Source organism: Pseudomonas sp. BMS12, from assembly GCF_001592875.1.
In the GTDB taxonomy this organism is placed as follows: Bacteria; Pseudomonadota; Gammaproteobacteria; order Pseudomonadales; family Pseudomonadaceae; genus Aquipseudomonas.
Window position 1 is genome coordinate 166,756 of sequence record NZ_LSOF01000006.1, and the last position, 111,870, is coordinate 278,625.

118 protein-coding genes and 2 pseudogenes (2 of these 120 cut by a window edge) are annotated in these 111,870 nt (G+C 59.2%); 48 read left to right on the top strand and 72 right to left on the bottom strand.

From position 1 onward, the window contains the following. From AYB31_RS06815 to AYB31_RS06835, 5 genes are all read left to right on the top strand, one after another. Nucleotides 1–442, top strand: partial view of a heavy metal translocating P-type ATPase gene (locus AYB31_RS06815; protein WP_068827075.1) — the final stretch only. Its footprint begins 1,841 nt before the window's first position; the window shows 442 of its 2,283 coding nt (coding positions 1,842–2,283); the start codon falls outside the window, past its left edge; its stop codon occupies nt 440–442. Between the two features lie 16 nt (nt 443–458). Then, complete coding sequence (locus AYB31_RS06820) at nt 459–821, top strand: DUF3703 domain-containing protein (protein ID WP_068827076.1); 363 nt, start codon at nt 459–461, stop codon at nt 819–821. 8 nt (nt 822–829) lie between these two features. Next, complete coding sequence (locus AYB31_RS06825) at nt 830–1,288, top strand: hypothetical protein (protein ID WP_068827077.1); 459 nt, start codon at nt 830–832, stop codon at nt 1,286–1,288. 301 nt (nt 1,289–1,589) lie between these two features. Next, a complete protein-coding gene (locus tag AYB31_RS06830; RefSeq protein ID WP_068827079.1) occupies nt 1,590–2,915 on the top strand; it encodes an OprD family porin in 1,326 nt (441 codons plus the stop codon). Nucleotides 2,916–3,135: 220 nt separating this feature from the next. Further along, entirely contained in the window at nt 3,136–3,369 is a 234-nt protein-coding gene (locus AYB31_RS06835; RefSeq protein WP_068827302.1) for a hypothetical protein, read from the top strand. 472 nt (nt 3,370–3,841) lie between these two features. Here the strand turns inward: AYB31_RS06835 and AYB31_RS21380 are convergent, their stop codons facing one another. The 5 genes from AYB31_RS21380 to AYB31_RS06855 all read right to left on the bottom strand — a co-directional run bounded on the left by AYB31_RS21380 (nt 3,842) and on the right by AYB31_RS06855 (nt 10,811). Next, nucleotides 3,842–4,117 (bottom strand): hypothetical protein, encoded by a 276-nt coding sequence (locus AYB31_RS21380; RefSeq protein ID WP_153020660.1) that lies wholly within the window; start codon nt 4,115–4,117, stop codon nt 3,842–3,844. 188 nt (nt 4,118–4,305) lie between these two features. Beyond that, nucleotides 4,306–7,428 (bottom strand): efflux RND transporter permease subunit, encoded by a 3,123-nt coding sequence (locus AYB31_RS06840; RefSeq protein WP_068827081.1) that lies wholly within the window; start codon nt 7,426–7,428, stop codon nt 4,306–4,308. An 11-nt stretch (nt 7,429–7,439) separates the two neighbouring features. Then, a complete protein-coding gene (locus AYB31_RS06845; RefSeq protein ID WP_068827084.1) occupies nt 7,440–7,781 on the bottom strand; it encodes a P-II family nitrogen regulator in 342 nt (113 codons plus the stop codon). A 14-nt stretch (nt 7,782–7,795) separates the two neighbouring features. Then, the gene (locus AYB31_RS06850; protein WP_068827086.1) at nt 7,796–9,385 is read right to left on the bottom strand and encodes an efflux RND transporter periplasmic adaptor subunit; all 1,590 of its coding nucleotides are present in this window, start codon (nt 9,383–9,385) and stop codon (nt 7,796–7,798) included. 142 nt (nt 9,386–9,527) lie between these two features. Next, nucleotides 9,528–10,811, bottom strand: a complete 1,284-nt coding sequence (locus tag AYB31_RS06855; RefSeq protein ID WP_082805228.1) for a TolC family protein — start codon at nt 10,809–10,811, stop codon at nt 9,528–9,530. Between the two features lie 557 nt (nt 10,812–11,368). On the opposite strand from AYB31_RS06855, the gene AYB31_RS06860 reads away from it, so the two are divergent. From AYB31_RS06860 to AYB31_RS06870, 3 genes are all read left to right on the top strand, one after another. After that, a complete protein-coding gene (locus AYB31_RS06860; RefSeq protein ID WP_017675714.1) occupies nt 11,369–12,043 on the top strand; it encodes a heavy metal response regulator transcription factor in 675 nt (224 codons plus the stop codon). Then, on the top strand, nt 12,040–13,443 hold the full coding sequence (locus AYB31_RS06865) for a heavy metal sensor histidine kinase (RefSeq protein WP_068827088.1): 1,404 nt from the start codon (nt 12,040–12,042) through the stop codon (nt 13,441–13,443). Before AYB31_RS06860 ends, AYB31_RS06865 begins: the two co-directional genes overlap by 4 nt. Nucleotides 13,444–13,572: 129 nt before the next feature. Next, nucleotides 13,573–14,832, top strand: coding sequence for an OprD family porin (locus AYB31_RS06870; RefSeq protein ID WP_068827090.1), 1,260 nt, complete (start codon nt 13,573–13,575; stop codon nt 14,830–14,832). A 204-nt stretch (nt 14,833–15,036) separates the two neighbouring features. Here AYB31_RS06870 and AYB31_RS06875 read toward each other — a convergent pair whose 3' ends face one another. Then, complete coding sequence (locus tag AYB31_RS06875) at nt 15,037–15,447, bottom strand: MerR family transcriptional regulator (RefSeq protein WP_068827092.1); 411 nt, start codon at nt 15,445–15,447, stop codon at nt 15,037–15,039. Nucleotides 15,448–15,515: 68 nt separating this feature from the next. Between AYB31_RS06875 and AYB31_RS06880 the strand changes: the two genes are divergently transcribed. From AYB31_RS06880 to AYB31_RS06900, 5 genes and pseudogenes are all read left to right on the top strand, one after another. After that, nucleotides 15,516–16,298 (top strand): cation diffusion facilitator family transporter, encoded by a 783-nt coding sequence (locus AYB31_RS06880; protein WP_068827094.1) that lies wholly within the window; start codon nt 15,516–15,518, stop codon nt 16,296–16,298. 59 nt (nt 16,299–16,357) lie between these two features. Then, nucleotides 16,358–16,756, top strand: coding sequence for a copper chaperone PCu(A)C (locus AYB31_RS06885; protein ID WP_236715513.1), 399 nt, complete (start codon nt 16,358–16,360; stop codon nt 16,754–16,756). Between the two features lie 10 nt (nt 16,757–16,766). After that, nucleotides 16,767–17,201, top strand: a complete 435-nt coding sequence (locus AYB31_RS06890; protein WP_068827098.1) for a disulfide bond formation protein B — start codon at nt 16,767–16,769, stop codon at nt 17,199–17,201. Beyond that, complete coding sequence (locus tag AYB31_RS06895; protein ID WP_068827100.1) at nt 17,198–17,851, top strand: DsbA family protein; 654 nt, start codon at nt 17,198–17,200, stop codon at nt 17,849–17,851. Before AYB31_RS06890 ends, AYB31_RS06895 begins: the two co-directional genes overlap by 4 nt. 4 nt (nt 17,852–17,855) lie before the next feature. Then, nucleotides 17,856–18,304: pseudogene (locus tag AYB31_RS06900) on the top strand (isoprenylcysteine carboxylmethyltransferase family protein). A 63-nt stretch (nt 18,305–18,367) separates the two neighbouring features. On the opposite strand, the gene AYB31_RS06905 reads toward AYB31_RS06900, so the two are convergent. From AYB31_RS06905 to AYB31_RS06930, 6 genes are all read right to left on the bottom strand, one after another. Then, nucleotides 18,368–18,811, bottom strand: a complete 444-nt coding sequence (locus AYB31_RS06905; protein WP_068827102.1) for a DUF411 domain-containing protein — start codon at nt 18,809–18,811, stop codon at nt 18,368–18,370. Beyond that, nucleotides 18,801–19,643, bottom strand: coding sequence for a c-type cytochrome (locus AYB31_RS06910; RefSeq protein WP_068827104.1), 843 nt, complete (start codon nt 19,641–19,643; stop codon nt 18,801–18,803). The genes AYB31_RS06905 and AYB31_RS06910 overlap by 11 nt, the downstream gene beginning before the upstream one ends. A 9-nt stretch (nt 19,644–19,652) precedes the next feature. Beyond that, the gene (locus tag AYB31_RS06915) at nt 19,653–20,846 is read right to left on the bottom strand and encodes a copper resistance protein B (RefSeq protein WP_068827106.1); all 1,194 of its coding nucleotides are present in this window, start codon (nt 20,844–20,846) and stop codon (nt 19,653–19,655) included. After that, nucleotides 20,836–21,150, bottom strand: coding sequence for a hypothetical protein (locus tag AYB31_RS06920; protein WP_068827108.1), 315 nt, complete (start codon nt 21,148–21,150; stop codon nt 20,836–20,838). The genes AYB31_RS06915 and AYB31_RS06920 overlap by 11 nt, the downstream gene beginning before the upstream one ends. 12 nt (nt 21,151–21,162) lie before the next feature. Beyond that, nucleotides 21,163–22,986 (bottom strand): copper resistance system multicopper oxidase, encoded by a 1,824-nt coding sequence (locus AYB31_RS06925; RefSeq protein WP_068827110.1) that lies wholly within the window; start codon nt 22,984–22,986, stop codon nt 21,163–21,165. Nucleotides 22,987–23,174: 188 nt separating this feature from the next. After that, the gene (locus AYB31_RS06930; RefSeq protein WP_068827112.1) at nt 23,175–23,381 is read right to left on the bottom strand and encodes a co-regulatory protein PtrA N-terminal domain-containing protein; all 207 of its coding nucleotides are present in this window, start codon (nt 23,379–23,381) and stop codon (nt 23,175–23,177) included. 285 nt (nt 23,382–23,666) lie between these two features. Here AYB31_RS06930 and bufA2 point away from each other — a divergent pair, with 285 nt between their 5' ends. The 3 genes from bufA2 to AYB31_RS06945 are packed head-to-tail and all read left to right on the top strand — an operon-like array spanning nt 23,667 to nt 25,584. After that, a complete protein-coding gene (bufA2, locus tag AYB31_RS06935) occupies nt 23,667–23,927 on the top strand; it encodes a BufA2 family periplasmic bufferin-type metallophore (RefSeq protein ID WP_068827113.1) in 261 nt (86 codons plus the stop codon). Between the two features lie 44 nt (nt 23,928–23,971). Continuing rightward, entirely contained in the window at nt 23,972–24,808 is an 837-nt protein-coding gene (gene bufB, locus AYB31_RS06940) for an MNIO family bufferin maturase (RefSeq protein ID WP_068827114.1), read from the top strand. Then, nucleotides 24,805–25,584, top strand: coding sequence for an HvfC/BufC N-terminal domain-containing protein (locus tag AYB31_RS06945; RefSeq protein WP_068827116.1), 780 nt, complete (start codon nt 24,805–24,807; stop codon nt 25,582–25,584). Before bufB ends, AYB31_RS06945 begins: the two co-directional genes overlap by 4 nt. A 51-nt stretch (nt 25,585–25,635) precedes the next feature. On the opposite strand, the gene AYB31_RS21060 is transcribed toward AYB31_RS06945, so the two are convergent. Continuing rightward, the gene (locus AYB31_RS21060; RefSeq protein WP_082805229.1) at nt 25,636–25,836 is read right to left on the bottom strand and encodes a heavy-metal-associated domain-containing protein; all 201 of its coding nucleotides are present in this window, start codon (nt 25,834–25,836) and stop codon (nt 25,636–25,638) included. A 173-nt stretch (nt 25,837–26,009) separates the two neighbouring features. On the opposite strand from AYB31_RS21060, the gene AYB31_RS06950 reads away from it, so the two are divergent. Then, nucleotides 26,010–28,616 carry an AAA family ATPase gene (locus AYB31_RS06950; RefSeq protein ID WP_068827117.1) on the top strand — a complete coding sequence of 869 codons (2,607 nt, stop codon included), beginning with the start codon at nt 26,010–26,012 and terminating at the stop codon, nt 28,614–28,616. A 21-nt stretch (nt 28,617–28,637) separates the two neighbouring features. On the opposite strand, the gene AYB31_RS06955 is transcribed toward AYB31_RS06950, so the two are convergent. The 5 genes from AYB31_RS06955 to AYB31_RS06975 all read right to left on the bottom strand — a co-directional run bounded on the left by AYB31_RS06955 (nt 28,638) and on the right by AYB31_RS06975 (nt 33,098). Next, nucleotides 28,638–31,007 (bottom strand): heavy metal translocating P-type ATPase, encoded by a 2,370-nt coding sequence (locus AYB31_RS06955; protein ID WP_082805230.1) that lies wholly within the window; start codon nt 31,005–31,007, stop codon nt 28,638–28,640. A gap of 5 nt (nt 31,008–31,012) precedes the next feature. Next, on the bottom strand, nt 31,013–31,261 hold the full coding sequence (locus AYB31_RS06960; RefSeq protein WP_009686142.1) for a DUF2933 domain-containing protein: 249 nt from the start codon (nt 31,259–31,261) through the stop codon (nt 31,013–31,015). 79 nt (nt 31,262–31,340) lie between these two features. Next, nucleotides 31,341–31,874, bottom strand: a complete 534-nt coding sequence (locus tag AYB31_RS06965) for a cupredoxin domain-containing protein (protein ID WP_068827119.1) — start codon at nt 31,872–31,874, stop codon at nt 31,341–31,343. Nucleotides 31,875–32,021: 147 nt separating this feature from the next. After that, nucleotides 32,022–32,573 carry a cupredoxin domain-containing protein gene (locus AYB31_RS06970; RefSeq protein WP_068827121.1) on the bottom strand — a complete coding sequence of 184 codons (552 nt, stop codon included), beginning with the start codon at nt 32,571–32,573 and terminating at the stop codon, nt 32,022–32,024. 165 nt (nt 32,574–32,738) lie between these two features. Next, nucleotides 32,739–33,098 carry a co-regulatory protein PtrA N-terminal domain-containing protein gene (locus tag AYB31_RS06975; RefSeq protein ID WP_068827124.1) on the bottom strand — a complete coding sequence of 120 codons (360 nt, stop codon included), beginning with the start codon at nt 33,096–33,098 and terminating at the stop codon, nt 32,739–32,741. A 207-nt stretch (nt 33,099–33,305) separates the two neighbouring features. Here AYB31_RS06975 and AYB31_RS06980 point away from each other — a divergent pair, with 207 nt between their 5' ends. Next, the gene (locus AYB31_RS06980; RefSeq protein WP_068827127.1) at nt 33,306–33,983 is read left to right on the top strand and encodes a heavy metal response regulator transcription factor; all 678 of its coding nucleotides are present in this window, start codon (nt 33,306–33,308) and stop codon (nt 33,981–33,983) included. A gap of 2 nt (nt 33,984–33,985) precedes the next feature. Beyond that, nucleotides 33,986–35,362 carry a heavy metal sensor histidine kinase gene (locus AYB31_RS06985; RefSeq protein ID WP_177332284.1) on the top strand — a complete coding sequence of 459 codons (1,377 nt, stop codon included), beginning with the start codon at nt 33,986–33,988 and terminating at the stop codon, nt 35,360–35,362. A 59-nt stretch (nt 35,363–35,421) separates the two neighbouring features. Here AYB31_RS06985 and AYB31_RS21965 read toward each other — a convergent pair whose 3' ends face one another. Both AYB31_RS21965 and AYB31_RS21815 read right to left on the bottom strand, forming a co-directional pair. Next, nucleotides 35,422–36,018, bottom strand: a complete 597-nt coding sequence (locus tag AYB31_RS21965; RefSeq protein ID WP_082805231.1) for a DUF6088 family protein — start codon at nt 36,016–36,018, stop codon at nt 35,422–35,424. A 58-nt stretch (nt 36,019–36,076) separates the two neighbouring features. Continuing rightward, nucleotides 36,077–36,514 carry a hypothetical protein gene (locus tag AYB31_RS21815; protein ID WP_174237170.1) on the bottom strand — a complete coding sequence of 146 codons (438 nt, stop codon included), beginning with the start codon at nt 36,512–36,514 and terminating at the stop codon, nt 36,077–36,079. Between the two features lie 82 nt (nt 36,515–36,596). On the opposite strand from AYB31_RS21815, the gene AYB31_RS06995 reads away from it, so the two are divergent. After that, the gene (locus AYB31_RS06995) at nt 36,597–36,887 is read left to right on the top strand and encodes a helix-turn-helix domain-containing protein (protein ID WP_013715607.1); all 291 of its coding nucleotides are present in this window, start codon (nt 36,597–36,599) and stop codon (nt 36,885–36,887) included. A 10-nt stretch (nt 36,888–36,897) separates the two neighbouring features. Then, the gene (locus AYB31_RS07000; RefSeq protein WP_041769753.1) at nt 36,898–37,131 is read left to right on the top strand and encodes an AbrB/MazE/SpoVT family DNA-binding domain-containing protein; all 234 of its coding nucleotides are present in this window, start codon (nt 36,898–36,900) and stop codon (nt 37,129–37,131) included. Between the two features lie 136 nt (nt 37,132–37,267). Here the strand turns inward: AYB31_RS07000 and AYB31_RS21970 are convergent, their stop codons facing one another. Both AYB31_RS21970 and AYB31_RS07010 read right to left on the bottom strand, forming a co-directional pair. Continuing rightward, on the bottom strand, nt 37,268–37,510 hold the full coding sequence (locus AYB31_RS21970; RefSeq protein WP_041769455.1) for a BPSL0761 family protein: 243 nt from the start codon (nt 37,508–37,510) through the stop codon (nt 37,268–37,270). Between the two features lie 121 nt (nt 37,511–37,631). After that, complete coding sequence (locus AYB31_RS07010) at nt 37,632–38,021, bottom strand: antitoxin Xre/MbcA/ParS toxin-binding domain-containing protein (protein ID WP_082805232.1); 390 nt, start codon at nt 38,019–38,021, stop codon at nt 37,632–37,634. A 248-nt stretch (nt 38,022–38,269) separates the two neighbouring features. Between AYB31_RS07010 and AYB31_RS07015 the strand changes: the two genes are divergently transcribed. From AYB31_RS07015 to AYB31_RS07030, 4 genes are all read left to right on the top strand, one after another. Next, nucleotides 38,270–39,445, top strand: coding sequence for an SAVED domain-containing protein (locus tag AYB31_RS07015; protein ID WP_068827131.1), 1,176 nt, complete (start codon nt 38,270–38,272; stop codon nt 39,443–39,445). Then, complete coding sequence (locus AYB31_RS07020) at nt 39,445–40,698, top strand: nucleotidyltransferase domain-containing protein (protein ID WP_068827133.1); 1,254 nt, start codon at nt 39,445–39,447, stop codon at nt 40,696–40,698. Before AYB31_RS07015 ends, AYB31_RS07020 begins: the two co-directional genes overlap by 1 nt. A 292-nt stretch (nt 40,699–40,990) precedes the next feature. Next, entirely contained in the window at nt 40,991–42,466 is a 1,476-nt protein-coding gene (locus AYB31_RS07025; RefSeq protein ID WP_330220002.1) for a ThiF family adenylyltransferase, read from the top strand. Further along, nucleotides 42,463–42,954, top strand: coding sequence for a Mov34/MPN/PAD-1 family protein (locus tag AYB31_RS07030; RefSeq protein ID WP_068827137.1), 492 nt, complete (start codon nt 42,463–42,465; stop codon nt 42,952–42,954). The genes AYB31_RS07025 and AYB31_RS07030 overlap by 4 nt, the downstream gene beginning before the upstream one ends. Here the strand turns inward: AYB31_RS07030 and AYB31_RS07035 are convergent. Further along, nucleotides 42,951–43,499: a 3'-5' exonuclease gene (locus AYB31_RS07035; RefSeq protein ID WP_068827139.1), complete on the bottom strand. Its 549-nt coding sequence runs from the start codon at nt 43,497–43,499 to the stop codon at nt 42,951–42,953. The two genes, AYB31_RS07030 and AYB31_RS07035, sit on opposite strands and share 4 nt — an antisense overlap. An 86-nt stretch (nt 43,500–43,585) precedes the next feature. Between AYB31_RS07035 and AYB31_RS21700 the strand changes: the two genes are divergently transcribed. Then, complete coding sequence (locus tag AYB31_RS21700) at nt 43,586–44,482, top strand: hypothetical protein (protein WP_068827141.1); 897 nt, start codon at nt 43,586–43,588, stop codon at nt 44,480–44,482. Nucleotides 44,483–44,511: 29 nt separating this feature from the next. On the opposite strand, the gene AYB31_RS07045 is transcribed toward AYB31_RS21700, so the two are convergent. Continuing rightward, on the bottom strand, nt 44,512–45,483 hold the full coding sequence (locus tag AYB31_RS07045; protein ID WP_068827143.1) for a site-specific integrase: 972 nt from the start codon (nt 45,481–45,483) through the stop codon (nt 44,512–44,514). A gap of 182 nt (nt 45,484–45,665) precedes the next feature. Between AYB31_RS07045 and AYB31_RS07050 the strand changes: the two genes are divergently transcribed. From AYB31_RS07050 to AYB31_RS07055, 3 genes are all read left to right on the top strand, one after another. After that, nucleotides 45,666–46,667 (top strand): DNA-binding protein, encoded by a 1,002-nt coding sequence (locus tag AYB31_RS07050; protein ID WP_068827145.1) that lies wholly within the window; start codon nt 45,666–45,668, stop codon nt 46,665–46,667. Between the two features lie 63 nt (nt 46,668–46,730). Beyond that, entirely contained in the window at nt 46,731–46,937 is a 207-nt protein-coding gene (locus AYB31_RS21070; protein WP_082805233.1) for a hypothetical protein, read from the top strand. Continuing rightward, nucleotides 46,927–47,298, top strand: a complete 372-nt coding sequence (locus AYB31_RS07055) for a hypothetical protein (RefSeq protein WP_068827155.1) — start codon at nt 46,927–46,929, stop codon at nt 47,296–47,298. Before AYB31_RS21070 ends, AYB31_RS07055 begins: the two co-directional genes overlap by 11 nt. Here AYB31_RS07055 and AYB31_RS07060 read toward each other — a convergent pair. Beyond that, entirely contained in the window at nt 47,295–48,365 is a 1,071-nt protein-coding gene (locus AYB31_RS07060) for a competence protein CoiA (RefSeq protein ID WP_068827157.1), read from the bottom strand. The two genes, AYB31_RS07055 and AYB31_RS07060, sit on opposite strands and share 4 nt — an antisense overlap. A 189-nt stretch (nt 48,366–48,554) precedes the next feature. Between AYB31_RS07060 and AYB31_RS21385 the strand changes: the two genes are divergently transcribed. Next, nucleotides 48,555–49,658: a hypothetical protein gene (locus AYB31_RS21385; protein ID WP_153020661.1), complete on the top strand. Its 1,104-nt coding sequence runs from the start codon at nt 48,555–48,557 to the stop codon at nt 49,656–49,658. On the opposite strand, the gene AYB31_RS21075 is transcribed toward AYB31_RS21385, so the two are convergent. The 9 genes and pseudogenes from AYB31_RS21075 to gorA form a co-directional block, all read right to left on the bottom strand. Beyond that, nucleotides 49,644–50,645 (bottom strand): hypothetical protein, encoded by a 1,002-nt coding sequence (locus tag AYB31_RS21075; protein WP_236715516.1) that lies wholly within the window; start codon nt 50,643–50,645, stop codon nt 49,644–49,646. The genes AYB31_RS21385 and AYB31_RS21075 overlap by 15 nt on opposite strands. Nucleotides 50,646–50,687: 42 nt before the next feature. Next, a pseudogene (locus AYB31_RS22240) lies at nt 50,688–51,098 on the bottom strand (TniQ family protein); the annotation flags it as partial. A 2-nt stretch (nt 51,099–51,100) separates the two neighbouring features. Next, on the bottom strand, nt 51,101–52,087 hold the full coding sequence (locus AYB31_RS07065) for an ATP-binding protein (protein WP_068827159.1): 987 nt from the start codon (nt 52,085–52,087) through the stop codon (nt 51,101–51,103). 11 nt (nt 52,088–52,098) lie between these two features. Further along, the gene (locus tag AYB31_RS21080) at nt 52,099–53,985 is read right to left on the bottom strand and encodes a DDE-type integrase/transposase/recombinase (protein ID WP_082805235.1); all 1,887 of its coding nucleotides are present in this window, start codon (nt 53,983–53,985) and stop codon (nt 52,099–52,101) included. Then, complete coding sequence (locus tag AYB31_RS21390) at nt 53,982–54,611, bottom strand: hypothetical protein (RefSeq protein WP_153020662.1); 630 nt, start codon at nt 54,609–54,611, stop codon at nt 53,982–53,984. Before AYB31_RS21390 ends, AYB31_RS21080 begins: the two co-directional genes overlap by 4 nt. A gap of 274 nt (nt 54,612–54,885) precedes the next feature. Then, nucleotides 54,886–55,545, bottom strand: coding sequence for a paraquat-inducible protein A (locus AYB31_RS07070; protein WP_068827161.1), 660 nt, complete (start codon nt 55,543–55,545; stop codon nt 54,886–54,888). Continuing rightward, the gene (locus AYB31_RS07075; protein ID WP_236715517.1) at nt 55,532–56,179 is read right to left on the bottom strand and encodes a paraquat-inducible protein A; all 648 of its coding nucleotides are present in this window, start codon (nt 56,177–56,179) and stop codon (nt 55,532–55,534) included. Before AYB31_RS07075 ends, AYB31_RS07070 begins: the two co-directional genes overlap by 14 nt. A gap of 75 nt (nt 56,180–56,254) precedes the next feature. Continuing rightward, nucleotides 56,255–56,878 (bottom strand): trimeric intracellular cation channel family protein, encoded by a 624-nt coding sequence (locus AYB31_RS07080; RefSeq protein WP_068827165.1) that lies wholly within the window; start codon nt 56,876–56,878, stop codon nt 56,255–56,257. A 7-nt stretch (nt 56,879–56,885) separates the two neighbouring features. Next, the gene (gorA, locus tag AYB31_RS07085; protein ID WP_068827167.1) at nt 56,886–58,244 is read right to left on the bottom strand and encodes a glutathione-disulfide reductase; all 1,359 of its coding nucleotides are present in this window, start codon (nt 58,242–58,244) and stop codon (nt 56,886–56,888) included. A gap of 68 nt (nt 58,245–58,312) precedes the next feature. On the opposite strand from gorA, the gene AYB31_RS07090 reads away from it, so the two are divergent. After that, a complete protein-coding gene (locus tag AYB31_RS07090; protein ID WP_068827169.1) occupies nt 58,313–58,735 on the top strand; it encodes a VOC family protein in 423 nt (140 codons plus the stop codon). Between the two features lie 43 nt (nt 58,736–58,778). Here AYB31_RS07090 and galU read toward each other — a convergent pair whose 3' ends face one another. The 10 genes from galU to ppsA all read right to left on the bottom strand — a co-directional run bounded on the left by galU (nt 58,779) and on the right by ppsA (nt 69,095). Continuing rightward, nucleotides 58,779–59,618, bottom strand: a complete 840-nt coding sequence (gene galU, locus AYB31_RS07095; protein ID WP_068827171.1) for a UTP--glucose-1-phosphate uridylyltransferase GalU — start codon at nt 59,616–59,618, stop codon at nt 58,779–58,781. Nucleotides 59,619–59,662: 44 nt separating this feature from the next. Further along, nucleotides 59,663–61,024: a UDP-glucose dehydrogenase family protein gene (locus tag AYB31_RS07100; protein WP_068827174.1), complete on the bottom strand. Its 1,362-nt coding sequence runs from the start codon at nt 61,022–61,024 to the stop codon at nt 59,663–59,665. A 132-nt stretch (nt 61,025–61,156) separates the two neighbouring features. After that, complete coding sequence (locus AYB31_RS07105; protein WP_068827176.1) at nt 61,157–62,116, bottom strand: OmpA family protein; 960 nt, start codon at nt 62,114–62,116, stop codon at nt 61,157–61,159. Between the two features lie 136 nt (nt 62,117–62,252). Further along, a complete protein-coding gene (gene sigX / locus AYB31_RS07110) occupies nt 62,253–62,843 on the bottom strand; it encodes an RNA polymerase sigma factor SigX (RefSeq protein WP_068827178.1) in 591 nt (196 codons plus the stop codon). 88 nt (nt 62,844–62,931) lie between these two features. Next, nucleotides 62,932–63,756: a mechanosensitive ion channel family protein gene (locus tag AYB31_RS07115; RefSeq protein ID WP_068827180.1), complete on the bottom strand. Its 825-nt coding sequence runs from the start codon at nt 63,754–63,756 to the stop codon at nt 62,932–62,934. A gap of 4 nt (nt 63,757–63,760) precedes the next feature. Beyond that, the gene (locus tag AYB31_RS07120; protein ID WP_068827182.1) at nt 63,761–64,000 is read right to left on the bottom strand and encodes a CrfX protein; all 240 of its coding nucleotides are present in this window, start codon (nt 63,998–64,000) and stop codon (nt 63,761–63,763) included. 55 nt (nt 64,001–64,055) lie between these two features. Continuing rightward, the gene (locus tag AYB31_RS07125) at nt 64,056–65,036 is read right to left on the bottom strand and encodes a CorA family divalent cation transporter (protein WP_068827184.1); all 981 of its coding nucleotides are present in this window, start codon (nt 65,034–65,036) and stop codon (nt 64,056–64,058) included. A 46-nt stretch (nt 65,037–65,082) separates the two neighbouring features. After that, nucleotides 65,083–65,571 carry a ribonuclease E activity regulator RraA gene (gene rraA, locus AYB31_RS07130; RefSeq protein ID WP_068827186.1) on the bottom strand — a complete coding sequence of 163 codons (489 nt, stop codon included), beginning with the start codon at nt 65,569–65,571 and terminating at the stop codon, nt 65,083–65,085. Nucleotides 65,572–65,674: 103 nt separating this feature from the next. Then, nucleotides 65,675–66,661: an alpha/beta fold hydrolase gene (locus AYB31_RS07135; protein WP_068827188.1), complete on the bottom strand. Its 987-nt coding sequence runs from the start codon at nt 66,659–66,661 to the stop codon at nt 65,675–65,677. A gap of 61 nt (nt 66,662–66,722) precedes the next feature. Beyond that, the gene (gene ppsA / locus AYB31_RS07140; RefSeq protein ID WP_068827309.1) at nt 66,723–69,095 is read right to left on the bottom strand and encodes a phosphoenolpyruvate synthase; all 2,373 of its coding nucleotides are present in this window, start codon (nt 69,093–69,095) and stop codon (nt 66,723–66,725) included. 155 nt (nt 69,096–69,250) lie between these two features. On the opposite strand from ppsA, the gene ppsR reads away from it, so the two are divergent. Next, nucleotides 69,251–70,069, top strand: coding sequence for a posphoenolpyruvate synthetase regulatory kinase/phosphorylase PpsR (gene ppsR / locus AYB31_RS07145; RefSeq protein ID WP_068827190.1), 819 nt, complete (start codon nt 69,251–69,253; stop codon nt 70,067–70,069). A 66-nt stretch (nt 70,070–70,135) separates the two neighbouring features. On the opposite strand, the gene prpF is transcribed toward ppsR, so the two are convergent. The 5 genes from prpF to AYB31_RS07170 form a co-directional block, all read right to left on the bottom strand. Further along, complete coding sequence (prpF, locus tag AYB31_RS07150) at nt 70,136–71,323, bottom strand: 2-methylaconitate cis-trans isomerase PrpF (protein WP_068827192.1); 1,188 nt, start codon at nt 71,321–71,323, stop codon at nt 70,136–70,138. Nucleotides 71,324–71,402: 79 nt separating this feature from the next. Next, the gene (gene acnD / locus AYB31_RS07155) at nt 71,403–74,015 is read right to left on the bottom strand and encodes a Fe/S-dependent 2-methylisocitrate dehydratase AcnD (protein ID WP_068827311.1); all 2,613 of its coding nucleotides are present in this window, start codon (nt 74,013–74,015) and stop codon (nt 71,403–71,405) included. A 2-nt stretch (nt 74,016–74,017) separates the two neighbouring features. Next, entirely contained in the window at nt 74,018–75,178 is a 1,161-nt protein-coding gene (prpC, locus tag AYB31_RS07160) for a bifunctional 2-methylcitrate synthase/citrate synthase (protein ID WP_068827194.1), read from the bottom strand. 68 nt (nt 75,179–75,246) lie between these two features. Next, nucleotides 75,247–76,134: a methylisocitrate lyase gene (gene prpB / locus AYB31_RS07165; RefSeq protein ID WP_068827196.1), complete on the bottom strand. Its 888-nt coding sequence runs from the start codon at nt 76,132–76,134 to the stop codon at nt 75,247–75,249. Beyond that, nucleotides 76,131–76,874 carry a GntR family transcriptional regulator gene (locus AYB31_RS07170; RefSeq protein ID WP_068827198.1) on the bottom strand — a complete coding sequence of 248 codons (744 nt, stop codon included), beginning with the start codon at nt 76,872–76,874 and terminating at the stop codon, nt 76,131–76,133. Before AYB31_RS07170 ends, prpB begins: the two co-directional genes overlap by 4 nt. A gap of 262 nt (nt 76,875–77,136) precedes the next feature. Here AYB31_RS07170 and rloA point away from each other — a divergent pair, with 262 nt between their 5' ends. The 4 genes from rloA (at nt 77,137) to pabB (ending at nt 81,639) form a co-directional block, all read left to right on the top strand. Continuing rightward, on the top strand, nt 77,137–77,673 hold the full coding sequence (gene rloA / locus AYB31_RS07175; protein ID WP_068827199.1) for a retropepsin-like aspartic peptidase RloA: 537 nt from the start codon (nt 77,137–77,139) through the stop codon (nt 77,671–77,673). Between the two features lie 5 nt (nt 77,674–77,678). Continuing rightward, a complete protein-coding gene (gene rloB / locus AYB31_RS07180) occupies nt 77,679–79,205 on the top strand; it encodes an osmotic stress tolerance membrane protein RloB (RefSeq protein WP_068827200.1) in 1,527 nt (508 codons plus the stop codon). A gap of 3 nt (nt 79,206–79,208) precedes the next feature. After that, on the top strand, nt 79,209–80,195 hold the full coding sequence (locus AYB31_RS07185) for an alpha-L-glutamate ligase-like protein (protein ID WP_068827202.1): 987 nt from the start codon (nt 79,209–79,211) through the stop codon (nt 80,193–80,195). A gap of 100 nt (nt 80,196–80,295) precedes the next feature. Continuing rightward, a complete protein-coding gene (gene pabB / locus AYB31_RS07190) occupies nt 80,296–81,639 on the top strand; it encodes an aminodeoxychorismate synthase component I (RefSeq protein ID WP_068827203.1) in 1,344 nt (447 codons plus the stop codon). A gap of 55 nt (nt 81,640–81,694) precedes the next feature. On the opposite strand, the gene thrH is transcribed toward pabB, so the two are convergent. Next, nucleotides 81,695–82,312 carry a bifunctional phosphoserine phosphatase/homoserine phosphotransferase ThrH gene (gene thrH / locus AYB31_RS07195; protein ID WP_068827205.1) on the bottom strand — a complete coding sequence of 206 codons (618 nt, stop codon included), beginning with the start codon at nt 82,310–82,312 and terminating at the stop codon, nt 81,695–81,697. A 189-nt stretch (nt 82,313–82,501) separates the two neighbouring features. On the opposite strand from thrH, the gene AYB31_RS07200 reads away from it, so the two are divergent. Next, the gene (locus AYB31_RS07200) at nt 82,502–83,236 is read left to right on the top strand and encodes a phosphoadenylyl-sulfate reductase (protein ID WP_068827206.1); all 735 of its coding nucleotides are present in this window, start codon (nt 82,502–82,504) and stop codon (nt 83,234–83,236) included. A gap of 40 nt (nt 83,237–83,276) precedes the next feature. Here AYB31_RS07200 and cysB read toward each other — a convergent pair whose 3' ends face one another. The 5 genes from cysB to AYB31_RS21975 form a co-directional block, all read right to left on the bottom strand. Next, nucleotides 83,277–84,251 (bottom strand): HTH-type transcriptional regulator CysB, encoded by a 975-nt coding sequence (cysB, locus tag AYB31_RS07205; RefSeq protein ID WP_068827208.1) that lies wholly within the window; start codon nt 84,249–84,251, stop codon nt 83,277–83,279. A gap of 139 nt (nt 84,252–84,390) precedes the next feature. Next, nucleotides 84,391–84,876 (bottom strand): universal stress protein, encoded by a 486-nt coding sequence (locus AYB31_RS07210; RefSeq protein WP_068827209.1) that lies wholly within the window; start codon nt 84,874–84,876, stop codon nt 84,391–84,393. A gap of 61 nt (nt 84,877–84,937) precedes the next feature. Next, nucleotides 84,938–85,843: a 5'-nucleotidase gene (locus AYB31_RS07215; protein WP_068827211.1), complete on the bottom strand. Its 906-nt coding sequence runs from the start codon at nt 85,841–85,843 to the stop codon at nt 84,938–84,940. An 8-nt stretch (nt 85,844–85,851) separates the two neighbouring features. Then, nucleotides 85,852–86,799, bottom strand: coding sequence for a putative 2-dehydropantoate 2-reductase (locus tag AYB31_RS07220; protein ID WP_068827213.1), 948 nt, complete (start codon nt 86,797–86,799; stop codon nt 85,852–85,854). Beyond that, complete coding sequence (locus AYB31_RS21975) at nt 86,799–87,164, bottom strand: thioredoxin family protein (RefSeq protein ID WP_153020664.1); 366 nt, start codon at nt 87,162–87,164, stop codon at nt 86,799–86,801. The genes AYB31_RS07220 and AYB31_RS21975 overlap by 1 nt, the downstream gene beginning before the upstream one ends. A 19-nt stretch (nt 87,165–87,183) precedes the next feature. Here AYB31_RS21975 and AYB31_RS21090 point away from each other — a divergent pair, with 19 nt between their 5' ends. Continuing rightward, entirely contained in the window at nt 87,184–87,603 is a 420-nt protein-coding gene (locus AYB31_RS21090) for a PilZ domain-containing protein (RefSeq protein ID WP_082805237.1), read from the top strand. Between the two features lie 111 nt (nt 87,604–87,714). After that, entirely contained in the window at nt 87,715–88,791 is a 1,077-nt protein-coding gene (locus AYB31_RS07235) for a 3-deoxy-7-phosphoheptulonate synthase (RefSeq protein ID WP_068827218.1), read from the top strand. Between the two features lie 56 nt (nt 88,792–88,847). On the opposite strand, the gene AYB31_RS07240 is transcribed toward AYB31_RS07235, so the two are convergent. Together AYB31_RS07240 and AYB31_RS07245 are read right to left on the bottom strand one after the other, a co-directional pair. Next, complete coding sequence (locus AYB31_RS07240) at nt 88,848–89,129, bottom strand: GNAT family N-acetyltransferase (RefSeq protein WP_068827220.1); 282 nt, start codon at nt 89,127–89,129, stop codon at nt 88,848–88,850. Between the two features lie 19 nt (nt 89,130–89,148). Further along, entirely contained in the window at nt 89,149–90,411 is a 1,263-nt protein-coding gene (locus AYB31_RS07245; protein ID WP_068827221.1) for a hypothetical protein, read from the bottom strand. A 305-nt stretch (nt 90,412–90,716) separates the two neighbouring features. On the opposite strand from AYB31_RS07245, the gene oprI reads away from it, so the two are divergent. Further along, nucleotides 90,717–90,968, top strand: coding sequence for an outer membrane lipoprotei OprI (oprI, locus tag AYB31_RS07250; protein WP_068827223.1), 252 nt, complete (start codon nt 90,717–90,719; stop codon nt 90,966–90,968). 122 nt (nt 90,969–91,090) lie between these two features. Here the strand turns inward: oprI and AYB31_RS07255 are convergent, their stop codons facing one another. The 3 genes from AYB31_RS07255 to AYB31_RS07265 form a co-directional block, all read right to left on the bottom strand. Continuing rightward, on the bottom strand, nt 91,091–92,041 hold the full coding sequence (locus AYB31_RS07255) for a L,D-transpeptidase family protein (RefSeq protein WP_068827225.1): 951 nt from the start codon (nt 92,039–92,041) through the stop codon (nt 91,091–91,093). 74 nt (nt 92,042–92,115) lie between these two features. Further along, entirely contained in the window at nt 92,116–92,397 is a 282-nt protein-coding gene (locus tag AYB31_RS07260) for a hypothetical protein (RefSeq protein WP_068827227.1), read from the bottom strand. Nucleotides 92,398–92,453: 56 nt separating this feature from the next. Beyond that, nucleotides 92,454–93,059, bottom strand: a complete 606-nt coding sequence (locus AYB31_RS07265; protein WP_068827229.1) for an arylesterase — start codon at nt 93,057–93,059, stop codon at nt 92,454–92,456. A 10-nt stretch (nt 93,060–93,069) separates the two neighbouring features. Between AYB31_RS07265 and AYB31_RS07270 the strand changes: the two genes are divergently transcribed. The 3 genes from AYB31_RS07270 to greB are packed head-to-tail and all read left to right on the top strand — an operon-like array spanning nt 93,070 to nt 96,813. Further along, nucleotides 93,070–93,753, top strand: coding sequence for an ABC transporter ATP-binding protein (locus AYB31_RS07270; protein ID WP_068827231.1), 684 nt, complete (start codon nt 93,070–93,072; stop codon nt 93,751–93,753). Continuing rightward, nucleotides 93,753–96,245 carry an ABC transporter permease gene (locus AYB31_RS07275; RefSeq protein ID WP_068827233.1) on the top strand — a complete coding sequence of 831 codons (2,493 nt, stop codon included), beginning with the start codon at nt 93,753–93,755 and terminating at the stop codon, nt 96,243–96,245. Before AYB31_RS07270 ends, AYB31_RS07275 begins: the two co-directional genes overlap by 1 nt. A 55-nt stretch (nt 96,246–96,300) precedes the next feature. Next, a complete protein-coding gene (gene greB / locus AYB31_RS07280; protein WP_068827235.1) occupies nt 96,301–96,813 on the top strand; it encodes a transcription elongation factor GreB in 513 nt (170 codons plus the stop codon). Here greB and AYB31_RS07285 read toward each other — a convergent pair. After that, a complete protein-coding gene (locus tag AYB31_RS07285) occupies nt 96,800–97,111 on the bottom strand; it encodes a hypothetical protein (RefSeq protein WP_068827237.1) in 312 nt (103 codons plus the stop codon). The two genes, greB and AYB31_RS07285, sit on opposite strands and share 14 nt — an antisense overlap. A gap of 183 nt (nt 97,112–97,294) precedes the next feature. On the opposite strand from AYB31_RS07285, the gene thpR reads away from it, so the two are divergent. The 3 genes from thpR to AYB31_RS07300 all read left to right on the top strand — a co-directional run bounded on the left by thpR (nt 97,295) and on the right by AYB31_RS07300 (nt 100,054). Continuing rightward, on the top strand, nt 97,295–97,810 hold the full coding sequence (thpR, locus tag AYB31_RS07290; protein WP_068827239.1) for an RNA 2',3'-cyclic phosphodiesterase: 516 nt from the start codon (nt 97,295–97,297) through the stop codon (nt 97,808–97,810). A 213-nt stretch (nt 97,811–98,023) separates the two neighbouring features. Next, nucleotides 98,024–98,965, top strand: a complete 942-nt coding sequence (locus AYB31_RS07295) for a triacylglycerol lipase (RefSeq protein ID WP_068827241.1) — start codon at nt 98,024–98,026, stop codon at nt 98,963–98,965. Between the two features lie 54 nt (nt 98,966–99,019). Next, on the top strand, nt 99,020–100,054 hold the full coding sequence (locus AYB31_RS07300; protein ID WP_068827243.1) for a lipase secretion chaperone: 1,035 nt from the start codon (nt 99,020–99,022) through the stop codon (nt 100,052–100,054). A 138-nt stretch (nt 100,055–100,192) separates the two neighbouring features. Here the strand turns inward: AYB31_RS07300 and AYB31_RS07305 are convergent, their stop codons facing one another. After that, nucleotides 100,193–100,627 (bottom strand): DoxX family protein, encoded by a 435-nt coding sequence (locus tag AYB31_RS07305; protein ID WP_068827245.1) that lies wholly within the window; start codon nt 100,625–100,627, stop codon nt 100,193–100,195. Between the two features lie 108 nt (nt 100,628–100,735). After that, nucleotides 100,736–102,145 carry a transglycosylase SLT domain-containing protein gene (locus AYB31_RS07310; RefSeq protein ID WP_068827247.1) on the bottom strand — a complete coding sequence of 470 codons (1,410 nt, stop codon included), beginning with the start codon at nt 102,143–102,145 and terminating at the stop codon, nt 100,736–100,738. Nucleotides 102,146–102,374: 229 nt separating this feature from the next. Here AYB31_RS07310 and AYB31_RS07315 point away from each other — a divergent pair, with 229 nt between their 5' ends. After that, entirely contained in the window at nt 102,375–103,184 is an 810-nt protein-coding gene (locus AYB31_RS07315) for a TatD family hydrolase (protein WP_068827249.1), read from the top strand. Here AYB31_RS07315 and AYB31_RS07320 read toward each other — a convergent pair. The 7 genes from AYB31_RS07320 to AYB31_RS07350 all read right to left on the bottom strand — a co-directional run bounded on the left by AYB31_RS07320 (nt 103,181) and on the right by AYB31_RS07350 (nt 109,898). Further along, the gene (locus AYB31_RS07320) at nt 103,181–103,978 is read right to left on the bottom strand and encodes an acyl-CoA thioesterase (RefSeq protein ID WP_068827251.1); all 798 of its coding nucleotides are present in this window, start codon (nt 103,976–103,978) and stop codon (nt 103,181–103,183) included. The genes AYB31_RS07315 and AYB31_RS07320 overlap by 4 nt on opposite strands. A 323-nt stretch (nt 103,979–104,301) precedes the next feature. After that, nucleotides 104,302–105,063, bottom strand: coding sequence for a CHAD domain-containing protein (locus AYB31_RS07325; protein ID WP_068827253.1), 762 nt, complete (start codon nt 105,061–105,063; stop codon nt 104,302–104,304). Then, nucleotides 105,060–107,057, bottom strand: coding sequence for a transglutaminase TgpA family protein (locus AYB31_RS07330; protein ID WP_068827255.1), 1,998 nt, complete (start codon nt 107,055–107,057; stop codon nt 105,060–105,062). The genes AYB31_RS07325 and AYB31_RS07330 overlap by 4 nt, the downstream gene beginning before the upstream one ends. Further along, entirely contained in the window at nt 107,054–108,004 is a 951-nt protein-coding gene (locus tag AYB31_RS07335; RefSeq protein ID WP_068827257.1) for a DUF58 domain-containing protein, read from the bottom strand. Before AYB31_RS07335 ends, AYB31_RS07330 begins: the two co-directional genes overlap by 4 nt. Then, complete coding sequence (locus AYB31_RS07340) at nt 108,004–108,921, bottom strand: AAA family ATPase (protein WP_068827259.1); 918 nt, start codon at nt 108,919–108,921, stop codon at nt 108,004–108,006. Before AYB31_RS07340 ends, AYB31_RS07335 begins: the two co-directional genes overlap by 1 nt. Nucleotides 108,922–109,008: 87 nt before the next feature. Further along, nucleotides 109,009–109,614 (bottom strand): flavin reductase family protein, encoded by a 606-nt coding sequence (locus AYB31_RS07345; protein ID WP_068827313.1) that lies wholly within the window; start codon nt 109,612–109,614, stop codon nt 109,009–109,011. Nucleotides 109,615–109,619: 5 nt separating this feature from the next. Next, nucleotides 109,620–109,898, bottom strand: coding sequence for a hypothetical protein (locus tag AYB31_RS07350; protein ID WP_068827261.1), 279 nt, complete (start codon nt 109,896–109,898; stop codon nt 109,620–109,622). Between the two features lie 140 nt (nt 109,899–110,038). Here AYB31_RS07350 and AYB31_RS07355 point away from each other — a divergent pair, with 140 nt between their 5' ends. Next, on the top strand, nt 110,039–111,046 hold the full coding sequence (locus AYB31_RS07355) for a patatin-like phospholipase family protein (protein ID WP_068827263.1): 1,008 nt from the start codon (nt 110,039–110,041) through the stop codon (nt 111,044–111,046). Between the two features lie 20 nt (nt 111,047–111,066). On the opposite strand, the gene AYB31_RS07360 is transcribed toward AYB31_RS07355, so the two are convergent. After that, nucleotides 111,067–111,759, bottom strand: coding sequence for a response regulator (locus AYB31_RS07360; RefSeq protein ID WP_068827265.1), 693 nt, complete (start codon nt 111,757–111,759; stop codon nt 111,067–111,069). A 34-nt stretch (nt 111,760–111,793) separates the two neighbouring features. Beyond that, nucleotides 111,794–111,870, bottom strand: partial view of a sensor histidine kinase gene (locus AYB31_RS07365; RefSeq protein ID WP_068827267.1) — the 3' end only. Its footprint extends 2,575 nt past the window's final position; only the last 77 of its 2,652 coding nucleotides appear in the window; its start codon lies beyond the right edge, outside the window; its stop codon occupies nt 111,794–111,796.

Sequence of the window (111,870 nt, forward strand, 5' to 3'; positions counted from 1 at the left end):
CACAGCAGAGGCCATCGCACAGCAGGTAGGCATAGACGAAGCACGCGGAAACCTTCTTCCAGTGGACAAGTTGCACGCCATTGAAGCATTACAAACGCGCGGCTACGTTGTAGGGATGGTGGGCGATGGCATCAACGATGCGCCGGCGCTGGCGAAGTCTGAAATCGGTTTCGCCATGGCCGCCGCTGGCACAGACACTGCCATCGAAACTGCCGATGTCGCGTTGATGGATGACGACCTACGCAAGATTCCAGCCTTTATTCGCCTGTCCCAACAGACCGCAGCAATCCTCAAGCAGAACATCGTGCTGGCGTTAGGGATCAAGGCTCTGTTTCTCGCCATTACCCTAACGGGTCAGGCGACGATGTGGATGGCCGTCTTTGCCGACATGGGCGTCAGCCTACTGGTAGTGTTCAACGGCCTGCGCCTGCTTAAGAAGTAGGAATGGAGGGTTTGAAATGAAAGCTGCATTACAACTCGCAATTAAACAGGCCTTTCAACAGGCCCGGCAGGCCATCCAGGAACAGCGCAGTACAGATGCCTTTCAATGGTTAGAGCGCGCACACATCCTGACCCAACGCCACCCCGTGCAGCATGCTAGGTCACATTGGCTGATGCTCGTGCTCGGCTGGCAAACTGGCGATTACCGCGAAGTCGCGGGGCAAATACCGCGTTTTTTTGCGGCCCTATTGTTCTCCAAAATCTGGGTGCCCGTCGGCAATACAGGCCGCTCTAGGATCAGTGCTTTTAAGCCCATGCCTGTTCCCAAAGAACTACAGATATTGCTTGCCGACGACGTGCAAACTCAATCCAGTCGGTGATTTTGCCCATGCAAATCGATCTCGCTACCCTACTTCCATGCTCACTTGAAGAGGTGGTTGCCCAGGCACGCACGCCACGTCTGCTGCGTCACGTTGCTTCACCACTACTGAGCTTCAGCCCGCTGGCCCCTGCTGAATTTCCCGACATCTGGAGCGAGGGCACTTACTGGGTCACGCTGAAGCTATTCGGCTTACTTCCCATAGGACGTCAGGCGATTGTGATCAGCTACCCGCAGGCGGAAAGCGCTGAGACGTTCATGCTTAGGGATAATGGCTACAGCCCACTGATTAGCAAGTGGGATCACCTGATTACGGCACAAGAGGCTAGCGGAGGAACGCTTTACCGAGATCAAGTGACCATCGAGGCCGGTGTCCTCTCCCCGTTCGTATGGCTTTATGCGCGCCTCTTCTACGCCCATCGTCAGCGCCGCTGGGCAACCTTGGCGACTCATGGCTTTAACTACTGAAGCACTCAACCCCAGCAACTACTCTCCGCGCTCTAGCCCCCCCAATTTCGGCCGACCACGCCCACGGTCAACGTTACATTCCCGCCGGAAATCATAAAAAAATGTCGCCCACAGATAACTTTTATTGCCGCCTTGTGAAGATTACAGAATTGTAATTTTCCAATCATCTTCAAGTTATCTTCGGCTTGCAAGGATAGGGCTCAGCTCCCCAGCGGCACAGAGCGCTTAAGGGGGCAATACCTATAAGAACGCTATGGCGAAAGAATTAGACCAATAACTGCCAACTATAAAGGAGCAATAAATGCTTAATAAAACCAAACTATCCCTTGCAGTATTTTCGGCGATTGTCAGTGCAACTCCTCTCATGGCGGCCGCAGAAGAACAGACCGAAGGTTTTGTAGAAGGCAGCAGCTTCAATATACTCAATCGTAACTTCTACATGAACCGTGACTTCCGTAAAGGTCAGTCAAGCAACACTGACAATGGTTACTCTGAGGCATGGGCTCACGGGATCATCGGCAAGTTTGAGTCGGGATTTACCCAAGGGACTGTAGGCTTTGGTATTGATGCCTTCGCCATGCTCGGTCTTAAGCTGGATACCGGTGACGGTCGCTATGGACAAGGTGGCAGCATCAACTTGCTCCCGGTAAACAGTGATGGTGAGGCCGAGGATAATTACTCCAAGCTGGGCGGTGCTGTTAAAGCCCAGTTGTTCGATACCGTCATCAAGGCAGGCGACGTTTTCCCCACCACCCCCGTTCTGCACTACGGTGACTCGCGCCTGCTGCCGGAAAGCTTCAAGGGTGTAACCGCCGTCAACAACAGCATCGATGGCCTGACCTTGCAAGGCGGGCGTGTTCACGCGATGAGCCAGCCGCAACAGAGCGACATGAATGAAGACTTCGCCACCTTCTATGCCGGTGGGGTAAACGCCCCGTGGGCGGCCTACTTCGGCGGCGACTACACGCTGAACGACAACCTGGCGTTCAGCCTCTACTCCAGCCGCCTGAAGGATGCCTGGAACCAGCACTACGCGGGCATGTCTTGGAGCCATCAGCTGTCTGAGGACGTGTCGTTGTTCGGCGGCCTCAACTACTACAAGGCTGTGGATGAAGGCAAACAGCTGCTGGGTGAGTTCGACAACGACATCTACAGCGGCAAAGTGGGCGTGCAGTTCGGTGCACACAGTGTTGCCCTGTCGCACCAGCGTAACAATGGTGACGACGACTTCGACTACCTGCGTCAGTCTGACTCCATCTTCCTGGACAACTCCATCCAGTACAGCGACTTCAACTCGCCGAAAGAGCGCTCCTGGATGCTGCGCTACGACCTGGATATGGCCAGTTATGGCGTTCCTGGCCTGACCTTTATGACCCGCTATGCACTGGGTACGGATGCTGATTACTCCGACGCCAACAATGTGTATATGCGTCGCGATGCCGATGGCAATCCGCTGACCGACCAGAAGCGCTGGGAGCGCAACATCGAAGCCAAGTACGTCGTACAAGCGGGCTCGCTGAAAGACATGTCTTTCCGCGTTCGCCAGATGACTACCCGTGCGACGGATTACGAGTCGGACCTGGATGAGGTTCGTCTGATCGTCGAGTACCCACTGAGCGTACTTTAAAAATGGATGGGCGGGCGGGTTCTCAAAGCCCCGCTCGCCCATGCATACGAAGTCATCGCACTAAGTTACAGCAGCACAAGAAACGTACGGATTAGATTTCAAGAATGTAATGTTTGGCTCACGCTGCTGTTAGCTTCACCACCGTAAAATTCACTCGAACTTGCAGAACTTGTCCATGTATCCCGGCAAGCTATTAATTGAATTTTACGAGGACTGCCTTATGAAGATGTTGAAAGCCCTGATTATTGGATCGGTAATTATTGTTGGCTCCGCGCAAACTTATGCAGAAGACGGCTTCGACCGCTCAATGAAGGCGCAAGAAAAATTTCGAGCAGATCAAAAAAGAATTCACGGAACTGAGCCCGCCGCTAAGCCAGCGGACGAGTTAAAGGTTAAAACCATCAGCCAGGATCGAACCAACATCGATCCTAAAAAAGAAACTAAAGCTGACTAACCGCTCACTTCCGAACGATGTTCACCTCTAGAAGCTCCCGAGCTCCTTTGGAAAGAGGTGTACCCTAAGCGCCCTTCGGGGCGCTTTTTTTATTTGGATTATTTTATATCCCATAGCCGCATTGAGAATATAAAGCGTCATCTTGGAAGATTAACTACCCCCCCTTCCTGTGGGTGCAATCCACATCAGAAAAAGAGCACTGCCATCACGCGTAGCGAGCAAAGCTAAAAGATATGGGCTGAAGGCTTGTACATCGACCTACCTGATCTTAGAAACCAGCAGCGGGCGACCATGCCTGACACTGTTCTGGCCGCAGGTGAGTATCAATAGAGGGGCCGGTCGGCGTAGGTACATCACTGCGCCATTGCATGAGGGCAACCGCCCCCGCAACAGTGAAGTGCCCCGTGCGCCTCTCACCATAATGCCAATGGCTATTCCAGGGGGAGCAATCATGGCATGGGGCTGAGTAGCGCTAACCAGACCGCGCCTGACTAACAAAATCCCGTATTTCTGCTCGTACATTGTGCAACGTCTTCGCCTCGGACTTTTGCCTTACACGCGCCACCATCGTCGGTTCAATATCCAGGTCAGTGGCCACATGGCGCGTACAACAGGCAGCGGACAACGTGAATGCTCTATAGCCGCCACCAAACTCGACCAAATTACCTGCGACACCAACAGCCAAGAACAGGCTTTCGACAACGCTATCGGAGTCGAAGAAACTCTGCCAATAGCCCTCTTCAGGCATGCCACAACACGTCAACTCATGTAGATCCTGTGAGTGGTAGCACGTACTGGTGTGGCCGGCCCATCTAACCATCAGAGAGGCAGGTAACAAGCAGTACTGGCACTCAACGCGACCTAGAGACTAAGCCCTACAAGCAGAAAGCCCCGCTTTGAGCGGGGCTTTCTGCTTGTACACGAACAGCTCGTTCACTAACGCAAGCGATGGGCCAAGCGGTAGAGCAATGGCAACACCAGCAACGTCAGCGCCGTTGAGGACAGAATTCCGCCAATCACCACCGTCGCCAGAGGTCTCTGAACCTCAGCACCCGTGCCGATGGCAGTGGCCATTGGAATGAAACCCAGGGACGCTACCAAGGCAGTCATCAGCACCGGCCGCAGACGCGTCAACGCACCTTCGCGAATGGCCTCGTCCAGCCCCATACCGTTCTCACGCAAACTGCGAATGAAGGAAATCATTACCAGGCCGTTGAGTACCGCCACACCTGACAACGCAATGAACCCCACCCCAGCAGAGATCGAGAGCGGAATATCACGCAGCCACAATGCCATGATCCCGCCTGTCAGTGCGAAGGGCACGCCGGTGAACACCAGCAGGCCATCTTTGACATTACCGAACATCATGAAGAGCAGCGTGAATACCAGCAGTAGCGATACCGGCACGACAATCTGTAAGCGCTTGGCAGCAGACTGGAGCTGCTCGAAGGTACCACCCCAGGTCGTCCAGTAACCTGTAGGTACACTTACCAGTTGGGAGATTTTGCTCTCGGCTTCGGCGACAAAAGAGCCAATGTCGCGGCCGCGAACGTTGGCGGTGACCACCACGCGACGCTTGCCACTTTCACGGCTGATCTGGTTCGGACCTGGTGCGGAAACTACAGTCGCCACATCAGCCAAACGCACAAAACCAGGGCCATCCAGACCATCGCCACTGGCCAAGCGAATAGGCAGTTGCTGAATCTTGTCGACATCATTGCGCCACTCATCTGCCAGACGAACCTGGATATCGAAGCGCCGATCACCTTCAAACAACGCGCCTGCTTCACGCCCGCCTATGGCGGTGGAAATAGCGTCCTGAATCTCCGAGACATTCAAACCGAATCGCGCGGCCTTTTCGCGGTCGATTTGCACACTGAGCATCGGTAGCCCCGTGGTCTGCTCAACCTTCACATCGGCGGCACCCGGAATACCCTCCAGCACCTCGGCGATTTGCTCGGCGGTCTCGTTCATCACATCCATATCGTCGCCAAACACCTTCACCGCGACGTCACTACGTACGCCGGAGATCAGCTCGTTGAAGCGCATCTGGATGGGCTGAGTGAACTCGTAGTTGTTACCGGAAACCTGCTCGACCGCTTCCTGCATCGCCGCAACCAGGTTGGCTTTGCTGCGATCCGGGTCGGGCCACTGGTCGCGCGGCTTGAGCATGACAAAGTTGTCCGCCACGTTAGGCGGCATGGGGTCTGTGGCGATTTCGGCGGTGCCCAGCTTGGCAAATACCGTATCGACCTCTGCAAAGGATTTGATCTGTTGTTCGAGTTGCACCTGCATGTCAATCGCCTGCGAGAGGCTGGTGCCTGGAATGCGCAGGGCATGCAGCGCGATATCGCCTTCATCCAAACTCGGCACGAACTCGCTACCCATCCGCGAAGCAGCCAAGCCCGACAGCACCATGATGACTGCCGCTATGGTCAACACCAGCGGCTTGCTGACCATGACCCAATCCAGCAACGGCGCGTAGCCTTGCTTGACCCAGACCATCAGGCGGTTTTCTTTCTCGCTGACGTTGCCATTGAGGAACAGCGCAACAGCGGCCGGGACGAACGTCACCGAGAGGATCATGGCCCCGAACAGGGCAGTCACCACGGTGAAGGCCATCGGATGGAACATTTTGCCTTCCACACCGGTCAGCGCAAAGATCGGCAGGTACACCACCATGATGATCAACTGACCGAAAAGCAACGGACGACGCGCCTCCTTCGAGGCCGCGAACACCTCATGGAAGCGCTCGTTACGCGTCAGCGTTCGGCCTGCGGCAGCTTGGGCATGGGCCAACCGGCGCACGCAGTTCTCAACGATCACCACGGCACCATCAATGATGATGCCGAAGTCGAGCGCGCCAAGGCTCATCAGGTTTGCACTGACCTTGTTGCTGACCATCCCCGTGAAGGTGAACAGCATCGACAGCGGGATCACCATCGCGGTGATGAGGGCCGCGCGGATATTGCCCAGGAACAGGAACAAGATCGCGATAACCAGTAGAGCACCCTCGACCAGGTTCTTCTTCACCGTGTTGATGGCTTTGTCGACCAATACGGTACGGTCATAGACCGTCTTCGCCATAACCCCTTTCGGCAGGTTGCGGTTAATCTCCTGCAGGCGCTGATCAACAGCCTGCGACACGTAGCGGCTGTTCTCGCCAATCAACATGAACGCCGTGCCGAGCACCACCTCCTGGCCATTTTCAGTGGCGGCACCAGTACGCAGCTCTTTACCCAGGCCAACCTCGGCCACATCGCCGATACGCACAGGAACACCATCGGTGCTCTTGATGATGATGTTGGAGATATCCGCGATAGTACCGACCTGCCCTGGGGCGCGAATCAGGTACTGCTCGCCGCTGCGCTCGATGTAGCCTGCGCCGACGTTGGCGTTGTTGTTTTCCAACGCAACCACAATGTCCTGCAGACTCAGGCCATGGGCGACCAGACGCTCCGGCATGGGTGAAACCTGGAACTCCTTGGCGTAGCCACCAATGGTATTGATCTCGGTAACACCTTTAACGGTACGCAGTTGCGGCTTGACGATCCAATCCTGAATCTCGCGCAGATCCATCGGTGTATAAGCGCTGCCATCCGGTTTTTTCGCGCTGTCTGCCGCCTCGATGGTCCACATATAGATCTCGCCCAGACCAGAGGCGATTGGCCCCATACTCGGCGACAGCTCGCTTGGCAGGTTGCTACGGGCTTCCTGTATCCGCTCATTCACTAACTGGCGAGCAAAGTAGATGTCCGTACCGTCCTCGAAGATGACGGTGACCTGAGACAGCCCATAACGCGAGATTGAGCGCGTTTCCTGCAGGTTGGGCAGCCCCGCCATGACCGTCTCAATCGGGAAGGTCACGCGCTGCTCGGTCTCCAACGGCGAATAGCCCTTGGCCTCAGTGTTGATCTGTACCTGCACGTTGGTGATATCGGGAACCGCGTCAATCGGCAGTTTCTGGTAGCTGTAAACGCCCAGCGCCGCCATGCCAAATACAGCCAGCAAGACCAACCAGCGCTGATCGATGGCGAAGCGAATTAATCGTTCGTACATGTCAATTTTCCCTAAAGCGCAGCATCACCGCGCTCTCCGGTACGGATGCGCAATGCGTCGGTCAACGAGGATAGGGTGACGATTCCGTCTCCAGGCACACCGGTGTGGGCAGCCTTCTCTATGGCCTGGACGATCTCATCGGCAACCTCATCGGTGCAGAACGCCAGCAGCACGAGGTGCTGGTGGGCGTCAGGATTCCACTCGTCGGCGATGTAGCTGTGATCCTTGCCGTGACCACGCGGGTGGCCATGTGCCGGTAGGATGGTAAAGCCGGGCAAATGCGGCAGTGCGTGCAACGCTTGCTCGACGGCCTCAAGCCGGATCGGGCGAAAAATAGCTGTAACTTGTTTCATGGCTCGACTCCGGATTAGTGGTCATGGCTCGCGCCGGCTTTACCCAGCTCAGCTTTGATCAGGAAGCTGTTCTTCAGTGCGTAACGATCACCCTCTTTTAACCCCGAGATAACCTCGACGAAGCGGCCGTCGGACTTGCCAAGTTCAAGGGGCCGGGCCTCTAACTGGTTATCGAAGCGACCGAACACCACTTGCCAATCACGCACTGTCTGGATCGCTTCGACCGCTACGGCAACGGGTACCTCGTTCTCCTCAGCAACCACCTCGACCGTCACCGGCAAACCGGGACGCCATAGCCGATCTGGGTTAGCGAGCACGATTCGGGCCGTCGCCGAACGGGTTTGCGCCCCAACCAATGCACTGACGTACGAAATGCTGCCCTCAGCTTTGGCTGCGAATGCACTGGAACTCACGACAACGTTTTGCCCTTCGGCAATTACGCCCAGGTCCTTCGCCGCGACGGTTGAATCCACCCACACTGTCGACAGATCCGAAACGGTAAAGACCGCAGAGTCCTCTTTGAGAACCTCACCAACCGAGATGCTTTTGCTGGTGATCACACCGTCAATAGGGGCACGAATCTCGAACTCGGTGAGGTTCTGGCCTTTGGCCGGAGCACCGCCCAGCGAGGCGATTTGTTGCTGCACACGCTGTACCGCGATCGCGGCTTCCTGCATGGCAACCTGCGCCTGCAGAAAATCCTGCTCGGCGGAAATCTTCTCTTCCCACAATTGCTTTTCACGCGCATAGGTCGTGCGGGCAAGCGCCGAACGCTGTTGGGCGGCAAGCAACTCGCCACGCAGTTCAGCAAGCGCCTGGCTGGAGATCTTGGCCAACACCTGGCCTTTGCGAACCGTATCGCCAGCACTGACCGCCACCGAGTCGACCCGTCCGGCAAGCTGCGGGATCACCTGAACCGTGCGATCGCCGTTATAACGAACCTCGCCCAGCACTTGCAGCGTGGAGGCAATTTTCGCAGGGCCAACAGTAGCGAGCGTGACACCGCCCTGCTCAAGCTGCGCATCGGTCATGGTCACGCGCGCCTCAACCTGCTCGTAAGCAAACGAGTAACGCTTGTCACTGTGCTTGGCACTGATAGAAACCTGAAACGAGTGCGGCTCTACAATCACCGCATCGCCACGCAGATAGTCATTCTCTTTGCTGAAGTTGATGATTTGCGCAGGCCGACCCAAACGCGCCAGGGTTACTTGCGCACTACTGGCTGCAGGGTCCAGAAGCTTACCGTCCAGATAGGTATAGAGCCGGAATTGCGGCTCTACGCCCTCTTCAAAAATCGTCACTTCAAGCGCGTAATCACCCTCACTGAAAAGCTTGCCGCCATGCTCACCCGTGGTGGGTTTTACGCTCTCATGGTGCTCTTCATCCGCATGCTCGTCGGCCTCTTCGTGCTTCTCGGCCGCAGCATCTCCATGGTGCTCGGGATCAGCGTGAGTCGATGCGTCCTCATGACTTTCATCGTGGCCATGGCCTGCTTCCCCGGATTGACCGGGGCGACCACTTAAAATTAGAACCGCCACGACCAAACCGATTGCGACAACAGCCGCAATCATCAGCCACTGCTTTCTGGGAGTTGTTGATGCCATTGGTAACTCCAAATAATCAAAAATATCGAATTGGACTCAGGCCAAACGGTGATTAAACGCGCTCAATAAACGCGACGCCGCCCAGCAAACAGGCGATGCGGCAGGCCGCATGACGCGACCGTCTGAGGCGTTATCTGGGTGCTTATTCTTTGAGTTCGACGTTGAGTTGGGAGCCGTAGATCTTCTCCAGGCTCACCCAAGCCGAAATAGCTTCATCCAGGCTGCTCAGATACTGGGAGCGCATGCTGACGAGGGTGCGCTGAGCGTCGAGCACATCGATAAAGGCGAACTTGCCCATCTCAAATCCACGCACGGCACCCTCTACCGCTTGCTGAGCAGTGGGAAGCAACGTGCTGCGGATCGAATCGGCCTCGCTTCTGGCGCTTTCCCACTGTTCAAACGCCTGCTGGGCCTCCGCACGCAGGCGAAGTTCGGCGGCATTGCGCAGATCGCGCGCTTGGTCAGCTCCCTGAGCGGCGGCCAGCACATTGCCCTGATTGCGGTTGAACAACGGAATAGGTACCGACAAACCGAGCAGATTGACCCGCTCGCCAAGCCCTTCGTCGTATTGGCTGCCAACGCTGACATTGATGTCGGGAATGCGTTGCGACTTTTCGAGTTCTAAGGAAGCCTCGGCACGCTGGATTTGCATGCTGGCCAGCCGCAGGTCCGCTGTATCCGTTATGCGTGCAAGCATTTCATCCTGCGATGGCAGGTATGGCAGACGCTCAAGATCGCCCTCAACATGCGTGAAATTCGGTACCGTGGTACCCGTTATGACCGCCAGCTGCTTGTAGGCATTGCTTTGACTGAGACGAGCGCGGTTGAGCTCCAGTTGAATCTCAGAAAGCTGCACTTGAGCACGAGCAATTTCGATTGGAGAGGCCTTGCCAGCCTTTACGCGCCCTTCGGCCACCTGGAGTCCGCGACTGGCAAGATCCAGCGACTGGGTGGACAGCTGTAATCCTTCCTGAGCACGCAGTGCCGAGTAAAAAGCCTGGATGACCTCTGCACGCAAGGTGTTTTTCTTACGCTCTAGGTCAATCGCCACAGCGTCCTGATCACGTTCAGAAACATCGATGCGCGAGCCACGTTTACCACCCAGCTCAATTGGCTGAGATACCTGAATGCTGGTGACGCGCGATTCACTACGGGTGTCCTCGACGCTCCAGGACAACTCAGGATTTGGCATCAGTCCGGCTTGAGTGCGAGCGCCTTCGGCAATGCCTGTATTCCACTGGGCCGCCGCGAGTTCCGGGTTATCTGTGAGCGCTTGCGCCAATGCCTCTTCAATCGTCATTGATTGGCCGGCTGATTCACCAGCAACTGTTGCCGCGGGAGCAATCAACAATGCAGCCAGTAAGCCTGAAAATACGCAGAACTTACTTATACCTATTCCATGAGTGGTGATTGCTTTTACGTACACTTAAAGTCCTCCGCAGCACAAATTGCGCCGGAATAAATCAAGGCCTTATGATTTATTGAGTCCGAGTAATTTTCTGGATTGTTACTTGGAAAAAATAAGTAGATAGCCAATTCCCGGCAGAATGTAGTGCGCCATGCCTATCAGCAAGGTGACTGAAAAATTACAAATACGTTATCCAGCACTTTTCCCAGTGGGCCTGTATTAGTATTGGCAGCGCTCAAGAAAGCAGGCGATTTAGCGACCAGCAACAACTAGAAACAAACATAGACAAATAAGGGTTGCCTTGCGCATAGCGCCACCGGGCAGCCTTGCCAGTCCAAAGTTGGGTGTTTTAGATGAGGGCGAGTACTGCGACACGTTGTCGCTCAACGCCTTGGGCCCATGCGAAACGGGCATTTTGGCTTGACCCTGAAGCCACTACAGGCTTTAGCCTTAGAGCAACCTGAAACGCTTCCGGTCATATCGGTGACCACCGATGAAAAAATTAAAACCACTCTGACGCCATGGCCAAAGAATATCTAATTAATAATGGCCGTATATTTTAAGGTGAGATTTTTATGCGAATCCTTATTGTCGAGGACGAGCCCAAGACTGCCGAATATTTACACCAAGGTTTAAGCGAAAGTGGCTATGTGGTTGATAAAGCCGCCACTGGCGTGGATGGCCTTCACCTAGTTCGGCAACATGCTTACGACTTAGTAGTGCTTGATGTAAACCTGCCTGAAATTGATGGCTGGGGAGTACTTGAACACATACGCAGCAACAGCAGTACTCGCGTGATAATGCTAACTGCGCGCGGGCGTCTAGTGGATAAAATCAAAGGCCTGGATTTGGGTGCAGATGACTATTTAGTCAAGCCGTTCGAGTTTCCTGAATTACTTGCGCGAATTCGTACGCTGCTAAGGCGTAGCGAACAGATTCCAGTGCCGGAAGTGCTGCGGGTAGCCGACCTTGAACTCGACCCTGCCAGGCACCGCGCGTTCCGTGGCGAGCAGCGTATCGACCTGACCACCAAAGAATTTGCGTTACTGCACCTGCTGATGCGCCGCTCTGGAGAAGTGCTATCGCGTACCCAGATCATTTCTCTGGTCTGGGATATGAATTTTGATTGCGACACCAACGTCGTCGAAGTCTCCATCCGTAGGCTGCGCGCCAAAATCGATGATCCGTTCGATAACAAACTGATCCATACCCTCAGGGGTGTTGGATACGTGCTTGAGGAGCGGGCATGAAGCCGGCCAGCCTATCCATGCGCCTTGGCCTGTCGGTCAGTGTAATGGGTGCCGCGCTGGTGGTACTGCTGGCTGCACTCGCCTACTTTGCGCTTACCCATGAGCTGGACTCTTTGGCCAAGAAGAGTCTTGACGGCAAACTGGAGCAGATTCAGCACAATCTCGCCGAAGACATGAGCGCCCATGCCATTGCCCAGCAACCTCACGCTCTGCTGGATTTGGTCATGGGCCATGACAATCTGCACCTGACGATTTACGGAAAAAAGTCAGGTACCAAATTACTCCTGAACCTGGGTAACAAATCCCTGGAGCCCGTTCTGGCAGGAATACCGGCAGGCGATACGCCCAGTTATCAGCGCTGGTCGGACGCCGAGGGGAACAACTTCTTGACCGCATCCAAAGTGATGCGGCTCAACGATGGCGACCACGTCAGAGTCCTGCTCTCAATTGATCGATCCGCCGACGAAGCGCTGCTCAGCGCCTATCTCAAGTCAACGCTGATCGCACTGCCTCTTCTGCTTGCGCTGATTGGCATGGGCGCATGGTGGATCGTGCAACGGGGCCTCTCCCCTCTTCGGCAATTTCGCCAGGTTGCCTCGCTGATTTCCACCCAGGATCTGACTCACCGAATTTCCGTGGACAAGCTTCCGCAGGAACTAAGCGCGCTGGCACACGGTATCAACTTCATGCTGCATAGGCTTGATAGCGGCGTTCAACAGTTATCGCAGTTCTCTGATGACTTGGCCCATGAGCTGCGTTCACCCATCACCAACTTGATGGGTAAAGCCCAGGTGACACTATCCAGAGAGCGTCCACCCGAGGAATACAAAGCCGTGCTGGAATGCTGCACAGAGGAGCTTGAGCGTGTCACTCGGATCGTGTCCGACATGCTGTTTCTCGCTCAAGTGAGCCACCCTGCGTCCCTGGTGCCTTTCGAGAAAATTGCACTGGAGGACGAGGCCAGACGCGTTGTGGATCTGTTTAGCATCTCTGCTGAAGAGAAACAGATCAGCCTGAGCATTTCCGGAGCAGGCCGAACCTTCGGTGATCGGTTGATGGTGCAGCGTGCCATTTCAAACCTATTGTCCAATGCGATTCGGCATAGCCCCATCGGGGCAAACATCTCGCTGCTGATTGAAAAGCACAGCGAAACCGTATCGTTCTCGGTTGGAAACCCGGGGATTGGCATCCCCGCACAGCACATCCCCCATTTGTTCGAACGCTTCTATCGCGTCGATACCAGCCGCTCTCGTGCCGAAGGTGGAACTGGGTTGGGCCTGGCAATTGTTCGCTCAATCATGAGCCTGCATCAGGGCACGGTCGAGGTCAGCAGCCTGCCAGGCAGCTTCACCGTATTCCGCTTGATCTTCCCCAAAGTCCGCAATGGTTCCTCGTCCTAGACCCTGCAAGGATGCAGGCATAACGACCAGCCGATGATTGGCCGTAGAGGAACCCGCCCCTATTCGGAGAGCACGGCATGCAGCGACGGCTCCCCGATATGCCAACCCCCTGAGCATGGAGAAACAACAATGAAGAAGACCCTCTTGGCAGCCGCGGTGAGTACTGGGGTACTCAGTCTTAGCCAGCCAGCCGCCGCTGACTTTTTGGCAGATAGCAAAGCTGGCTTGGAAGCGCGTAACTTCTATTTTAATCGTGACTTCCGTCAAGATTCAGCCAGCCAATCAAAGCAGGAGGAGTGGGCTCAGGGCTTTCTGCTGCGCTACGAGTCAGGCTTCACCGAGGGAACCGTCGGTGTTGGCGTCGACGCCATCGGCATGCTTGGCCTCAAGCTGGACTCCAGTGCCGACCGCTCAGGATCAGGCCTGCTCAAGCGCGATAAAGAAGCACCTCGTGCCGCGCAGGATGAATATGGCGAGATGGGCTTAACCGCGAAGCTGCGTGCCTCCAACAGCGTGCTGAAATTGGGCACGCTGCAACCCAGGTTGCCAACCGTCCAGGCTAACGACTCGCGCTTACAGCCACAGACTTTTCAGGGCGGGCATCTCAACTCACTTGAGATTGACGGCCTAACCTTCGATGCAGGCCAACTTAAGCAGGTAAGCCAACGTGACTCCTCTGATAGCGAAGACCTCAGCATTACCAGCGGCGCAGCCCGCGCCATCAGCGGTGGTGGAGCGCAGACCAGCGATGAGTTCAACTTCGCCGGTGCGACCTACAAATGGAACAGTAACCTGACCACTGGCTACAACTACGGCAATCTGGACGACTTCTATAAGCAGCATATTCTCACGGCTCTGCACACCTTGCCGCTGGGTGACAAACAATCGCTGAAAACTGATCTGCGCTACGCTCGCTCCACCGACGAGGGCAACAGCAACGTCGACAACAAGGCATTCGGGGCGATGTTCACCTATGCCTTTGGCGGCCACGCGCTCGGTGTTGGCTACCAGAGCATGAGCGGAGACACCGGCTACGCCTATATCAACGGCACCGATCCGTTCCTAGTCAACTATGTGCAAATCGGCGACTTCGCCAACAAAGACGAGACCTCATGGCAGGCCCGCTATGACTTCAACTTCGCCAGTGTAGGTATTCCTGGTTTGACGTTCATGACTCGTTATCTGAGCGGCGACAATATTGACCTCGGCACAGGCAATGCCGATGGCAAGGAATGGGAGCGCAATACGGACATCGCCTACGTTTTCCAGGACGGTGCGCTGAAAAATCTGGGCGTGAAATGGCGCAACGCCACACTGCGTTCGACCAACTTCGGCAACGACGTTGACGAAAACCGCTTGATCGTCAGCTACACCCTTCCGTTGCTGTAATCCTCAAACCCCAGCGTGGCACTTGACTACAAGTGCCACGCTGGGGCCATCCTCGGTAAAGAAATTACGACTGTCGCGAAACCGAGCCGCACGTACCGAAAGGTCGGTAACACTGTAGCGATGACAGCGACGACGATTTTGTGATGCGTCTACAGTACGCATTCTGACCGACCACTCACCACAAAACACTGGGGCGTCAACAGCTCAGATGTGCTGTAGGGTCAGCGATTCAATAATCCGGCACTCATCAATCACGCCGCCTTTGCAACAGGACAGCAGTCGCTGCAACTCCTGCTCAAGGCTCTGCAGATCGCGGATGCGCGTCCGGACCTGTTCCAACTGCTCGGCGACCTTGGCATCTACTGCCGCACACGACGCCTGGCGGTGGTCGGAGAAACCCAGAAGCTGGCGGATATCATTGAGGCTGAAGCCCAGGGCGCGGCTACGGCGAATGAATAGCAGCCGATCGCGCTCCTCTTCCGTGTATTGGCGATAGCCTGAAGCGTTGCGCGCTGCTGAAGGCAGCAAGCCGAGTTGCTCGTAATAGCGGATGGTCACTGCTTTAGTGTCGGTTGCGCGTGCCATCTGACCCACGGTGAAAGTTGTCATGCTCATCGTGCTTGACCTTATAGTTACTATAAGCCTCATTCTATCGACAACTTCGAGCCAACGAGTAACGGATCATGGACAACTGTTGCGAGAACAAGGCCGGTGAACTGGCCAAGTTGCGCGTCAAACAGAGCCGCGTGCTCTACATTGTCCTGACCATTAATGCGGTCATGTTCCTGGTGGAGTTCATCAGCGGCTGGATCGCCAACTCCACGGCTCTGCTGGCCGACTCGCTAGACATGTTCGGCGATGCCTTTGTCTATGCCCTCACGCTCTTCGTTTTGCACCGTAGCGCCCAGGTCAGAGCCGGTGCCGCGTTGTTCAAGGGTGTGTTCATGCTGCTGTTTGGCATGCTGGTCGTGGCCGAGGTGCTGCGCAAACTGATATTGCAGGAAGTGCCCGCAGCCGACTGGATGGGCATCGTGGGCGCTCTCGCGCTGCTCGCTAACGGATTTTGCTTCGCGCTGCTTTATCGACATCGCTCCGATGACCTGAATATGCGCTCGACCTGGCTCTGCTCGCGCAACGATCTGCTGGCCAACAGCAGCGTGATCGTCGCAGCCGGACTCGTTGCGCTGACTGACAGCCTGTGGCCTGACGTTCTGGTCGGTTTGGCCATTGCAGCTTTGTTTCTGCACTCTGCTAGACAGGTCATCCGTGAGGCCTGGAGGGAATGGCGAGCCAACGCCCGACAGCCCCAGCCAAGCACTAGTTGCTGTGCCAGCGGGCCGCAAAGCAAGTCGGACTCTTGCTGCGCCCTCAAAGCAGAGCCATTGGTGGGCATCACCGAGCCAAGCCTGACGCAAACTAGGGCCACGCAGGCAGAAGGCTGCTGCGATCCGAAGCAGGAACAATAGAACCAAATATGAAAACAAGGAGAACACCAATGCGAAGGCTCATACGATTGAGCAGTATCTTGCTGCTGGCCGTCTCGACAACAGCCATAGCCGACTTGGAAGTGAGTGAGGCGAAACTGCGCCTGCTCCCGGGAGATTTGCCCACCGCTGGCTATTTCACCCTGACCAACAAAGACAGCTTGCCGGTGACGCTGACCGGAGCGCAGAGCCCAGACTTCGCTCAGGTGATGATGCACCGCAGTTCGCTGGAGAATGGCATGGCCAGCATGCAGCACGTTAAACAGGTTGAAGTACCTGCCGGCAATACGTTGACGTTCGCCTCCGGTGGCTATCACCTAATGCTGATGGAGCGCCAACGCGCGCTGGCGTTGGGCGATCAGGTCGAAGTGACCCTGTTGTTCGCCGATGGCCGACGCCTGCCGGTGACTTTCACCGCCGCGCCATTGGCCGCCCAGTGAAGAGACCGTTATGACTAACAAAACTTCTTCCGGCTCCTGGGGGCTGCTGCTCCTGGCCTGGCTGTTGGCGTTGTTCTCGACGCTGGCCGCACTGTTTATTGGTGAAGTCATGGGGCAGGCACCCTGTGTGCTGTGCTGGTTCCAGCGTGCATTCATGTTTCCCCTGGCAGTGATCCTGGCTGTAGCCTGCTATCGCTCCGACTTCGCCGTCTGGTGCTACGCATTGCCTCTCGCCGGTATTGGGGCCTTGCTTGCCCTCGGCCATAGCCTGTTATATGCCGGCCTGATCCCGCAGCGCATCCAACCCTGCAGTGCCACCGGGCCATCCTGCTCGGACGCCAACATGACCATACTCGGCGGCATTCCACTGCCGCTGCTGGCCCTGGGTGCATTCGTCGCCATCGCCATCTTGCTTCTCATCATCCGTCGGAGAAATGCCCAATGAACCGCCGTACCCTGGTCCTGGTAATCAGCGTCCTGCTGCTGGCCGCCTTTGCTGCAGCTGCCTTCTTCTACCAGGGGGCTACCCCACCGCCGCAGAAGCAGGCTGCGCCTAGCTCGCAGGATGCCAGCGCACTGGTGCGCTTCCACTCCCCGGTGTTCGGTCCCGTCCAGGCACCGGTCACCATAGTTGAGTTCTTCGACCCCTCCTGCGAGGCCTGCCGCGCCTTTTACCCACACGTCAAACAGATCCTTGCCGAGAGCCCTTCCGATGTGCGCCTAGTGCTGCGCTATGTGCTGTTCCACCAGGGTTCCGAAGAAGCTGCACGCTTGTTGGAGGCGGCACGTAAGCAGAACCTCTACCCGCAGGTGCTGGAGGCGGTGCTCGCTGCACAGCCGCAATGGCATGACGATGCCACTGCCGCCAAGGCCCTGGAAGCAGCCGCCGCAGTCGGTCTGGATATCGAGAAGGCTCGGGTCGACATGCGCTCACCAGAGGTCGACGCAGTGCTCAAGACCGACATGCAAGACGTAAAGACCGTTGGCATCAGAGGCACGCCGACCTTCTTCGTCAACGGCCAGCCACTGACCGAGTTCGGCCCCGAGCCGCTGCGCCAGTTGGTGCTCGGCGAACTTGCCAAAGTCAGGAACTAACACCATGCGCTGGCTGAAGAACCGCATTCCGCCGCCCCTGGTCGCCGCCCTGTTCGGTTTGCTGATGTGGCTCGCCGCTCGCCAACTACCGGGTGGGCTGATATTGCCCATCAAGTGGCGCGCCGGCCTGGCGCTGGTGGTGCTGCTGGCAGGCGTCGCTATCTGCCTGGCCGGCGTATTGTCTTTCCGCAATGCACGCACCACGGTCAACCCACTGAAGCCGGAAACGGCTTCGGCGCTGGTAACTACACGCGCAACCCGATGTACCTGGGCTTCGCCACCGCCTTGCTGGCCTGGTCGATCTTCCTTGCCTGGCCGCCGGCACTGCTAGGCGTGCTGAGCTTCGTGCTGTACATGAACCGCTTCCAGATCGGGCCGGAGGAGCGTGCCCTCACTGGCCTTTTCGGAAACGCGTTCGCTCAGTATTGCAGCCAGGTAAGACGCTGGTTCTAGAGTCAGTGTTCATTCGAACCAGCTACATCCATGTCTTAGCGCTTGGGATTTTTGCGCGAGCCACTATGGTGCTGGATATGCCGCAATGATCAAGTCAGTCCCATTCTCAGTGTGACCGATCACCTGATAGGCATGCTGAACGCCATCAACTTCCATTCCCGGCGAGCCCGCCGGCATCCCGGGAACCGCGATACCAACCAGGTCATTGCGCTTGCTGAGTTCGAGGGCCTGAGCAGCCGGCACATGGCCTTCGACAAACTTGCCGTCAATCACCGCGGTGTGGCAAGACGCCAACCGTGGCGCGACGCCCAGACGCTGCTTCACTGCTGTCATGTTGCTTTCGACATGGTCGACAACTTTAAAGCCATTCGCTTCAAGGTGTGAGATCCACTTCTTGCAACATCCGCAATTGGCATCACGATGGACATCAATCGTCAGAGCATCAGCAGCTTGAGCCGCAGACGTGACGGAGAGAGCGGCCAGCAAGGCCAGATATTTAGCTTTCATGAACGTGCTCTTTGCCATCGGCATGGGTGTGGGTCTTGGGCGAAGTATTCGGAGCCTGCTCGGAGTGATGATCGCCTCCGTTGGAGGACGCCTCATCCCCAGCATGGTGGTCATTGCCATTCATATTCGAGTGGTGATCCGCCTCAGACGCGGAGCCACCCTCGTTACCCGTAGCTGCGGCATCGTGATGACCAGGCTCTCCGGCATCACCTGACCCATGATGGTCTTCGCCACCGCCGCTATTACCATGATGCCCAGGCTTGTTGTCGCCATGCTGCCCTTCATGGTTGTGCATCTGCGTTTCCCCGCCACCATGCTGATGGCCGCTGCTGGATGCGACGAGTGTTTGGTATTGCTTGGCATCCATCGTCGGCAGCTGGTTGAGGAAGGCGACCATACCCCAGATGTACTGATCGCCCATGCTCTTGCCCCAAGCAGGCATACCCGTTGCCTTGATACCGTGCTTGATTACCCAGAAAGTCGCAGCAGGATTGCCATCGACACCGATCTTGGCGAGGTTGGGGGGAGCAGGATAAAGCGATTGGCTCAACTCGGTCTCCGCCACACCTGGCGCCAAGTGGCAGCCTATGCACATCGAGTTGTAGTTACCCGCACCGGCGCGAATAAGAGCTTGATCATCGAGGTTGGGCACCTCGATGTCCCGCGAGCGAACCTCGATAGAGCGGTCACGCGCCATCGTGAGGAAGGCATGCACCGCAGGGAGATGGGGGTCGTCGGCCCCGACGTTGACCACGCCAAAGTAGGCACCGGCCAGGACAGCTGTGCTACCGACCACGCCGGCCGCCACCAAAGTTTTAATTGTTCTTTTCATGTCAGGTTCTCAAAACCACATCCGGATACCGGCGACAAAACGCGCCTCGTCTACATCACCGCCCTCGTCGCGGACCATGTCTGCCGTGTTGCCATAGGAGCGGCTCCAGGAGACCCCGACATAGGGGGCAAACTGCCTGACAATCTCGTAACGCAGACGCAAGCCGAGCTCGGTATTGGCCAACCCCGATCCGACACCACGCTCAGGATCGTTCTTGCCGTAGAAGTTCACTTCGGCAGTTGGCTGGAGTATCAGTCGGTTGGTCAGCAGAATGTCGTACTCGCCCTCCAGTCGGGCAGCGGTCTGGCCATTCTCGCCCACGAAGGCGGTGGCTTCGGCCTCGAAGGCGTAAAGCGCCATGCCCTGAACACCGAAGGCGGCCCAGGTCTGCGGCGACTCGGGTTTGAAGTCCTGACGAACTCCCGCGACGACGTCCCACCAAGGGCCGATCGAGCGGCCGTACAGCAACTGCAACTCCGCATCCTCGGTCACGCCGTTGGTACGCTCGCCTTCGGAGCGGAACCAGACCCGGTTGATGTCACCGCCTACCCAGCCCGACGCATCCCAGGCCAGGGTGCTGCCCTCATCTGCATCCTGGTATTCGAGCTGATCGAGCAGGAAAAAGCTGTTGATGGCGCTGTCGTGCACCTTATGTCCAGGTAGAGGCGGAAAAGCCGCTTGGCGATCAGCATCCGTCAGAACGGGAATCGGCGTACGGCTGGTGGTTCTTGGGGCTTCAGTGGAGCCATGGTTCATCTTTGAATGATCCATGCCTTCCATCTGCCCTTGCATGGCGCCATGGTTCATCTTGCTGTGGTCCATGACTGGAGCCTTATCTTGGCTCTGGCTGTGGCCCATTTGGCTATGATCCATGCTACCCGAAGCACCCTGCATGGCGCCGTGATCCATCTTGCTGTGGTCCATGGCTGGAGCCTTTTCTTGGCTCTGGCTGTGGCCCATCTGGCTATGATCCATGCTGCCCGAAGCACCCTGCATGGCACCATGGTCCATCTTGCTGTGATCCATGCCCTCCATCGGCGCTTTGGTAGCGCCGTGGTTCATCTGGCTATGGTCCATCGACATGGCGCCGTGCCCCATTGCCGAATGATCCATTTCTTCCGCAGCCAAAGTAACGCCGCCGCTGAACGCACTCAGCGACACAGCCAGCGCCAAGAGAGATGGACGTGAAAACCTAGTGGTCATGGTTCGAACCTGCTTCGGCTTCGGTGCCGCCATGCTTATCCATCATGTTTTCGTGATTCATGCCGTCATGCTTCATGTCTCCGTGATCCATGGCGCCATGATCCATCTGCTGGCCAGCCGCCTTATCCTTCGACTGATCTGCGTGATTGCCACTGGCGGTCTTGGGCGCAGCCGACTCGGCAGCATGTTGTTCGTGCTCACTGTGCCCCTCACCTGCCAACGAAACCGGTGCGTGCAGGGCAGCCAATAGGCTGAACATGACTGCGCTGCCAGCCAGGGCATTTCGCTTCATAAAAGTGCTCATCAGAAATCTCCTTTACTCATCCACACGAACTTCACGGAACATGCCCATTTCCATGTGGAGCAACAGGTGGCAGTGATAGGCCCAACGACCCAACGCATCGGCAGTCACTCGATAGCTGCGCTTGGAACCTGGCGGCATGTCGATGGTGTGTTTACGCACCAGGAAATTGCCGTTCGCATCCTCCAGGTCGCTCCACATGCCATGAAGATGGATCGGATGAGTCATCATGGTGTCGTTGACTAGCGTGATGCGAACGCGCTCGCCGTACTTAAGACGCAGAGGCTCGGCGTCAGAGAACTTGATGCCATCGAAGGACCAGGAGAATTTCTCCATGTGCCCGGTAAGGTGAAGCTCGATGGTGCGACTTGGTTCGCGACCATCCGGGTCGAGGAAGGTGCTGCGCAGGTCAGAGTACGTCAGGACGCGTCGGCCGTTGTCTCGCAAACCAATACCTGGGTCGTCCAACTTGTGCGTCGGTGTCATGGTTTGCATGTCGACCAGCGGGTTGTTGGTCTCTGAGGCTGGGTGTGCCTGCATGGCACCTGCCATGCCTGCCATGCCTGCCATGCCTGCCATGCCCGAATGATCCATTCCAGCCATCTGGCTGTGATCCATGCCGGCCATGCCACCCTGCATGCTCCCATGATCCATGCCCGCCATACTGCCGTGGTCCATTCCGGCCATGTTTCCGTGATCCATACCGCCCATGCTGCCGTGATCCATACCCATGTCGCCCATGGCAATCAGCGGACGCGGGTCGGGGCTGGGTACTGGTGCACTCAACCTCTCCTGTACGGCAAGGGTGCCGCGCGCATAGCCAGTGCGATCCATGGATTGGGCAAACACGGTATAGGCCTGTTCGCTGTCTGGTTCGACGATCACGTCGTAGGTCTCGGCCACGGCGATACGGAACTCGTCGACGCTGACCGGCTTGACGTGCAGACCATCGGCCGCAACCACAGTCATCTTCAGGCCCGGGATGCGCACATCGAAATAGGTCATCGCCGAGGCATTGATGAAGCGCAGGCGGATCTTTTCGCCCGGTTTGAATATGCCGGTCCAGTTGCCATCAGGTGCCTGGCCATTCATCAGGTAGGTGTAGGTGTAGCCACTGACGTCAGCGAGATCCGTCGGGCTCATCTTCATCTCGGCCCACATCTTGCGATCGGCTACCGCAGCGGACCACCCCATCTCGCTCACGTCATCGATGAAATCGCCAACGGTGCGCTTGTGCTGGTTGTAGTAGTCCGATTGCTTCTTCAGCTTGGCCAGAACCCGAGCTGGGTTTTCATCGGTCCAGTCGCTCAGCAGCACGACGTAGTCGCGGTCGTAACTGAAGGGTTCGGGCTCTTTGGCATCGATGACCAGCGCGCCGTATACCCCAACTTGCTCCTGGAGCCCCGAGTGGCTGTGATACCAGTAGGTACCGTTCTGATTGACCTTGAACTTGTACTCATACATGCCATCAGGTGCGATGCCATGGAAGCTCAGGCCCGGAACGCCATCCATGTTCGCCGGCAGGATAATGCCGTGCCAGTGAATGGACGTGTCCTCCTTGAGGCGGTTGCGTACGCGCAAAGTCACGGTCTCGCCCTCCCGCCAGCGCAGGATCGGGCCTGGCAGCGAGCCATTGATCGTCATGGCGGTACGCGCTGCGCCGGTGATGTTGACCGGGGTCTCCCCGATAAACAGGTCGAAATCGTTACCGCTCAGCACGTTGGGCTGACCTGGGCTGGTTACCGCCCAGACCGGCGTGCGCCACATGCCCATGCCGCCGAGAATACCGGCGGCGGCGAGGCCTTTGACGAAAGTACGTCTTGTGGTTTTGCTTTGCATGCCCTTATGTCCAATCCGTCAGATGAGCCGGCGATGTGCATCCGGTCTCGGGTTCATCGGCTGCTTCAGTGTCGGGAGATTTGATCTTCAAGCCTCGCGTGCTGCGCAAGTTCCCCCGACACCAAGCAGTATGAAACTGCCATATCTCAACCATCCGGGTGGTTACATTTCTGTAAGGTTGAGGGGGCTCAGCAGTTGGCGTGTTCCGTCTGTCTGGCTTGGCTGCCGGCGACGGGAGCCTCATCCTTCTGCTGCTTGGCCAACTGATAGGCTTCCAGCGAGGCCTGGCGGGCTTGTTCCATGCGTGCAAACGTGCGATCGGCACCGCCTTCGGCCATTGCCAGGCTGGAAACACTGAGGGCAGCAACTACAAACAGGGTTTTGATCGATTTCATTTCGTAAATCCTCGTAAGTTTTAGACGCCCTCGTAACTAGAGGGAGCGAGCGTTAAGCTCGATGCCACGTTAACCACGAAGCCCTGTCAGCAACCTGATCTGAACATTACAGTTCTGTCAGGTTGCTATTTCTTTCTTGTAGCCCCTCCTGAAGGATCGATACTGTCTTCCTACGCGAGAAGCCTTGCGGATTCCATGGGGCCTGCTCGGCAGCAATGTCTGAGCTAACTCGCCCATTCGCACCTACGGATCGCGACCATCAAACACTCAAGAGAGATAGCCACTATGTCGAACAAATCCAACGTAGTTACCGGCGCCGCCCTGGCTCTGGTGGCCGCAAGCCTGTTCACTACCCTGCCCGCCCAGGCAGCCCAGGACACCAAAGCAGCAGAAGTGAAGTGCTTCGGGGTCAATGGTTGCAAAGGGCAGAACGACTGCATGACCGCGAAAAACGCCTGCAAAGGCCAAGGCGAATGCAAAGGCCAAGGGTTCAAGTTGATGACCCAAGCCAAATGTGACGAAGCCGGTGGCAAAACCAGCGAATAAGGCGGTTCAGGGGAGTGCATGCCACTCCCCTGCTGGAGTCTCGAATGAGTAAGCGCAAAACTCTGGGTTTCGGTCTTGGCCTTCGCAACGAGTATTACCGGCAGATCCTGGAGGAACGGCCTGCGGTCGACTGGTTCGAGATCATTTCCGAGAATTACCTGGTGGAGGGCGGCAAGGCTCTCTACTTCCTCGATGCGATCGGTGAGCACTACCCCCTGGTGATGCACGGGGTATCTCTTTCGATTGGCGGCTCACATGCCTTGGACATCGACTACCTACGACAGCTCAAGCAACTGGCAGACCGGGTGCAGCCTCAGTGGGTGTCTGATCACCTGTGCTGGAGTCGAGGCAACGCCCACCAACTTCACGATCTGCTGCCGCTGCCGTTTACCCAGGAGAGCCTGCTGCATGTCGCGGCCCGGGTGCGCCTGGTGCAGGATGTTTTGGAGCGTCCCATCGTGCTGGAGAACGTTTCCTCCTACGTGCAGTGGACAACATCCAGCATGAGCGAGTCTCAGTTCCTCTCGGAGCTCAGTTACCTGACTGGGTGCGAGCTGCTTCTCGACGTGAACAACGTCTACGTCAGCTCGCGAAACCAGGGTTTCGACCCTTGGCAATTCATCATGGAGTTGCCGCACGAGCGGATTCGGCAAATTCACCTGGCCGGGCACAGCGATTACGGGCAATACCTCATCGACACCCATGATCAGCCCATCGCTGATCCGGTTTGGTCTCTCTACAGCAAGACGTTGAGCTACTTGGGCCCGACATCGACCTTGATCGAGCGAGATGATCAGTTTCCGCCGCTGGAGGAGTTGTTGTCCGAATTAGCACATGCCCGTGCTATCGCCAAAGCTGTGATATCGGGGGCCACCCCTTGAGCCTGAGCGCCCTACAGACTGCATTTGAAATTTACCTGACAGGTGACAGTGCCCTGCCCTCCAACGAGCTTTTGGAGCAGATCAGAGGTAGCACAGCGCTGAGTGCTCTCGAAGGCCTGCAGATCTACCACAACGCTTACCGTTCGCGCCTGCTTGCAGTCTTGCGAGAAGACTTCCCTGCCCTGCTTCACTGGATCGGCAACGAATCATTCGAGCAGCTCGCACTGGCCTACATGGCCGCCTGGCCACCACGACATTTCAGCATTCGCTGGCTGGGCGAGAAGCTGCCCGAGTTCATTGGCAGCTACGTCGAAGAACCCCAACTATCGCCGATGCGCGAACTCGCGGAACTGGAGTGGGCCTTTACACTGGCCTTCGACGCTCAGGATGTCGAAGCGCTTTCAGCGGAGATCATGAGTAGCCTCTCAGCCGAGGACTGGATTGCTCTTCAGGTGGCCCTGGTGCCATCGGCCAACTGGCTGCAGATGCAGTACAACACACTGGATTTATGGAAGGCTGCCAAAGCCGATGCTCCCCTTCCTGCGACCACTCGCCTACCCAATGATCAGAGCTGCCTCGTCTGGCGGCATGATCTGGTATGTAGGTATCGAAGCTTGCAGCCTGATGAGGCAACGGCGCTGCGGTTATTCGCGAGTGGCGAGTCATTCGCTAGCCTTTGCGAGTCGTTACGTACGCCGCATGGAGATCACGCGCCCACGCAAGCTGCGATCTGGATGCGGCAGTGGATCAGTGACGGGCTGCTGGTTCGACTCTAGGCAAGTATGTGAAGACCGTTGCGGGCAACGGTCTTCGAACAGTCGGACCGCTTACTCGTCAATTTCAGCCCCAAAACCCAGTTCAAGAACCGTTTCTCGCACAGCTGCTGCGCTTTCTTCCGTGCTTACCGAAACGGTGCCAGTGGCTCGATTAATCACCACACGCGCCTCCGAATCCAAAGCTTGAATAGCCCTGGTGATCTTGCTGACACAGCTACCGCAGCCCATTCCCGTTACCTTCAGAACGACCATACACACCTCTCATCTAGCTCGGCTGGATTGCCGTGCTTTCAGAATCGACCTTGACACCTTGGCAAGGTCAATGCCTATTCAAATGATTCCGGCAATCTTTTTGGCAAGTAAGCGAAGCGCGAGCTATTAACTAATGGCACTGAGGGCTTTCAGTACCCAAGGAGGGCAAAAAGATGTCGCTGCTTCAGGAAATTCAGGCGTGGTCGAAGTCCTTGGCGCCTTGGCAAAGCGATGCGCTTGCCAGGCTATTGGCCAAACAGGAGCTGGACGCGACTGACCAGGCAGATTTACTCGCCTTGCTGAAATCAGCTCATGGGATTGAAGACACGCATAAACGCGAACCCAGCCCGTTGAAGGACGAACAAATTCCCGCGCCGGTAAAAGCGGAGACCCTTGTCCTGCTTCATGCGATTAGGGATCTCAAGCATGTGAACGCCATAGCTGAAGGGCAGTCTTTGCCCATTGGCGGTTCGGGTTTGACGGTTATATATGGAGATAACGGATCGGGCAAATCTGGCTACTCTAGGGTCCTTAAACGAGCCTGCCGTGCGCGAGATCAGAGTGAGCCCATCCATCCTAATGCGAACCTACCTGCTGACAAAACTGCGGCGCCTGAGGCTTGGTTTGATATCTCTGTCGATGGGGCCGCGCAAAGTGTTCAGTGGGTTCAAGGGCAGGCAGCTCCTGCCTTGCTGTCGTCACTGGCCATATTCGATACACGCTGCGCACGGGCTTACCTGGATACAGAAGATGACTTCTCTTACATCCCGTACGGTCTTGATGTGTTTGAAGGACTTGCAAAGCTTTACCGGCAATTCAAGACAACGATTGACGCAGAAATAGCCCAAGCAACAGTAGACCTGACGCTGTTTGCGCCGCTCCAAGGCGAAACACCTGTGGGACAACTGATTGCCACCTTGTCTGCGAAGACGAAGGTGGAGCAAATCGATGCACTCGCGTCTGTCACGCAAGAGGAACTGGCCCAACACGAAGCCTGGGGAAAGAGCCTACTCGAGGCTAACCCGAAGGAGAAGGCAACCCAGCACAGCCTCTTAGCGAAGCGGGTTGAGGCAATAGCAAATAGCGTGGCGGACAAGACCATACTGGTTAATGACGAGGTTGCGGCTGGTCTACGGAAAAAAACTGAGCTCTACCAAAAAGCTAAATCTGCCGCCGAAATCGCCGCCAAACAATTTGTAGAACAAGAAACCCTGCTGCCGGGTACTGGGGGCGAGGTGTGGCAGGAGCTTTTCGAGGCCGCACGCCGATATGCGGTGGAATCCCATCCAGGGCAAGTGTTTCCCCATCTCAACGCAGAGGCCCCCTGCCCGCTTTGCCAGCAGCCTCTCGGAGAAGGCGCTGAGAGATTACGTCGCTTCGAGCAGTTCATCTTGGCCGAAGCGAAAACGCTTGCCCAAGCGCGACGCCGCGATTTGTTCGCTGACTTTCGGGCATTGGAACAACACGATCTAGCGCTAGGCGCAGATGAAATCACCTTGGGAGAGATGGAGGTTCAGGCGGCTGGCTTGGCTGCCGAGGTGACCGCCTTCGAGGCAGCCTTGAAATCGAGGCAAGCGGCTTTGAAGCAGGCTGTCATCGATAATGCTTGGGATGAAATTGGCGAGATCCCGCCCAGCCCTGTAGGGCGTCTGCAGGTACTGGTTCAGGCACTGAATCGAAGCGCACAAGCATTAGAGCAAGCGTCCGATGAAAAGGCCCGCGCGGCACTACAGAAACAGTTTTCCGATTTGGACGCCAGAGTGCGCCTGCAGGCTATTAGAGATGCTGTAGTGGCGGCGGTCAACCAGTTGGTCATGCAAGCCAAGCTCAAGGCCTGCCTTGGCGATCTCAAAACTACAGGCATCTCAACCAAGGCCGGAGAGCTTGCAGAAAAAGTTGTCTCGCAAGAGTTGGAAAATGCCCTCAATCGCGAATTCAAAGCTCTCGGTGTAGGTACGCTGCAGCTTTCACTCAAAAGTCGGGCCGATAAAGGCAAAGCGCTGCATAGGCTGAAGCTCGAAACGACACAGAACCGAAGCCCTGGCGACATCCTTAGCGAGGGTGAGCAGCGGGCGATCGCTATCGCAGCGTTTCTATCTGAGGTGGAGCTTTCCGGTAGTCGAGGAGCGGTTATCTTTGATGATCCCGTGTCCTCGCTCGATCACCGGCGCAGAGAGCGTGTTGTGCAGCGTCTGGTTGCCGAGGCGGCCAAGCGCCAAGTCATCATTCTTACCCACGACATCTACTTCTTATCTCTGCTCATCGATGAGGCCGAGAAGCGGAACATCCCTATGCAGGCACAGAGCCTGAGCCGGCGCCCTGAGGGCTTCGGCGTCGCCGAGGCTGATTTACCTTTCGAGGGAAAAAACACTAGCAGGCGTATCGGCGCTCTTCGTGCTCATCAACAGCAAATTGCCAAATTGTATCGAGAAGGCAATGAACCTGAGCACCGGAAACAAACGGTCGAGGCGTACTTCCATCTCCGCATGGCTTGGGAGCGGGCCGTTGAGGAGGTTCTATTGCGCAAGGTGATCCTGCGATTCCGCAAAGGTGTTGAGACTCAGCGGCTAGTTGAGGTGGTTGTCGAGGATGACGACTATCGAGAGGTCTTTGCAGGGATGAGCCAGTGTTCAAACTATGCGCACGATAAAGCCTTAGCGGGAGGCGTGGCGGTACCTGATCCTGAGGAGTTGCTTGCAGATATTGAGCGCTTGGAATCTTGGAGGTCTCGCGTAGAAGAAAGAGCTGTGGCCACCCAAAAGCTGCGCAAAGCTAGATGAGGGTTCCGTTAGGTTGTAGTTCTAATCGATCCGCGTCTGCCGCAGCCGCAGCGCATTGAAAACCACCGAGGCTGAACTGACGCTCATTGCCAGAGCAGCGATCAAGGGCGACAGAAGATGCCCTGTCAGCGGATACAGCAGCCCGGCCGCTAGCGGGATACCCATCGCGTTGTAGAGGAATGCAAAGGCAAGGTTCTGCCTCATGTTCTTCACCGTGGCCACCGACAAGGTGCGCGCTCGCAGGATGCCCATCAGATCTCCCTTGACCAGGGTCACTTGGGCGCTGTTCATCGCCACGTCGGTGCCCGTGCCCATGGCGATGCCTACGTCGGCCCTGGCCAAGGCCGGCGCATCGTTGATGCCGTCGCCTGCCATGGCAACACGCCGGCCATAGCTCTGTAGGTCGGCGACTAATTTCTCCTTGTCCTGCGGTTTCACCTCGCCATGCACCTCCTCGATGCCCAACTGCTTCGCCACGGCTCTTGCTGTGGTGAGGCCATCGCCAGTGGCCATGATGACCTTCACGTCAGCGTTCTGGAGTTGAGCAACAGCCTGCTGGGAGGTCGGTTTGATTGGATCGGAAACGGCCAGGAGACCCGCCAGGCGACCATCTACGGCCAGATAGATGATGCTGATACCCTCCAGGCGCAGTTGCTCTGCACGGTTACGCAGCGGAGTAGTATCGACGCCCGCCTCCTCCATCAGCGCTGTGTTCCCAAGCTGCAGTTGATGGCCATCGACCTGTCCGCGCACACCAATACCTGAGCCAGACTCGAAGGTCTCCGGTTTCACCAAGGCAAGACCCTGTTCACGCGCATGATCGACAATGGCATGCGCCAGCGGATGCTCGCTGCCCTGGTCGAGGCTTGCGGCCAAGCGCAGAACCTCGACCGAGTCGAACGGCCCGGTTCCCTCTGCACTATGAAAGGCCGGCCGCCCCTGCGTCAGTGTCCCGGTCTTGTCAACGATCAAGGTGTCGATTTTGCAGAGGTTCTCGATAGCGCTGGCATCGCGGAATAGCACACCGCTGCTAGCGGCCTTGCCGGTCGCGACCATGACCGACATCGGCGTTGCCAAGCCCAGGGCGCATGGGCAGGCAATGATCAGTACGGCCACAGCGTTGATCAGGCCAAATACCCAACCTGATTCCGGCCCGAACAACCCCCACCCAAAAAATGTCAGGATCGCGATCAGGATCACCCCCACCACGAAATACCCTGCCACGGCATCGGCCATACGCTGCATGGGCGCCTTGGAACGCTGGGCCTTAGCCACCATCTGGACGATCTGCGACAACATGGTTTCGGCGCCCACCTTCTGCGCTTCCATCACCAGGCTGCCGTGGGTGTTCAGGGTGGCACCGATAAGGGTATCCCCTGCCCGCTTGGTGACGGGCACCGGCTCGCCGGTGAGCATCGACTCGTCGACAGCGCTCTCGCCCTCCAGCACGGTGCCATCCACCGGGACTTTTTCGCCCGGCCGGACACGCAAGTGGTCACCCTGATGGACGTGGGTCAGTGGAATATCTTCTTCCTGGCCGTCAGGCCTGATGCGCCGGGCAGTCTTGGGGGCCAATCCCAGCAGTGACTTAATGGCGGCAGAGGTCTGCGAGCGGGCTTTGAGTTCGAGCATCTGGCCCAACAGCGTGAGCGAGATGATCACCGCGGCGGCCTCGAAGTAGACGCCGATGCGTCCATCCTGAACGAAGGCCGCCGGGAACCACTGCGGCACCAGGGTGGCTGCCACGCTGTAGAGGTAGGCGGCTGCAGTCCCTAATCCGATCAGGGTCCACATATTAGGGCTGCGGTGCCGGATGGAGTCTATTCCGCGAGTGAAAAATACCCAGCCACCCCAAAGCGTCACGGGCGTTGCCAGAACCAGCTCAACCCAGTTCTGGGATGTTCCATGGAACAGCTGCAAGGAATGACCAGCCATCGCCAGCACGGTCACGATGACGGTCAATGGCAGGGTCCACCAGAACCGTCGCGAAAAGTCTTTCAGCTCCGGACTTTCTTCGTCTTCCAGCTCTGGAATGACGGGTTCGAGCGTCATCCCACAGATCGGGCAGTTGCCAGGGCTCGGTTGGCGGATCTCAGGATGCATCGGGCAGGTGTATTCAGCCCCCAGTCCTGCCTGAGTTGTGTGCTCTGGCGGAGCGGCATGCTGGTGGTGCCCGGCATGCGATTGATGGCTCATGTACTGATGCGGGGCTGCCTGGAACTTCTCCTGGCATTTTGTACTGCAGAACCGATAGGCCCTTCCCTCAAAGTTCTCCTGGTAAGGGCTATCAGATTTGACCTCCATGCCACACACCGGATCGCGTGGGCTCTCTGGGTGGCCGTGCGAGTGATGTGCATGGCCCTGGTCATGATGGCAGGAGGTCTTTTGCATTCGAGTTACTTCCTATCCTCGTCCTTGGAAACTGCGGCTCCGCTGGAGTGGGAGTGCCCGCCATGATTGTGGCCAAACAGATGCATCAGCGGGCATAGCAGCAGGATGAGGTATGGCAAAGCCTGCGAAAGATGACCGTAATGCTCGCGCGCGACATAGAAGATGCCGATTACGGCCAGCATGATCAGTGCGATGCCAATCTTGCTCTTCCAAAAAGGTGGTTCCGTAGTGCCGGTGTGGTGCGTGTGATCCATGACAATAGCCTCGGTTCAATGACCATAGAATCAGCATAGGTTGCTCAGGCCAGGCAGCGTTGACGCGTATCAATGGAGTTCAGCGTACGGTCACCTTACCGACCATTCCCGACTGATAATGTCCAGGAACATTGCAGGCGAACTCCAGATCAGTAGCGTCGGAGAAGGTCCAGATCAGCTCTTCGCGTGCACCTGGCTCGACCAGAACGCTGTTGGGATCGTCGTGCTCCATGCCGACCATCTTCATGCCGCCCATGGCGTGGTCCATTTTGCTCATGTCATGCGCTGCAGTCGGGGACAGCGTGCCGTTCTGAAACATCGCAGCCATCTCTTTCTGATGCGCAGCATGGGATGCCGCTTTGCCAAGGTTGAACTCGTGCAGCAGGGCTCCCTCGTTCAGCAGTACGAAGCGAACCGTCTCGCCCGCCTTGATTTCCATTGCCTTGGGTTCAAAGAAGATGTCCCCCATCCGTACCTCGATGGTGCGATCTACTGCCTGACTATCTCCCGACTGGCCGATGCTGTCTTTGTTGTGGCCCGGGCTGGCCATCGCGTTGGCTGCGCTGAGCAGCAAACCCACGGTGGTGATCAAAGAAAGGGATTTGAGTTTCATGGTGTGCCTCTGGGGTAGTTAGGAGGTATGCGCCCCTATGCTGATTGAGTGCAGCTGCCGGCACGCTGACGCGAAAACTACATTGCAGTAAGGTTTGTCAGATCGGTGCCACCCGGCCCTCGGCCAACGGGTAGCACCGGTGCCGATCTAACGCAGGGCGAAGTCCCCTACCATTCCCGCCTGGTAATGCCCAGGCAGCGTGCAGGCAAAATTCAAGGCCCCGGCCTGGGGGAATGTCCAAACGAACTCTTTGGTCGTGCCGGGCTCAACGAGGATGGCGTTCGCGTCTTCATGCTTGGCTTTGATGACTTCCGGATACCCGGGAGGATTGGAGTCTCCCGTGCCATAACGCTCATGCCAGACAATGCTTTCGGCCATACCGGTCGGTGTCAGCGTGCCGTCCTTGAACAAGGCCGCCATCTTGCGTTGGTGCGCCAGTTGGGACGCCGCTTGCCCTATGTTGAACTCGTGCATCAATGCGCCCTCGTTCTTCAGAACGAAGCGCACGGTCTCGCCGGGCTTTACGTTGATCGTCTTTTGGCTGTAGTTGATGTCGTCCATCTTCACCAAGATGGTACGAGTCGCCGGCGTTGCTTTGGCTTGTTGCCCAAAATCACTTCCACTGGGCTCGGCAATTGCCGGAATAGCAGTGCTGATGAACAGCGTGCTGATCAGTAACTTAAGGGGTAGGCGTTTCATGGTGAGACCTCGCTGGGATGCTGGAAATCTCATGCTATTACCCACTTGCTGCCAGGCCGCTGACCCCAAAACTACAATTGCGTCAGCTGGGAAAAAGCACGGCGCCATAGAGGCGCCGCTAGGCCAAAGGAGCAATCACGGAAGGCCTGGAAAATGGGGGAATCCTTACGGATGGCACTCTTTGTCGGCCATCATCAGCTTGTGCTCGCGAATCATTTGACCCAGCACGTCGTCTACCAGCTTGTCATGCTTTTCCATCCAGGCCAGATGCTCTTCGGTGGACATACCCGGAGCAGGATGTTCGTCGTGCAGCTGACTCATAATGTTTTCGAGCATTTTCATGTGCTCCTGCATGTGCACATGTCGCTCGCTGGCTGGGGCCTTCTCCGCCTGGATCAGCACAGCTTCTGCTTTGTCGCGCATCTGCTGGATGCGTTCGAATACTCGATCGCTGCCCCCTTCGGCCCAAGCCATAGAAGACAGCAGTAGCGAACCAACCAGAAGCAAAGGTTTCAGCGATTTCATGGGGCAGTCTCCATCATTGCAAACTGAGGCCGGCACCTCTGCTTTTGGTCTGTCGAGGGCCGAGAGCACAACCTAGTGCTCATGCTTGCACCCTAGACAAGCCACCCTGTCAGCGACCTGAAACCAGGATTACATTTTCGTAAGCTTCTGGTTGGTGCCGCTGTTTGCCTGCAAACTCAGGCCACCCGTTTTTTGGAGTCTGCTCGCATGAAACTACTGGTAGCTGAAGATGAACCCAAAACCGGTGCATATCTGCAGCAAGGCCTCACCGAAGCGGGATTCAATGTCGACCGGGTTATGACAGGTACGGATGCCCTGCAGCACGCACTGAGCGAGCCCTATGACCTGCTGATCCTGGATGTGATGATGCCGGGGCTGGACGGATGGGAAGTCCTGCGCATGGTGCGCGCCGCCGGAAAAGACGTCCCAGTGCTGTTCCTGACCGCACGCGATGGTGTGGAAGATCGCGTTAAAGGGTTGGAACTGGGGGCGGATGACTACCTGATCAAGCCCTTTGCTTTCTCAGAGCTTCTGGCCAGGGTCAGAACGCTGCTGCGCAGAGGCAATGGCTCACCCACGCAAACCACCATGAAAATTGCCGATCTCGAAGTCGATCTGATGAAGCGGCGCGCGATCCGGGGTGGGAAAAGAATTGACCTGACGGCGAAGGAGTTTTCACTGCTGGAACTGCTACTGCGCCGGCGCGGCGAAGTGCTCCCGAAATCGCTGATTGCTTCGCAGGTTTGGGACATGAACTTCGACAGCGACACCAACGTCATTGAGGTCGCTGTACGTCGGCTGCGCGCCAAGATCGATGACGATTTCGATCTCAAGCTGATCCATACCGCCCGCGGCATGGGGTACATGATGGATGCGCCGGAGTGAATATGAAGCACCTCTCGCTGACCGCCCGCATGAGCTTGATGTTCATGTCCGCGGTGATTGCCGTCCTGACAGTAGCGGGGCTGAGCTTCAACATGCTCAGCCAGCACCACTTCAAGATGCTGGACCGGCAGGCCCTGGTGGAAAAACTCGAATCAGCCAAACATATTCTCAACAACGCTCGCAGCGGAGCTAGCCTCTCCGAGGAGTTACCGCAGTTGCGAGCCTTGCTGGGAGCGCATCAGGATCTGGCCGCAACCATCCTGGCCAGCGACGGCGCAGTGCTCTTTTCCGACCCCAGAGCAGTCGAAGTGCCGGAACGCTTCAGGCGTGCCGATGAGCAGAGCATGTGGGAGTGGCAGAAAGACGAGCACATGTACCGGGGCATGACGGCTCAAATCTCTGTGACTGACCAACCCGAACCGCTTACAGCTCTGCTGATTCTCGATGTCACCAATCACACACACTTTTTCGACACGCTGCAGCGATGGTTCTGGATTGGATTGGTCATCAGTGCCTTGGTCAGTGCAGCGCTTGGCTGGGTGGTTGCTCGCAGTGGCCTCAGGCCGCTGCGACAGGTCACTCGTGTGGCCACCGGGATGTCCGCCCGTTCATTGCAGGAACGGATTCCTCTTGAGCCGGTGCCACAGGAACTTCAGCAGTTGGTACTGTCCTTCAACGCGATGCTGGCCCGACTTGAAGAGGCCTTCATTCGACTCTCCAATTTCTCCGCTGACATCGCACACGAACTGCGCACCCCCGTCAGCAACCTGATGACCCACACTGAAGTGGTGCTGAGCAAGAAGCGCGATATCAATGCCTACGAGGAGAATCTGTACTCGAACCTGGAGGAATTGAAGCGCATGTCTCGCATGATCGATGACATGCTGTTCTTGGCCAAGGCTGATAATGGCCTGATCATCCCAGAGCAGGCCAGGATCGAACTGGCTGACGTAGTCTTCAAACTGTTTGACTACTACCACCTCCTGGCCGAAGAACGCGGCATTGAACTATCGCTCACAGGCAAAGGCCAAGTGCCAGGAGATCGGCTGATGCTTGATCGAGCGCTGTCCAACTTGCTATCCAATGCGCTGCGTTACACGCCGGCGGGAAAGACAATTTCGGTTCTGATCCGCCAGACAGCGGACTCAACTACCTTCAGCATCGAGAACCCAGGGAACACAATCAGCTCGGAGCATCTAGAGAAACTCTTCGACCGCTTTTACCGGGTCGACCCTGCTCGACGCGAAGGTAGCCCGAGCAATGCCGGGCTCGGGCTTGCCATCACCCGATCCATAATCGAGGCTCACAAAGGCCGCATTTGGTGTACTTCAGCGGCTGGCCTCACGGGCTTTCACATTGAATTCCCCCATTCCAGCTGATGTCGGTCTGCCGGTAAGCAGACTACAGCTGACAGCTAGCCCAGCATGACAGAGCGAGCTCAGGTGCAATTCGACCGAGCGCAGATGGCTTTAGCCATCCAGGCAGGCAACGAGCGGTGAGCTGACACTAGAGCCCGCCATTCGCTCTCGGGTAGTAGTTTATGAAGCTTTGAAACGGCATCACCTACGCTTGCCTTGCCCAGCCAATCCAATGCTCGAATGGCATCCCCCGCTCCAGTAGCGCCAAGAGCCATCAACCATCGAGGCGCATGCCGAATCGATACCGTGGTCTTGCCAACCTGAAGCACCCTAGAGCGTCCGGTGGTTAGGAAGACATACCGAACAGGAACCTGTGTTGTCAGCCCCAATTTATTGGCGACGCTAGCCCCAGTGGCGACTATCAGCTCACCCTGCACATTTGCCAATGAGCGGACGATCATCTCCGGTGCCGGTGTGCGCGCGCCGAACCGAGTTTCGACTGCAGCAACATAAAAGCCCCGAGCAACACGAAACAGCTTTCCACCTTCGACCAGGCGAGAGAGCCCTCGCTGCGCAGCATGGCGAGGTCCCTGATGCACGAATCTGCCAGGTGTCAGAACTTCGCCTTCTGGAAGCTGTTGTATAATGTCTAGGATTTTCTCGGGAAGAGCCTTCATTGGCCGGCCAAATGCAGTGAGTGGCCCCTACCGAGAACCGAGAGAGCCTGCGCCCATCTTATGCAGGACAGATCATCGAACAATAGACCTGGCGCTTGGCTCCGTCCTGTGAGTACTGGCAGTCCCTGTGCGAGTAGGTCTGGCCTGATGCCGTTTTGAAGTCGTAGCCCAAGACTCGTTCGTCTGGATCATAGACCCTTACCAGCTCGGTCAGCCTCTCCATTGTCCAATCATTGGACCCATTTATCCTTGCGGGCAGCACAACCTGGACTGCCTCGACTAGCGTCCCCTCGGCGCGCTTTTCTAGCATGTGCTCCAGCTCTTCCTCAGTCGGAATCAGAAGCATCGTCCGCCATGAGGTGGTCTTCCGGCGGCGATTAATCACCACGTAAAACCAAGGGCGATGCTCCTCGAGCTCGACGAATCGCCACATTTGGAAGTCATCTCCAAACAACGGCGGATACGCGATTTCAGCGCGCTTGTACGTGAGAAACATCAGCACACCCCTTTTTAAGCTATATATAGCATAGCCCAAGAGACGCTAAAAAGGCTTCATCGTTCCTTTTGCGAGACAGCAAATGGAACTCAATGAAGCGCTTGGTCTGGTGATCAAGAATCTGAGAAATTTGAAGGATCTACCCCAGGAAGGGCTGGGCCCCAGCCAGAGCTATATCAGTGCAATCGAGCGCGGCAAGTGGAAGCCATCGATTGAAAAGGTTGAGCAGATTGCCGAGGTTGTCGGCATTCATCCTTTGACGCTGCTGGTTCTGGCGTACCAACGGCAGACGCCTGGACTGAAGCCAGATGAACTGCTGAAAAAGATCCAGCGAGAAATCATGAGTCTTCAGAGCAGCCTTTCACCTGAGTAGGTATGTGCAGATGAAATCGATGCAGGTGGTAATCGAAGACTGGGATGGTGACGGAGCTATTCGCATTCCCGACGAGGTGCTCCAAGAGCTGGGAGTCGACGTCGGGGACAGCCTTTACCTCATTGAAGAGTATGTCGGTACCGCCCGCTGTCTTGTGCTCAGTAAATCGCCACAGATCCCTGATAGGGTTGATGAGCTGGTGAGCACCTGGGAAGCCTCCGCTCCAAAGCCCTCTTCAAAATAATCTGGTTTCGCAATCCCCCTGCAGCTATTCTGTGTGTGCAGCCCAAGAGCTTCCTCTCCCGGGCGCTGTACCGGTGATGAAACTTGGTTCGAGGCGGCCCCTGAGGCCGCCTTTATCATTTCTGCGGGATGAGAACCTAGTCTGTAATTGAGGAGCTGAAAACTGGCCCCATTGCGCCCAGTGGCAAGGTCTCCGACTGCTCTTCTATTCGCCCCGCCAGGAACACATCGTCCTGCGTAGGGAAGTGCCGCAAAAGGAACTTGGCATCTCGCCGTACCTTTTCAGGCAGGCTGCTATCTCGGGACAGTTCAACGAGAAAATCTCGCGTCTTTATCACAGCGCGAGAGCGCTCATTCGGCATTGTCATTTCCGTCTCCATGAATACCAGGACTCCTCTGGCAGCATACGCTTGGAGTCATGACAGGTGGCCGATGCTGACGCAACTGGGCGGCAAGCCAACGCCTAAGATCTCTTTACCGAGAGCAAAAGCAGCGAGTCAGTCAAACCGGTAGTCCGTACTCAATAGAGAGCAACACCTGGTGTACAGCTCGGCCACCGAACTCGGTGCTCAACAGGGAAACGGGCTGCACGTTTCCTAGCGCAATATTTGGCGACGTGAGCCAGCGAGTCGCCGCGACTTGATCTGACTCCACGATGTTCATCAGCTCGTCGACAAGGTTCGCCAGCCGACAGAAGGCCTCGCCCTCCGCAGGAGTCATGAGGGAAACCGTTGGAGTGATACCGATCCAGCCTGCCACGACGCAAGAATCAATACCCAGCTCTTCCGCCAAACGCGTGGTTAGCTCAACCGGGAGTCCTGCCATGGTCGCCTGATGCAGGCCCTTATGGCTCTGGGGAAGCCCAAGTCGCTCAATAAGACTTTTCATCATGGCAACCTCTGGTTGTGATGTTGGCACCAGTCCCGGCACTGGTACTGATTAACTCACGGATCGTCCTAGCGCTGCAGCAGATGGAGGTTCCATTCATGCACTGAAACTGCTCGCAGACCGCAGGTCATTTGCGACGCTACCTTATTTGAACTGCTTAGCTTCACGCCCCTTGAATTCTGGCTTGATGACCTCATCTGCTCTTTAAAGAGCCAGTGCGTATTCGGGATTCAGGTGCCCAAGGAGGGCAAGTGAAAGAACAAGAAAAGTCTAAGCCTGCCAACGGGCGTTACGATACCGATATTGAGACGAAGCGCATCGTCTGGATCCAATCAGCGGGGCATTGCGAACTCTGCGGAACGGATCTCACGTACGACTATCGTGCTGGAAAGCCCATGAAATGGGGCGAGGTAGCACATATCTTGCCTGCCAGCCCGAAGGGGCCAAGGGGGCGAGATGACCATGATGAAGCTAAGGCCGAGTCGCTCACCAACGACACGGCTAACCTCATGCTGCTCTGCCCTGGCTGCCATGAAAAAATTGATCGCGATGCTGATGGTTACCCTGAAAGCGATCTGAGTGGCCTGCACCAGGCGTACTTGGAGCGAATTCGGCTGGCCGCAACCACGCCAGACGGCGGCAGAGCCATTCCAGTGATTGTGCAAAGTCAGCATTTCGCGACGATCAATGACATCCCTGTTCGTGATCTGTTGGGTGCAATGTCCGCAGAGGGGCTAACTGCATTCGATCATGCCATCAAGATCACTTTTCCTGCTCCGAGTCATCGTGGCAGAGATGCTCACTACTGGCAGAGCATCCAGGACGGCGTTCAGCATGAGTTAGAGCAGCAGTTAAAGCGTCGTGGAGGAGCCTATGGTGATGCCCCTACGTTGGCCGTGGTGGGATTGGCAGACATTCCTGCGCTGATAATGCTGGGACAATCCTTAGGCGATCGATCCAAGCGCCTGCTCTTTTCGTTCCACCGCGAGCATCAGCTGCGTTGGCCTAACCAGTCAGCTGAGCCACCGGAGTTTTTGTTCACTCCCCCAGCGGATGGTGATGGCCCGCTTGCGCTGGTGCTGTCGATCTCCGCCCAGGTCCCCCTTCGCGACGTCGAAGAGGCATTACCTGGCGCTCGTATCGCAGAGCTAAGCATCCCAGAACCGAGTTACGCGATGGTTCAGAATCGTCGCGTGATTCACGCTTTTCGCGATGCCCTACAGATGCACTTGAGCCGACTTGAGGCAATGACGGCGGAGACGATCCATGTGTTCGCGGCGATTCCAGCTGCGCTGGCGATTGAGTTCGGTGCCTTGCTTACCACGCAACACCAACACGCCTACCTGATTTTCGATCGAGATAAAGACAAGCAGAACAGGTTCACGCCAACACTACAGTTGGGCCACCAGGCCCAGGAGGTTCGTTGATGTCCATGAGCAATGAACAGACCAAGCGCGGGAGCTGGGAACACTTCCTGCTTCGTGCAGCACGGGAGATCTCACTGTCGGAAGCACAGTACGAGAAGATCAGTGATCGATACGCCCAGCTACAGAAGGTTCTCAGTGCATCCGACAATCCGCTACTGGCAGAGGCACATATTTTTCCTCAGGGCTCCATGCGCCTGAAGACGACGATCAAACCCGTTTCGGGTGCTCCTGAAGATCTGGACACCATCGATGCGGACGCCATCATTTGGCTTCCACATGCCCAGGGGGCTGGCGCTCAAGAAGTCCTAGATGCCATCGAAGAGCGATTCAGGGCTGGCAGCCGCGTCCAGGAAGAAATCAAGCCGCTGCGTCGCGGCATCCGGATCGTCTATGCCGACGAAAACCCCGGATTCCATATCGACGTCACGCCAGCGCGTGCCATTAATGGGAACTCTCAAGGCAATGGCGAAGGTAAGCTGGAAGTGCCAGACCGGGAGACTGGATGGAAGGCCAGCAGCCCCATCCCCTACTCTAACTGGCTGCAGGTCGCTTCAACCCAGACAATCTCCTTCGAGGAGCACCTGGCCGTCGCGAAAAGTCAGCGTGCCTTTGATGCCGCCACTCAGGATCCGTTGCCTCACTATGAGGAGTACCTCGATCAAGACCCACTTCGGGCGACGATCAAGCTGCTGAAGCGGCATCGGGATGAGTGGGCCATTCGGACAAAGAATGAGAGCTTTCGACCTATTTCAGCAGTCATCACAACACTCGCCACTCATGCCTACCTTGACGTGGCGAAAGAGTCTCAGTCGAAACCGCTAAGTCCGCTGGACGCGATCCTCGAAATCGTCCGCAGAATGCCGGATCACGTCAAATACCGGGGGAACGAATGCTTGGTCTGCAACCCCGCAGACAGCGGTGAAAACTTCGCGGAGAAATGGAATAGACCGAGTGAGGGGCATCGCTACCGCCGGGCCTTCCAAGACTGGCACTCGAATGCTAGCGCATCCGTATCAATGGGGCTTGAGAGCTTCGAGTCTGCAGAGGCTTTTGCCAAGGCAGTTAAGGAAAACTTTGGCATTGGCCCTACCTTCATCTCGGCAGTGAATAGCGAAATACCGCCCAACTGGACAATGCCTGGTCGGCCTGATGGCACCACCCGAAACGCTACGTCGATGGGCGCACTGTTTGGCGGTGTCAGTGGGACAGCAAACTCTCAGGAGGATGTGAAGCCAGTTGAGCGTCTTGGTTGATCAGACAAACACGCTTCTGCAGCGGGGCATAGCCGCGCTGCGAGGCGCTCTTGGTGAAGACGCCGCACTTGCACTGCTTCAGCCTGCACACACGCGGGCTGACGAAGCTGTGAGCTACTACTTTCCTCTGCCAGTTGACTACACGGGGACGGAGCGACGGCTACGCCTCAGTTTTCCGACAAACTTTCCCCGCGGAGGCTTAAGGCTCATTGTCGAGCCCTCGCCGTGGCTTGTATGGCCCCACGCCATGGAAGTTGGGCTGTGTCTGCATGGCTTTCAGGAGCGCCCAGTGATGGGCTCCCCTGAATATGTCGTATCGGATAGCTTGGCTCGCTTACGCAAGATCGTAAGCTTGTCCCAAATGGGGTCATGCGCGGCTACACGGGATGCCGAATTTCGGCGCGAAATCACATCCTATTGGTCGAGGCAGCAGGGGCTTTCTCTACAGAACCTTATTCTTCTGGATCGTCCGCAGGCGGCATCGAGGCTATTTGCCTTAAGTGATCCTCGCCAAGCTTTGCCGTCTGGCCAAGAAACAGTCTGGTTAGCGACAGATGTGTCATCACTAAAAAGGCATTGCAAACGTACGATTGGCCGATCTCCGATCATGCGTGCGCCGGAGACTCCTGGCTTCTATGCAAAGCTTCAGAGTTATCCAGATCTGCGCATTCCTGCCCCTGAGTTACTGCTCGCATGGCTAGCTCCTCACCTTGATTCCGATGATTGCGCGCAGCTGTTGGCTTGGTTCAATGAGCGAGGCTCGCTAGCTAACCGCTGGATTGCTTTGGAGCTTCCTGGTGATGCCAGTGCCCCGATCTACTGCCTTAACGTTCGCGCTTACGGGCCACAGCTAGATCGAGGGTCGAAGTTTTACCTGCGATCAGCTCGGCGCCGGCCTGCAGTTGCGGTTAATCATCCCCCAGTTCTGATCCGAGCAACGACACTGGATGTGCTGGATCGGACAGAGATTTTATCCCGCGACCTCAGCGGTGTGGCACAGATCCTAGAAGGGGCTCGCGTCGTTTGTGTTGGGGTCGGGTCATTGGGCGGCACGGTTTCCCTACAGTTGGCACGCTCGGGCGTTGGACATCTGACACTCATTGACCCGGACTACCTAGTGTCAGCGAATCTGGGCCGGCATGTGCTCGGTGCTGATGATCTAGGCCTGGCCAAGGCCGAAGCCCTTCAAGAACGAATCCGTAAAGACCTACCCACCACGGAGGTTGTTGCATTCTCAACCTTCGCCGAAGTGGTGATGTACAGGAATCCCGAGGTATTCGAAAAAGCGGATCTGGTGATAGTTACCACTGCTGATTGGCCCTCTGAGGTTGCTCTCTGGAATTCCAAGGCGAATGGCACCTCTTGGGGGCTGCTCCAGGCCTGGAGTGAGCCTCATACTCAGGTAGGACATGTGCTCCTTGCGCCATCTGGTGCATTTGATGCTCGAGGTCTATTCACAGAGAAGGGTGATTTTAGGCACAAGTTCACCGAGTGGCAGGAGGGTGGCGTCGTCGCCCTTCCCGCCTGCGGAGAAAGCTTCATCCCAGGAGGTTCTCTGGGAATGGCTAACGTTGCTTCGATGGTTTCTCAGGCCGCATTGCGCGCACTGAGTGGCGGCATCGAAACCCCGCTTTGGGTCAGCAGCATCAACAGCCCCCACGACGTGGCGACGCTGGGAGGAAAGTACGTCGGGCCTGAATTGCCTGTTGGAATGCGGCAGGCTCAACTGGAGCGGAGTTGGCCGGAGCCAATGGAGGAAGCTCAATGACGGCAATCGCCTGGCAATGGAGTTGGCCGGGGGTGGACACTCATCTGTTGGTATCGCAGGACGTTGCGAATCTGCTGGAGGGCTATCGGCAAAGGCGCTTTGATGTGGAACGCGGGGGGCAGCTGTTTGTCGACCCCTCAAGCGCTGCCGGATTGGTACTTGCCTTGGCGACGCCCCCCCATAGAGATGATCGGGCTGGAAGGACGTGGCTGGAATTGAATGCTCACCGCTGCCGAGACGAGATTGAGCGAGCTAATGCGACAGGACTCCGCCTGGTGGGGTACTGGCATACCCACCCGCAAGGCATTCCTATGATCTCTCCCACCGATATCGGGAGTTTTTCCAGGTTTGCAGCGCGCTACACACAAGATCTGCCGCATCCGCTGGCAATCATCGTGGGCAATGCCAGCAGCCCTGAAGGCATAAAGGCTTGGTCGTTCAGGGCGGGCCGCTATGTTGAGGCTACATGGAGTGGCTGGCCTGGTTAGCGGCTGCGCCCTTCTGCCAGCATTAACCCGAATAACTCCGCCTGAAATCGTGCGTCATCTAATGCGTTATGGCTCGGTGAGCTTTGGGGCTTGAGTCGAGCGGTCATTTGGGAGGATTTGGTTTCCTTCCAGCGGCAACCGGTAACCCCCATGTAATACGCCTTCATATCGATTGCGGTGAACCCAAAGGGGTTCGCCCCAGAATACTTGTGGAAGTAGTAATTGATGAAGGACCAGTCAAATGGAGCGTTAAGCCCCACGAAAATGACTTTCTGATCTGCTGGGCATACCTGGGTCAGCCATTGCTCCAGCTTGTGCATCGCTACCTGTGGAGCAAGCCCCTCGCGAGCCAGCCTGGTTAAATCAAGTCCCGTCACGGCCACAGCCTCCGGATCGTGCTCTATACCGTCAGGCTGAAGCTCAAGATAGATTGAACGGGCCGGCTCTGTAACGAGGCAGGCCCCAATAGAAAGCAGGCTAAAAATGCCCGGCACTGGCCCGGAAGTTTCGACATCGACGGAAACATAAAGCTCGTCGCTCACTATCTCACCCCTTCTAGTTCAATCTCTTCGGACAGTATGCTGGGCGGCGAATAAGGCGAACATCCCCAACCCATGGAGAAGTATGCGTCATGGACAACGCTCGTGATCGTGTGACACAGGAAATTGTGGAGGCCGAAGACCTCAAGCTGCTGGCGTCAGTCAACGCGGATGGGTACCTGTGCAGCGGGTGCATTACCCAAGTGTTCCCCCGCTCTTACCGAGCGGAGAATCTATACCGTGCCCACTTTTTCATTCTCGACCCTCACGGCCAGGATTGTGGGGTAGAGGGTGAAAAGAAGGTCATTGCTCGCGGCAAGCGTGGGAGTGTCCAACACGAGTTGGAGACCTCCCCTGGTTTGTCCCCCGCCCGCTTACAACTGATTGATGCTCGAACGATCGTAGACCCCGTCTTGCCTCGCACGGAACAACGAACGCAAAGCGTCAGTCAGCAGGACGCAACAGGCAACAGAGCTCGCAGAGAGGGACGGCGCGCAGCCAACAGTATTCGCCCGATCTGCCGTGCATTTTTACGCTTCCCCTACGATAGGCATCTCTCGCTAGAAGTCCCCGGCGTCGCCCCGAAGACCTATCAAACCGCCTTCAAAAAACTCCGTTCTAAAGGTTTTGAGCGGTTTGCCCAAGCGCGTGTGTTCTATGGCGAGTTGGCATGGTCACAGGCCATGGAGTCGCCCGAGCACCTGACCATCTCGCTCAATGCGGGGGAATGGGTAGATGGAGAGCTTTCGCCCTACCAAGTGCTCGTCCACTGGCGCGAGTGGTCAGCGGTAGCATGCGGGCGCCTCAGGAATGAGCTAGAAGTAGCCCGCAAGGAGGGCATGGACGCCAAAAAAGCCAAGCAAACATCGCGCAGCTATCTCTTCTTTGTTGGTGACCAAGACGATAAGAACCCGGCATTGTTCCATGTGCTAGATCATCGGCTTATCTGCACCCTGCACGGCGATCTGGTGTTTCCTCCGCGCAAGTAATCGCAACAGGAAGATCGTTGGCGGTGCGGCTACGGCAACCTCTCCGGGTCAGCCAATACCCTATCGGGGATGGGCTGTGGCGCACTCAGCTGCCCCGGGAACACCCCGACGCTTTCGACATAGCGTAAGGCCGACTGGCCATCGCTCCAGCCTACATATTGCATCAGCGCCTTGAGATCCCAGCTATTGCGCGTGGCCCAGGTGGCAAAGCCGCGGCGCAACGAATGGCTGCTGTACAGCTCCCCTGGCAGCCCTGCCGCCTGCAGGGCGGCGCGCAGGAGCGGAACGACACTGTTCGGGTGCAGCCCCTCGTCACCCAGATGCCCCCAGCGATCGATACTGCGGAACACCGCCCCCCTCGCGATACCGGCTACGCTGATCCAGTCGACGTAGGCCTGTACGGGACACAACCTGGCCAGCGCCGGCGCGCTAAAGGTTTGGCCACGGCTGTCCCGGTCGCCTTTGCTCCACGGCAGAAAGAGCTGCATCCCCTCGCCGGCCCGCACCTGGATGTGCTCGACCTGCAGGCGGCATAGCTCATCGCTGCGAAACGCTCGCCAGAAACCAATCAGAATCAACGCACGGTCGCGGCAACAGCGCAGCAACCGCGGCCAGTCGTCTTCCGCTCGTGCCCTCCCCTCGGCCTGCTCCAGCCATTGCACGCACTGCTCAAGTTGGCGTAGCTGCAACGGCTCGGCCTGCTTCTCCTGCCGTGGGTGCAGCGTGCGAATGCCCTTGAGGATCTGGCGGACCAGCGGGGTCTTGGTCGGATCGGGGAAACCTTGGCTGGTGTGCCACTGCGCCAACGCCGCCAGACGCAGCTTGAGGGTGTTGCTGGACAGCGTGGCGGCGTGATCGACCAGGTAGCGCACGATGGCATCGCTGGTCGCCGGCAGAAAGCCGCCCCAGGTCACCTCGAAGTGCTCGAGCGCCTGCTGGTAGCTGCGCCGGGTGTTGGCGCGGGTACCGGCCTGCAGGTACCGCTCGATGTCCTGGCTCATCTGGGCATATCCCCTTGGTGTACCGGTGAGCGACTGTCGAATAACGAAAAAGTCGTCTCACCGTGGATAATTCGTGATTACCCAATTCTAGAATATTGAAGGATTAGAAAGGAAATTCTTGATAAAGTGCTATGTATCTACATGGTATGTACCACAGAACGTAATCGTTAGGAGTCGCACTCATGGCCCGCGGGGGAATCAACAAAGCTGTCGTGCAGAAAGCCAGGAATGACCTCCTCGTTCGCGGCGTTCATCCCAGTATTGATGCGGTTCGCATCGAACTGGGTAACACCGGCTCCAAGAGCACCATTCACCGCTATCTGAAGGAGCTGGAGGCAGAGAGCAGGCCGGTCTCGCAGAGCGACGCGCTGAGCGCGCCCTTAACGACCTTGATGACCCAACTGCTGGATCAGCTGAAACAAGAGGCGCAGCAGTCCGTGGCCGAAGCCCACGAAGCTCTGGAGCGCGAACGCTCGGCAGTGCAGCAAAAATCGATCGTGCTCGAGGCCCGGATGCGAGACTTCGAATCGCAGTGCTCAGGCCTGGCTCTACAGCTGCAGGCGGCCCAAGAGTTGATTCTCCAGGAGCAGCAACAGCGGCAGGCCGTCGAAGTCGATAACGCCCGGATGGTGCAATCTTTACAGGATCTGGAGGTGCGCATCAGGGAGCGCGATGAGCGAATCCAGTCGCTCGAAGACATGCATCAGCACGCCCGTAGCGGCATGGAGCATTACCGCCAAGCCAGCAAGGAGCAGCGAGAACAGGAACAACGCCGGCATGAAGCCCAGACCAGCCAGCTTCAGACCGAGATTCGCCAGCTGCAACAAACGCTGATGATCAAGCATGACGAGCTGACACAGCTAAACCGTGACAACGCACGACTACTCACCGAGGCGCGACAGCAGCAGAAAGAGCAACATGCACTGGAGCAGCTTGTCACCCAGAGGAGTCAGATGCTGGAAAGCGCTCAGAGCACACTGGCGAGCATAGAGCGAACGAATGAAACACTCGAACAGGGCTACCAGACCCTGCAAAGAGAAGTGGCTCGACTTGATAACGACAGCAGCGTGAAGACAGAGCAAGCCCAGCGCCTGCAGCAACAGCTAGCCGAAGCTACCGCAAAATTGAAGGAACTCGGACATCTTTTGCCGCAAGCCGATGAGCCGCGACCCTCAAAGGGTTAGTACAGGTAACTGCCTAACTAGCCCGTCCAGGTACAACTAAGTATTGGCTCAACAGGAACATCAATGCCGACAAAAGACGAACTGCGAGAGATCCTAGCGCGCCAGGCAGGAGAATTTCAGCATGCTGGCGGCGAGGTTGTTCTCTATGCCGCCAAGAGCGAGCCCACCAAGAAGCCCTGGAAGAAGAGACCAAGCCTGCTCGATGAAGCCTTCCAGCGAGATCTGGAGAGATCGGAAAAGGAACTTCGAGACAAAGTCCATGAGCCCTGAATCCTACTCCTGCATCGCCGCTGGCGGCTTGCACATCACTGTGGAAGCAATTGCCGTCTCAACCAGGTGGTTCACTGCAGATGACAAGCCCTGCGCAGTTGTCCAGGTTCTAGGCAACAAAGGTGGGCCAATGGGCCACCAGATCCAGTCGCAGCCCTACCCTATCTTCGAGCTCGACGCAGAAATGGAGGTGTACCGCGAACTGGCTGCGTTCTTCGACCAGCACCCCAGTACACCGGCCTGCAGTAAGTTCAAAGCCGACCTTAAGCCTGTGACAAGCTCAGGGCGCTACGTCGTGCATTTGCTCGAAGTGCTTGAGGTCTGCACCCCGGCCGAGATTTCGCCGCCCACAAGATCCTAATATGTGTGCTCCGTATCCAGGGAGTCATGATCGAGCCGCCATTGCTGCAAGCTGTGGCTTATGCCCCACCAGTTGGCGGCTTTCACCAAGCTTGCACTGACCTGGATAGTGCAACTGGCAACTTTCCTTTGCGCATAGGCGGCCCGCTGGACGGTCTCGTCTGGAACCTTGGCCTCGCAGTGCGGACAAACATCACTCGCCACCATCGAGACCGGTATCCCGCAAGCAAGCAATTCAGCGCGAAGTGCCGCTGAGGTTGAGAGCGTTCTGTAACTAAGCCAAAAAGGTTCCCGGCTCGCTTCACCATTGACGATCAGCAGGGACGTAACCTGATGGTCCCGCCTGCAGTAAAAGCAGTGCGCCGGCGAAGCGTACTGATCGATCACTGCACGCTCGCCTGCCTTGATACTGCCAAACCAAAAACGCCGATTGAGTAATGCTCGTATGAACTGAGCTATGGGAATCCCCTGCAAACGAAAAATCGGGGCTGGTGGTGAGCCATCGGCTTTGTGATGGATCATCATCTGCTTGGCATAGACCTCATAAGTGCCGTCCGATCGCACGCCGACTCTTACCGCAGGGATTTGCTCTCGCACCAGAAACTGCTCCTGGCGATGAAGCCAGAGGGCTTTAACACCTACGGACTTGTACTTGGAATGCCGTTCTACAGTGACCTTGTCGCTTTGCCGGCTCCACTGAACCTCGATCGCAAACCTTGACTGGCCACGGGAAGCCATAACGTCGGCCACCCACTCCTCCCCCTCGCGAGACTCGCCCCGTACCTCTGTTTCAGCTACCCAGCCGTTCTCAATAAGCGCTTCGCATACCTGCTGCTTAATCTCCAGATGCTCTGCAGACTCCGATGCCGAAGTGCAAGTGCCTCTGACTTTGTGCGCAAAGAACCGGGTTCCGCGCTCGCTCTTCTTCAAGACCACACCGCGGCCGCAGCAGGGCATGCTGAGGTGCTGAAACTGGGCGTTGGACTGCCGCAGCGCCTCCCACTCCCACTCGCTCATCTTGAATGAATGGATGCTCTTCCTATTTTCGTCGATGCAACGTAGGGGCATAGCAACTCAATAGCCAGTTAGGGTGGGAAGATCAACCAGGTCGTCCGGTGGCGATAAATGGAAGCGCATACCGGCTCATGGTGCCGCAGAGGATCGTACCCACAACCGACACAGTCATAGCTAAGCTCAAATACGAGCATGGTCGCGCAGCGAGCTCATGCCGTTTCCATAACAACACGCGATCGTAGAATGAACCAGCCAGACGAAGACAAACCTAGGGCAAGCGATGCGGAACATTTCGCCTTGGACTTTCCATACCGGAAATCGGTAAAGATCCGACGAGATCTGAAGCACTTCGATCTCTGGTTGCGAGCAACCTACGAGATCACGATCGATAGGCCAATCCCTTTAGCCTTTGTCTACAAAGACTTCTTTCTCAGCCACGTCGCGCTCTATCCACACCCAGCGATGCCAGGGCGTTTACTCTCGGCTGAGCTGGAGAATGAGTTGCGTAGGTCGGGGTTATTAGAAGCTGATGAGCTTAGTTGCCAGCAGGTAGCATCGATAATTTTATCCGTCATTCGCTGGCAACAGCATCGATACAAGAAAATAGATGCGAAAAATTTGTTGCAAGAGCTTTTACCGCTTTACCGACAATTTCAATGGATGACGCGTAACAAGGAGCTTACATATCAATCAACACTAAAGTCATCACGAGTTCTTAATGTATTCCGTCGCCACCTGGCACAAAGCACTCAAGCTGAGCGCGACCTACTCATGATTTTGCTTACCTGGGGTTATGGCTTTAGTCAATCAGAGCTTGTGCAGCTGAACATTGATAGCCTTCAAATAAATCGCAGGCCTTTAAATTGGACGTATCTCCGCTCAGATGCCCCTGTAAAACTTGATCATATGACAGCTGTAAGCATGTTTACCCTTCTTTGCGAAAATGTTGATTTGATGGATCTTAAATCACACTGGCTTATGAATCGCCAGGATGGCGCGCGCTGGAGAGTCCTAACCGAAAGTGAGATTGAGATAATTTTAGAGCGCCATTATCGATATGCCGGTGGCCTTTATGGATTTGATTATTATTATGTCCCCGGCGGATCAACAACCCCCGATCTATTGCCGCAGGAGGAAGCTGCATTTACCAAAGCGCTAAAACGCTTCACAAAGGACCTCTTTGCTGTTCCGGGTTCGACTGAAGAGGAGCACGAAGATGATGACTGGGATGCTGCTGTCCGAAAAATTTCGCTACAGCGAATCTCAGCAGAAGCAGCATCCGGGATCCATGACGAGCAAGTCGATTGGGATGCATTCATCCAGAATAAAGGCTCAAGTATTAATTAGCCGGAAAACCTTAAGCCAGCTTTTACTGTGAAAAGGCCGTACCTCATCAGGTGTAAATTCCGAGTGATTTTTCTCGCAGCTCGTTTTCCATGAGTGCGCCGATACGAATGTCATGCTTGGCGGAGTACCAATTTGCTCACTGAAAATTACAGCCCAACATACTGGATGCAAGACTCGCCGATATGGAACATCAGATTCCGGCGTGCCTACACCTTGGATCAACGCCCCCCTTTGCTCCATCTGCCGCTTGAACAACGTAACAATTTCACAGCCCAGCATTTGTCGAAGCAACCAGCGCTCGGCTGCAGGACTTACTAGCCGGAACAGGCTATGCCTTTTCTTCTCTACAATCCAAGCAGCCATCTTCACCCTGCTGCCAAGCGCCGAGTGCAGTAATTCACATGGTACCTTGGCATGACGCCAATAGCACAACCAATCAATGTAGGCGAGCACAGCATAATAATCAGCGGGCAGTGCAACCCCCTGAATTTCACGCCACAACATAGTTAACGACTTATCAGTTAAACGGATCTCAGCGAGATAGTTCTTTTTGAAATTCCTAAAGATCGACTTTGAAATGCCCACCAACTCACTGACTAGAGCTTCACTCTCCGCAACCACCTCCTCGCGCTTTAACTTAGCGGAGTGGAAAAATGTAGGGTATTGGCGCGGCGCAGATTGAAATGATGGATCACAAGCCATTGCTTGTAGATCAGCAAATAGATCTACTTCAACTCGAGCAAACTGCTGCACAGAATGCGACAACTGCAATACATTATCGCAATGAAGTTCCGTGGGGCCGACAATATCGAACGCAAGGTATTTACCCTCTCCACCTAGCATTCTGTGGAGCTGTCGCAAGCGTGACATGCCAGGGGCACTGATGAATCGCAGCGATTGAGGGTCACGCCCACTTCCGAGCTGGTGACCGCAGCGCCAACAGCCGTAAGGATGCTTAAATAAAGCGGCATTAAACTCGTAACTCATGTTTGCGCCGCAATGCCGGCAGTGCCCCAGCAATTCAGTCAAATGTACAGGGCAAGCCTCAATGAGTTCATATTGAAATAGCGTATAGTGCCGACCTTGCGACAAGCAAATGGGGCAATATCGGAGCACAGAAGCGGCGTGTCGGTCAGAGTCAATATAAGTGGGCACAAGAAACAAAGATTTGGCCTTCTGCGGACTCAGGCCAAATAGGCCTTGCAAGCCAACGAGCCCTAAGGACTCAGTATGAGCCAAATTTTTGAAATGCTTAACTCTGGGGTTCTGAGGGTAACAATGTTGCTTAATGATTTTAACCAGCGATCCACCCGCGACGACATTAAACAGCCCAAACCTACAGAGAATAGAATAAATCGACTCGTATGGAATAGACCGAGGCCTTATACCGCAATACCTCGGACTCGAGCGTAACAACCCTTCGCGCAGGGTGATAATCATATCTAAGCTAACGTGTTCGCTGTTTTAGAATTTCGAGTAGCAACCGCGAACCAAGACTCCTCAATAATCGACATACATATCGCTGGAGAAAGTGAGAAGCTCGCACTATCGCTCTCGTAATATTCAGTCAGGAGAATCTCGATGGTTTTTGTAAAGTACTTCATCGGAATTTCCATGTCTGACTTGATCCCCAATCCCTTGTAGGATTCTTTAAACGCATCCCAGAGCATATCTCCATAATCTTGCAGCCGAAGTCCAGCAGCAAATGCGTCAGGGAAGAAGAAGCGCGTATATGACCAATTACTCCCCTCCGGGTAAACGGCGCTATCATAGTAGCCAAGGCACTCCTTGAAATCCTCTTTGTCGCGAATACCTCGAAATGAGTGCTCATAAAGAAGAAATCGATTAACTATTGCCTCCCCCTCCTCACCAGTTTTTAACAAGGTTTCTTTATGGCCGAGCAATTGATTCTGGCCAACCAAGATAGGCAGTAGCGTGACACTTTTCTCCATCAAGGCGTTGTAGATGTCTTTGATCCAGTCATAGTGGATCGGCAGCAATCTTGACGCTTCATCAATGAATATAATAAAAACTCTGCGCGGATCATTCAGTGCTGCGTCAATAATGAAATTCTTTAGTCTAGATTTTTTGATGCTAATGCTGCAATGGTCTTCCCATTTGGCATGCCCTACAACTTCCAATAATGAGGTATAGAAGCCGCCCTTACTGGGAGACAGCTCGCGCTCAGCAAAAAAAATAGCAACTGGAACATTTGGAAAATCAATGTTTAAACATTGCCTGCAGTACAACATTGCTCGCGTTTTACCGTAGCGAACTCGACCATAAATAACTAGCCCAGAGTCGAGTCGTTTAATTGCCTTCAGTACCATGGCATATGTTTCGCCGATGGAGTACGTAGGCATTAAATAAGTTTTACTGCTTATTGGGTGCTCTTCGATTCGGATTGGTCGCATATCCTTGATATCCATATCCTATCCTCTCAGAGTGTGAAGACCTTGGTCAGCTTAATACGCTGTGGATTAAATTTCTCCAGCGCATCATTGTTACGCACCTCGGCTAAAGGTCGCTCCTCACCAACACGCCCCGTTTCCTTGTATAAGGTGGTAGCAACTCTTCGTGAAACGTCACTAGTTGTTGACTTTAAACGCCGAAAAGCCTCAGTTGGTGTTTCATTACGTGCGAATTGGAATTGCCCTTCTTTCGTCGCTTTCCACAATTCGCTTCGTACTTTGAGGCTATGCGGCTGCAGGTACCAAGGATGAGGTGCTCTTAATACTCCTACAAAGGTGCCATCCTCATCCAAGAGCCGGAGAAATGAAATATCCTCACGCGAGTACTCTACGAACATATGCCTACCAGCAGAGTCACTTCGAAGTACGTCAGGATTTTTATACTTTAGGTATGCAAAATTAACGTAAGCACCGCCATACTTTGATGAGGTTCGTACGATTACCGGCTCTCGAGCCATTGTAAATAAAGCTGGATCCCTGAGAGCCTCAGCCAATGTATTGGGCGGAAGAGAGTTCTGATCGCCACAAAGACAGAACACCTCCAGCGGCGAATGCCCTTGCAACGATGAATGGGGGCGGCCGTTATAGTCCGAAATTAAAATATCAATGCTACTTTTCAACTCATCCAACGTTAACAGCAGCTTAAGTGGGTTATTCGATTTGGGGGATAACCGCTCAATGATTGCATCTCGGCTATCACTTCCTGTCGTGCCAATTAACCGATGCGAATAGTGCTGAACAACAAATAGGAAAAATCGCTCAATGATAGCCCGATCATTAGGTGTGTGAGGCCGCCCAAACTCCGCAATACATCCTACTCGATCATGCAGAGCTCGGACGACGTTCGTGGCCTTGTGAGCCCAAGCATTATCAAGCTTGAGAGTTGACCAAGTTTCCCAGGCATATCCGTGCTCGCTTGGGAACCCTCCCGCTGTTGAGTAATTAATATTTGGTATAACCGTAGGTAGCTTTTGATGGGGGGCTAGGCTGTTGAATATAGCCTTTAAGAGATCAATCTGGTCATACGTATGGCCTAGGGCAATGGAGTATCCCAACACGCAGCGCGAAAAGACATCAATGAGTAAAATTAGCCAAACCCGCAAGATTTCATATCTGACTGGCTGCCCGAAGCTGTCTAATTCTTCAATGACCAATCGTATATCGAGCATGTGCCCATCAGTCTCCACTTGCTGCAAAATATCGGTAGGAGGAACGTTGTCATTTGTATCAGAGGTGCTTCTTGCTTTATCGTCCAGAGCTTTTAACTCTCTGTTCTTCGATTTTAGATATTCCCTCAAGGCCGAGCGGGCACGCGTCTTTCTATTAAACGGATAGTGATCATTGCCAATTTGCAATAATTCGCAATGCGCTAAGAAAGCATTATGTACAACGTCGAAGTTATCACCACCTTTGCTTCTTGGCTTATAAGCTCGAGCAGTCTTTTCCAGCCAAGGCTTTATTTCAGGATGCTCACATATCAGCTTGCTAAATGCCCCTGCATCTCCTCGAGCCACTCCATTATTGGAATCGTCTAGATCTTTCTCGCGATTATATTTTCTATCGCCAGTGCGCCTATATGGAATGGCACCTTTGAAGCCTACTACCACTCCATCAGCATCTAACGTAAGGCATCTATTAATAGATCTATACAATGTTGCTCGTGGCAGACCATACGTATCCTCTACCTCACGTAGAGTTGCACCATTTTTCAGGTAGGCTCGAATTGCCTTTATTCTGTTGTCTGTCGCCGCTCTTATATCCTCAGCAATAAGCTCGATATCAATGCCTCTCCACGCATCACATGAGTTCCCTGCGGCTAGAAATTCACTGCGAGAGAAGCGAGTAGAGTCATTCATGCTTTTAGCCGGACGATATCTAGCTTCGTTAATCCACTGATTCTTTTGCAACGCACATCAGATAGCTCTACCCTGCCCCGTCTCACAAGCTCAAATAGTAACGCCGCCGCGCTCTCTCCATATTGAGCCTGCAAGCCACCTACTGCGTCACTTATTGTTCCCCTGCTTCGGTCAATCGAGTGGGATGCAAACTCAAGATTTTTATCCGTAAAGATCTCTCTGTATTTGTTAATATATGAAATCATACAAAGAAGATTCTCCACGTACATCTGTTCTTCACTCAGACATTTTGCACCTAAAATCTCAAACGCAATGTCATTGCTTTTGCAATACTCGCTTATCTCACCCTCAGCACTCCCTGGAACTTCACGACTAGAAAATATAAAATGCAAGACACCATGCACTTCGTACTGAAGTGCAACTGATATTTTTTTGTGCTCTAGGTTCAACACCACCTGATTTGCAAGTATTTCCGTGGCATAGGGGTTAAACTCAAGCTCAGCCCAGCGCCAAAAACTCGGCCGGCAGTAAAGCCTTACTTGGGAATCCCTCTTAGGGCTGTACGCTAAAAACTCAGGTGCGCCTGCAGGCCTACCCTTTGTTTCCAATGTAATAAAGGCTGCCACTTGCTTGGCCTCTTAGCTTCCACGCTACAATTACCTGGAAAATTAGTAACTTACAAAAGTTTCACATTTGCAGGACAAGCGTGAGAGTTTCAAATTCTCAGAAATTATGGTGGCAATTTTTACATCGCTCAGATTTTTTTGAGATATGAAGTGGCTTGATAGAAGTTGACTGAAATAAAAATCCGCAAAAAGCGATCCAGCAAGGGTGCTTTCAGCGTCTAGAGAAAAGTTTCAAATTAGATTTGTTTCTTTGTTGCGGAGTCGCAAGTCAGCATCAAGGCTGCACCGCTTCCTCCTCGCTGCCCGCTTCTACTTCGAGATCGTTCTGTTCGTCAAAGGTGTTGTCCCAGATGAGCCTGGGATCGAAGGTCACTGCGGCCAGCATGGTGAGGATTACTACGCTGGCGAATGCTGCCGCGCCGGGACCTGCCGTGATGGTGGCTAGATTGCCGAAGTTGATCAGCGACACCAGGATGGCGATAACGAAGATGTCGAGCATCGACCAGCGCCCAATCCATTCGATGAAACGGTACATGAGGATGCGCTGCCTGGCGGACATCGGCTGGTGACGCTGCACCGAGTACAGCAGCATGGCGATACCAACCAGCTTGAAAGTCGGCACCAGGATGCTGGCGACGAAGACCACCAGCGCGACTGGCAGCATTTCCGCATGGATCAGCTCCAGGACGCCGCCCATGATGGTCGAGGGCATGCCCCTGCCCAGCGAGCTGACGGTCATGATCGGCAGGAGGTTGGCGGGGATATACAGAATCGCTGCGGTGATCAGCAGTGCCCATGTGCGTACGATGCTGTTCGGGCGTCGTGCATGCAGCTTGGAGCCGCAACGCGCGCAGTGCTGAACTTCACCTTCACGCAGATATTCGAGCTTGTGGCAGTCGTCGCATACGATGATGCCGGCATCAAGCGCGCGCATGGCTGTCGTCCCCGTTCAGTTCTTCCCATACCTGATGCGGCGACATGCTCACTTCCAGCCAGACCTGCGTCAGCATGAGGGCCACGAAGCAGGCCAGACCAACGCCCAGGTGCAGGTCCGCCATGTCGATCAGCTTGACGATGGAAACGATGATGCCGAACAGGTAGACCTCGAGCATCCCCCATTCGCGCATATGGTGATAGACGCGGTAGCAGCCGATGGCGCGTGGCTGCCAGGCCGGCCTATTCAGGCTGAGCAATACGAACAGTTGGCACAGCAGCTTGAGCAATGGCACCAGCATGCTGCACAGAAACACCACGGCGGCGACACCTTGCATGCCGGAGTGATACAGCCCCACTACCCCGCTCCACACGGTGTCCACGGCATTCTGCCCAAGGATATTGAGCTGGATGATCGGCAGGAAATTGGCTGGCACGAATAGGATCAGCGCCGTCAGCACCAGCGCCAGGCAACGCCGGCGCATCTGCGAACGATGCACCACCAGCTCGTAACCGCAGCGTGGGCAACTGGCCTTCTGCTCCTCACCCAGATGGGGATGATGCATCAGCAGGTCGCACTCGTGGCAGGCGATCAGTTGTTCCAGCGGAGGTAGTTCCTTTACCGATTCGATCACTTGCCGGGATTGCTCCATCACTGACCTCGCCGCTTTGCCAACGCAGACAACTATAGATACTACTGGCCAGCGCGCTCAGTCGCGATCCAGCAGGTGAAAACGTGGCAGGGACAAATGCCAGCGAATCGCTGCCAGGCGTGTCAGCAAGACGGTCAGCATGGCAACGCCGGTATCCAGCCAATGCGGCGTCTGTAGCTCGCGCAGGAGGATAAAGACCAGGGAGCCGAGCAGACAGGCGGTGGCGTAGATTTCCTTCTGGAAGATCAGCGGGATCTCGTTACAGATCACATCGCGCATCACACCACCGGCCACGCCGGTCATCACACCCATGATCAGCGCCGTGCTGTAGGGGACGTTGTGTTGCAAAGCCACTTCCGTACCAATCACGGTGAACACCGCCAGGCCGAAGGCGTCGGCGATCAGCAGGCCGCGTTCGTGAATCGGCTGGGTCAGGCGTACCCAGAGCACGGTGCCGACTGCTGCGATGGAAGCCACCAGGATGTAGGTGTCGTTGCGGATCCAGCTGACTGGGTGGTTGTCCAGGATCAGGTCACGCAAGGTGCCGCCGCCAAGGGCGGTGATGATGGCGATGACCAGCACGCCGAACAGATCCATGGATTTGCGTCCAGCCATGAGCGCTCCAGTGATGGCGAAAACGGCGACACCGAACAGGTCGGAGAGGTAGAAAATTTGCTGCATGATGCCTTCAGCTGGCGACGGGGGCGCGCATGGTAACAAACTCCTCTGCAGCCGTTGGGTGAATCCCCAGCGTCTCGTCGAACACCTGCTTGGTTGCCCCGGCTTTGATCGCTATGGCTAGCCCCTGGACGATTTCGCCGGACTCCGGCCCGACCATGTGGCAGCCAAGTACGCGGTCACTCTGCGCATCCACCACCAGCTTCATCAGCGTGCGTTCCTGCTGCTCGGTCAGTGTCAGCTTCATCGGCCGGAAACGGCTTTCGAACACTTTCACCTGATACCCCCCTGCCCTGGCCTGTTCTTCGCTCAGGCCAACAGTGGCGATGTTGGGCAGGCTGAACACGGCGGTCGGGATGTTCTGGTAATCGACGGGCCGATACTCCTGCGGACGGAACAGCTGACGCGCCACGGCCATGCCTTCGGCCAGCGCAACGGGGGTCAGCTGCACTCTGCCGATCACGTCGCCGAGGGCGAGAATCGAAGGCTCGCGGGTGCGGTAGTTCTCATCGACGGCCACGAAACCCTTTTCATCCAGGGTGACGCCGGTATTTTCCAGCCCCAGGTTGTCCAGCATCGGCCGCCTGCCGGTGGCATAGAACACACAGTCGGTGGCCAGTTGGCGGCCATCTTTAAGCGTGGCGAGCAGGCTGCCATCGGCCTGGCGCTCGATGCGTTCGATATCGCTGTTGAACTGCAGATCGAGTCCTTTCTTCTCCAGCTCTTCCTTGAGGTGCTGGCGCACGGCGCCATCGAAGCCGCGCAGGAACAGTTCACCGCGGTACAGCAGCGAGGTCTGCGCGCCCATGCCGTGGAAGATCGAGGCGAACTCGACCGCGATATAACCACCGCCTACCACCAGCACGCGCTTGGGCAGCTGTTCGAGGAAGAAGACTTCGTTGGACGTCGTCGCCAGTTCCTTGCCGGGCATATCCGGCACCTGCGGCCAGCCGCCGGTGGCGATGAGGATATGCTTGGCGCTGTAGCGCTGTCCGTTGATTTCCACTTCATTTGGGCCCAGCAATCGGGCGTGGCCCTCCAGCAGCGTGACGCCACTGTTCACCAGCAGGTTGCGGTAGATGCCATTGAGGCGCTGGATCTCACGATTCTTGTTGGCGATCAGCGTCGGCCAGTCGAACTGCGCAGCGCCAAGGCTCCAGCCGTAACTGGCAGCCTGCTCGAAGTCGTCGGGGAAATGCGCGCCATATACCAGCAGCTTCTTCGGCACGCAGCCGACATTGACGCAGGTGCCGCCCAGATAGCGACTTTCGGCCACCGCCACGCGTGCACCGAAGCCCGCGGCGAAGCGGGCCGCACGCACACCGCCGGAACCGGCACCGATTACGAACAGATCGAAGTCATGAGTCATTGGCAATTCTCCTCCAGGTCGCGCCAGCATACCGGAGAGTATGCTGATAGCACGAAGGAGGATTCGTTATGCGCCCGACCCTGACCCATGTCGCCCTGCATGTGCCGCAGCTGGAACCCTGCGTGGCGTTCTACCGCGACTTCTGTGGCATGCAGATCATCCACGAACGCGCCGGCAAGGGCGCGAAGATCGTCTGGATGGCCGAGCCCGGCAAGGAGCACCAGTTCATCTTCGTGATCATGCCGGGCGGCAACGACCGGCAGTTGGCTGCCGACGACTACAGCCACTTCGGCTTCGCCGTCGACAGCCGCGAGCAAGTCGACGCCATTGCCGCCCGCGCCGCAGAAAGCGGCTGCCTGGTCTGGCCGCCACGCGACGAGCCCTATCCCGTGGGTTACTACTGCGGCTTGCGCGACCCGGCCGGCAACTACGTGGAGTTCAGCTACGGCCAGCCGCTGGGACCTGGTTCCGAAGCGATGCCGATCCCCTGAAACGACAAAGCCACCCGCAGGTGGCTTTGTTCGGTGGCGTGGCTCAGAAGGCCTTGCCGGTCTTGTACAGATGCTCGAAGCAGAAGTTGGTTGCGTCGATGTAGCCTTCCGCACCACCGCAGTCGAAGCGCTTGCCCTTGAACTTGTAGGCAATCACGCAGCCATCCTGGGCCTGTTTCATCAGCGCATCGGTGATCTGGATTTCGCCGCCCTTGCCCGGCTCGGTCTTCTCGATCAGGTCGAAAATATCCGGAGTCAGGATGTAGCGGCCGATGATTGCCAGGTTGGAGGGCGCGTCTTCAGGCTTGGGTTTTTCGACCATGTTGTTCACGCGGAAGATGTCGTCGCGGATCATCTCGCCAGCGATCACACCGTACTTGAAGGTCTCTTCCTTCGGCACTTCCTGAATGGCAACGATGGAGCAGCGGAACTGGTTGTAGAGCTTGACCATCTGCTGCAGCACACTATCGCCCTCCAGGTTCAGGCACAGATCGTCGGCCAGTACCACGGCGAACGGCTCGTCTCCAATCAAGGGGCGGCCGCTGAGGATGGCATGGCCAAGGCCTTTCATCTCGACCTGGCGGGTGTAGGAAAAGCTGCATTCATCGATCAGCTTGCGGATGCCTACCAGGTACTTTTCCTTGTCGGTGCCCTGGATCTGATGTTCCAGCTCGTAGCTGATGTCGAAATGGTCTTCCAGCGCGCGTTTACCGCGACCAGTGACCATGGCGATCTCGGTGAGGCCTGCTTGCAGGGCCTCCTCGACGCCATACTGGATCAGCGGCTTGTTCACGACCGGCAGCATTTCCTTGGGCATGGCCTTGGTGGCTGGAAGGAAGCGCGTGCCGTAGCCGGCGGCTGGAAACAGGCATTTCTTGATCATGGGAATCCTTGCAACTGCACAGCAAAAAGTGCCGCCCAGTCTAATCAGGCAGCGCTGGCCTTACAATGACCGGCCTGGGGCCGACCTATCCCGCGATACAGAAATCCATGCCCGACGATCTCCTCCGGATCGTAGATATTGCGCCCGTCGAACAACACCGGCATGCGCATAAGCCCGCGAATACGGGAGAAGTCCGGCTGACGGAATTGCTTCCATTCCGTGACCAGCACCAGAGCATCCGCGCCACCGACCGCGGCGTAGGGCGACTCGTCCAGTTTCAGCTTGCCAGAAGTCACAGCCTCTTCGTAACGCCTGGCAACGCCGCTACAAGCAACGGGATCGCAGGCCTGGACCCTGGCGCCCGCCGCGAGCAGTGCATCGAGCAGCACCAGGCTGGGCGCTTCACGCAGATCGTCCGTGCCTGGTTTGAACGCCAGCCCCCAGAGCGCCACCACCCTGCCCTGCAAGTGACCATTGAAATGTTCGCGCAAGGCCTGCACCAGTAGCGTCTTCTGCAGCGCGTTGCGCGCCTCCACCGCCCGCAGGATTCCAGGCTCGAAACCTTCCAGTTCCGCCGTGCGGATCAGTGCACGCACATCCTTGGGAAAGCAGGAGCCGCCATATCCACAGCCGGCGTAGATAAAGTGAGTGCCGATGCGCCGATCGCTACCGATACCGCGACGTACGTCCTCGATATCCACGCCCAGACGAGCGCAGATGCCGGCCATTTCGTTCATGAAGGAAATCTTGGTGGCGAGAAAGGCGTTGGCCGCATACTTGGTGAACTCGGCAGCACGCACGCTCATGTGCAGCACTCGCTCATGGTTGCGCAGGAACGGCGCGTAGAGCCGGCGCAGTTGTTCGCGGCTGTCACTGTCGGCGCAGCCCAGCACGACACGATCGGGCCGCATGAAGTCCTCGACGGCACTGCCTTCTTTGAGGAACTCCGGGTTGCTCGCCACGCGAGCGCGAAACGTCATGCCACGCTCGGCCAAGCGCTGATTGATGCGCTGTTCGACTCGCTCCGCAGTGCCCACCGGCACGGTGGATTTGTCTACCACCAGGCAGGCTGAAGTCAGGCAACGCCCTAGCTGGTCGGCCACTGTCAGGACATGACTGAGGTCTGCCGAACCATCTTCGCCGGTTGGAGTGCCCACGGCGATGAACACGACTTCCGCATCGCGCACGCCCTCGGCCAGATCAGAGGTGAAGCTGAGCTGCTCGGTGGCCAGATGCGCCTTGAGCAGCGTGTCGAGCCCGGGCTCGTAAATCGGGACCTCGCCTCTTTTAAGGCGCGCGACACGGAACGGATCGCGCTCGATACAGATCACCTGGTTGCCCATTTCCGCGAAGCAACTTGCCGTTACCAGTCCCACGTATCCCGCACCGATCACGCTCAGTCGCATCGCCCCGCCCTCTTCCCGTTTAGCACGATTGCAGCGCAAGACGGTGGCGGACTGATGACGGTGGTGCGTCGGTTTGGTGACGGGCAATAAAAAACCCGGCCATAGCCGGGTTTTCTGTAAAGCGCAGGCCTATTACTTGGTCTGGGCTTCCACTGCAGCTTCAACGCGACGGTTGATCGCGCGGCCAGCTTCGGTGGCGTTATCCGCAACCGGGCGGGTTTCGCCGTAACCAACGGAGTCAACGCGATCGGCACCTACACCGTACTGGTTGACCAGCACTTCACGAACGGCGGTAGCGCGACGCTCGGACAGTTTCTGGTTGTAGGAGTCAGTACCCACGGAGTCGGTGTGACCTTCCACAGTGGTGCTGGTTTGCGGGTACTGGTTCATGAAGTCGGCCAGGTTCTGGATGTCGCCGTAGCTTTCTTCCTTGACCTTGGACTTGTCGAAATCGAACTTCACGTCCAGCTCAACGCGCACGGTTTCGATCGGCTCGGGAGTCGGAGCGACTTCTTCGACCACCGGAGCCGGCTCAACGACTGGTGCGGGCTTGGAGCCGCCGCCAAAGTTGAAACCGATACCAACGCTCGGGGCCCACTCGGTGTCGCCCTGATCGATGTTGTATTGAGCTTCGACACCCGCGCGGGCGTAGAAATTCTCGGTGAAGTACAGCTTGGCACCACCGCCCAGGTTGGCGAAGGTCGAGCCGTTACGGCCGCCGGCACTGTTCTGACCGATGCTTTGGTCAGAGAAACCTGCGGAGATGTAAGGACGAATGCTGTCGCCCGGAGCATTGAAGTGATACAGAGCGTCCAGCGCAGTATTGGAGCCCTTGATGTTGCGACCGTCGTCGGCACGAGCGTTGTGTACTTCGTCGTAACCCAGACGCAGTTCGACGTCATCGGTCAAGTAGTAACCAACGGAGCCACCAAACAGGTTGCCGGTGTTGTCGAAGTCGCGAGCGCTGTCGAAGAATTCCTTCTTCATGAAGCCTTCGACTTCAACAGCCCCTTGGCCTTGGGCCAGAACGTTCAGAGAAGTGGTAGCCACCAGCGAACCGATGACAACGCCCAAGGTGTTTTTCAGTTTCATCCGTAAATCCCCTAAAAAGACGATTCGAATTGCCAGGCCGGCGGCCGGGAACAATTCGGCGGCGAGTGTAACAAATATACCCATTGCCATGGAACGAGCTAATAGCTCGCACGGCACTGAGAGTTTTGGAAATTAATTAAGTTTCGCTGTCTGTCGCGAATTTCTCACGCAAGCGATCAAGGGCACGCTTGTAACGCATCTTGGTGGCACTAAGGCCCATGTGCATGATGTCGGCGATTTCCTGAAACTCCAGTTCTGCAACAAAGCGTAAAACCAGGATTTCACGATCGATTGGATTGACATGTACCAGCCAACGATCCAGACCGCCCTTCTCTTCTAGCTTCGGCGCTTTCTCTTCGGAGGCTTCTTCCAACGGGTCCAAACTGAGCGCATCCATCAGGCGCCGTTTACGGCGCTCTTTCCGGTATTGGGTGATGCACTCGTTATAAGTGATGCTATATAGCCATGTCTTGAACTTGGACTTGCCTTCGAAGTTCTTCAGGCCATATAGAACTTTCAGCATTACTTCCTGGCAGACATCGTCTGCATCGCGGTCGTTACCCAGGTAACGGGCACAAACATTGAAGAGCGTGCGCTGGTAACGCCGCATCAGCTCCTCATAAGCGCGAGTGATGTGGAATAGCTCGACGTGAGCACGCTGCACCAGCTCCTCGTCCGAGAGCTCGCGTGGGTCATACCGCGTAGGAAGCGATTGGGCCTTGTTCAAAACGACTCGTGCCGGCTGGTCAGATCAATGACAGCGCCAACCCGCAACGCGGGCAGCGCTGGACGCATACATTAGCAGGGTTGGCGCCTCAGCGGCTGCTGACGCGCTGTTCGAGCAGGGTACGGTTTGCCACCGAAACCAGCTCTCCCTCTTCGGTGAGCAGCACCGTCTTGACGGTACCTATCTCCTCGATCTGCCCTTCGACCTCGCCGATCTTTACTTGTTGCCCGACTTCATAGAGTTCACGCACATAGATGCCGGCCAGAATCTGCCCTGCTATCTCGCGGCTCCCCAGCCCCAGCGCCAATGCCACGGCCAGGCCCACCGAGATCAGCACGATGGCGATGACGTTGTTCAGCAGGTCGGTTTTGACTTCCAGCTGGCCGATCGCCACCGAGATGCTGATGATGATCACCATGCCCTGAGCGACACGCCCGAGGCCGGCCGAGTAATCCAGTCCCACGCCCTCGGCAGCGCCGCGCACCAGGCTGCTGACCAGCTGGGCCAGCAGCACACCGGCCAGCAGCACCAGGGCGGCACCGAAGACCTTGGGCAGATACAGGGCCAGCACGTCGAGGGTGGCCGAAACACGCTGCAGCCCCAGGGATTCTGCGGCAGAGACCAGGAAGATCAGCAGCACGAACCAGTAGATGATCTTGCCGATCAGGGTCGATACCGAGACCTGGATGCCGACCCGCGCCAGCAACTTGGTCAGCCCGGTACCCGCCATCAGGCGATCCAGACCGAGCTTGGCCAACAATTTCGACAGCAGGGTATCCAGCAGCTTGGCTACCACAAAGCCCAGCAGGCCGAGCACAAGCGCCACGAACAGGTTGGGGATGAAGCCTGCGATCTTGCTCCACAGCGTGGTCATGGCCGCTACCAGGGCCTGGGTCCAGGGGTCGAGTTCCATAATGTCAGTCAGCCTTGTTTGCGGAGCGGGCGGTGGAGCGGGAAACCGGCATTACATGTGCCGATCCATTGTTGAGCGCGATCATCAACGCTTCGAGGCCACGCCCCATAAGGCCGAACAGATCACCGACGCCAACCTGGCGGTTGGCCGTCTTGAGCACGCGCCCCAGGGTCGCGTCATCGTCATGTTCCACTGGCGCCGACTTCAACAGATCGCGCAGGGACTCTTCAAAAGGATCGTACATGCGTACCTCGCACGAATTTGTTGCCTAGACGTGGCCACACCGCCACAGGTCACATTCACAACCAGCGCAGGCGGCGAAACAGCCAGACCTGAAACACGACCAATGCGCCTATCAGCGCGCAGGTCAACAGGAAGCCATGCTCGCTTTCGCTGCCGGGAATACCGCCGACGTTGATGCCCAGCAGCCCGGTGAGAAAACTCATGGGCAAGAACAGGCCAGTGATGATGCCGAGTAAGTACATGGTGCGGTTCATCTTGTCGCTCATGCGCCGCTCCTCGGACTCCAGCACCAGCCCGACGCGCTCACGCACCATTTCCAGCTCTTCCAGATAGCGCATCAGACGATTGTTCAGTTCGTTCCACTGATCACCGTCACCGAAGCCGCTGCGCGCCAACTGGGCGAACAGCTCGCGCTGCGGCGCCAGGAAGCGACGCAGCCCTGCCGCACGCCTGCGCAAGTGCAGGATCAGGTCATGGTCCGGTACGTAGCGCTCGTCACTGTCGAGCTGTTCTTCTTCGCTATCCAGCTGTTCGGCCAGTTCATCGAGCAGCCCTTCTACTCGTGCCGTGAGCTGATAGGCCAGCTCCAGCACCAGTTGTGCCGCGTCACACGGCCCCTCCCCTCGCTGAAACTGGGCGATCAGCTCCTCGGTTGCGCGCAGTGGCCGCAGACGCAGGGAAATCACTCGGTGCGGCTCGGCATGGATGCGTACCGACACCATGTCCTCGGGCTCCGCCCCCGGATTCAGGTTGACCCCGCGGAGAAACAGCAGCAGTTGCTGCTGTGCGAGGTTCAGCAGGCGCGGACGCGTGTTCTCCTCCAGCAACAGGTCGCAGGCAAACTCGCTGAGATCGCTGTTTTCGCGCAACCAGGCGCTGGTCTGCGGGTGACCACGATCCCAGTGCAACCAGAGGCTTTCGTGGTCGGCGAGCTGCAGCCCCTGCAATTGCTCATAACCAATGCTTCGAGCGCCGCCCTGGCCGTCCAGCACAAAGGCCTGCACCAGGCCGGACTGCGGATAGTTCTGCTCATCCATGCGCACATCTGCGCCTTGCAGGGCCGCCCTGGCAGCCCGTCAGGCTTTACTCCGGCATTTTCAGCGGTTCGGGGGAGACGATCACGCCGTTGTTATCGGCATACACGTAGTGGCCCGGCTTGAAGGTCACGCCGCCGAAGGTGACGGCCACATTGAGGTCGCCCAGGCCGCGCTTGTCGGTCTTCATCGGATGGCTGGCCAGGGCCTGCACGCCCAGCTCGGTCTGTGCCAGTACATCGACATCTCGCACGCAGCCGTAGATAACCATGCCTTCCCAGCCATTTTTGGCTGCTTTCTCGGCGATCATGTCGCCCAGCAGCGCGCGACGCAGGGAGCCGCCACCGTCCACCACCAGCACCTTGCCCTGCCCTGGCAGATCCGCCTGGGATTTGACCAGCGAGTTGTCCTCGAAGCATTTGACGGTGACGATTTCGCCACCGAAAGAGTCGCGACCACCGAAGTTGGCAAACATGGGTTCGACAACCTGTACCAGCTCCGGGTAGGCGTCGCACAGGTCGGGGGTGACGTAATGCATGGCAAAACTCCTATGGATTGAAACTCGATTATTCGCTGCAGAGACAAGTAATCAGCTGAGGCAGGATGGGCTTCAACGCTGGGCTAAGCGAACTTGCCACAGCTTAGCCGCATGCCTCGGCACTTGTAACCAGGACTCCCTCGGGCAAGCACTGGTTCCATAACCAATGCGCCGCCAACGGCCAGACCTCGGCTTGCGCCTCCTTACTGACCAGCATCTCGACATGGCCGAAGTCGCAGCTGAAACCAGCGGACTTGCCCAGCTCGACGAAACTGCGTGGCGCCGAGGCAGCTTGCTCATACAGCTTGCGACAGGCCCAGGTCGGGTCCTGCAGATCGCCGGCCGCCGCCACGGCCAGCAGGGGCACTCGGCTTTCGGCAAGACCGCCCCACCAGTCCTTGTCAGCATCGCCGAAGCGACCGAACAGGCGATGCCAGCGCAGGCTTTCCAGCGCCAGGCCGATGGGCTCATCTTCCGGGCCGCGCTTGAAGCGTGCCCCGGATACATGATGAAAGCCCTTGAGCAGCAGGCGACTGCCCCACTCTACGGGCGGCACCTTGAGCGGCCAGTAGATACGACTGATCTGACTGCCGAAAAGGGCAACCGAAGCCGCGCTTTGCTCATCCAGATACCGGCCACCCAGTGCGGCCGCCAGGGTGATACCGCCCAGGGAGTGACCGATCCAGTGCGGCACCTGCCCGCTCTGCTCGCGTACGAAGGCCGCAATGGCCGGCAGGTCGTAGCGGGCATAGTCGGCCACCGTGTTGTACTTGTACGCCTGATTGCGTGGCGACAGGCCATGCCCGCGCATTTCGGCGATCCATACATCGAAGCCGGCACGGGCCAGGTAGGCCCCCAGACCAATGCCGCGCGGTGAATACCAGAAACGGCGATTGGAGAAACTGCCATGCAGCAGTATCACCGGCGTGCCCCGGCTTTCCTGGCTGGCCAGACCCAGGCGGGTCAGCGCCAGTTCGACGGAGGAGTCCGGGCTGTTGCCCGGCTTCAGTCGATAGACATCCTCGCTCAGGTCGCCACGCAACTCGGCGCCAACCAGGGCAACGGGAAACAGATCGCTACTGCTTTGCATCTTCGATCACGCACAAAAAAGGGCGGGGTAAGCCCCGCCCTTGGCTATTGATAACTGTCGCTTAGGCCTGCTGGCCTTCGGCCAGGAAGAACCAGGTCTCCAGCACCGAGTCCGGGTTCAGGGAAACGCTTTCGATGCCCTGCTCCATCAGCCACTTGGCCAGATCCGGGTGGTCCGATGGCCCCTGACCGCAGATGCCGATGTACTTGCCAGCCTTGTTGCACGCGGCAATGGCGTTGGCCAGCAGCTTCTTCACCGCCGGATTACGCTCGTCGAACAGGTGCGCGATGATGCCGGAGTCGCGGTCCAGGCCTAGAGTCAGCTGGGTCAGGTCGTTGGAGCCGATGGAGAAGCCGTCAAAGAATTCAAGGAACTCTTCGGCAAGCAGCGCGTTGGACGGCAGCTCGCACATCATGATGACCTTCAGGCCGTTCTCGCCGCGGGCCAGGCCGTTGGCCGCGAGCAGATCGACCACCTGACTGGCCTCGCCGAGGGTGCGCACGAACGGCACCATGATCTCGACGTTGGTCAGGCCCATCTCGTTGCGCACCTTCTTCAGGGCGCGGCACTCCAGCTCGAAGCAATCGCGGAACGACTCGCTGATGTAGCGCGAAGCACCACGGAAACCGAGCATCGGGTTCTCTTCTTCCGGCTCGTACAGCTTGCCCCCGATCAGGTTGGCGTATTCGTTGGACTTGAAGTCCGACAGACGCACGATGACCTTCTTCGGCCAGAAGGCCGCGGCCAGGGTACTGATGCCCTCGACCAGTTTCTCGACGTAGAAACCGACCGGATCGTCGTAGCCGGCGATGCGCTTGTCGACGCTGTCCTTGATCTCTGCCGGCAGAGCGGCATGGTTCAACAGCGCTTTCGGGTGTACACCGATCATGCGGTTGATGATGAATTCCAGGCGGGCCAGGCCGACACCTTCGTTGGGCAGCTGGGCGAAGTCGAAGGCGCGATCCGGGTTGCCGACGTTCATCATGATCTTGAACGGCAGCTCGGGCATGGCATCGACCGAGTTCTTGCGAATGTCGAAGCCCAGCTCGCCCTCGAAGATGAAACCGGTATCGCCTTCGGCGCAGGACACGGTCACGCCCTGGCCATCGCGCAGCACCTGAGTGGCGTTGCCACAGCCCACGACCGCCGGAATGCCCAGCTCGCGGGCGATGATCGCCGCGTGACAGGTACGCCCGCCGCGGTTGGTGACGATGGCACTGGCGCGCTTCATCACCGGTTCCCAGTCCGGGTCGGTCATGTCGGAGACCAGCACATCGCCCGGCTGGACCTTGTCCATCTCGGAAACGTCGTGGATCACCCGCACCTTGCCGGCGCCGATACGCTGGCCGATGGCGCGACCTTCGACCAGTACGTTGCCCTTTTCCTTCAGCAGGTAGCGCTCCATGACGGTAGCGCTGGCGCGGCTCTTCACGGTTTCCGGGCGAGCCTGCACGATGTACAGCTTGCCGTCGTCGCCGTCTTTGGCCCACTCGATGTCCATCGGGCGGCCGTAGTGCTTCTCGATGATCATCGCCTGCTTGGCCAGCTCGCTGACTTCGGCGTCGGTGAGGCAGAAGCGCGCACGATCAGCGCGATCGACATCGACGGTTTTCACCGACTTGCCGGCCTTGGCTTCTTCGCCATAGACCATCTTGATCGCCTTGCTGCCCAGGTTGCGGCGCAGGATGGCTGGGCGACCCGCTTCCAGGGTGGCCTTGTGCACGTAGAACTCGTCCGGGTTGACCGCACCCTGCACCACGGTTTCACCGAGGCCATAGGCGCCGGTGATGAACACCACGTCGCGGAAGCCGGATTCGGTATCCAGGGTGAACATCACGCCGGCAGTACCGGTTTCCGAACGCACCATGCGCTGCACGCCGGCGGACAGGGCGACCAGCTTGTGGTCGAAGCCCTGGTGCACGCGGTAGGAAATGGCGCGGTCATTGAACAGGGAAGCGAATACTTCCTTGGCGGCACGGATCACGTTGTCCACGCCGCGGATGTTCAGGAAGGTTTCTTGCTGGCCGGCGAAGGAGGCGTCCGGCAGGTCTTCGGCGGTCGCCGAGGAGCGTACGGCAACGGCCATATTGGCGTTGTCGCCAGCCATCAGAGCGAAGGCTTCGCGAATTTCACGGTCGAGACGTTCGGGGAACTCAGCCTCCATCACCCACTGACGAATCTGAGCGCCAGTCTTGGCCAGGGCGTTGACGTCATCCACGTCCAGCGCATCGAGCGCGGCATGAATGCGGTCGTTGAGGCCGCTCTGTTCGAGGAAGTCGCGGTAAGCCTGGGCGGTGGTAGCGAAGCCGCCAGGGACAGAGACACCAGCACCTGCCAGGTTGCTGATCATTTCGCCCAGGGATGCGTTTTTGCCCCCTACATGCTCCACATCGTGGACGCCGAGCTTATCGAGGGAAACTACGTACTCAACCAAGGTGAACTCTCCACTGTACTTGGCCCAGCCAGCGCAGACGCGCTGCATCCTGGCTTTGCCGCAAGGAAATAAGTCACAATGCCAGCCAGTACGGGCCCGGCAAAGGGGGCCTATGATAGCCAAGAATCGTTCCTGACTTAAGGCCTTTGGCGCAAATGAAACGAACCGCTTTTTTCATCTCCGACGGCACCGGCATCACTGCCGAAACCCTCGGCCAGAGCCTGCTGGCCCAATTCGAGAATATCGTCTTCACCAAGCTCACGCGCCCCTATATAGACAGCGTGGACAAAGCGCGCGCCATGGTACAGCAAATCAATAATGCTGCCGAGAAAGACGGCGCCCGGCCGATCATCTTCGATACCGTGGTGAACCAGGAGATTCGCGACGTCCTGGGCCAGTCCGATGGCTTCATGATCGACATCTTCTCGACCTTCCTGGCTCCGCTGGAAGCCGAGCTGAGCGAGCACTCTTCCTACTCCGTGGGCAAATCGCACTCCATCGCCAGCAGCAGCAACTACATGGAGCGTATCGAGGCAGTGAACTTCGCCCTCGACAACGACGACGGCGCCCGCACCCACTACTACGACAAGGCCGACCTAATCCTGGTTGGCGTATCGCGCTGCGGCAAGACGCCGACCTGCCTGTATATGGCCATGCAGTTCGGCATCCGCGCCGCCAACTACCCGCTGACCGAAGAGGACATGGAGCGCCTGCAGCTGCCGGCCGCCCTCAAGCCCTACAAGCACAAGCTGTTCGGCCTGACCATCGATCCCGACCGTCTCACCGCCATCCGCCACGAGCGCAAGCCCAACAGCCGTTATGCCAGCTTCGCCCAGTGCGAGTTCGAAGTCCGCGAGGTGGAAAACCTGTTCCGCCGCGAGAACCTGCCCTTCATCAACTCCACGCATTTCTCGGTAGAGGAAATCTCGGCCAAGATCCTGGTGGAGAAAGGTGTTGAGCGCCGCCTTAAGTAACTCTCGCAAGCTACTGATATAAAAAGAAAAGGCTCGCTAACTTCGAGCCTTTTCTAGTTTTGGTCGTTAGATCGAATCACCCGGCACGCGCACCCAGCCTTCCATCAGGATTCGCGCACTGCGCGACATGATGGCCTTGGTCACCGACCACTGGCCGTCACTCAGCACCGCCTGAGCCCCAACCCGCAGGGTGCCGGACGGATGACCGAAGCGCACCGCCTCGCGCTCACCGCCGCCCGCCGCCAGATTGACCAGGGTGCCGGGAATCGCCGCAGCCGTACCGATGGCCACCGCACAGGTGCCCATCATGGCGTGGTGCAGCTTGCCCATGGACAGCGCCCGCACCAGCAGATCGACCTCATTCGCCTCGACCGTCTTGCCGCTCGAGGCCTGGTAGCTCTTGGGCTTAGCGACGAAGGCGATCTTCGGCGTGTGCTGGCGGGTGGCCGCCTCCTCCTCCGTCCTGATCAAGCCCATGCGCAAGGCGCCCGCCACGCGGATTTTCTCGAAACGTGCCAGCTGCTCAGGATCGCCATTGATCTGCTCACGCAGCTCGGTGCCCTGGTAGCCGATGTCTTCGGCATTGACGAACACGGTTGGGATGCCGGCAGTGATCATGGTCGCCTTGAAGGTACCGACACCCGGCACCTCCAGATCGTCGACCAGGTTGCCGGTGGGGAACATCGAGCCGCCCTCCTCGCCATCGTCGGACGGATCGAGGAACTCCAGCACGATCTCGGCCGCCGGAAAGGTCACCCCGTCCAGTTCGAAGTCGCCCGTCTCCTGCACCTGGCCAGCGGTCACCGGCACATGGGCGATGATGGTTTTCTGGATATTGGCCTGCCAGATACGCACTACACACACGCCGTTGTCCGGAATGCGCGCGGGATCGACCAGGCCGGCATGCAGGGCAAAGGCGCCCGCCGCCGTCGAGAGGTTGCCGCAGTTACCGCTCCAGTCGACAAAGGCCTTGTCGATGGAAACCTGACCGTAGAGGTAGTCGACATCGTGGTCCGGCTGGCTGCTTTTCGACAGGATCACGCACTTGGAGGTCGAGGAAGTAGCACCGCCCATGCCATCGATATGCGCGGAATACGGATCGGGACTGCCGATCACGCGCATGAACAGCTTGTCGCGGGCCGTGCCCGGCACCTGACAGCTTTCCGGTAGATCCTGCAGGCGGAAGAACACGCCCTTGCTGGTACCGCCACGCATATAGGTGGCGGGAATTCTGATTTGCGCTGCGTGAGGCATGAAGTCGAGTCCTAAAGTGTTGCCTTGGCTCTGTGGGAGTTCACACCTGGGTCCCCGCTTGCGCGGGGACAACAGGGGCTTAAACCGCCGCGCTCGCTTCCAGGAAGTCCTGGGCGAAACGTTGCAGCACGCCGCCGGCCTCGTAGATCAGCACTTCTTCGTCGCTGTCCAGGCGGCAGGTCATGGGCACTTCGACACGTTCGCCGTTACGGCGATTGATCACCAGAGTCAGCGTGGCGCGCGGCGTGCGCTCACCGATCACGTCGTAGCTCTCGGTGCCGTCGATACCCAGGGTCAGGCGCGTGGTGCCCGGCTTGAACTCCAGCGGCAGTACGCCCATGCCGATCAGGTTGGTGCGATGGATGCGCTCGAAGCCTTCGGCGGCAATCACTTCGACACCGGCCAGGCGCACGCCCTTGGCCGCCCAGTCGCGCGAGCTGCCCTGGCCGTAATCGGCACCAGCCACGATGATCAGGTTCTGCTTGCGCTCCATGTAGGTTTCGATGGCTTCCCACATGCGCATGACCTTGCCTTCCGGCTCGACACGAGCCAGCGAGCCTTTCTTCACCTGGCCGTCTACTACGGCCATCTCGTTGACCAGCTGGGGGTTGGCGAAGGTCGCGCGCTGGGCCGTCAGGTGGTCGCCGCGGTGGGTGGCGTAGGAGTTGAAGTCCTCCTCCGGCAAACCCATTTTGTGCAGGTACTCGCCAGCGGCCGAATCCATCAGGATGGCGTTGGACGGCGACAGGTGGTCGGTGGTGATGTTGTCCGGCAGCACCGCCAGCGGGCGCATGCCCTTGAGCGTACGCTCACCGGCCAGCGCGCCCTCCCAGTACGGCGGGCGGCGGATGTAGGTGGACATCGGACGCCAGTCGTACAGCGGGCTCTCGGCCTCAGTCACGGCGCCCAGATCGAACATCGGGATGTAGATCTGACGGAACTGCTCCGGCTTCACCGCAGACGCCACGATCGCGTCGATTTCCTCGTCGCTCGGCCACAGGTCCTTCAGGGTCACCGGGTTGCCGGCCTGGTCATGGCCCAGCACGTCCTGCTCGATATCGAAGCGCACGGTGCCGGCAATGGCATAGGCCACCACCAGCGGCGGCGAAGCCAGGAAGGCCTGCTTGGCGTAGGGATGGATGCGCCCGTCGAAGTTGCGGTTGCCGGACAGCACGGCCGTGGCGTACAGGTCGCGGTCGATGATTTCCTGCTGGATTGCCGGGTCCAGTGCGCCGGACATGCCGTTGCAGGTGGTGCAGGCGTAGGCGACGATGCCGAAACCCAGCTGCTCCAGTTCGCTCAGCAGGCCGGCCTCTTCCAGATACAGCTTGGCAACCTTGGAGCCTGGCGCGAAGGAGGTCTTGACCCAGGGCTTGCGCAGCAGGCCCAGCGCGTTGGCCTTCTTCGCCAGCAGGCCGGCGGCGACCACGTTGCGCGGGTTGGACGTATTGGTGCAGCTGGTGATGGCGGCGATGATTACCGCGCCATCGGGCATCAGGCCCTGAGCCTCCTCGGCCTTGCCGGCCTGCAGCTTGGCTTCATCAGCGATACCACGCTCATGCAGTGCGGAAGTCGGCAGGCGCTTGTGCGGGTTGGACGGGCCGGCCATGTTGCGCACCACAGTGCTTAGGTCGAAGCTCAGCACCCGCTCGTACTCGGCCGTCACCAGCGCATCGGCCCACAGACCGGTGGTCTTGGCATAGTGCTCGACCAGCGCCACCTGCTCCGGCTCGCGACCGGTGAGTTTGAGGTAGTCGATGGTCTGCTGGTCGATGTAGAACATCGCGGCCGTAGCACCGTATTCCGGGCACATGTTGGAGATCGTCGCGCGGTCGCCGATGGACAGGCTGTCTGCGCCCTCGCCGAAGAACTCGACCCAGGCACCGACCACGCGCTCCTTGCGCAGGAACTCGGTGAGCGCCAGGACGATGTCGGTGGCGGTGATGCCGGGCTGGCGTTTGCCGGTGAGCTGTACGCCGACGATGTCAGGCAGGCGCATCATCGAGGCGCGACCGAGCATCACGGTTTCCGCCTCCAGGCCACCCACACCGATGGCGATCACGCCCAGGGCGTCGACGTGCGGGGTGTGACTGTCGGTGCCGACACAGGTGTCGGGGAACGCTACGCCATCGCGAGCCTGGATCACCGGGCTCATCTTCTCCAGGTTGATCTGGTGCATGATGCCGTTGCCGGCAGGGATCACATCGACGTTCTTGAAAGCGGTCTTGGTCCACTCGATGAAGTGGAAGCGATCCTCGTTGCGGCGCTCCTCGACGGCGCGGTTCTTGTCGAACGAATCCGGATCGAAACCGGCGAACTCCACGGCCAGCGAATGGTCGACGATCAGCTGGGTCGGCACCACCGGGTTGACCTTGGCCGGGTCACCGCCCTGCTCGGCGATGGCGTCGCGCAGGCCGGCCAGGTCGACCAGCGCGGTCTGGCCGAGAATGTCGTGGCAGACCACGCGGGCCGGATACCAGGGGAAGTCCAGGTCACGCTTGCGCTCGATCAGCTGCTTGAGCGCATCACTCAGCAGCGCGGGATCACAGCGGCGCACCAGTTGTTCGGCAAGCACGCGAGAGACATAAGGCAGCTTGGCGTAGGCACCGGGAGCGATGGCATCCACCGCCTCGCGGGTGTCGAAGTAGTCCAGCACGCTGCCGGGCAGGTTCTTGCGATATTGAGTGTTCATGGTCATTTACGATCCTTGAGCGGCACGAACTTGAGGTCTTCAGGACCGACGTAGTTGGCGCTCGGGCGGATGATCTTGCCGTCGATGCGTTGCTCGATCACGTGGCTGGACCAGCCGGAGGTGCGGGCGATGACGAACAGCGGGGTGAACATGGCGGTGGGCACGCCCATCATGTGGTAGCTGACGGCGCTGAACCAATCGAGGTTGGGGAACATCTTCTTGATGTCCCACATGATGGTTTCCAGGCGCTCGGCGATATCGAACATCTTGCTGTTGTTCTGCTCGGCGGACAGCTCGCGAGCGACTTCCTTGATCACCTTGTTGCGCGGATCGGCCACGGTGTACACCGGGTGACCGAAGCCGATCACCACCTCCTTCTTCTCGACGCGGGCGCGGATATCGGCCTCGGCCTCGTCCGGGTTGTCGTAGCGCTTCTGGATCTCGAAGGCCACCTCGTTGGCGCCGCCGTGCTTCGGCCCGCGCAGCGCGCCGATGGCGCCGGCGATGCAGGAGTACATGTCGGAGCCGGTGCCGGCGATCACCCGCGAGGTGAAGGTGGAGGCGTTGAACTCATGTTCGGCGTACAGATTGAGTGAGGTGTGCATGGCGCGCACCCAGGACTCGCGCGGTTTCTCGCCGTGCAGCAGGTGCAGGAAGTGGCCGCCGATGGAGTCGTCATCGGTTTCCACATCGATGCGCCTGCCGTTGTGGCTGAAGTGGTACCAGTACAGCAGCGCGGAACCCAACGAGGCCATCAGCTTGTCAGCGATATCGCGAGCGCCCGGGTGGTTGTGGTCTTCCTTCTCCGGGGACACGCAGCCCAGCACCGACACGGCGGTGCGCATCACGTCCATCGGGTGGGCGGATGGCGGCAGTTGTTCGAGGGACGCCTTGAGCGCCGCCGGGATGCCACGCAGGGCCTTGAGCTTGGCCTTGTAGCCAGCCAGCTCGGCGACATTGGGCAGCTTGCCGTGCACCAGCAGGTGGGCGATTTCCTCGAATTCGCAGCGGTTGGCGAAGTCGAGCACGTCATAGCCACGGTAATGCAGGTCGTTGCCGGTGCGGCCGACAGTGCACAGGGCGGTATTGCCGGCAGCGGTGCCGCTCAGCGCGACGGATTTCTTCGGCTTGAAGCCCGGAGTAGTGGTCTCGGTGGCGCTCATCGCGATCTCCTCATCTATTCGGTCGGATACTTTCTTGTTGTGTGCGGGCCTTCAGGCCCGCATCCCGATCATTTCTTGCCGGCGGCGAACAGCGCGTCGAGCTTCTGCTCGAAGGCGTGGTAGCCGATGCGGTCGTACAGCTCGGCGCGAGTCTGCATCAGCTCGATGACGTCTTTCTGATGGCCGTTCTGGCGAATCGAGGTGTAGACACTTTCCGCCGCCTTGTTGGCGGCGCGGAAGGCCGACAGCGGGTAGAGCTGGATGGCCACACCGACCGAGGCCAGCTCGTCGCGGGTGAACAGCGGCGTGGCGCCAAATTCGGTGATATTGGCCAGCACCGGCACCTTCAGTGCATCGACGAAACGCTTGTAGGTCGGCAGGTCATAGGCAGCCTCGGCGAAGATGCCATCGGCACCGGCCTCGACGTAGCGCTGGCAACGCTCGATGGCGGCGTCCACGCCCTCGGCCTGGATGGCGTCGGTACGGGCGATCAGGAAGAAGTTCGGGTCGGTCTTGGCATCGGCTGCCGCGCGCACGCGGTCGACCATTTCCTCGCAGGAGACGATCTCCTTGCCCGGACGGTGGCCGCAGCGCTTGGCGCCAACCTGATCCTCGATATGCGCGGCAGCAGCGCCGGCCTTGATCAGGTTCTTGATGGTGCGCTCGATATTGAAGGCGCTAGGACCGAAGCCGGTGTCGATATCCACCAGCAGCGGCAAGTCGCAGACATCGGTGATGCGGCGTACGTCGGTGAGCACGTCGTCCAGTGTGTTGATGCCCAGGTCCGGCAGGCCCAGGGAACCGGCCGCGACACCACCACCGGACAGGTAGATGGCTTTGAAGCCGGCGCGCTTGGCCAGCAGCGCATGGTTGGCATTGATCGCGCCGATCACTTGCAGCGGGTGCTCGGCGGCGATCGCATCGCGGAAACGCTGGCCTGGAGTGGCTTGGGTCATGACTCACCTCTGGATTTGGACGGTTTGACGGCAGCGCCCTGCCCGGCCTGCTGCGAGGCCAGGTAATGGCGTTCGATATTGCGTTTGGATGCGGCGATATGCCGACGCATCAACAGCTCCGCCAGCTCGCCATCGCGCTCGGTGATGGCATCGAGAATGCGGTGGTGCTCGGCGAAAGCCTGATGCGGACGGTTGGGGGTAGCGGAAAACTGCAGCCGATACATGCGCACCAGTTGATACAGCTCGCCGCACAGCATGCGGGTCAGGGTCTGGTTACCGCTGCCCTGGATGATGCGGTAGTGGAAGTCGAAGTCGCCTTCCTGCTGGTAGTAACCGACGCCAGCCTTGAAGGCGGCATCCTGCTCGTGCAGATCGAGCACCCTGCGCAGCTCGTCGATTTCCGCCGGACTCATGCGCTCGGCAGCCAGGCGGCAGGCCATGCCCTCCAGCGATTCGCGAATCTCGTAGAGCTCAATCAGCTCGGCATGGCTGAGCGACACCACCCGTGCGCCGACATGCGGCACGCGCACCAACAGCTTCTGTCCTTCCAGGCGGTGAATAGCTTCACGCAGAGGGCCGCGACTGATGCCGTAGGTACGGGCCAGTTCGGGCTCGGAAATCTTGCTGCCGGGCGGAATGTCGCCGCGCACGATGGCCGCCTGGATGCTGCGAAACACGTGCTCGGAAAGCGTTTCGGGGTCGTCCTGGAGGACGCTGCTTATTTCGAGATGCTCTGGCATATTGTCGACACATGGTTTTTCTTTTGGCGAAAAATACGCCTAGAAAGCACACTGGTCAATCTCGTAGATCCTAATTGTCGACAATCGCTAAGGAGGCGCTGTCAATACATGATCGCCGAAGCAACCTGCAGAAACGCTCCTAAGCTGCTGTTACGGCAGAAAAAGCCCATGCTAGAATGCCGCCCGCACCTGCCCTGCTAGACTGCAGCTGCCGGCTGTTTCACCCCGCTGCCGCCCCGACGACGCGACCGTACAAGGATTTATGCGACTCAAGCCCTCCGTCCTCCTGCTCAGCTGCAGCCTTCTTCCCGGCCTGGCTTCTGCCGCCGACAAGACCGTCTATGGTCTGAACGAATACGTCAGCCTGGACGATCTCGACATCGAAGTTGCCGCCAAACTGGACACCGGAGCCAAGACCGCGTCGCTCAGTGCCCGCGACATCGAGCGCTTCAAGCGTGACGGCGAGACCTGGGTACGCTTCTACCTGGCCATCGATGATGCCCACGAAAAGCCTATCGAGCGGCCACTGGCCCGCATCAGCAAGATCAAGCGTCGCGCTGGCGACTATGATGCGGATAGCGGCAAGAGCTATACCGCACGCCCAGTAATCGAACTACCGGTGTGCATGGGCAAGACTCATCACACCATTGAGGTCAACCTGACCGACCGCAGCGCGTTCCAGTACCCGCTGCTGATCGGCTCCGAAGCGCTCAAGCGCCTCGGCGCGGTGGTTGACCCCAGCCTCAAATACGCCGCCGGCAAACCCGGCTGTAACCCTGACGCAAACTCTGCCGAGTAACTCTCATGCGCTCTCTCAACCTGCATCTGAAAGTCCTCATCACCCTCCTGGTGGCGCTGGGCATTCTGGTCACGGCCTACCAGATCTTCATCCTCGGCATCCCGGTGACCGAAGACGAGACTGACGACCTGTGGAACATCGACGCCAAGATCGAGTTCCAGGCGAGCCCGCGCGAGCCGGTCAAGGTGCAGATGTTCGTGCCGCCGCTGAACCAGGACTATGTAAGCCTCAACGAGAGCTTCATCTCCAACAACTATGGCGTGAGCGTCAATCGCGTCGACGGCAACCGCAAGCTGACCTGGTCGGCCCGCCGTGCCAACGGCAAGCAGACTCTCTATTACCGCCTGGTGCTGACCAAGCGCTACAGCGGCGAGCCGGCCAAGGCCAAGGGCCCGATCTTCCGCGACAGCATCGAAGTGGAAGGCCCCGAGAAGATTGCCGCCGAAGCCCTGCTCGCCCCCATTCGCCAGCACTCGGCCGACGTCGAGACCTTCATCAGCGAAGCCATCAAGCGGGTTAACAACGTCAATGACGACAACGTCAAGCTGCTGCTTGGCGGCGACACCTCCTCGGCCAACAAGGCCAAGGTTATCGATCTTCTGCTCTCCATCGCCCATGTGCCAATGGAGCGCGTGCACACCATCCGCCTGGCCAGCGATATCCAGCAAAGCCCCGAGCTGTGGCTGCGCAGCTTCAATGGCGAGAACTGGCTGTACTTCAATCCGGAAAGCGGCCAGCAGGGTTTGCCGGCGGACCGCGTGGTGTGGTGGACGGGTGACGAGCCGCTGATCAGCATTGATGGCGGCAAGAAGCCGCAGGTCAGCTTCACCCTGAACAACAGCGAAATGAACGCCATCCGCCTGGCCAAGCTGACCGACGAAAACACCGACGTCGACTTCCTCGAATACTCCCTGTACGGCCTGCCGCTGCAGACCCAGCAGACCTTCATCATCATGGTGATGATCCCCATCGGCGTACTGGTCATTCTGGTGCTGCGCAACCTGATCGGCCTGCAGACCCTCGGCACCTTCACACCGGTACTGATCGCCCTGGCCTTCCGCGAAATGCAGCTGGGCTACGGAATCATGTTCTTCACCATCATCACGGCGCTTGGCCTGATGCTGCGCTCCTACCTCGAGCACCTGAAACTGCAGATGCTGCCACGCCTCTCGGTAGTGCTGACCTTTGTGGTGATGCTGATTGCCACCATCAGCCTGCTCAGCCACAAACTGGGGCTTGAACGCGGTCTGTCGGTTGCATTGTTCCCGATGGTGATCCTGACCATGACCATCGAACGCCTGTCGATCACCTGGGAAGAGCGCGGCGGCAGCCACGCGATGAAAGTGGCCATCGGCACCCTGTTTGCCGCATCGCTGGCGCACTTGCTGATGAGCGTGCCGCAGCTGAGCTACTTCGTGTTCACCTTCCCGGCCGTGCTGCTGATCCTGGTGGGTTTCATGTTGGCCATGGGCCGTTATCGCGGCTATCGCCTGACCGAACTGTTCCGCTTCAAAGCCTTTCTGAAGGACTGAGCCATGTTTGGCATGATCAAGACGTGGAAGGCCCTGGAAGCCAAAGGCATCATGGGGATCAACCGGCGCAATGCGGACTACGTGCTGAAGTACAACAAGCGCCACCTGTACCCGATTGTCGATGACAAGATCATCACCAAGGAACGGGCCCTGGCCGCCGGCATCAATGTGCCGGAGATGTACGGCATCATCTCCACCGAGAAAGAGATCGACAAACTCTCCGAGATCATTGGCGGGCGCAGCGACTTCGTCATCAAGCCCGCTCAGGGCGCTGGCGGCGACGGCATCCTGGTGGTCGCCGACCGCTTCGAGGAGCGCTACAAGACCGTCTCTGGGAAGATCATCACTCACGAGGAAATCGAGCATCAGATTTCCAGCATCCTCACCGGCCTGTACTCCCTGGGCGGCCATCGCGACCGCGCCCTGATCGAGTACCGAGTGACCCCGGACCCGATCTTCAAGAGCATCAGCTACGAAGGTGTACCGGACATCCGCATCATCGTGCTGATGGGCTACCCGGTGATGGCCATGCTGCGCCTGCCAACCCGCCAGTCCAACGGCAAGGCCAACCTGCACCAGGGCGCCATCGGTGTAGGTGTCGACCTGGCTACCGGGCTTACCCTGCGCGGCACCTGGCTGAACAACAAGATCAGGAAGCACCCGGATACCACCAACTCGGTGGACGGCGTACAGCTGCCCAACTGGAACGGCTTCATGAAGCTCGCTGCCGGTTGCTATGAGCTGTGCGGCCTGGGTTATATCGGTGTCGACATGGTGCTGGACATTGAGAAGGGCCCGCTGATTCTGGAGCTCAATGCCCGTCCCGGGCTGAATATCCAGATTGCCAACGATTGCGGCCTGACTCATCGCGCCCATGCGGTAGAGGCACATATCGCCGAGCTGGCGAAGAGTGGCGTGCAGGAGTCTGCCGAGGAGCGCGTACGCTTCTCCCAACAACTGTTCGGCCACATCAAGAGCCACAACGACTGATACGTTCCCCTGGAAAAGCCCGGCTCCGGCCGGGCTTTTTCGTTGGGCAGCGCCAAGGCCGCTACCCTACAATCGGCTTCCCATATCGCGCCCTGCCACCATGAGCATCTGCCAACTCCACCCACTGCCTTATCGGGCAGACCCGACCGAGTATTTCGCCGTCATTCGCCAGGCACCTGACGCCGTATTGCTGGACGCTGGCCATCCGCATGCCGAGCGCGGGCGCTACGACCTGCTCAGCGCCTGGCCGCAAGCCGTGTATGAGGTTCAGGCGGGAGAAGATGCCAACGGATTCTTCCAGCGCTTGCGTCAGGGGCTGGCCCAGCTTGGCCATGGCGAGGCACCCGCGGGTTGCGAACTGCCCTTCACCGGCGGCCTGCTGGGATACCTCGCCTATGACTTCGGTCGTCACCTGGAGGCCTTACCCCAGCAGGCCCACGATGATTTGCAGCTTCCAGACGCCCGCCTTGGCCTATACGCCTGGGCGCTGATCAGCGATCACCAGCGTCAGACCAGCCAGCTGGTATTCCACCCCAGCCTGGAGCTCGGCGAGCGGCAGCGGCTAATCGCCCTGTTCGAGGTACCGGCCGACCAGGCCACTGCCGCATTCCACCTGCTAGAGCCGTTCCAGGCCGATCAGGATGCAGGCACCTATCGCCAGGCCATCGAACGCATCCAGGCCTATATCAGTGCGGGCGATTGCTATCAGGTGAACTACGCACAGCGCTTCCAGGCCCCTTGCGCCGGCGATCCATGGGCCGCCTACCTGGCCCTGCGCAGGGCCTGCCCTACCCCGTTCTCGGGCTTTCAGAGCCTGGAGAACGGCAACGCCATCCTGAGTCTGTCGCCCGAGCGTTTTCTCAAGGTCAGCCAGGGACGCGTGGAGACCCGTCCGATCAAAGGTACCCGAGCGCGCGGTATTACCGCCCACGAAGATCGCAAGCAGGCCGAGGAGCTGCTGAGCAGCGCCAAGGACAGGGCCGAGAACCTGATGATCGTCGATCTGCTGCGCAACGATCTGAGCCGCAGCTGCCGTATCGGCTCGGTACGGGTGCCGGAGCTGTTCGCCCTGGAAAGCTATCCCAATGTGCACCACCTGGTCAGCGCCGTGACCGCCGAGCTGGCGCCCGACAAGGATGCGCTGGACCTGCTGGCCGGGAGCTTCCCCGGCGGCTCCATCACCGGCGCCCCGAAGATCCGCGCGATGCAGATCATCGATGAGCTGGAACCGACTCGGCGCGGCCTGTACTGCGGCTCCCTGCTCTATCTGGACGTGCGCGGCGAACTGGACAGCTCCATCGCCATCCGCAGCTTGCTGGTCAAGGATGGTCGCGTCAGCTGCTGGGGCGGCGGCGGCATAGTCGCGGACTCCGACTGGCAGGCCGAGTATCAGGAATCCATCACCAAGGTGAAGGTGCTACTCAAGACCCTGGAAGCCCTGTAGTCCACAGCAGAAACGAAAAGGCCCGCTGATGCGGGCCTTTGGCTTGAGCGAAACCTTACAGACTCAGCTCGCGATTCGACGCCCTGATGAACTCGCGTTTGAGGTCTTCGTAGGTGTGTACCGCCGGGAACTGCGGGAACTCGCGAATCACGTTTTCCGGGGCATGGAACAGGATGCCGGCATGCGCTTCGCTGAGCATGGTGGTGTCGTTGTACGAGTCGCCGGCGGCAATCACGCGGTAGTACAGGCTCTTGAAGGCAATCACCGACTGACGCTTGGGGTCTTTCTGGCGCAGCTGATAGCTGACGACACGATCTGTTTCGTCGGTGATCAGCTTGTGGCACAGCAGCGTCGGGAAGCCCAGCTGACGCATCAGCGGCTGGGAAAACTCGTAGAAGGTGTCGGAGAGAATCACCACCTGGAAGCGCTCACGCAGCCAATCGACGAATTCGACGGCGCCATCCAGCGGCTTGAGGGTGGCGATCACTTCCTGGATATCCGCCAGCTTCAGGCCATGCTCGTCGAGAATGCGCAGGCGCTGCTTCATCAGCACGTCGTAATCGGGAATGTCCCGGGTAGTGGCCTTGAGCGCTTCGATTCCGGTTTTTTCGGCGAAGGCGATCCAGATTTCCGGAACCAGTACACCTTCGAGGTCGAGGCAGGCGATTTCCACGGGTGACTCCTAGTGGTCTGTGAGAAGTGAGCCGGCACTCTAGCGAGTCCCTGAGAGCTGTGCAACGCAGCACTTATACCTGAACACAACAGTCGAACTCTTATTTAGTTATTTATCCGCATATCGGCATCTTTGTTAACATCGCCGACCACAGAGCGCTTCAGCGCCGCCGACCAGGAAGCCCGCCCGATGAGCCCGATCTTCAATGCCGCCGAAATGGCGGCGAGCTACGCCAGCAAGTCCCCACAGGAAATCCTCAAACTGGCTTTTGAACATTTTGGTGACGACCTGTGGATTTCCTTCAGCGGCGCTGAGGATGTGGTCCTCCTGGACATGGCCTGGAAGATCAACAAACAGGTCAAGGTCTTCACCTTGGACACCGGCCGACTGCACCCGGAAACCTATCGCTTTCTGGAAAAGGTACGCGAGCACTACGGCATCGCCATCGAGGTCATGAGCCCGGACGCGGAAAAACTGCAGGAACTGGTGCGCGAAAAAGGCCTGTTCAGCTTCTACAAGGACGGCCATGGCGAATGCTGTGGCATCCGCAAGATCGAACCGCTCAAGCGCAAGCTGAGTACGGTCTCCGCCTGGGCCACCGGCCAGCGGCGCGACCAAAGCCCCGGCACCCGCAGCCATGTAAACGTGATCGAGGTCGATAGCGCCTTCTCCACACCGGACAAGCCGCTGTACAAGTTCAACCCGCTCGCACAGATGAGCAGCGAAGAGGTCTGGGCCTACATCCGCATGCTCGAATTACCCTACAACAGCCTGCATGAGCGCGGTTTCATCAGCATCGGCTGTGAGCCCTGCACACGCCCCGTGCTTCCGAATCAGCACGAGCGCGAAGGCCGCTGGTGGTGGGAAGAGGAAACCCAGAAAGAGTGCGGTCTGCATGCTGGCAACGTGATTGCCAAGAGCTGACACAAAGAGCCCGGCATTAGCCGGGCTCTTTGTCATTGGATCAGTGGGTTGGCAGATCCACACCCTCGAATAACTCGTCCAACTCCCCCTTGCTGTGACACTGCACCGCCTTGCTCATGACCTCGCGAGTCAGGTGCGGAGCGAACTTCTCGATGAAGTCGCACATGAAGCCACGCAGGAAGGTGCCACGACGGAAACCGATCTTGGTCACACTCGGCTCGAACAGATCACTGGCGTCCAGCACCACCAGATCGCTGTCGAGTTTCTCATCCACTGCCATGCGCGCCACGATACCCACGCCCAGCCCCAGGCGCACATAGGTCTTGATCACGTCGGCGTCGGCGGCGGTGAACACCACCTTGGGCGTCAGCCCCCTGTGGCTGAAGGCCTCGTCCAGCTTGGAGCGGCCGGTGAAGCCGAACACATAGGTGACGAGAGGGTGTTCCACCAGGGCCTCCAGACTCAGCTTCGGCAACTTGGTCAGCGGGTGGCCCTGGGGCACGATCACGCAGCGGTTCCAGCGATAGCACGGCATCATCACCAGATCGCCGAACAGCTCCAGCGCCTCGGTGGCGATGGCGAAATCCACGGTGCCATCGGCCGCCATTTCGGCGATCTGCATCGGCGTGCCCTGGTGCATGTGCAGGGCGACTTCCGGGTATTGCTTGATGAAGCTGCTGATCACCGGCGGCAGCGCATAGCGGGCCTGTGTGTGTGTGGTGGCGATGGAAAGGGTGCCCTTCTTCTCGTTGGAGAACTCCTGGGCAATCTGCTTGATGCTCTCGACCTTGCGCAGGATTTCCCCGGCAGTGGTGATGATCCGCTCGCCGGCGGGGGTCACGCGGGTCAGGTGCTTGCCGCTGCGGGCGAATACTTCGACGCCGAGTTCGTCTTCGAGCAGGCGGATCTGCTTGCTGATGCCGGGCTGCGAGGTGTAGAGGCTCTGCGCGGTGGCAGAGACATTGAGATCGTGGTGCGCCACTTCCCAGATGTAGCGCAATTGCTGCAGCTTCATAGGTATCCCTCAAAGCAGATAGTCGCTGGCTGAATTTCACAGCGCAGCCATATAACCATATTAGTGGTTTGAAGTTTAAAGCTAGACGATTTCCTGAGCCGTGCATGCCGTTCGTCTAACGGCTGGCGATAAGCCTGGCTCAGCGGTGCTGCAACATGGGCACCAGGTATACCGGCGTTTCCGAAAGCTGCAGCAGACGCGCGGCCGTCCGACCCAGCGGAACATCCTGAGCGGCACCATGGCTGTGACTCCCTACGACCAGCAGATCGACCCCGAGTTTCCGCGCCTCTTCGAGAATCACCTGGGCCGGGTCACCCTGCGCAACCCGCACGTTGCGGATCATCTGCAGGTCCTGACGGGCCTCGCCCATTTCGTCGCAGAAACCTTCCAGCACACGCTGCTCGATACTGGCCATCACCGTGGCAAGACCCTTGCTGCGCAGCTCCTGCAACGTGCTCTCGTCCAGATAGGTTTGCAGCACCGACTCGGCGAACAGCCCCAGCGGCTCGACCGCATGCACCACATAAAGCTCGGCGCTGAAGGCCCGCGCCAGGGCCAACGCATGCTGCAGCACATAAGGTGCGTAAAGCCCCAGGTCGGTGGCATAGAGAATCGAACGCAACATATGGCCTCCAAGACTTCCCGCTAGCGGCCCTGTTGTGAGCTTAGCAGCGCCTTGCCCGGCGCTAGGGCAACAGCTCGTTGCTTACACCGTGCGGCACGTGGCCGGTGGCCACGACCTCACGCGCCTTCTCGCAGTGCCCGGGCTGATCGTCGAAGAACACGTCGGCGGCGAAGGCTTCGAGAAAAGCCGCCTTGTCCAGGCCGCCGAGGAACAGCGACTCGTCCAGGCGGATATCCCATTCGCGCAAGGTTCGGATCACCCGTTCGTGGGCCGGCGCCGAGCGCGCGGTAACCAGCGCGGTGCGGATCGGGCAGAGCTCCTCGGCAAACTCGCGCTGCAAACGATTGAGGGCATAGAGGAAGGGCTTGAACGGACCGCCACCGAGCAGCTCGCGCGCCGAGGCCTTCTCATGGCTCTGGAATGCCTCGAGCCCGCCACTCTGGTAGACACGCTCGGACTCGTCGGAGAACAGCACGGCATCCCCATCGAAGGCAAAACGCAGCTCACCACTGGCCGCCCGATGCGCGCCGCCCGAGAGGATAGTCGCCGCGGCAAAGCCCGCGTCGAGGGCGCTGCGCACATCCTCAGCATGTGTGGAGAGAAATAGATGACTGCCAAAGGCGGCCAAATAAGGATAGGGACTGCGACCACCAACGAAAGCGGCCCGAGAAATACCCAGGCCGTAGTGCTGGATAGAGTTGAAGACCCGCAGTCCAGTATCGGCGCTGTTGCGCGAGACCAGCACAACCTCGACGCGTGCCCGCTCCAGTCGCGCGTTGAGGCTCAGCAGCTTCTGCACCAGCGGAAACGCATCTCCTGGCGCCAGCACCTCGTCCTCATGATCGATCTGGTACTGGCGATAGGTCTCGACGCCCTCGCTCTCATAGATGCGATGACTTTCGCTCAGGTCGAACAACGCCCGCGAGGAAATCGCCAGCACCAGCTTGTCACCCAGTCCCTTGCCCATGAATCACCTCAGTTCGCGTCAAGGAAACGCAGCGCCTGCAGCAACATGCGCATTTTTGGCAGTTCACACCCTGCAGCGGCAGCCGCCGCGAGAGGCGCCTCGTAGATGGCTTCGAGCTCAAGCGGGCGCTTGTGGGCGAAATCATGGTACATGCTCGGCAGGTAGCCGGGCATGCGCTCGGTGGCTGCCAGCAGCTGTTGCGGGTAGTCCTGCGGCAATCTGTGGCCACATGCGGCAGCACCCTGCACGACCTCCTGCATCAGATCGCCGATCAGGCTACGACTGTCGGCACTGGCCATCAGCTTGCTGGTGCCGCTATCGAGCAGTACCGACAGACCGTTATAGGGTACGTTCCAGACCAACTTCTGCCAGCGGGCCTGGGCCAGGTCAGGCATCGCGGTAGAGTCCACGCCAGCCGAGCGGAACAGCGCCACACCCTCTTCCACCAGGCTTTGCCCGCTTTCTTGCGAGCCACCCGGCCCGGAGTGGTAGCCCAGATTGATCGCTCCGAGCGCCTGGTGCTCAATCACGCCAGGGGCACTGCGATGCGTGCAGATAAAACAGAGCCCGCCAAGCAGGTGCAGCGACTCCGGCAACAGGGGCCGCAATTGCTCCTCAACATCAAGACCATTCTGCAGCAGCACTACCTTGGCATTCGGCGCTGCCACGCGAGAGATGAGCGGTGCCAGTTCGGCGTTACTGGTGGTTTTGACGCCTACCAGCAGCCAATCACAGGGCGGCATCTCCTCGACACTGTTCCAGGCCTGCACGGGCTGCAGGTGCAGCAGGCCATGCACCGCGCTGTTCAGGCGCAGCCCCTGCTCGGCTACGGCCGCGTACTCGCTGCGCAGGAGAAAATGCACGTCATGGCCGGCACGGGCCAGCATCAGGCCATAAAAGCCACCAATGGCACCCGTACCGACGATGCCGATACGTGGACGTGGGGATTCCTGCATCAAGGTAACTCTTCGGGTTCACGGGCCCGGGCCTGTTCCAATGCCCTGGACAGTTCGGGCAGGTGCAAACGGGACTGCACCGCGCCAAGAAATTGGCCGTCTTCTATCAGAAACAGGCTAGGCAGGTGAAAAACGCCATAGCGCTGTACCAAGCCACCGTTGTCGCCGGCATCTACCCAGCACAGTCGCTCGACTGGCAGCGGCATTACAGGCAGCTCACGACGAGCCCAGCGACAACTGGCACAGCCTGTGCTCGTGAATATGAGCAGGGATCTGCCAGGCAGATCGAGCAATCGACGATCAGCGTCGAAGTCCGTCAGGTCAAGACTGGGCACTATACTGTTCAGTAGCGATGTCAAAGGGATGGCATCCGGAGTATTCGAAATGCGTCGTTTTCTGCGTCACCCAAGTGATATGCCTGTGGAGTTGGTGCAACGCAAGCATGCCTTTCTGCCCAGGCAGAGGCTGCACAATATCAGCCTCGGTGGAGTTGCATGCAATTCTGACAAGGGGTTTCGCAAAGGCACAGCCGTTGAGCTGCGCATCCCACTGCTAGGCGAGCAGGCTCGCTACCCCGGGGTAGTCGCCTGGTGCCGCAAACTCAGCGAAGGTTATCTGGTAGGTATCGCCTTCATTGATGAAGACACCCTGTTTCGCGCCCGCATGGTCGAACAGGTCTGTCAGATCGAACACTACCGACATCAGCGCGAGCAGGAGCTGGGTTGCCCGCAGGAGCTCGAAACGATCGCCCGGGAGTGGATATCGATGCACGCCGCCGACTTTCCCAGCAGTCATTTCCACTAGCACGCCCATTGTCTAGGCGCCCCGGAACGCGTTAAGGTTCTTTCCCCCCGCTGCGCCCATAGATTTCGCCCGCCAGAGGCGCTCGGCTCCCGTGACCTGATGAGTACCACGATGGCTGATTTACCGATCGACGATCTAAACGTTTCCTCCAACGAAACCCTGATCACTCCGGCGCAGCTCAAGCGCGAAATTCCCCTGACCGAAGCCGCCCAGCACACAGTCGCCCACGGCCGCCAAGTCGTTCGAGACATTCTGGACGGCAAGGATCACCGCCTGTTCGTAGTGGTCGGACCCTGCTCCATCCACGATATCAAGGCCGCTCACGAGTATGCCGAGCGTCTCAAGGTGCTCGCTGCCGAAGTGTCGGACAGCCTGTTCCTGGTCATGCGCGTGTACTTCGAGAAGCCGCGCACTACCGTAGGCTGGAAGGGCCTGATCAACGATCCTTATCTGGATGACTCGTTCAAGATTCAGGACGGACTGCATATCGGCCGCAAACTGCTGCTCGATTTGGCGGAGATGGGGCTGCCGACGGCTACCGAGGCGTTGGACCCGATTTCCCCGCAATACCTGCAGGACCTGATCAGCTGGTCGGCCATCGGCGCGCGCACCACAGAATCCCAGACCCACCGGGAAATGGCCTCTGGCCTATCCTCCGCAGTGGGCTTCAAGAATGGCACCGATGGTGGCCTGACCGTAGCGATCAACGCCCTGCAGTCGGTTTCCAGCCCGCACCGTTTCCTCGGCATCAACCAGGAAGGCGGCGTATCCATCGTCACCACCAAGGGTAATGCCTACGGCCATGTGGTGCTGCGCGGCGGCAACGGCAAGCCCAACTACGACTCAGTCAGCGTTGCGGTGTGCGAGCAGGAGCTGGCCAAAGCGAAGATCCGGCCAAACATCATGGTCGACTGCAGTCACGCCAACTCCAACAAGGACCCGGCCCTACAGCCCCTGGTCATGGAGAACGTTGCCAACCAGATCCTCGAAGGCAACAACTCCATTGTCGGCTTGATGGTCGAAAGCCATCTGGGCTGGGGCAGCCAATCGATCCCCAAGGATCTCTGCGACCTCAAGTATGGTGTTTCCATCACCGATGCCTGCATCGACTGGGACGCCACCGAGAAGACCCTGCGCAGCATGCACGCCAAGCTCAAGGATGTACTGCCCAAGCGTCAGCGCGGCTAAGCGGGACCAAAATGAAAACGCCGGGCATTGCCCGGCGTTTTTGTTAGCGCACTACATCAGTGTTTGGCCTGGTGCCGCTGACGGCGCTCCAGGTAGCGCTCCACGTAGGAGCAGGACGGAATTACCGTGTAGCCCATTGCTTCGGCATATTCCAGAGCCTGCTCGGTCAGCGCCGCAGCTATACCTTGGCCGCGCAGCGCATTGGGAACGAATGTCCGGTAGATATCGAGCGTCTGCTTGCCCAGATCCATGTAGGCCAGATAGGCGCGGTGGCCATCGACGACGGCCTCGAATTGGTGACCCGCCTGGTCGTGGTGGATGGACAGCCCTTCGCTCATTTCATCTCCTAAATGGGGTTTACAACAGAACCCTTACCTTATCGATCTTTTCAAGGCGAAGAAACATTTCGGCCGAACCCGTTCCAAACTGGACACTGAGGAAAGCCTTGCCGTTCTGTACCTTGTGCAACACACCCTGATAGTAGGTGCCATCATAGGTAATGAACTGTAGCCGCTTACCAGCGTACTCGGAAAGGCTCGCGACGCTGACGAACTCGTATTGCGCTGGCTTCTGCTCTGGTTGTACCTCTGCGCGCACCAGTTCGTTCGCCCCCACCGGAGCAACGACTGTCGGATCGACCCAGGAGAAGGCCAGAGGTTCCACTGCCTGCTGGTTGACCAGCAGAACAGGCTGCAGCATGGAAATCACATCAGCCGCCTCGAAAAACTCCAGGCCATCCCAGGTCATGCCCTCGCTTGGATTGAGCTCCACACGCAATGCCTGCGGATCCGCATAGTAGGTCTTCATTGCCTCCAGAAGTGTTGGATCGAGGGCTATGCGCTGCGCCTTGAGCGAGCTGTCGAGATGCTCGATGGCCGTTTGCAGATAGGCCTCCTGTGATTGGCCGAGCTTGCCAGCACAGTACTCGTTGACCTTGCGCAGGTACTGGTTGTCGTTGAACTCCAGGGTGATGCTCGACACCCGCGGCGGATTTACCCGCAAGTCACCTGGCTTTTCCGACATGTTGGCCAACGAGAAGCTGACGCGATAATCCCCCATGTCGCGGGTGTCGGCATTCAGGTTGAAAGTCAGGGTTTGCGCGCCCGGCTGGAACAGATAGGAGAAATGGCCGTCCGTCTCCAGAGTCCGGTAGCCCATATCCAAAAGCTCGTCGACACCGATCATGCTGGAGCGACCGCAGGCGACGCTGGTCACGGCCGTCTGCAGGTTCTTTTCCTGCGGCACGCTATGGATCATTTCCATCAGCGGCCCGTGCACATCCACCTCGAGCCCCTTGAGATTGACCGCCATCTGCTCCGGAAACTTGCCTTCGGCCAGTCTCTCCTTGAATGCCAACAGGTCTCGCAGTCCTTTGAACTGCAGCTCGGCATGGGCGACGCGTACTTCATCGCGAAACATCGGCAGACGGGCTCTGAGCCCTTCCACGCCAACCCGGCCATCGAACGAGGAAGTAATGCCCTGATAACTGATCTGCATGACCGGTGAGAGCTTGGCCACTGCATCATTCATGATCGAGCGTACCGACAGCCATAGCGAGGCCTTGATCAGCAACGCAACAACTAGGACAAGTAGAAGACCCCACTTGATGAGTTTCGACATCTAGACATCCTTGTTATACAGCTACGGACAATTTTCTGGCGCCGATCTTAACAGGCTGGCTTTGTGCCATCCACGTAACAGAAGGTCAGCTGCACCGTCGGCAAGTACAAAGAGCCTCGGCAACCGCAACAGATCTGTATGTTTTTTAAACAAAAAAGACCGCCACGCACGCGCCCTGAAAAAAAAGTGCTGGGACTTGCGTTGGCTCAGTTTACTTACTAGAAGTAATGGGTAGTATGTGCCCGGCTAATTTCTCACACTCGGGAAATTGCCTTTCATGGAAAGTCCACCTTAAGGGGAACACGATGAACAACGTTCTGAAACTCTCTGCTCTGGCCCTGGCCGCAGTACTGGCTACCGGTTGCAGCAGCATGTCCAAAGAAACCGAAGCTCGTCTGACCGCTACCGAAGACGCCGCTGCCCGCGCTCAAGCTCGTGCAGACGAAGCCTACCGCAAGGCTGACGAGGCTCTGGCTGCTGCTCAGAAGGCTCAGATGACTGCTGACGAAGCCAACGAGCGCGCTCTGCGCATGCTGGAAAAAGCCAGCCGCAAGTAATTACTTGCCAAGGCTTTGAAAAGCCGACCCGATTACCGGGTCGGCTTTTTTATTGCCTGAATTTTCTATGGCAATAAAAAACCCGCCGACCATTCCTGGTCGGCGGGTTTCTCTTTAACCCATTAAATGTCCAGTGGAACTTCTTGGTTGGCCAAGGCCTGCTCTGGTACGGCAATTTCTATAGGCAAGCCATCTTCGGCGGCCACTACTTCGCGCACCATGTCCCAATCAAGTCGCATGCTACCCGCCAGTTCGTCACGCTTGAGTAGCGCGTTGATCACCGCAGTGTGCTTGTCGACAACAGAAGGCTCGCCGGTATCGCTCAACGGCGCATGCGCCTCTAGATAGACTTTCCCGGCACTGACACCGAACTTGTACGGCTCATTGACGATCCGGACAGAAGTCCCGACCGGAGCGATCTTCGCCAGAGTCAGCACATTGTGATTGAGCATGCGGAAGCAGCCATGGCTGACGCGCATGCCGATGCCGAACTTCTTGTTTGAACCGTGGATCAGGTAGCCGGGAGTGCCCAGCGTGAACTTGAACGGCCCCAGAGGATTATCCGGCCCTGGTGGCACATAGGCAGGAAGCGGATCCCCCTCAGCCGCGTGTTCGGCCCGAATGGAGGCTGGAGGTGTCCAGCCTGGATTCGGCGTCTTGGCAACAATAGTAGTGTGCGCGATGGGCGACCCCCAGCCCTCACGACCGATGCCCAGAGGAAAGGTATGAACTACGTTCTGTCCTTTCGGAAAGTAATAAAGGCGGTACTCGGCCAGGTTGATCACAATGCCTTCGCGCGGACCAGGCGGCAGGATGAACCGGGTTGGCAGAATGACTTCGGCGCCCTCGCCCGGTAACCAGGGATCCACACCCGGGTTGGCTGCCACCATTTCCAGATATCCCAGATCGTTGGCAGAGCCGAGGTCGGCGAAAGTGTCCTCATAACGGGCCTTGATCACCTGGATTTGACCCACGATATCCTCGCCAAGAGGTGGCAGAGGCAGCTCAAGCGCGGTGGCCGGGCCAGCGACAATCAGGCTGGCGAGGCACAGGAAACGGACACGCGACAACATCGGTAGATCCTTGCTGGCAATAGCGAATGAAATAAACGGCGATTGTACACCGGCCCTGCTGGCGCCGGGAGGCCTCAGGCGCCCGACCAGATTGACCGCTCACCGCGCCGCTGAGCGTCGAGAACGTTGCGGCAAACGGGGCACAGACGCTTGTCACGCAACCCAGTCCGATCCACTTCACGCATCACCGGCGCGGCAGGCAGCAAGCCGCCACACAGAGTACGGTCAGCGAAGCCACCCAACTCGAGCTGCCGCGCCACCAGATGCACCTTGGCCTCGCGGCAGGCGAACAGATCCAGTTGGTCGTCCGGGACGATCAACTGATAAGCGAACAGGGACCAGGCGTGGCGCGGCATTCAGAGCTCCGAGGCAGGGCCGCCACGATAGCCGAAAGGTCGCAGGCGGGGAAGGCTCAGAGCAGCGGTTCCAGGCTTGGCCAGACATTGTCCAGCAAGCGCTGCTGCGCCGCGGCGCCCGGGTGAATGCCGTCCGCCTGCATCATCCCCGGCACACCACCGACTCCCTCGAGGAAAAACGGCACCAATGGCAGCTGCCGAGCGTTCGCCAGGTCGCTGTAGATCTTGGCGAACGCCTGGGTGTAGCGCTGCCCGTAGTTCGGTGGCAGTTGCATTCCCAGAATCAGTACCTTGGCCCCTGCCTGCTGCGACTGTTGAACCATAGACGCAAGATTCTGTTGCAATTGCGCCGGCGGCTGGCCGCGCAGGCCATCGTTGCCACCGAGTTCGAGAATGACCACTTGCGGTGAATGCCGTGCAAGCAGCGCCGGCAGGCGCGCAAGGCCACCGGCACTGGTGTCGCCACTGATCGAGGCATTCACCACCTGGTGCTGAAAACCGCCCTCCTGGAGGCGTTTTTGCAGCAGGGCGACCCAGCCCACTCGGGTATCCAGGCCCAAAGCGGCGCTGATACTATCGCCGACGACCAGCACGGTGCCGGCCAGTGCGCCCTGAGCCCACAGCAACAGTGTCAGCGCACCGCTCACCCATATCGCACGCATCGGACTCTCCATGAGCGCAAGCATTCTTTCTGCGCGGCACCTTAGCAAAGTGGTTCCCAGCACGGAAGGCGAGCTGGCCATCCTGCTGGATATCTCCTTCGACCTCGCGGGTGGCGACAGCCTGGCCATCGTCGGCAGCTCCGGTTCGGGCAAATCCACCCTGCTCGGCCTGCTTGCGGGGCTCGATCTACCCAGCTCCGGCGAAGTCGAATTGGCCGGCCATGCCCTGCATACCCTGGACGAAGACCGCCGCGCCCAGGTACGCGCGGAACAGGTCGGTTTCGTCTTCCAGTCCTTCCAGTTGCTGGACAACCTCAGCGCGCTGGAGAACGTCATGCTGCCGCTCGAACTGGAAGGTCGTGCGGATGCTCGCAAGCGTGCCGGCGAGCTCTTGCAACGAGTCGGCCTGCAGCATCGGCTCACGCACTTCCCGCGCCAGTTGTCTGGTGGTGAACAGCAGCGGGTGGCAATCGCCCGAGCCTTCGCCGCCGATCCAGCGATCCTGTTTGCCGACGAACCTACCGGCAATCTCGACAGCCATACCGGCGAGCACATCAGCGACTTGCTGTTTCAACTCAATCAGGAACGCGGCACCACCCTGGTACTGGTCACCCATGAGGAGCGCCTGGCTCATCGCTGCCGGCGCATGATCCGCCTCGACGCCGGCCGCCTGATCGACAGCGTGGAACCCTGATGAGCCCGCGCCTGCTGCCTCTGGCCTGGCGCCAGCTGCTGCGCGATGTACGTGCAGGCGAAGTGCGCGTACTGTTCTTTGCACTCCTCATCGCTGTCGCGGCCAGTACCGCCATCGGTTACTTCAGCGCACGACTGAATGGCGCGATGCTGTTGCGTGCCACCGAGTTTCTCGGCGCCGACCTGGTGCTCAGCGGCAGTTCACCGGCGACGCACGAACAGATCGAGGCTGGCCAACGTCTGGGACTGACGCATGCCCAACTGGTCGAGTTTTCCAGCGTCATCGCAACCGATCAGGGCATTCAACTGGCGAGCGTCAAGGCTGCCAGCAGCGGCTATCCCCTGCGCGGTGAGCTGAAGAGTGCCGCCGCACCCTATGCCGCCGAGCGGCCAGGTCCCGGCCCGCAGCCGGGCGAGGCCTGGGCGGAAGCCCGCCTGTTCGCCGCACTGAACCTGAAAGTTGGTGACAGCATCGAGGTCGGCAACCTACCGTTGCGCCTGACTCGGGTACTGACCCACGAGCCGGATCGGGCCGGGGACTTCTACAGCCTGACTCCGCGCGTGCTGATGCATCTGGACGACCTGGCCGCGACCGACGTGGTCCAGCCTGGCAGCCGGGTGCGCTACCGTGAACTCTGGCGCGGCGCTGCCCAAGCACTGGCCAGCTACCGGCAGGCCGTGGAAAAGGACAAGGCACCACACCAGCGCCTGGAAGACGCCCGCGACGGCAATCGCCAGATCGGTGGCGCCCTTGGCCGCGCCGAGCGCTATCTGAACCTGGCCAGCCTGGCGGCGGTGCTCCTCGCGGGCGTGGCCGTGGCACTTTCGGCCAGCCGTTTTGCCGTGCGCCATTTTGATACCGGCGCTCTGCTGCGCTGCCTGGGCCTCTCGCGGCGCCAGACCCTGAGCCTGTTCAGCCTGCAACTGGCCATGCTCGGCCTGCTCGCCTGTGTCTCCGGCGCGCTGCTGGGCTGGGTTGGCCAACTGGTGCTATTCAAGCTGCTGCACGGCCTACTGCCTCCGGGCGTGCCAGTCGGTGGGCTCTTGCCGGCGCTGGCTGGCATTGCCGTCGGCCTGGTCGCCCTGGCCGGTTTCGCGCTCCCGCCACTGGCCGCGCTCGGGCGCGTACCGCCATTGCGTGTACTGCGCCGTGACCTGCTGCCCGTCCCGCCCAGCTCCTGGCTGGTATATGGGGCGGCGTTGCTCGCCCTGGCCCTGATCATGTGGCGCCTGAGCCTGGACCTGAAGCTGACCCTGGCACTGCTTGGCGGCGGCCTGCTCGCCACCCTGTTGCTCGGCGGCTTGCTCCTGCTCGGCCTCCGGGGCATGCGGCGCCTGCTCGCACGCGCCGCCCTACCCTGGCGCCTGGGTCTGGGGCAACTGTTACGCCATCCACTGGCCGCCGCCGGGCAATCGCTGGCCTTCGGTCTGATCCTCATGTCCATGGCGCTGATCGCCCTGTTGCGTGGCGAACTGCTGGACACCTGGCAGAATCAGTTGCCCGAGCAAGCGCCCAATCATTTCGCGCTCAACGTGCTGCCCGCCGAGAAGGAGGCTTTCGCCGCGCACCTCGCCACCCTGGCGCCGCAGACGCTGCCGCTCTACCCGGTAGTAGCCGGACGCCTGGTGCTGATCAACGGCGAGCCGGTGCAGGGCATAGCCAGCAAGGAAAGCCAGGGCGAACGAGCCATCCAGCGCGACCTCAGCCTGACCTGGGCCGCTGACCTGCCGGAAGGCAACCAGGTATTGGCTGGCCACTGGTGGCAAGCTGAACGAGGTGATGGACTACCGGGCGTATCGGTGGAGTCGCGACTCGCCGAAAGCCTTGGCCTGAAGCTGGGCGACAGGCTCACCTTCAATGTCGGCGGCCTCGAACAGGAAGCCCAGGTCAGCAGCCTGCGCAAGGTCGAATGGGACAGCTTCCAGCCGAACTTCTACATGATCTTCCAGCCGGGCACCCTGCAAGACCTGCCCGCTACCTACCTGACCAGCTTCTATCTGCCGCCACACAGCGAGCAGCAGCTGGTGGAACTGGCGCGTGCCTTCCCTGCGGTCACTCTGCTGCAGGTCGAGGCGCTGCTGGAGCAACTGCGCAGCATCATGGCGCAGGTCAGCCTGGCCGTTGAGTATGTCCTGCTGTTCGTGCTCGCCGCCGGCCTGGCGGTGCTGTTTGCCGGCCTGCAGGCGACCCTCGACGAACGCCTGCGCCAGGGCGCCTTGCTCCGCGCCCTTGGCGCCGAGCGGCGCCTGCTGCTCAAGGCCCGACGTGCAGAGTTCGGTCTGCTCGGCGCAGCCAGCGGCCTGCTGGCTGCACTCGGCTGCGAACTGGCGAGTTTCCTGCTGTATCGCTATGCCCTGGAGCTGCAGTGGCAACCGCACCCCTGGTTGCTGGTACTGCCGCTGATCGGCGCCCTGCTGGTTGGCGCGGCAGGCATCTGGGGCACGCGCCGAGCGCTGAACGCCTCGCCGCTGACCGTGCTGCGCGAGATCTGATCATGTCCGCGCTGTCATTGCTAGAATGCTCGGCCGTCCACTACTTGCCAGCACCATGAGCCGCTATCGTCCACCTCGCACCGCCGGAACCCCGCTGATCACGCCCGAAGGCGAAGCTCGCCTGCGCGCCGAGCTGCACGAGCTGTGGCATGTACGGCGCCCCCAGGTAACCCAGGCGGTGAGCGAAGCGGCCGCGCTCGGCGACCGTTCGGAGAACGCCGAGTACATCTACGGCAAGAAGATGCTGCGCGAGATCGACAGCCGGGTGCGTTTCCTCACCAAGCGCCTGGAGAGTCTCAAGGTCGTGGACAGCCGCCCATCCGATCCGAACAAGGTCTACTTCGGTGCCTGGGTAACCCTGGAGGACGACGACGGAGCAGAAACCCGCTACCGCATCGTCGGCCCGGACGAACTGGATCTCAAGCAAGGCCTGATCAGCATCGACTCGCCGCTGGCCCGCGCCCTGGTCGGCAAGGCCCTGGATGCCGAAGTCCTGGTGCAGACGCCCGGCGGCGAGCAGGCGTTCTACATCACCGCCATCGACTACCCGACCTTCAACGCAGGTTGATCAGGCCCTGACGGGCAACCCGCAGCAGTTGACCGATCAACTCATCGCGCACCGGCGCGGCCTCCGGGCCGACCACCACCAGATCGAAACTGTCGTTGGGCAGGCGCGCGAGCTCCTGAGCCTGCGGACTGGCAAAGCGGATGAGGAAATTACGCGCCGCCGGCCAATGCTTGGGCCAGCCTTCCAGGTTCTTCAACAAGTTCGGCTGATGGCTGCCGACCAGCAGCACATGGGGATGGCGATTGACCGCAGCATGCGGCAAGGGGGAAAAATGCAGATGGGCGCGTGGGCAGCTCATGGGAATGCAGTCTCAGCCTCATAGTCCGGCTGGACTGCGGTGAGAGGCGACACCGGCCAGCGCTTTAGCGGTATTCGCCCAACCGGGCAGCGCCCCGCAAGTTGCTCTTAAATCGGCGCTATGGGGTGCGATGCTAAAAATGCCGGCACCGCTCTGTCAAGCCGCCTGCAGCCAGGAGAACCGATGTCCGAGAAACTGCGCCTGTTCTTTGCCCTGCCCGTGCCTGAGCCGCTGGCGGCACATATTGCCGATTGGCGCCAGCAACTGGCCTGCGACGGGGCCTTGGTGCACCCAGAAGACCTGCACCTGACCCTGGTGTTTCTCGGCAGTCAACCCGCGGCCCGCCTGCCTGAGCTGCAGGCGTTGACCTCGCAACTACGCGGCGAGCAGGCGTTCGAACTGCAACTCGACCAACTTGGTTGCTGGCGCGGCGGCTTGCTACACCTTGCACCAAGCCAACCACCCACCGCGTTGCTGAGGTTGCAACGCAACCTGCAGGACCAGCTGACACAGGCAGGTTTCACCCGCGAAGAGCGCGGCTACCGCCCACACCTGAGCCTGGCCAGACAGGCGCAGGCACCCACCGCGGGCGAGGCCTTTCAGTTCACCTGGCGCGTAGACAGTTTCGCCCTGTTCAGCTCTCAGTTCGTGACGATCGGCCCCCGTTACCGGCTGATCGACACCTGGCCACTGCACTGACTGTTTCCCCCAGTAACACCCCCTGATCGATTCCTAAGACCAGTCTCTGCGGGGCTTGCGTCGCAAACGCCCGTTTAGAGCTGTCGTTCTAATTTTGCGCTTTATGGCATAGATCCTGCCCTGCATCAGCCAGCTGAAGTTTCGCCCCAGGATGGGCGCGGATGGCTGAACACAGGGACGGCCCACTGCCTATTCACCGTTCGAGAGCACAACATGAATAACAAGAAGACTCTGCTCGCCCTCTGTGTCGGTTCCAGCCTGCTGTTGTCCGGCCAGGCCGAGGCCGGCCTGTTCGGCTCCACCGGCTACACCAAGACCAAATACCCGATCGTCCTGACCCACGGCATGCTCGGCTTCGACAGCATCCTCGGCATCGATTACTGGTACGGCATTCCCTCCGCGCTGCGCTCCGATGGCGCCAGCGTGTACATCACCGAAGTCAGCCAGCTGAACACCTCCGAACTGCGCGGCGAAGAGCTGCTCGAACAGGTCGAGGAAATCGCCGCCATCAGCGGCAAGGGCAAGGTCAACCTGGTTGGCCACAGTCACGGCGGCCCGACCGTGCGCTACGTCGCCGCCATCAGGCCGGATCTGGTCGCCTCGGTCACCAGTGTCGGCGCGCCGCACAAGGGTTCGGACACCGCCGATTTCCTGCGCCAGATCCCGCCAGGCTCGGCCGGGGAAGCGCTGCTCGCCGGCATCGTCAATGGCCTGGGGGCACTGATCAACTTCCTTTCCGGCAGCTCCAGCACCTCGCCGCAGAACGCCCTGGGCTCGCTCGAATCGCTGAACAGCCAGGGCGCCGCTGTGTTCAACGCCAAGTACCCGCAGGGTATCCCGACCAGTGCCTGCGGCGAGGGTGCCTACAAGGTCAACGGTGTCAGCTATTACTCCTGGAGTGGCACCAGCCCGCTGACCAACTTCCTCGACGTCAGCGACCTGCTGCTGGGCGCCAGCTCCCTGACCTTCGACGAAGCCAACGACGGCCTGGTCGGGCGCTGCAGCTCGCACCTGGGCAAGGTGATCCGCGACAACTACCGGATGAACCACCTCGACGAGGTCAACCAGACCTTCGGCCTGACCAGCCTGTTCGAGACCGACCCGGTCACCGTGTATCGCCAACAGGCCAACCGCCTCAAGCAAGCCGGCCTGTGAGCCAGCCATCGGGGCCTAAGGGCCCCGATCACTTTTCAGCCGCAGAGTCATGCCGTGAACAAACCACTACTGATTGCCGCGCCTTTGCTAATCGGCGCCAGTATCGCCGCTACCTTCTATTTCAATCCGCTCGAACCCGGCGCAGCCCCCAATAGCGAGGCTGGTGTCACCCTACCCCAAACCGATGCATCGACTCAGGTAGCGACAGCACGGCCGGAATACCGCGCAACACCTGCGCAAGCCGCGGCCAGCGCGCCACTGCCGCCCTCCTTTGCCGGTACTCAGGTCGATGGCCAATTTCGCCTGGATGCCGCCGGCAACCTGCTCGTCAGCATGGATATCCGGCGCATCTTCGATTACTTCCTCAGCGCCTATGGCGAAGAAAGCCTGAAGGCCAGTCTGGCCAGACTGCAGTCTTATATCCGCAACCAGTTGCAGGAACCGGCACAGAGCCAGGCCCTGGCACTGCTCGCGCAATACCTCGACTACAAGCGGCAGCTGGTGCAACTGGAGAAGGACCTGCCACAGATGGCCAGCCTGGATGCCATGCGCCAGCGCGAACAGGCCGTGCAGGCGCTGCGGGCCGGCCTGTTCAGCCCTGAGGCACACCAGGCGTTCTTCGGCCAGGAAGAGGCCTACAACCAGTTCACCCTGCAGCGCCTGGCCATCCGTCACGACAGCAGCCTCAGTGACCAGCAGAAAGCCGAGGCCCTGGATCAGCTGCGTGCTGGCCTTCCGGAGGACATGCAGGAGCTGCTGGTACCGCAACTGCAAAGCGAACTACGCCAGCAAACTGCCGCCCTGCAGGCCAGTGGCGCCAGCAGCGAGCAGATCCGCCAACTGCGACTGCAGCTGGTCGGGGCCGAAGCCACTGGCCGCCTGGAGGCCCTCGATCGTCAGCGCCAGCAGTGGCAACAGCGCCTCAGCGATTACCGCCAGGCGAAAGCCAAGCTGGAAGCCAACGGCGGTCTCAGTGAGACCGACCGTCAGGCTGCGCTGCAACGTCTTGCCGCGGAGCGTTTCGACGAACGCGAGCGGCTGCGCCTGGATGCCGCCGAGCAGCTGGCACTGGCCAAGGAGAAACCCTGATTTTCAGCGTAGAGCGAGAGCGCCTCGAAGCGACCTGGGGCGCGTACTGGCGCCCCAGCAACGAAAACGCCGCGACCCTGCAAGAGAGTCGCGGCGTTGTCTTGAGTACAGAGCGCTGCTGCGCTGCGTGCCCTGAAATCAGCGGGCGATGATGCGATCCAGCGACAGCTTGCCGGCACCCTCAACCATCAGCACAGCGCTGATCAGACCGAGGATCATGGCGTACTCGAAGCCGTTATTGGTGATGAAGAAGCCATTGGCCCAATGCACCGCGAACATGGCCACCAGCATGGATACCAGCAGCGACAACGCCGCCGGGCGCACCAGCAGGCCGACCACCAGAGCCAGGCCGCCGAAGAACTCGGCGCTGCCGGCCAGGGCCGCCATCAGGTAGCCGGGAGTGATGCCGATGCTTTCCATCCACTGGCCCACGCCTTCCAGGCCGTAACCGCCGAACCAGCCGAACAGTTTCTGCGAGCCGTGGGCGGCGAAGGTCAGGCCGGTGACCACCCGCAGCAGGGTGATGCCGTAGCCGGCGTTGGAAGACATCAGGGATTTGATCAGGTTGCTCATGTGCCAGGTCCTTTATAGGTGTGAGGTGTTGGTGAGGCACATACTATTCGAATTTATGGATGCTAAAAGCGCAATTTAACGCTAATTAAAATCGAATAATTCGATCGCTTACTGCCGCGACTTCGCCTGCGTGGGCTCCAGCAGAAAACGCTCACGATCATAGGCAATGTAGTACTTGTTCACGCTGTTGACATAGCTGACCACGCCCAACCCCATCTTCTCCATGGCCACCCGCTCTACCTGGAAGAACCACTGGTTTGGATTGAGTCCACGCCTGCGAGCCTCCGCACGCAGGCTCTGCACCCGCTGTGGCCCCATGTTGTAGGCGGCGAGGATAAAGGCCCGACGCTCGCTATCGGCTATCTGCCGGCTGGCGAAGAATTCGCGACGAATCCGCGCGATGTAGCGAGTCGCGGCCAGCACGTTGTTGTCCAACACCTGGATATTGCCGACACCCACACTGCGCGCTGCACCTGGAGTGACCTGCATCAGGCCGGTGGCCCCGGACGCCCCGCGCGCAGCTGGATTGAGGGTGGACTCCTTGTAGGCCATCGCCGCCAGTTGCAGCCAGTCCAGGTCCTGTTGCTCGCCGTGCTTCTGCAGCACCGCGCGCACTCGCTCCAGGCGTCGACGATCCGCCTGGTTCAGCGGATTACGCACCTTGTAGGAGCGTCGATAGACCCGCTGGAATGCCGAGTCCTGATCGTCCGGCACCCGGTAGCTACTGAGAAAACGGTCGACACTGGCGCGCAGCATCGGCGCATCGCGGCGCACGAACCAGCTCATGTCGCCCGCCTTGCTCAGCACCAGATGGCGTTCGATGCGCAGCCTGGGCATGACCTTGAGCCAGCGTTCGGCAATCGGCAGCTCCACGGCAGTCCAGGGGTAGATTCCGGCCTGCACCATTTCCAGCACATCCTCGACCGCCAGGCTGCTATCCGCCCACTCCACCACGATCGGCGGCTGCTTGCGTTGCGCCAGGCGCTGGTTGACCTCGCGCAACGCCTCGCCGGCAGCACTACCCAGCGGCAGCACCAGGCTGCGCCCGGCCATGTCGTCGAGCTTGCGGTAATGCCGGTTGTTGCGATTGCCCACCACCACCAGCGGCACATTGCTGCGGATTGCCTGACTGGCACTGATCCCCAAGCCAGGGTGCACATCGAGCAGCTCGCCGGGGGCCACCACGTCGCCCTCGCCCTTTTGCAGGGCTGCCAGCAGCTGGTCCTTGGCTTTCGGGATGATCTTCATGCGCAGGCTGCGACCATCGCGGGCATTGCGGTTGAGGTATTGCTCGAAGGCGCGCAGGCGGTGGTATTCGACGCCGATGACCTGTCCCTTGACCTCGCCGGAGCTGTTGCGGCTCTGGTTGACCAATACACGCAACTCACCACTCTTACGAATCTGCGCCAGGTCGCGCTGCGTGCTCGGCGCCGGCGCATGCCCGCCCAGACCGCTGAGGCGGGCGTGGGCCGGCAACACCGCCAGGCAGCAGAGTAGAAACAGCAGCGCGCGGGTCATCCGGCCTCCGGGTAGTGCCGGGTCATGCTGCGACCCGAGCGACTGAGAGCGTCCCGGCGACAGATGGTTCCTGCGCGCGGGGCGCGGAGCCTCGCACACGGCGCTTCAAATGGCCAGCCCATGCTGACAAGTGACATCAACAGACATACATAAGCATCTGTATTTAATGAATTTATTATCGAAACACGAGCTCTGCTATGCTGCCCAGCCAGGCCAGTGAGGTAGCACCATGCAACTCATCGACATCGGCGTCAATCTGACCCACCCCAGCCTTGCGCGGGAGCGTGACGCGGTACTCGCCCGTGCCCGCGATGCCGGCGTGCGCCAACTGGTACTCACCGGCACCAGTCTGGAGGAAAGCGAGAACGCCCTGAACTTCTGCCGCGAGCTGGATGAAGCGGGCGACACCCTGTTCAGCACCGCCGGCGTTCACCCTCACGATGCCAGCCAATGGACTGCCGACAGCGCGCGCCAGCTACGTGCCCTACTCGTCGAAGGTCCCGTATGCGCCGTGGGTGAATGCGGGCTGGACTTCAATCGCGACTTCTCGCCGCGCCCGCAACAGGAGAAGGCCCTGGAAGAGCAGCTGGCCCTGGCGGTGGAACTGCAGCTTCCGGTGTTCCTCCATGAGCGTGAAGCCGGCGAGCGTCTGAGCGCCATCCTCCGCCAGTTCCGCGACCAGTTGCCCGCCGCCGTGGTGCACTGCTTCACCGGCGAGAAGGACAGCCTCTATGCCTATCTGGACCTCGACCTGCATATCGGCATCACCGGCTGGATCTGCGACGAGCGCCGGGGCACCCACCTGCATCCGCTGATGCGCGATATCCCTGCCGGCCGCCTGATGCTGGAGAGCGACGCTCCCTACCTGCTGCCGCGTAGCCTGCGGCCGAAACCGAAGAGCGGGCACAACGAGCCGGCCTTTCTCGGTGAAGTCTTGCGTGAAGTGGCACTGCACAGAGGCGAAAGCCCGGAAACCGTGGCCGCACATACGACAGCTACGGCCCGGGCCTTCTTCGATCTGCCGCTGGTCGAGGCTTAGTCAAACACCGTGGTGGTTTGCCGGCTCAGCGCCAGCAACTGACCGTCCTTCGTCCACAGGCGCGCGGCGATATGGCCGTAGCCGTCGAGGGCATGTTCGATCTCGGCCTGGTACAGGCACCAGTCGTGAGTGGTCAGGCTCGGCAGCGGGTGCACGAATTCGATGGTCCAGGTCAGCGAGCTGCCAGGCGCGGGCGCCTTGAGGTAGGACAACACGGCCGGCGGCCAGGCATCCACCAGGGCCAGCAGGTGGGTCTCGCTGACCTTGTCATGACTCACGTCACTGCGCAGCCGTACCCAGCCGCCCATGTGGCGCGACGGCGTGTTGCTGAACGGCATGCCGCCCTGCCCCCAGCGCATGGCCAGGAAGCGGGTAAATTCGGGGGTGACATCCTTGATGTAGGGCAGTTCCTGGCATTCCTCCACGGCTTTCATCGCCGGCGCCGGCTCGGCCTCGACGCGCACCGCAGACACCCGCGAGGCGCCGAAACTGCCCTGGGCCATGGCCACCATGCTACCGTTCTGCACGACTCGCCCCAGCACCTGGCTGACCGACTTGCCCTCGCGCAGCACTTCCACCTCGAAGGCCGCAGCCTCGCCCATCAGCATGGGCCCGACAAAGGTGATGGACAGCGAACGCACCGGGCGCCCGGCCGGCACCTTGAGGCGCATGGCCTCATACAACATGGCAGCCACCAGGCCGCCGAAGGTCGCGCGGCCCTGGCCCCACAAGGGCGGAACAACGACATGCTGCGGACGGGTATGCACCGCGTGGATCAGTTCAGCGAAGGTCATGCGCAATCTCCTTTCATGCAGCCTCAAGCTTAGAGAAAAGCATGTGCCAGCGGGAGAGACTATGCGGCCAAATCAGCGCCGATATGGCCACCCATACGGCTCTGCAATGGGGCTCGGAACCTGATCACGCTCTCGCGAGCTAGAGAAAAAAGCAAAAGTGACTGAGGAACGCACTGGGCTCGCATTCGACTTTAGGGGTGGTAAATGAGCATGACTCGCTCCGCTCCCCCTTCGGACCACGCTAAGCGCGTTAGCAGCAAGCTGCTTGCCGAAGTCACTTTTAACGCAGTTTTTCCGATGCGCAGCAGATCGTGAATAGGTTCTCAGGGGAAATGTCGGGCCAGCTTCTGCAGACAGGCATCGGCCTGCTGCTCGGCGGTGACGAGACAAGTGCGCCAGTACTCGGCGCAAGGCGCCAGGTCCGCCTCGCTCTGCACTCGCAGCAACCACTGCAGATGGTCGTGCCAGTCGCCCAGCGCGCCCTGGGCTTCGCGCAGGGCCTGCAGCGCATCCGCGCTCAACTCGGCATATGCAGGCCAGGCTTCGGCGCAGTAACGCAGGCGTTTGATCAGCAAGCGCAGGCGATGACGATCTGGCTCCGGCACGCGCAGCGCTTCGCCCAGCTTGCGCGCCTGCCGAGCCAGGTCACGCTCGACTCGTTTGCCGCTGACCAGCCACTTGCCATCGCGCTGGGCATCGCGGCAATCCTGCGGCCATTCGTCCAGACGAATCTGCAGGCGCTGCAGCGGCACGCCGGCCAAGAGCTGGCTGTAACCCTCGGTGCGCTCGGCGAGACGGCGCTGGGCCGCTGCAGCCTGACCGCGCAGCTGTAATTCAGCCGCCAGCACCTCCAGGTCGCGCAGCGGGCCACTGGCCCGGCCCAGCGCGCCAGCGGCCTGCTCCAATGCCGCGCACAAGGGGTCTTTGCGTAGCGGGCGCAGCAAGCTGCGCAGACGCCGCACCGCGATGCGCAAATCGTGCAGTGCTTCGTCGTCGGTATGCGCCTGCATCCTTGCGCAACAGGCATAGAGGCGCACCTGCTGCGCGATGATGCGTTTCTGCAGCGCGGAGCTCAAAGCGTTCATCCGTCACTCCTTTTCAGCGGACGCCAGGGCAGCTCCCGGCGCAAGCGCTGCAAGCTGGCGCGTATTTGTTCGGGCGCAGAACCTGCGCCGCCATAGCGCTGCGCCTCGAAGGCCCTGGCGAAAGCCTCAAGTGCCTGGGCCTGGCGCGGCAGCAATGCCGCCGCACGAGCGGCGAAGTCGCGTACGCCCTCGCCCTTGCCTCGACGCAGGCCATGGCGCGCCAGCAATGACTCGAAGCGGCGCAACTGGCGCTGCTGGGGATCGCGCTCACGACGCCAGGGCTTGAACAACCATAGCGCCAGCAGACCCAGCAGCGTCCCACCGCCGCCCACCATCACCAGCGCCAGACGCTGCCAGTCGAGCGTACCGAACCAGCGTTGCAGTAGCCCCAGCTGCTGCTCGCTGCGATAACCGAGGACCCAGCGCTGCCAGTTGTAGTTGACGCTGTCCCAGGCCAAACGCAACTCGTTGAGCCACGCCAGGTCGCGGTAACGCAGGGGCGAGAATGGCGAATCCTCGAGAAAACTATCCTCCTCGGCCAGGGCCTCCTCCAGCCCCAGCACAATGCGTTCCGGCGCCACCTGGAAGGTTGGGTCGACACTGCTCCAGCCGCGGCCTTCCTGCCAATATTCGACCCAGGCGTGTGCATCGTACTGACGCACCGCAAGGTAATTGCCGGACTGGTTGAACTCACCGCCCTGGTAGCCGGCGACCACCCGCGCCGGGATACCCGCCGCGCGCAGGACGAAGGTCATCGCACCCGCATAGTGCGCGCAGAACCCCCGGCGAGTACGGAAGAGGAACTCGTCGATGCTGTCCAGGCCCACCGGCGGCGGCTTGAGGGTGTAGACATAGGGCTGCTGGTTGAAGTGCCGCAGCAGGGCCGCCACCAGCGCCTGGGTATCGCTGCCATGCTCCCGGCGTAATTGTGCGGCCCACTGGCGACTGCGCGGGTCGCCACCTTCCGGCAGTTGCAGGCTGCGCCGCAGCACCGGCGCCGGCAGCTGCGGCTCGCGCAGCGCAGCTGGCCAGGACTGCACCTCATACATCAGGTTCTGCAGCACCGGGCGCGGTTGCTCCAGGCGGAAGTCGCCCATCTGCCGAACGCCCGGCAGGCTGCTCAAGCCAACATCCAGGGCGAACAGCCAGGGCTTGCCGCTGGGTTGCATGATGATGCTGTAGGACAGCGGTTCCCCTTGCCTGCGCCACTGCGGCGCGCCCTGCTGCTGGGCGCCCCAGGACTGCGACCAGCGCCGCCCATCGAAGTGTTCCAGGGTCAGGGCGCGCCAATAGAGCTCGCTGCGTGGTGGTGGCGGGCCGTCGAAACTGGCCCGAAAGGCCAGCGCCGCCGAGCGGCTGAGCTCGGCCACGTCGGCCGGCGCCATGCTGTCGGACAATCCGGTGAGCCCACGCTGCGGGTTGGGCAGGCTCCACAGCGGCCCCAGGCGCGGAAACAGCAGGAACAGCAGCAGCATCAACGGCAGCGCCTGCAACATCATCGCGCCGGCCAGTTTGATGGTGGCGAGCGGGCGCGCAGACAAGCTGCTCTGTTGCAAGCCGATCAAGGCCGCCAGCAAGGCGGTGATCGGCAGCAGGCTGTACAGCGCAGCCAGCAGGCTGTCGTCGAACAGATAGGCGACCACCACCACGAAGAAGCCGAGGAAGATCAGCACCAGTGCGTCACGCCGGCTGCGCAGTTCCACCAGTTTGAGGATGAAGGCAGCCACCAGCAGCACGGCGCCGGCATCCAGACCGATCAGGCTGCCTCGCGAGAGGAACACCCCGGCAGCCGTAACCGCCATCAACCCAGCCCGCTCCAGGCCATTGGGGAAGCGCGCACGCATGCGGAACACCTGGATGCGCCAGCCGGCGCAGAACAGCCAGAGCGCGGCGATCCAGGGCGGCAGATGCAGCAGGTGCGGCAGGATCACCAGCACCTGGGCTACCAGCAGCCAGGTCAGGGCGATACGCGGGATGGCCGGTAGCGCGCTCATCGCCGCTCACCATAGAGCGCCAGCGCCCGCAGGCAGGCCTCGCGATGGCCCTCGCCATAGTCCGGTGCCAGCTCGCAGCCGGGCAGGCGCAGGCCGTAGGGCTGCTGGCGGGTATCCAGTTGCAGCACCCAGTGGCACAGGCGCGACAGACGCTCCTCGGCGTCGCCACCAAGGGCCTGGAAATCCAGCCACAGATCACGCCCGCTTAGGGCGGCGAAGTCCTTGACCAGCAGGCCCTGACCGCGCGAGAAGGCTTTCCAGTGCAGGCGCCGCTTCGAGTCTCCGGGCTGGTAGCTGCGCAGGCCCTGATAGTCGTCGGCGCCCTGGCCGCTGGCGCGGCGCCCCTCCTCCTCGGCATCTTCGCCCGCGCCGCTGGCCAGCGGCAGATCGCCCGCCAGCGGACGGGGATAGACCAGCACGCTCTGGTCCAGGTCGACCCAGCTCCAGGCCACCAGAATGCCCAGTGGGAAATGACTCTCCACCCGCATGCGCTCCGCGCGCAGCCAGCCGCGGCGCAGCGCCGGCAGGCCGAGCTCGCATTCACGCTCGCTACCAGGCGGCACGTCCAGCGTCTGCAGGGGTTGGCCAGGCCAGCCCAGGGCAATGGCCTGGTGGGCATGCTCGGCGCTTTCCAGGCGCACGCGAAAACGTGCCTGTTCGCCGGCGAACACCGCGCCGCTGGCGCCCGCCTTGAGAATCAGCCCGCTGAAATTGCGGTAGGTGTGCAGGATGGCGATGACGAAGATCGCCGCCAGCAGAAAGGTCAGCCCATAGGCCAGGCTATTCTCGTAGTTGATGGCGGCCAGCAGCATCAGCACCAGCAGCACCGTGAAGGCCGCGCCGACCCGGTCCGGCATGATGAAGATGCGCCGCTGGTTCAGCTGCACCTGCGCCGCCGCCGGAATCCGCCGGGCGACCCAGCGCCGCCAGCGCGTCTTGAGGCTCATCAGACCGCCGACACTTCGCGCAGCAGCCACTGCACCAGGGTGCCGCCGCCATGCCCGGCCGGGTCCGCACGCTCGCGCAGGCGGTGGCCGACTACCGCCGGCAGCACCGCCTGCACATCCTCGGGAATCACATAGTCGCGGTTGGCCAGGAAGGCCCAGGCCCGCGCTGCCGCCAGCAGTGCCAGGCTGGCCCGTGGCGACAGGCCCCAGGCGAACTGCGGCTCGCTGCGAGTGGCCTCGACCAGGCGCAGCACGTAGTCCACCAGCGCATCGCTGGTACGCACCTGTGGAATCAGCGCCTGGATGGCCGCCAACTCGGCATGGTTGAGCACGGGCTCCAGGCGCGGCAGCAGATCGCGCCGGGCCTCGCCCAGCAGCAGGGACTTCTCCGCCGCGCGCGCCGGGTAGCCCAGCGACAGGCGCATGAGAAAACGATCCAGCTGCGATTCCGGCAGGGCGAAGGTGCCGCCGGAACTGACCGGGTTCTGCGTGGCGATGACGAAGAACGGCTCCGGCAGCGGCCGGGTAGCGCCCTCGATGGTCACCTGGCCCTCCTCCATGGCTTCGAGCAGTGCGCTCTGGCTCTTCGGCGTGGCCCGGTTGATCTCGTCGGCCAGCACCAGCTCGGCGAAGATCGGTCCGGGGTGAAAGACGAACTGTCCGCTGTCCTTGTCGAACACCGAGGTACCGAGAATGTCGCCGGGCAGCAGGTCCGAGGTGAACTGGATGCGCTGGAAACTCAAGCCCAGCACCCGCGCCAGGGCCTGGCTGAGGGTGGTCTTGCCCATACCGGGCAAGTCCTCGATGAGCAAATGACCGCGCGCCAGCAGGCAGGTCAGGGCCAGACGCACCTGCTGATCCTTGCCCAACAGCACCTGGTTGATCGCATCCAGACAGGCATCCATCTTCTGCCGCATCGCAGCTCTCCAGCAGGGGAAAACTCCGATGCTACTGGTCTGCGCCGAGCAGGCAAAGCGCGCTGCAATCTTTGCTCACGAAGCCACTCAGGGACGGGCCATCTCGAAGCCGTCCCGCGTCCGGCAGTAACCGCTTCCGCCCAGGCGACCGATCAGATCCAGACGCTGCGGATCGATGCGCCCACGCTGGTCGAGCACCGCGTCGTCGATATGCGCCAACAGAACCTCGGCGAAGATCAGATGGCAGCTCGGGTCCTGCGCCGGGTAGGCCTGGATCTGCGCCACTCGGCATTCGAAAGCCACGGGCGCAGCGGCCACCCGCAGGGGCGCCACACGGCTGCTGGGCAGGCTGGCAATGGCGCAATGCTGGAATTCGCTGATACCCGGCGCCAGGGTCGCCGAGCTGGCGTTCATCGCCTCGGCCTGGGCAAAGTCGACCAGCTGGATGACCAGTTCGCCGGTTTCCTGAACGTTGCGCAGGGTGTCCTTGAGGCTGCCGTCATCACGCAGGTTGACGTTGACCATCAGAGTCGGCGGGCGATCGCTGATCACCTGAAAGAAGCTGAACGGTGCCAGGTTGTCGACGCCTGCGGCCGAGCGAGTTGAAACCCAGGCGATGGGCCGTGGCGTGACACTGGAAGCCAGCCAGCGATAGGCCTCCAGGGGCGTTAGCGAGGAAAAATCGAGCTGCATGTCGGTCAACGTCCCGCGCGGGATTCACGGATATAGAAGCGTGCCTTTTCCGAATCCTCGGTGCAGCTCTGATAACCCTCGAACTGCTGCGAGGTCTTGGCCGTAGTCAGCAGCGCCAGCGCCTTGGAATAACTCACGGTACCGGCGAATCCCTCGGCCTTGGCGATGTCCAATTCACGCCAGGCGGCATCCAGCTGATTGGCGCAGCTGTCACGGTAGGCGGTCTTGCCGGCACAACCGACCAGGGCAAGCGACAGCAGAGCCAGGGTGGCGATTCTTGTCATGGGTTATCTCCTGAGAGTGGGGTCGCTGCTTTGATCCAGCGTATCCGGCAAAGTGCCGGCACGCTGGCGATTCTAGCAGTACGTCCTTGGCGCATCCGATCTGGGCGGGTATGTTCGAGGTGTTTTCCGGGGGATATGCAATGAGCAAGCGAGTGGCACTGGTACTGGGCTCCGGTGGGGCGCGCGGTTATGCGCACATCGGCGTGATCGAGGAGCTGGAAGCCCGAGGCTATGAGATCGGTTGTGTTGCCGGTTGCTCCATGGGCGCGGTGGTCGGCGGCATCTACGCGGCAGGCAAACTGCAGGAGTACCGCGAGTGGACCGAGAGCCTGGACTACCTGGACGTGCTGCGCCTGCTCGATGTCAGCTTCCGCCTCGGCGCCATTCGCGGCGAAAAGGTGTTCGGCAAGATCCACGAGATAGTCGGTGAGATCGATATCGAGGACCTGGCCATTCCCTACACGGCAGTCGCCACCGACCTGAGCAACCAGCAGGAAATCTGGTTCCAGGAAGGCTGCCTGCACAAGGCCATGCGCGCCTCGGCGGCCATTCCCAGCCTGTTCACTCCGGTCATCCAGGGCAGCCGCATGCTGGTCGACGGCGGCCTGCTCAACCCGCTGCCGATCGTGCCTGTCGTGTCCAGCCACTGCGACCTCATCGTTGCGGTCAACCTCAACTCCCTGAACCAGAAGCAGTACCAGCTGCCGGTGATCGAGCGGCCGGCGGCAATCAAGGGCAAGATCGACCAGCTGATGGGCTCGCTCAGCACCCGCCTGCCCTTCCTGCGCCGCGAGACGGACGAAGAAGAGGAAGGTGAAGCGCTGGTGGCCGTGGACAACCCCTGGATCGAGCCGAGCCAGCCCAAGAAGCCCGCCGAGCCGGAAAGCGCGCCCAAGTCTGCGAGCGACTCACAGGTCATCGGCAACGTCGGCCCGGCCTCGCTGCTGGAGCTGATCAACCAGAGCTTCGAGACCATGCAGACCTCGCTGGCGCAGTACAAGATCGCCGGCTACCCACCGGACATCCTGATTAACGTACCCAAGCGCGCCTGCCGCTTCTTCGAATTCCACAAGGCGCCGGAGCTGATCATGCTCGGCCGGCAGATCGCCAGCGATACCCTGGACAAGTACGAGCACGACCATCTCTAGAGGGTGCGCTGCGGGCCAGCCTACAACTCGCGCAGTCGGTAGCCGACGCCGGCCTCGGTGAGGATAAAGCGTGGTGCGGTGGGGTCATCACCGAGTTTCTGCCGCAGATGGCCAACCACAACGCGCAGGTAGTGGCTATCCTCAACATGGCTCGGCCCCCAGACCTCCTTGAGCAACTGCTGCTGCGTGACCACCCGGCCGAGGTGGCGGGCGAGCATGGCCAGCACGGCGTATTCCTTGCGCGTCAGTGCTACCTCCACGCCGTCCAGGCTGACCCGCCGATAGGCGAAGTCCAGACTCAGCGGACCACTGCTGACCACCACCGCCTGCTGCTCGCCCGAGCCGGCCTGGCGTAGCAGCACGCGCACCCGGGCAAGAAACTCCTGGATGCCGAAGGGTTTGGTCACGTAGTCGTTGGCGCCGCCATCCAGGGCCAGCACCTTCTCGCCTTCGCTGGCTCGCACCGAGAGCACCAGCACCGGCACCTGCGACCACTCGCGCAATTCGCGCAGCACCTGCTGACCATCCATGTCCGGCAGGCCGAGGTCGAGCACCACCAAATCCGGCTTGCCCAGCGCGGCCTGGGCCAGGCCCTCGGCGCCATTGGCGCCTTCCAGCACCTTGTAACCCTGAGCCGCCAGGCTGATGCGCAGGAACTTGCGAATCTGCGCTTCGTCGTCGATCACCAGCAGGGTCGCTTGATTACTCGTCATATCACTCGTTCACTCAGCTCGCGCCGGATGCGCCCTACTCTTCTTCCGCCAGCGGCTGCGGGTGCAATGGCAGATGCAGGATCAGGCTAGCACCGCGCCCATCCAGGCCCT

Coding starts and splice junctions, on each gene's coding strand:
- AYB31_RS07090 (WP_068827169.1), top strand. CDS start 58,313: ATGCGCCCGACCCTGACCCATGTCGCCCTGCATGTGCCGCAGCTGGAA.
- AYB31_RS07270 (WP_068827231.1), top strand. CDS start 93,070: ATGAGCGCAAGCATTCTTTCTGCGCGGCACCTTAGCAAAGTGGTTCCC.
- AYB31_RS07265 (WP_068827229.1), bottom strand. CDS start 93,059: ATGCGTGCGATATGGGTGAGCGGTGCGCTGACACTGTTGCTGTGGGCT.
- prpB (WP_068827196.1), bottom strand. CDS start 76,134: ATGACCCAAGCCACTCCAGGCCAGCGTTTCCGCGATGCGATCGCCGCC.
- pabB (WP_068827203.1), top strand. CDS start 80,296: ATGAGCATCTGCCAACTCCACCCACTGCCTTATCGGGCAGACCCGACC.
- AYB31_RS07030 (WP_068827137.1), top strand. CDS start 42,463: ATGACGGCAATCGCCTGGCAATGGAGTTGGCCGGGGGTGGACACTCAT.
- AYB31_RS06850 (WP_068827086.1), bottom strand. CDS start 9,385: ATGGCATCAACAACTCCCAGAAAGCAGTGGCTGATGATTGCGGCTGTT.
- AYB31_RS06825 (WP_068827077.1), top strand. CDS start 830: ATGCAAATCGATCTCGCTACCCTACTTCCATGCTCACTTGAAGAGGTG.
- AYB31_RS07295 (WP_068827241.1), top strand. CDS start 98,024: ATGAATAACAAGAAGACTCTGCTCGCCCTCTGTGTCGGTTCCAGCCTG.
- AYB31_RS06860 (WP_017675714.1), top strand. CDS start 11,369: ATGCGAATCCTTATTGTCGAGGACGAGCCCAAGACTGCCGAATATTTA.
- AYB31_RS06980 (WP_068827127.1), top strand. CDS start 33,306: ATGAAACTACTGGTAGCTGAAGATGAACCCAAAACCGGTGCATATCTG.
- AYB31_RS07080 (WP_068827165.1), bottom strand. CDS start 56,878: ATGCAGCAAATTTTCTACCTCTCCGACCTGTTCGGTGTCGCCGTTTTC.
- AYB31_RS07240 (WP_068827220.1), bottom strand. CDS start 89,129: ATGAGCGAAGGGCTGTCCATCCACCACGACCAGGCGGGTCACCAATTC.
- AYB31_RS06820 (WP_068827076.1), top strand. CDS start 459: ATGAAAGCTGCATTACAACTCGCAATTAAACAGGCCTTTCAACAGGCC.
- prpC (WP_068827194.1), bottom strand. CDS start 75,178: ATGAGCGCCACCGAGACCACTACTCCGGGCTTCAAGCCGAAGAAATCC.
- rloB (WP_068827200.1), top strand. CDS start 77,679: ATGCGCTCTCTCAACCTGCATCTGAAAGTCCTCATCACCCTCCTGGTG.
- AYB31_RS06975 (WP_068827124.1), bottom strand. CDS start 33,098: ATGAAATCGCTGAAACCTTTGCTTCTGGTTGGTTCGCTACTGCTGTCT.
- AYB31_RS07350 (WP_068827261.1), bottom strand. CDS start 109,898: ATGACAAGAATCGCCACCCTGGCTCTGCTGTCGCTTGCCCTGGTCGGT.
- AYB31_RS07215 (WP_068827211.1), bottom strand. CDS start 85,843: ATGGGCAAGGGACTGGGTGACAAGCTGGTGCTGGCGATTTCCTCGCGG.
- AYB31_RS06925 (WP_068827110.1), bottom strand. CDS start 22,986: ATGCAAAGCAAAACCACAAGACGTACTTTCGTCAAAGGCCTCGCCGCC.
- AYB31_RS07170 (WP_068827198.1), bottom strand. CDS start 76,874: ATGCCAGAGCATCTCGAAATAAGCAGCGTCCTCCAGGACGACCCCGAA.
- AYB31_RS06895 (WP_068827100.1), top strand. CDS start 17,198: ATGAACCGCCGTACCCTGGTCCTGGTAATCAGCGTCCTGCTGCTGGCC.
- AYB31_RS21380 (WP_153020660.1), bottom strand. CDS start 4,117: ATGCCTGAAGAGGGCTATTGGCAGAGTTTCTTCGACTCCGATAGCGTT.
- bufA2 (WP_068827113.1), top strand. CDS start 23,667: ATGTCGAACAAATCCAACGTAGTTACCGGCGCCGCCCTGGCTCTGGTG.
- AYB31_RS21970 (WP_041769455.1), bottom strand. CDS start 37,510: ATGGAGACGGAAATGACAATGCCGAATGAGCGCTCTCGCGCTGTGATA.
- AYB31_RS07105 (WP_068827176.1), bottom strand. CDS start 62,116: ATGAAACTGAAAAACACCTTGGGCGTTGTCATCGGTTCGCTGGTGGCT.
- greB (WP_068827235.1), top strand. CDS start 96,301: ATGAGCCGCTATCGTCCACCTCGCACCGCCGGAACCCCGCTGATCACG.
- bufB (WP_068827114.1), top strand. CDS start 23,972: ATGAGTAAGCGCAAAACTCTGGGTTTCGGTCTTGGCCTTCGCAACGAG.
- AYB31_RS07340 (WP_068827259.1), bottom strand. CDS start 108,921: ATGCGGCAGAAGATGGATGCCTGTCTGGATGCGATCAACCAGGTGCTG.
- AYB31_RS07115 (WP_068827180.1), bottom strand. CDS start 63,756: ATGGAACTCGACCCCTGGACCCAGGCCCTGGTAGCGGCCATGACCACG.
- AYB31_RS21075 (WP_236715516.1), bottom strand. CDS start 50,645: ATGAGTTACGAGTTTAATGCCGCTTTATTTAAGCATCCTTACGGCTGT.
- AYB31_RS07020 (WP_068827133.1), top strand. CDS start 39,445: ATGTCCATGAGCAATGAACAGACCAAGCGCGGGAGCTGGGAACACTTC.
- AYB31_RS06930 (WP_068827112.1), bottom strand. CDS start 23,381: ATGAAATCGATCAAAACCCTGTTTGTAGTTGCTGCCCTCAGTGTTTCC.
- AYB31_RS07315 (WP_068827249.1), top strand. CDS start 102,375: ATGCAACTCATCGACATCGGCGTCAATCTGACCCACCCCAGCCTTGCG.
- AYB31_RS21090 (WP_082805237.1), top strand. CDS start 87,184: ATGCGTCGTTTTCTGCGTCACCCAAGTGATATGCCTGTGGAGTTGGTG.
- AYB31_RS07220 (WP_068827213.1), bottom strand. CDS start 86,799: ATGCAGGAATCCCCACGTCCACGTATCGGCATCGTCGGTACGGGTGCC.
- AYB31_RS07320 (WP_068827251.1), bottom strand. CDS start 103,978: ATGACCTTCGCTGAACTGATCCACGCGGTGCATACCCGTCCGCAGCAT.
- AYB31_RS07235 (WP_068827218.1), top strand. CDS start 87,715: ATGGCTGATTTACCGATCGACGATCTAAACGTTTCCTCCAACGAAACC.
- thpR (WP_068827239.1), top strand. CDS start 97,295: ATGTCCGAGAAACTGCGCCTGTTCTTTGCCCTGCCCGTGCCTGAGCCG.
- AYB31_RS07275 (WP_068827233.1), top strand. CDS start 93,753: ATGAGCCCGCGCCTGCTGCCTCTGGCCTGGCGCCAGCTGCTGCGCGAT.
- acnD (WP_068827311.1), bottom strand. CDS start 74,015: ATGAACACTCAATATCGCAAGAACCTGCCCGGCAGCGTGCTGGACTAC.
- AYB31_RS06960 (WP_009686142.1), bottom strand. CDS start 31,261: ATGGATCACACGCACCACACCGGCACTACGGAACCACCTTTTTGGAAG.
- galU (WP_068827171.1), bottom strand. CDS start 59,618: ATGATCAAGAAATGCCTGTTTCCAGCCGCCGGCTACGGCACGCGCTTC.
- AYB31_RS07120 (WP_068827182.1), bottom strand. CDS start 64,000: ATGTACGATCCTTTTGAAGAGTCCCTGCGCGATCTGTTGAAGTCGGCG.
- AYB31_RS07330 (WP_068827255.1), bottom strand. CDS start 107,057: ATGAGCGCGCTACCGGCCATCCCGCGTATCGCCCTGACCTGGCTGCTG.
- AYB31_RS06880 (WP_068827094.1), top strand. CDS start 15,516: ATGGACAACTGTTGCGAGAACAAGGCCGGTGAACTGGCCAAGTTGCGC.
- AYB31_RS21385 (WP_153020661.1), top strand. CDS start 48,555: ATGAACCAGCCAGACGAAGACAAACCTAGGGCAAGCGATGCGGAACAT.
- AYB31_RS06965 (WP_068827119.1), bottom strand. CDS start 31,874: ATGAAACTCAAATCCCTTTCTTTGATCACCACCGTGGGTTTGCTGCTC.
- AYB31_RS07045 (WP_068827143.1), bottom strand. CDS start 45,483: ATGAGCCAGGACATCGAGCGGTACCTGCAGGCCGGTACCCGCGCCAAC.
- AYB31_RS06950 (WP_068827117.1), top strand. CDS start 26,010: ATGTCGCTGCTTCAGGAAATTCAGGCGTGGTCGAAGTCCTTGGCGCCT.
- AYB31_RS21080 (WP_082805235.1), bottom strand. CDS start 53,985: ATGAATGACTCTACTCGCTTCTCTCGCAGTGAATTTCTAGCCGCAGGG.
- AYB31_RS06915 (WP_068827106.1), bottom strand. CDS start 20,846: ATGACCACTAGGTTTTCACGTCCATCTCTCTTGGCGCTGGCTGTGTCG.
- rloA (WP_068827199.1), top strand. CDS start 77,137: ATGCGACTCAAGCCCTCCGTCCTCCTGCTCAGCTGCAGCCTTCTTCCC.
- AYB31_RS21060 (WP_082805229.1), bottom strand. CDS start 25,836: ATGGTCGTTCTGAAGGTAACGGGAATGGGCTGCGGTAGCTGTGTCAGC.
- AYB31_RS06865 (WP_068827088.1), top strand. CDS start 12,040: ATGAAGCCGGCCAGCCTATCCATGCGCCTTGGCCTGTCGGTCAGTGTA.
- AYB31_RS21815 (WP_174237170.1), bottom strand. CDS start 36,514: ATGTTTCTCACGTACAAGCGCGCTGAAATCGCGTATCCGCCGTTGTTT.
- AYB31_RS06870 (WP_068827090.1), top strand. CDS start 13,573: ATGAAGAAGACCCTCTTGGCAGCCGCGGTGAGTACTGGGGTACTCAGT.
- AYB31_RS06920 (WP_068827108.1), bottom strand. CDS start 21,150: ATGAGCACTTTTATGAAGCGAAATGCCCTGGCTGGCAGCGCAGTCATG.
- AYB31_RS07055 (WP_068827155.1), top strand. CDS start 46,927: ATGAGCCCTGAATCCTACTCCTGCATCGCCGCTGGCGGCTTGCACATC.
- AYB31_RS07200 (WP_068827206.1), top strand. CDS start 82,502: ATGAGCCCGATCTTCAATGCCGCCGAAATGGCGGCGAGCTACGCCAGC.
- AYB31_RS07245 (WP_068827221.1), bottom strand. CDS start 90,411: ATGTCGAAACTCATCAAGTGGGGTCTTCTACTTGTCCTAGTTGTTGCG.
- AYB31_RS06995 (WP_013715607.1), top strand. CDS start 36,597: ATGGAACTCAATGAAGCGCTTGGTCTGGTGATCAAGAATCTGAGAAAT.
- AYB31_RS07185 (WP_068827202.1), top strand. CDS start 79,209: ATGTTTGGCATGATCAAGACGTGGAAGGCCCTGGAAGCCAAAGGCATC.
- AYB31_RS07310 (WP_068827247.1), bottom strand. CDS start 102,145: ATGACCCGCGCGCTGCTGTTTCTACTCTGCTGCCTGGCGGTGTTGCCG.
- AYB31_RS06985 (WP_177332284.1), top strand. CDS start 33,986: ATGAAGCACCTCTCGCTGACCGCCCGCATGAGCTTGATGTTCATGTCC.
- AYB31_RS06845 (WP_068827084.1), bottom strand. CDS start 7,781: ATGAAACAAGTTACAGCTATTTTTCGCCCGATCCGGCTTGAGGCCGTC.
- AYB31_RS21965 (WP_082805231.1), bottom strand. CDS start 36,018: ATGAAGGCTCTTCCCGAGAAAATCCTAGACATTATACAACAGCTTCCA.
- AYB31_RS07000 (WP_041769753.1), top strand. CDS start 36,898: ATGAAATCGATGCAGGTGGTAATCGAAGACTGGGATGGTGACGGAGCT.
- AYB31_RS07010 (WP_082805232.1), bottom strand. CDS start 38,021: ATGATGAAAAGTCTTATTGAGCGACTTGGGCTTCCCCAGAGCCATAAG.
- oprI (WP_068827223.1), top strand. CDS start 90,717: ATGAACAACGTTCTGAAACTCTCTGCTCTGGCCCTGGCCGCAGTACTG.
- AYB31_RS07285 (WP_068827237.1), bottom strand. CDS start 97,111: ATGAGCTGCCCACGCGCCCATCTGCATTTTTCCCCCTTGCCGCATGCT.
- AYB31_RS06910 (WP_068827104.1), bottom strand. CDS start 19,643: ATGAAAAGAACAATTAAAACTTTGGTGGCGGCCGGCGTGGTCGGTAGC.
- AYB31_RS07060 (WP_068827157.1), bottom strand. CDS start 48,365: ATGCCCCTACGTTGCATCGACGAAAATAGGAAGAGCATCCATTCATTC.
- AYB31_RS06875 (WP_068827092.1), bottom strand. CDS start 15,447: ATGAGCATGACAACTTTCACCGTGGGTCAGATGGCACGCGCAACCGAC.
- AYB31_RS06830 (WP_068827079.1), top strand. CDS start 1,590: ATGCTTAATAAAACCAAACTATCCCTTGCAGTATTTTCGGCGATTGTC.
- AYB31_RS07070 (WP_068827161.1), bottom strand. CDS start 55,545: ATGCGCGCGCTTGATGCCGGCATCATCGTATGCGACGACTGCCACAAG.
- ppsR (WP_068827190.1), top strand. CDS start 69,251: ATGAAACGAACCGCTTTTTTCATCTCCGACGGCACCGGCATCACTGCC.
- gorA (WP_068827167.1), bottom strand. CDS start 58,244: ATGACTCATGACTTCGATCTGTTCGTAATCGGTGCCGGTTCCGGCGGT.
- AYB31_RS06840 (WP_068827081.1), bottom strand. CDS start 7,428: ATGTACGAACGATTAATTCGCTTCGCCATCGATCAGCGCTGGTTGGTC.
- AYB31_RS07210 (WP_068827209.1), bottom strand. CDS start 84,876: ATGTTGCGTTCGATTCTCTATGCCACCGACCTGGGGCTTTACGCACCT.
- prpF (WP_068827192.1), bottom strand. CDS start 71,323: ATGCCTCACGCAGCGCAAATCAGAATTCCCGCCACCTATATGCGTGGC.
- AYB31_RS07325 (WP_068827253.1), bottom strand. CDS start 105,063: ATGAACGCTTTGAGCTCCGCGCTGCAGAAACGCATCATCGCGCAGCAG.
- AYB31_RS07260 (WP_068827227.1), bottom strand. CDS start 92,397: ATGCCGCGCCACGCCTGGTCCCTGTTCGCTTATCAGTTGATCGTCCCG.
- AYB31_RS06890 (WP_068827098.1), top strand. CDS start 16,767: ATGACTAACAAAACTTCTTCCGGCTCCTGGGGGCTGCTGCTCCTGGCC.
- AYB31_RS07065 (WP_068827159.1), bottom strand. CDS start 52,087: ATGGATATCAAGGATATGCGACCAATCCGAATCGAAGAGCACCCAATA.
- AYB31_RS06905 (WP_068827102.1), bottom strand. CDS start 18,811: ATGAAAGCTAAATATCTGGCCTTGCTGGCCGCTCTCTCCGTCACGTCT.
- AYB31_RS21700 (WP_068827141.1), top strand. CDS start 43,586: ATGGACAACGCTCGTGATCGTGTGACACAGGAAATTGTGGAGGCCGAA.
- AYB31_RS07360 (WP_068827265.1), bottom strand. CDS start 111,759: ATGACGAGTAATCAAGCGACCCTGCTGGTGATCGACGACGAAGCGCAG.
- AYB31_RS06955 (WP_082805230.1), bottom strand. CDS start 31,007: ATGCAAAAGACCTCCTGCCATCATGACCAGGGCCATGCACATCACTCG.
- rraA (WP_068827186.1), bottom strand. CDS start 65,571: ATGCATTACGTCACCCCCGACCTGTGCGACGCCTACCCGGAGCTGGTA.
- AYB31_RS07050 (WP_068827145.1), top strand. CDS start 45,666: ATGGCCCGCGGGGGAATCAACAAAGCTGTCGTGCAGAAAGCCAGGAAT.
- AYB31_RS07335 (WP_068827257.1), bottom strand. CDS start 108,004: ATGAGCCTCAAGACGCGCTGGCGGCGCTGGGTCGCCCGGCGGATTCCG.
- cysB (WP_068827208.1), bottom strand. CDS start 84,251: ATGAAGCTGCAGCAATTGCGCTACATCTGGGAAGTGGCGCACCACGAT.
- AYB31_RS21070 (WP_082805233.1), top strand. CDS start 46,731: ATGCCGACAAAAGACGAACTGCGAGAGATCCTAGCGCGCCAGGCAGGA.
- AYB31_RS07345 (WP_068827313.1), bottom strand. CDS start 109,614: ATGCAGCTCGATTTTTCCTCGCTAACGCCCCTGGAGGCCTATCGCTGG.
- AYB31_RS07025 (WP_330220002.1), top strand. CDS start 40,991: ATGGGCTCCCCTGAATATGTCGTATCGGATAGCTTGGCTCGCTTACGC.
- AYB31_RS07125 (WP_068827184.1), bottom strand. CDS start 65,036: ATGGATGAGCAGAACTATCCGCAGTCCGGCCTGGTGCAGGCCTTTGTG.
- AYB31_RS07135 (WP_068827188.1), bottom strand. CDS start 66,661: ATGCAAAGCAGTAGCGATCTGTTTCCCGTTGCCCTGGTTGGCGCCGAG.
- AYB31_RS06835 (WP_068827302.1), top strand. CDS start 3,136: ATGAAGATGTTGAAAGCCCTGATTATTGGATCGGTAATTATTGTTGGC.
- AYB31_RS07100 (WP_068827174.1), bottom strand. CDS start 61,024: ATGCGACTGAGCGTGATCGGTGCGGGATACGTGGGACTGGTAACGGCA.
- AYB31_RS07255 (WP_068827225.1), bottom strand. CDS start 92,041: ATGTTGTCGCGTGTCCGTTTCCTGTGCCTCGCCAGCCTGATTGTCGCT.
- AYB31_RS07305 (WP_068827245.1), bottom strand. CDS start 100,627: ATGAGCAACCTGATCAAATCCCTGATGTCTTCCAACGCCGGCTACGGC.
- AYB31_RS06970 (WP_068827121.1), bottom strand. CDS start 32,573: ATGAAACGCCTACCCCTTAAGTTACTGATCAGCACGCTGTTCATCAGC.
- AYB31_RS07355 (WP_068827263.1), top strand. CDS start 110,039: ATGAGCAAGCGAGTGGCACTGGTACTGGGCTCCGGTGGGGCGCGCGGT.